The following is a 115,343-nucleotide window of genomic DNA, read 5'->3' as shown; positions in this document are numbered from 1 at the left end:
AACGGGTTCCTGTTGGATTTCCTTTACCGTCCATCACTCTCTCTACGATTTTACTGCCATCTTTTGCATATTTAAAGTCAGTTCCATAAATAGTTCCAAAATTATCACCAACCTTAACTTTCATTGTGACACCTTGGTTTCCAAACATTTCATCTAGGTAATATTCATTGATACCAGGAGCAAGAGAAACTAATTTGTTGGTGTTATGCGCTCCATTTAGTGTTAGGTCCCAAGAAAAATCAGGGGTTTTGATAACAGTTCCTCTTAGTGTAAATTCGTAACCTTTATTTACTAATTCTCCCGAATTTGTTCTTACTTCTCCAACACCAGAAGATGGCGCTACATTTAAGTCAATGATTTGATCGGTAGAGTTTACACGGTAATAGGTAAATGTCAACCCTAATCTATTTGCTAAGAAGCTTAAGTCAGTTCCAAATTCATAAGAACTAGTTCTTTGAGGTTTTAAATCGGCTGCCGGTAGTAAATTATTAGCAACTTTACGAACGGGTTGACCATTGAAAATACCGGTTGTATAGATATACTTTGTTTGATACGGCTTTGTTCCGATGGCACTTCCTGCAAATGCGGCTCTTAGTTTACCATAATCCAACCATGTTGGCTTGTTTGCCATTTTTTCAGTAAAGACGTAACTTAAGGATGCGGCTGGATAATTGTAACTTCTGGTATCCTTTGGAAGTGTAGAAGCCCAATCATTTCTAAAAGTCGCTTCTAAGAAAAGGAAATTATCATACGAAATATTCGCTATTCCTAATAACGAGTTAATTTGTTGCTCAGCTCGATCTTCAGTTGGTTGAAAGTCGATAGCATTACCTGCTTTATTAATATTTTTTAGATAGAATAAATAAGGTACGGCAAAAGGGCCGTCATTTTTAGCCTGAATTGCTCTATAATTAGATTTCCAGGAACTTGCTCCAACAGAAATACTACCACTGAATTTTGATCCACCTAGATTTTCTTTATGTGCTGTTGCTAAGAAATCGAGATTTCGATCAGTGGTCTTATACATTTCGTGTGCATAAGTTCCTTGTAAACCTTCTTTATCCGTAGGATAATTTTTCTTTTCTAATTCATCAGATGAAAAATTACCAGATGCTCTACCCATCAACGATAACCAATCTGTCATCTCTACATTTAATTTTATTGTTCCTAATAATTGATCCCTATTAAGAAAGGAATTGTTCATATAGGTATTCCAATATAGATCTTTACCATAGCCACCATAAGGATATCCCATTGAATAAACGGATCCATCTAAAAGATTTTTACTACCATCGGCATTTCTGTAAAGGTCTTTTTCTAGATTTTGATAATCGCGAGACATACCATATGTTGAAAATTTACCCCATGAATTGTTACTGTTTCCAACGTCGGGTGAATTTTTTCTATTATAATTGATGTAACTGGTCGAAACGTCTGCAGTGACTTTTTTAGAAATTTTAACACTGCTTCCTAAATTAAAGGTATTATTATCAAAGTCACTATTTGGAATGATAGAGGTATTGTTCTGTCTTGTATAGGATAATCGTATACTACCTAGGTCATTTGCACCACTGAAAGCAACATTATGTGTTTGTGTATTACCGTTTCTGTAAAAGGATTTGATGTTGTCCGGTTGCGGTGAATAGTTTCGTTTTGTCCCATCCCACCATAAAATTTCCTGACCTTTCATTTCAGCTCCCCAAGATGCACCAGTTCCATACCAACTAAAATAATCCCATGTATTTAATCCTCCGGGTACTGCGCCTTGGCTTAACCATCGCTGATCAGTAATATTTGTTCCTGACCATGGATCTGCGCCAGGGTATCGAACTTGGCCTTTCGCATCTGTTGGTAATGTTGGAATACTGGAATATAAAGCAATAGCACCTCCATAACCATATTTATTTTGCATATCTTGATAACGGTAGGGAGTATTGGAACGGAAAGAATAGTTATAATCAATTCCTAATCCTTCTTTTAATTTCCCTTTTTTAGTTGTGATTAAAACAACACCATTTCCACCTCTTGCACCATATAGTGCAGCAGCTGTAGGTCCTTTTAAAACACTGATATCTTCTACATCGTCAGGATTAATGAAATTTAATATAGATCCCCAATCTTGATATGACCCATTTGCTTTTGTGATATCATTACCACTACTAGCGATTTGATTGTTATCAATGGGCATACCGTCAATGACATATAAGGGCTGATTACTTCCTTTCAAAGAAGCTGCTCCCCTGATAACGACACGTTGTGAACCTCCTTCGACACCATTTGGAACACTAATATTCAAACCGGAGACTTTTCCCATCAAACCGGTTGCTACCGTAGGTGCATTAGTTTGTGTTAATTCCTGCCCACCGACTTTCTGAACAGAGTAACCAACTGTTTTTGCCTCACGCTTTATTCCCAGAGCAGTTACAACTACCTCGTCCAGGGCTCCTGCATCTTCTAACAAAGTAGCATTAATCGTTTTAGTTGAACCTACTGTAATTTCAATTGATTTATATCCTACGTTGCTGAAACGTAAAATTTCGCCTTGGGCAGCCTGAATCGTAAAACTACCATTTGCATCTGTCTGCGTTCCACGTGATGTTCCTTTTACGGAAACTGTTACACCGGCGACTGATCCTTTTGCATCTGTTACTCTCCCGGTAATAGATTGCTGTGCGAAAAGGGAGGATGCACTAAACAAGGTGCATAATGCCAATCCCGCACTTTTTTTGTAAAAATAACTCATAATGAATGGTTTATAAGTGTGGTTAGTTTTTGTGAAAAAGTGTTTGTATAAAGTTGTCTATAATAAAGGCTGAAGTTCCTAGACTCTGGGCCTGTTTATTGCTATCCGATATTTTAAGTTGTGTGGCCTGTGCTAATCGTGGAATACAAAATTCATTGATTGCTGTTTGGATCTGAGGCATTAAAATGGTTCCTGCTCGAGCTCCTCTGCCACTAATGATAATAGATTCAGGATTGAGAATATGAATTAATGTCGCTATTCCTTTTCCTAGCATATAACCTATTTTTCCGAGATTAGCGACAGCTAATTGATCGCCATTGAGTGCACTTTCTAATAGTGCATCACCCTGAGCTAACAGATTATTGTTCTGATCACCTTCTAAGCTTGATTTTTCTCCAGCATTAATTGCTGTCTGCACGTTTTTTACTGCTGCGGTAAGAGACGCTTCTACTTCAAGACAGCCTTTTTTTCCGCAGGAGCATAATTCGTTACTGTCACTGAGTGGAATATGACTGAACTCACCTGCGTAACCGCTTGATCCTTTGAATATTTGGTCGTTCACGATCATACCCAGACCCACACCCCAATTAAGATTAATGACTAAAGAACTTTTTATATTTTTAGCAGCACCAAATTTTTGTTCTGAAAAAGCAATACAGGTGGAGTCATTCTCAATGATGGTTGGTATGTTAAAGTGATCAGATATGTATTTTTTAATATGATATAACTTAGATTGTTTATCATATGAATCATTTATACCTTTTTCTGTATCCACGAAGCCGGGCATACTAATGCCTATACCTAAGAAATTGGAAACAGGGATTTTTGAGTGAGTAATTAGAGCTTCCGTTAAACTGATAATTGTTTCTAAAGCTTTATTGCTATTTTTTAAGGGATTATACTTATCAACATTTTCTGCAATTACGTTATTTTCCAGATCAAAAATGTAGATGGAGGTGTAGAATTGATCTAACGCTATTACTAAAGTATAGGTGTTTAAATTGTTGTTTATTTTGAATTGAATAGCTCTTCTTCCGCCTGTCGAAGCGGCGAGGTCATTACCTTCAATTAAATTCATTTCTAATAATGAATTTACTGATTTTGTAATGAGTGGAATGCTCTTATTAAATGTCTTACTTAACTGCGCAATCGATTGCAGTTTTTGAAAGTATATTGCTTTTATAATTTGGTTATTCATAATAGGATTGGTTTTCCGTAATAGTAAAGTTAATATAAAATTATTAAGATGCAAATACTTTTTACTTTTTTTTAATAAGTAAATTTTCTTAATAACGGGAATTAATATCATCTTAATCTAGTTAAGATATTTTGATTAAGATTTCGATATTTTGTAGGGAATAAAAGCGGTAAATTAAAATTTTTAGGAGATTTTATTATTTTAAAGCTATGTTTTGAAAAAAGATATGAGTTTCAAGAAATTGTAACAGGATTCGGAGAGATGGGCATGAAAAACCTACTGCAAGATCAGATGCAGTAGGTTTTGTGTAGTTATTTATTTTTAAACCTTATTTCAATGTTAATTGAATAACTGTTGCATAGTTTAATTTTGTGCTTGGATTCTTAACAACAATTTGATTTTCTTTCTGTGTCCATTTCAATTTTCCTTTGTGACCTAAGATACTCATGTCTTTAATTTTGAAATTATCTGGAACGTTGAACGTAAACTCAGTTGGTTGTTTATAGCTGTCGCCTTCTACAATATGGAAAACATTGACTGTCTTGCTGTCCTTACTTCTGGTATAGTAATAATCTCCATCATGATAGGGAGCAACTGGACGGGTAGCATATATTGCGCCTTGGTTGATCTGTATCCACGAAGCTAATTCTTTTAATCTGTCATACGCAGCTTGGTCGTAGTCCCCATTTGGTCCAGGCGCTATGTTCATTAAATAATTGCCTCCTCGTGCAATAATTTTGATCAAAGTTTCTACAATTTTTTTAGTGGGCTTGTACTGATCATTCGGGACATAACTAAAAGAGTTACCCATGGTGATGCAGCTTTCCCACGGGATGTCTAATGTGTGTTCTGGGATGGCCTGCTCAGGTGTGACATAATTTTCCCACTTACCCGGTACAGTACGGTCGACGACAATGATGCCGGGTTGGTTCTTACGCGCCATATTACCGATACGGTCCATATCAATATCTTGTTCTACCTTAATGGTTCGTTGCCAGTCAACAGATTGGTCAATGGTTTTGAACGGTCTGACCCAACCACCATCTAGCCATAAAATATCCACTTTTCCATATTCAGAGGTCAACTCATTCAATTGGTTGTAGGTATAATTTTTAAACTTCTCCCATCTTTCCGGATGTTTTTGCGGATCGTAATTCACGTTACGGTCTTTAGGCGGGAAATAGTTCCACCAATAAAAATCGGTATGCCAATCAGGTTTCGAAAAATAAGCACCTATTTTAAAGCCATCGTTTCGGAAGGAATTGAAAATTTCTTTTGTGATATTGGCTTTCGGATTTTTTGAAAATGGTGTATTGGGTGAGGTAACTTTGTAGTCAGACTCTTTCGTGTCAAACATGGCAAATCCATCGTGGTGCTTTGTGGTAAATACAACATATTTCATCCCGGCAGCTTTTGTGGCATCGGCCCATTTTTTAGGATCGAAATCTGTTGGATTGAATGTTTTTTGTAAATTTTCGTAATTCTTTACATAATCATAATAGTTATTTCCATGTTCTGGTTTACGTTGTGTCCAACCTTCATCTTCCGGACATAAGCTCCAGCTTTCGACAATACCCCATTGACTGTATGTTCCCCAGTGCATAAAAAGCCCAAATTTCATGTCCTGCCACTGTTCTAGGTTTTCAATAACTAATGGGTCGGTTGGTTTTTGGTAACCAGAAGATACATTATGAGCTTGCCCAAAACTATATTGTCCCGACCAGAGCAGTGCAAGGGTAGGGATTAAGGTTTTTAATTTCATGTGGTTATAATTTGTTATTATAAAACGAAAGCCACGTAAAGTGGCTTTCGTTTTAAAGGTATAAAAAAATTAATTGATGTCCCAAAAAATTTTGGTATCTCTCTTGTCCTTTGCTTTTACTGCTTCATAGTTTTCACTATTATTTGCTGTTTCTTCAGAAGGATAATTTAATCGCATCGGCGGGTTTGCAAAATTTACTAATCCTGCAACAGGAAAAGTCAATACAGGATAACCTGTTCTGCGCAATTCTGCCCAAGCTTGCTGTGCTTGAAGAAATCCATAATGAAGCCATTTTTGTGTTAATATTAATTCTAAATCTTTGTTAGAATTACCAGTAAATGAGATGGATGATTTATCAACGAAATTAGTAATGATATTTTCGTTAGGTTTTGTTTCTTTCTTCAGTTCGACATCATTTATACTGTTTAGATAATAATAAAAAGAAATAGATTGTTTTACCGCAGTATTATAAGCCTCTTTTGCTAAAGCCGCTGAACCCCATCTCAATTGTGCTTCCGCCTTTATGAAATTTGTCTCACTTGCAGAGAAAACAATGCCTGGTAATCTTTTATTATCAGCAAATGTGGTCGAATCCAAAACTGAATAAAGTGGGAAATTTTGTTCTACCTCAATTGAAGTGAAGGTAATTGGCATAGCCCTATATTCTTTATTTGCAATAAACTTTCCATCAACTGTTTTTCCAAATTTATCATAAAATACAGGAATACGAGGATCTTGTGATGGTAACATCACTTTGTTTAACATATGGTCTGTCGCATAGTGATTAGGACCTTCAATCAATGCCTGTCTTAGTGTTGATGTGTTATTTGTCAGAGGAGCAAGTAAGATGTCTGCTTGATCTGGTTTGTAATTAGCATCATTATCACCGTCAGCAAGTGGGTATTGTGCTGGATTATTTAACATTTCCAAAATTTCAGTTCTTGCTTTTGTCTCATCAACATTTGAAATTCTCATCAATAAACGTAATCTCAATGAATTTGTATATTTTCTCCATTTTGTGATATTACCTTTATTGAGAATATCATATTTACTGAATTCAGGTGTTGACTTTGCAGATTCAAAATAAGTGTTGATTTCTTTTAAATCGGCAATAAATTGATAATATAATTCTTTTTGCTCATCAAATTTTGGCAATTTGATCTCATTTGTGAATGGTAGACTTCCAGCCTCACTAAATGGGATATCTCCAAAATTGTCGATTAGTTTAGAAGCTTCATCATACATCACAACTTTAGCGGCCTGAAGAATTATTTTCGAATTGGGTTGTTCAGTTTCTGGAAGAGCTGTATAAGCTTTTTCCATAGAACGATATATTCCTAATACACCTGGAGCATAAAAATCGGTCCAATATTGATAAGAATAGCTATCACTAGGTTGGTACATAGAGTTAGACGGTGTGAAAGATGCCGTCTGTGTATAAATTGCTTGATTAGACAATATGAATGTACGATAATGCCAGTATGATGGTCTTACGCGATCATTATTTAGTAATTCAGCGAAGAAAGCCGAAATACTTGCTTTTTCTGTCGCATCAGGATTTTGGAATTTCTCTTCCAGTTGTTTTTTACATCCTATCAATGATGAGAAGATTGTAGCAACTGTAAATATAGTAATGAGTATTTTTTTCATGATTCTTAAGATTTAGAGTTAAAAGTTTGCATTTAATGAAAATCCGAAACTTCTTGTCGCCGCTGATGAACCAACATCAACTCCTTGTGACCACCATGCATTTCCTACAGGTGCTTCCGGGTCTAGATTTTCTAAAGTTCTGTAGATATAGAATAAATTTCTACCGATTAATGAAAATCTAAGATTGTTCATTTTTATTCTTTTTGTAAAGCTATCAGGAATACGGTAACCAATGGATAACTCTCTCAGCTTAATGAAATCATTGTCATATACTGCCCCTTTTTCAGACCAAGAGTCATCACCCCAGTTAAATGTATTGAAGTAGTATTCTGCTCCACTGAGATTGACGTCATTAGTTTTACCTGTATTGGCATTAACTCCTGGCAGAGTAACTCCAGTTTCTCTATATGGAAGCGTGTTCTCATACAGCCCTGAAGCCATTCCGTATTTTAAATTCTCAGAAACCATTTTACCACCGAAGCGATAATCAGCTGTAAAATCTAACATGAAGTTTTTATATGTAAATGTGTTTGTCCATCCGCCAATTGCTTTAGGCATAATGTTGCCAACCATTTTATATTTGGATTTATCCATTACATAATAACCTTCATCTGAAATCAAATTATTACCATGATCATCTTTTGCGATATCGTAGACATAGATATTACCCAATTTTTCTCCTGCTTTTGCTGTTATCTTTAATGAATTAGCATCAGCACTATAGAAAACAAGTTCATTGACACCAGCCATTAATTCCTTTACTCTAGAATTGTTAAATGAATAGTTCAATCTCGATGTCCACGTGAAGTTTTCATTTTGGATCGGTGTACCGTTTAAAGAGAGTTCTAAACCATTATTAGCTATCTTTCCGATATTTAAAATTTGAGAGGTGGCACCTGTAGAAGCTGGAGATGTCAATCCAAGAATTTGATTCTCGATGTAATTATTGTAGTAACTCACATCTAAACCTAATCTATTTTTTAAGAATTTTAATTCTAGACCAAACTCCATTTCATATTTTCGTTCAGGTCTAAGGTCTAAATTCCCGTATCTATTTTTATAGGTTAATGCTGGTATTGCTCCATTAACTGTTAATAATGGACCTTGCATATAAGCGATATTGGCTTCGTAGATCGCCGCATCATTACCTACTATACCATATGATGCACGAAGTTTACCATATGAGAATTTATCAGACTTCATATTGAAAGCATCACTGAAGATAAAACTTCCGCTAACAGAACCATATTGATAGTTATTGTTTTGAACGGGTAGCGTAGAAGAATATTCTGAACGATAAGTACCATCAAGATATAGATAACCTTTGTAACCCACATTCAATGATCCAAAATAGGCGTATTTTAGCATCTCCTTGCGGTTGTTAGTTGTTAATGGTTGGACTAAACTGTTGCTTAGACTGAACCAGTTTTCTGTAACCAAACCAGCGTCTGTACTTGAAGATTGATCATCATAGTTTTCCGAACGAGATTGGAAACCAACGCTTGCAGTATAGTCAAAATCTTGATTGATCTTGTTGCTGTATGTCAACATGGCATCACCATACAAGATGGAATAAGCTCCTTTTGTTGTTGCATATCCACCTGTACTTCTGTCAGGAAGATTGTAAACGGTTGCATTTTCATTATACTGTTTGTTTGTACTGGTAGCAGATGTAAAGTCATTACCAATTCTTCCACGGAATTTTAAATGATTGACAATATCCCAATTTAATGTAGCGCTTGTTAAGAGGCGATTTTCGGTTTCGTCGTAACTATTTTTGTATTGATTCCAAAAATAATCCAATAGATTGGAGGCTCTCATGGTATAAGTAAAATCTTCAGGACGTCCTGTTCCATATTTAGAATACTTATATCCATCTGAAGTTTGATAGGCATTTTTCATTGCTGCCATATCTTCAGTTCTGCTGAAGAATCCATCAAAACTTCCCAAAACATTTCCAAGTAAATAGGTACGGTTGTGTGTGTTGGTATTGATATAGTTTGCAACGATATCTGTTGATATTTTGTCACTTAATTTAAGTGAACTGTTTAAGTTGAAGGTATTTTTATTTTGCTTGCTACCTGGACTTGTACTTTTGTAGTCCATTCGGGTTGCACTTAAACGGTAGTTTAGTTTTTCGGTTTGATTGGAGATTCCAACGTTTGCTGTTGAATTGTAACCTTTATCAAAGACATCATAATAGTTGTTTTTTCGAGCCACATATGGTCTTACCTGTCCATCCCACCATAGTACATCCTCGCCTGTAAATTTTGGGCCAAAACTGGCGTAAGATCTAAAATAAGGTCTTCTTCCTGATGGAGAATTTGGATCTGTAATCCAACCTTCGGCAGTTGCTCCATTTGTTGTATTAATTGTAGCATCATACCCAGGTCCATATTCATTTTGGAATTTTGGAAGAAATGCCGCTCTCTCCAAAGAACCGTTGTAATTGAAATCAACACCAAGCCCGCGGCCTTTAGTACCTTTTTTAGTGGTGATGACAATAACCCCACTTGCTGCATCTGAACCGTATAGTGCACTTGCTGCAGCTCCTTTTAAAATAGAAATATTATCAATGTCAGAAGGATTAATATCTAACATTCCATTTCCACGGATACGCTGATCATTGTTGAAGTTATTGTTGTTAGCTCCTGAGGCACCGTTTTGTTGATCATTACGAATAATAATACCGTCGACCACATAAAGAGGTTGTCTTTGATAGTTTAACGAGTTAATGCCACGGATCTGTACATTTACAGCACTTGCAGAACCACCCGGTGCTGTTGTGATCTTAACACCTGGAGCTTTTCCGTACAATGCAGATCCAAAATTGGTATTTCCTGCTTTTGTAATTTCTTCTGATTTGATATTGCTGACCGCATACCCTAAAGCTTTTGAATCACGTTTGATACCCATTGCTGTTACGACGACTTCGTCTAATGCAGAAGCATCTTGCGTTAGGGATACATTAATCGATTTAGTTGAGCCAACAGTAATTTCAGTAGTTTTATATCCAATCGTTGTAAATCGCAAGATTTCCCCCTGTGAAGCCTGGATGGTAAAACTGCCGTTTGAAGTGGTTTGTGTAGCTCTTGAGGTTCCTTTTACGGTAACCGTTACGCCGGATACTGGTCCTGAAGCATCTTTTACTGTTCCGGTAATGGATTGCTGTGCGAATAAGGATGATGCACTAACTAAAGTACATAACGCTAATCCCGCACTCTTTTTTTGAAAATAATTCATGAGTAATGATTTATAAGCTAATTAGTTTGTAGTTATAAGGGTTTGTAATGTGTTTTCTATAATAAAGGCCGCAGTCCCGATACTTTGTGCCTGTTTGTTTATTTCTGATATTTTTAATTGTGTTGTGCTGGCTAATCTAGGTATGCAAAATTCATTTACTGCTGTCTGAATCTGAGGCATGAGTATGGCACCGGCTTTGGCTCCCCGACCACTAATGATGATTACTTCAGGGTTGAGGATATGGATTAAGGTGGCAATGCCTTTTCCTAACATATAGCCGATTTTTCCAAGACTGGCTATGGCAAGCTGATCACCTTGTAATGCATTCTCCAGTAAAGCATCACCTTGTGCGAGTAGGTTATTATATTGTTCGGCTTCTAAGCTTGATTTTTCTCCGGCCTTTAAAGCATTCTGTACATCTTTTACTGCAGCGCTGAGCGATGCCTCTACTTCTAAACATCCTTTTTTTCCACAGGAACAAAGGGTGTTGCTATGGCTTAGTGGTATATGGCTAAATTCTCCTGCATAACCACTCGATCCTTTAAATATTTGACCGTTTACGATCATGCCTAATCCGACGCCCCAATTTAAATTGATGACTAATGCATTTATTGTCTTTTGTGCGGCGCCAAATTTTTGTTCGGCAAAAGCAATGCAGGTGGAGTCGTTTTCAATAATTGTCGGAATTTTAAAATGATCAGTGATGTGTTTTTTAATGTGGTGTAGGTTACATTTTTTATCGTACGAATCATTAACGCCTTTTTGTGTGTTTACAAATCCGGGCATACTCACACCCGCCGCAATAAAATTGACTAGTGGAATCTGTGACTTCGTAATAAGCTGATCAGCATAACTGATGATGTTTTGGAGTGTTTCTGACTCGCAAGAAAGGGGATTATATTGATCAATAATCTGTTCAATTATTTTGTTTTCAAGATTATAAATGTAAATCGATGTATAATATTGATCAAGCGCAATAACTAACATATAATGAGAAAGGCTATTGTTTAGCTTGAATTGAATAGCGCGTCTTCCTCCCGTTGATGTCGCAAAACCATTACCCTCAATGAGTCTCATTTCCAGTAAGGAATTTATTGATTTGGTAATAACCGGAATACTTTTATTAAAAGTTTTACTTAGCTGTGCAATTGATTGTGATTCCTGAAAGTAAAGTGCTTTTAAGATTTGGCTGTTCATCATTAATTATCTTCGTATTGAAACAGTAAAGAAAGCAAATTTCTTTGTAAAATCAATGACTTTATAATTTTTTTTAATAAGTAATCATGTCTTTACCTATATTTATTAGTAACTGACTATTGAATTTGATTTAATTTTCAAAAGTTACTTAAATTGTTACAATACAATTATGGAAGTAAGAAACCAATCTATTTGTTGTCACGCTTACAATCTGAAAGATTAGTAACGATGTTTTTACTTTTGAAGAATTACGGTGTAAATAATTATGTTTTTTTTATTCTAAAATTATATGTACTCTTCGAAGCTACTTTCATAATTTTATTATGACTTATCAGTGGTTGCGATACATATTATAAATCATAAAAAACCCCCAATAAGCGATTAACTTATTGAGGGCAAAATACTAGATTTTTATACTGTTATTTATATGCTTCTGTTCTTCCAGTGAACCAAACGGGAGATGTATAATTATTATCTTTCGCTACTTCCATGAAGTTTTGGCTGTTATTGGTCGCCTCCGATGTTGGATAAATTGTTCTTTCCATAAAGCGAATATTAGAAGGTTTTTTTATTACTCGAGCATTAAGTTCTTTGATGAATCTTCTTGTTTCGCTCCAAAGATCAAACGGATTAACAACATTGAAATCGATAAACTTTTGATCATAGATCATTCCTTTCTTTTCTAGATCGGAAGCTTGTGCAAATTTATTTCCAATAAAGTCCACATAATCTGTGATAACTTGTGTCGTAGGGGCTGCTGGCTGAGATGCTGCAATTTTCCCTGTATATGAAATAACATTCACCTTATTAAATGCATAATACTTATCGATCGATTCTTTGATCGCCTCTTTGTATAGATTTGTTGCATTTAAATTGAGATCTGGCCATCTTAAAGCAGCTTCTGATAAGATCAGTTTAACTTCTGTAGAAGTTATGATCTGAGTAGGAAGCAATACATTTTGTTCAAAAGTGGTACGGTTGTACAACGATGGATATGTTTTTGTCAGGTCTGCAGTTGTAATGGAGTCAGTGTAAGCTTTGGGATATGGTCCTTCTTTTCTTATTGCTGAATAGTTGTTAAAAGCGTCAGGTTGGAATAATACATAAAGCCTAGGGTCTGTATGATCTTTGTCTACTTTTAATAGTTTTACCATTTCTACAGGAGCATAGAATGAACTTCTTTGTTCCTGCATAGCTCGGTTGATCAAATATTCAAAGGCTCTGTCAGGTGTTTTGTCTGTGTGTAAAATGCTGTTTTCAGCGGAGTTAGCGTAAATAGATGTGCTCAGTACTTTTTGAATAACCGTTTTTGCCAATTGTGGGTTTGCATTTGTGTGTCTCATTGCAATTCTAAGGCGTAAACTATTAATCAATATTTTCCAGCGTTCGATATTTCCTTTCAGTAGTACATCTGAGGAAGCAAAATTCTTTTCTGGAATTGATGTTCCGATGGTATAGGCTGAGAATGTATTGTAAGATTCTTCTAATTTAGTAAGAACACTAGCATATACGGATTCTTGATTGTCAAATTTTGGAAAAAAGGATTCATTTTTTCCTTGAAGAGCTTCTGAATAAGGAATACTATTATGTGATTCTGTCAATCTGTAAAATAAATAAGATTTAACCACGTCAGCCACGACTTTATAAGGTAAGTAGTCCTTCTTCTCTTGGTCTGATAATTGGTTGTACCTTATCTCAAGTTCATTAACAGAACGAAGCTTGTCAAAAGACGATTCAAAAGGATTGAAGCCCCATGAAAATGTATTGACTATCCCGTCGTTAGAAAATCCTCCTGTCCCTAACATTCTATTAAAAACAGGAAAAGTATGATATAAAGAACCATAATCTGTGCGGAAAGTGCCAAGACGTTGTAAAGCGTCTGTCATAAACCCCTCAATAACGGGTTGAGTAAATCCGTCAGGATTCACGTATTTATCTTCTAATTGTTTCTGGCATGATACATTACTTAATATAATGACAGAAAGGAAAAATTTGGATATTATAGAAATATGCTTTTTCATGTTATTCGAATTAAAATGTTGCTCTTAAACTAAATCCAATGCTACGGGTTGTTGGGAATGCATTATTTTCATAAAATACATTAGTTCCATTGTTGGACTCAGGATCGACGTTAGGCATTGTACGGTGTAGAAATGCGACATTATTCATAAAACCAGAAACAATAAGTTTCTCAAATTTCATTTTAGAGGTTATAGATTTTGGTAGAGCATAGGATAATGTAATATTACGTAATTTTATATAATCGTTCTTGTAAACTACATCTTCTTGGATTTCCATGAAGGATTGCCAATAATAAGCATATTTGTCTCCAGCATTAATTATTCGGTCATTCGGTGTTCCATCCTGTTTTACTCCAGGTAAGATAACACCATCATGGAAGATCATTGGATATTTAGAGTCATTAGGCAAAGCTGTGTTGTGAGAAGGTAAGCCAACATAAGAACCATTGTTGTCGACATAGTAAGGAAGTCCTCCACTGGCCTCATCCCGCCCGGCTAAAGTCTCAATGCTGCTTCCACTACCTCGCATATACATATTGGTCTGTGAAATAAGCGTACTACCGAAAGATGCATCAAAATTCAGTCCTAATGTAAGCCCTTTATACGAAAAGTTATTGATTAAACCACCAATGAAATCAGGTGTTACCTTTCCTACTAATTTATCTTGTGTTTGATCTGTGTAGTATAAACCATCATTACCAACTAATCTTTCCCCTTTATCGTTAACAGCGAACGGTTTTACCAAAATCTGTCCATAGGGCTGGTTTTCTTTTGCAACAATGCGGGCTCCGCTTGCACCCCATAGGTTTTGGGTGTTTATTCCATCATAAAGCTCTTTCACCACTGGTTTAGATGCAGATCCATTGATAATCATGTCCCAAGAGAAAGAGTTTGTTTTAACTGGCGTGGCTGTGAGTGAAAATTCGTAACCTTTAGTTGAAACCTTACCCGCATTTATGGCTATCGCATTATAACCAGATGATGAAGCAAGGCTTAAAGCCATGATTTGGTTGTATGTGATACCTGAAAAATAGCTAAATTCTAATCCTAATCTTGAATTTAAGAATTTAGTGTCGAAACCAATTTCAAATTCACGTTTGCGTTCTGGCTGTAAGTCTTTCGGTGGAATTGTGGATGGTGAACTATAACTTATAGCACCATCATAAGATCCTATACTGTAAACATTATTTGAAAAGTATCGAGAACCTGGTCTTCCTGCATCAGCCCAAGATGCACGAAGTTTACCCATCGTCAACCATTCCGGTGCATCTATACTTTCTGAGAATACCCAGGAACTACTGACTCCTGGATAAAAATAGGAGTTGTTTTTGGGAGGAAGGATTGACGACCAGTCATTTCGTCCCTGTATATCAAAAAATAACCGGTTCTTATAACTTAATTGGGCTGAACCAAATATTCCATAAAGTCCATCGTTTGCAATTCTTGAATCACTAAATCGAAGGTCATTTTTAGAGTTGCCTAAAGATTCCCAATTATCAGTAATAAAGCCACCGTTTGTTGATCTTGAAAGCATTCGATATGAATTGCCTAGGTAGACTGCTCCGATAAAACTAGAAAGGTTCCAGTCTGGATTTAGATCTTTTTCATAACGTAGCATGGCCTGGCCATTCCATGAAACATTTTGCTCAGTTTTCAGTCCAGCACTTCCGCCTACACCCTGGGATAATGGTCGTCTTAGTGCCTCATAAGTATTGTTGTCGTTAATAATCCAGTCAAAACCACCTATACCGGTAAAGCTAAGGTTCTTATTGAGTTTTATGTCTAAGTTCAATGAATTGGTAAAATGGTTACGGCTGTTGTCAAATTTGTCTTTTTGTTGACTGTACAGGTAGTTTTTAGCTAAATTTTCTCGAACAACACTTCCTGTAGCATATTGCGCTTGAATGTTGTTCATATAAAAGAAGAAGTAACCTGTTTCCGGATCAAAAATTTGATTACGCAACGCTTTTACATCTAAATTTCTAGGTAGACCATATGTTACAAAGGCATCCTGATTTTGGTTGGGTGGATTGTGGTTAAAGCTGTTACTGTAGGTTGAAACCAATCTTAAGTTGACATTATCTGTAAGACTCATATTTCCGTTGAATGTTACCTTGTTTTCCTTAATTTTGAATCCTTCAAAAATTCCTTCGTAGTTTTTATTGGTGTAAGCCAAACGAAATCCTCCTAAATCACCACCACCCTGTATAGAAACGTTTGCAGTGGAAGTATGTCCATTTCGGTATAAATCGCGAATGTTGTCAGGTTGTGCGACATAGGGCTTCATCGTATTATCGTAATATAAGAGGTCTTGTCCATTGAAACGCGGTCCAAAGTTATAGGTGACTGGGGCGTATGAGGCCTGATCATTTCGTTTATAGAATCCTTCTGGCGTATAATTGTTTCCATAAGCACCCCAGTTGACAGGATAGCCAGAACCAAATTCGTTTTGTAATTCTTGTAATACCCATGGTTTATCAAATTGATGTGCAAGATTGACATCAATACCATACCCTGGTCTTTTTCTTCCGCTTTTGGAGGTGATTAGTATGACACCATTCGCTCCATTGGATCCGTATAATAAAGCCGCTTTTGCACCACGGAGGATTTCAAATGATGCGATATCATCCATGTTGAGGTCATTCAAGCCATTTCCCGGACTTCGATTTATATCTGTTTGCCAATCTAACATTGGGATACCATCGATGACAAATAGAGGACGTACGTTTGAGCTCTCAGAAAAAGAAACTGCATTACGGATATTAACATTTATTCCTCCTGCAGGTCCCATACCTGTAAGATTAAGCTTAAGGCCCGGAACTGTTCCGTACATCGAAGTCATAGCATTCATAGCAGAACCTTTATCAGCTAAGTCTTCTGTTGAAATTGTTGTGCTGGCATAGCCTAATGCTCTTTTTTCCTTTTTAACACCCAATGCAGTCACTACTACCTCATCGAGAGAAGAAGCATCTTCGGTAAGTATTATATTGACCGTATTAGAACTTCCCAGTTTAATTTCTTGTGATTTATAGCCTACAATGGTGATTCGAAGAGTTTCTCCTGCTGTTGCCTGGATAGAGAAAGTTCCGTTTGCCTTTGTTTGTGTTCCGCGATTGGTTCCTTTGATGGTGACTGAGGCACCAGAAACTGGACCATTTGAATCGCTTACCGATCCGGTGAGAGTTTGTTGCGCATATAAAGATGTTGCGCAAAAGAGTGTGCATAAGGCTAAGCCTGCACTTTTTTTGTAAAAGACACTCATGTTTTAATTATTAGGTTATTTAGAATTGTTTAGTACCAAGTTTAATCCATGGGATTATGCTTGTTGATTTAGGTGTAGTTATCTCTGGTTCATTTAAGTAATTAAATTATTTTAATACAAAGCGTGATTCTTTGAATCGCTATTTGTCTTTAGGTAAATAAAGTCGTATTAACGGTTAAAAGTATGGCGTATAAATCTAAGAGCGTGCTCTTTTTCTAAAATGCTTCTGTTGTACTATTTTAAATTGTGATTTTGGTTAGCTTCTTTCGATAAGTAAGTTTGGTAGAAAATGTACTTATCTCATTAAGTTGTGGTAAAAGTATATATTAAATATTAAGTTTCAAATTCTTTTTAAAAAAAAAATAAAAGATCTGTGTTTGTGCTTTTTGAATGTAAATTAGGCATAAAAGTGAATTAAGAAATTGTTATTTTTATGCCTTAAACAAACTATTTTATGAAACAGCGTTATTATTCACTTGACGTATTCCGAGGAGCTACAGTTGCTCTGATGATTATGGTCAATAACCCTGGAACATGGGCTCATATGTTCGCACCATTAAAACATGCCGGTTGGCATGGCTGTTCCCCAACAGATCTTGTTTTTCCTTTTTTTCTATTTGCAGTTGGTAATGCCATGTCTTTTGTTATTCCTCGACTTCAGGAAGCTGGAGATGCTGTATTCTGGAAGAAAGTTATCAAAAGAACGGTTTTGATTTTTGCTATTGGTTTATTCCTTAACTGGGCTCCGTTTGTGCAGTGGGACGGTGATACACTTGGATTGAAGCATTGGGTAAATCCAAATAATCCTGAAAAGGGCATCCGGATATTAGGTGTACTTCAGCGCATTGCGTTGGCGTATTGTTTTGCTTCTATTCTGGCTTATTACTTTAAAGAGAAGGCGTTGATCTGGATTTCTGCTGTTATCTTATTGGCTTATTGGGCTATTTGTGCTTTTGCTGGACAGGCAGAAGATCCTTATAGCCTTGCAGGTTGGTTTGGAACTCCGATTGATATACAGCTATTGGGAGTAGCTCATATTTATAAGGGAGAAGGTGTGCCTTTTGATCCTGAAGGCCTGATGAGTACATTACCGACTATTGTACAAGTCGTTTTCGGTTATCTTACCGGTACTTATATCAAGAAGCAAGGGCAGGTAGATTGGTTATGGTCTAAGGTTCCTGAAAGTAAAGAGCCTCATTTCAAATTACTTTCAGGGTTATTTGTAACGGGGTTTATTCTGGTAGTTTTAGCATGGATCTGGTCATTAGGTTTTCCGATCAACAAAAAAATATGGACAAGTTCTTATGTACTGTACACAACGGGATTAGGAATTATGACCATCGGTGGAATGATCTGGTTTGTTGAAGTACAAGGTGTGAAAAATGGTTTGACTAAATTTTTTGATGTGTTTGGCAAAAACCCACTTTTTATCTTTGTGCTAAGTGGTGTTTTACCGCGATTGGTAGGGCTGATCCGTATTCCAGATGGGGTAGGAGATGATGGAACTGTTTTATACACCAACGCATTTACCTGGTTTTATACAACAATCTGCAAACCTTTACCAGGTCCACCAGAGGTCGGTTCTTTCTTTTACTCGTTATGCTTTTTGGCCTTGATGTGGGGTATATGCTATTACTTGGATAAAAAGAAAATCTATGTGAAAGTTTAAGGCATTCCTTATTAATGCAGAGCGAATTTTAAGTTTATTGTTATCAGGTGTTTTGTCCCTCAATTGATTTAAACTTTATGTAAATTACTAGGTGCCTATTAAGGTGGCACTTTAATATTACTGCGTTACTACTTAAATTTTAATCTTCATTTTCTTTGCAGATTAAAGTTTAAGTGCTACCTTTGCAGTCAATTAACAAAAATTTTTAACGCTTTAATATTATTTCAGAGATGTATTTAAGTAAAGAGTACAAAGCAGATATCTTCGCGGAATTTGCAGGTTCGGCAACGAACACGGGTTCTACAGAAGGACAAGTAGCTTTATTCACTAAGAGAATTGCTCACTTAACTGAGCATTTGAAAAAAAACAGAAAAGATTTTAACACACAACGTGCCCTACAAATGTTAGTAGGTAAACGTCGTTCATTATTAGCTTACCTGTACAAAACTGACATCAACCGTTACCGTGCGATCATTAAAGGTCTTGGTTTACGTGATATCATCAAATAAGCTTTTAGTTATAAAAACTTTAGAAAGCCGTCTCTTTGGAGATGGCTTTTTTTTGTCGCTAAATTTTGAAATGATGATTTTATGCTACTTATTATTATAAAACCACCTTCAATGGTTAAGGGTAGCATGATAATTACTGTCATAAATGCAACTTACGTCAGTTTGATTATAAATATTTTACCTTATCTTTGCGATGAAATTAAAATATTTTTAATATAGGTATGCTGCCAAAAGATGAAAAGCATATCGCAAATAACAACGAATGAGTTATAACGAAATCAAAACAGTAATTGATATGGGCAATGGCTCCCAGATCGAACTTTCTACTGGTAAATTGGCTAAACAGGCTGATGGTGCAGTAGTTTTAAAACAAGGTGATACGATGCTTCTAGCAACAGTCGTTTCTGCTAAAGAAGCGAAATCTGGAGTTGACTTTTTACCTTTGTCAGTAGATTACCAAGAGAAATACGCGGCTACAGGCCGTATTCCTGGCGGTTTCTTACGTCGTGAGGCACGTTTGTCAGATTATGAGATCTTAATCTCTCGTTTGGTAGATAGAGCTTTACGTCCTTTATTCCCTGAAAACTATCATGCAGATACGCAAGTAATGATCTCTTTGATCTCTGCAGATAAAGATATTATGCCTGATGCATTAGCTGGTTTAGCAGCTTCTGCTGCTATTGCGGTTTCTGATATTCCTTTCAATGGACCTATTTCTGAGGTTCGCGTTGCTAAGATCGATGGCCAATTGGTGATTAATCCAAAAATGTCTGAATTAGAAAGAGCAACTTTAGAATTTATCGTAGCTGGTTCTGCTCAAGATATCGGTATGGTTGAAGGTGAGTGTAGTGAAATTTCTGAGGCTGAAATGGTAGAAGCAATTGCTTTTGCGCATGAGGCGATCAAAAAACAAGTTGCTGCTCAAGTTGAATTAGCAAATTTAGTCGGTAAAAATGTAAAACGTGAGTATAACCACGAGCCAACTAATGAGACTTTGAGAGCTGAAATTTTCAGTGCGACATACGATAAAGTATATGCTGTAGCAGCTTCTGCTTCTGCAAAACATGACCGTTCTGAAGCCTTCGCAAAAATTGCTGAAGAATTCAGAGCGACACTTCCAGAAGAATTGGATGAGGACACAAAATTCTTATTCAAAAAATATTTTCATGATGTACAATACGATGCAGTTCGTAATTTAGTATTGGACGAAGGAAAACGTCTTGATGGACGTGATGTACGTACTGTACGTCCAATCTGGTCAGAAGTAAATTATTTACCTGCGGCTCACGGTTCGGCTGTATTTACACGTGGTGAAACACAATCATTGACTTCTGTTACTTTAGGTGCTAAAGATGCAGAACAAATGATCGATGGTGCTTTCATCAACGGTTATAACAAATTTATCTTACACTACAATTTCCCGGCTTTCTCTACAGGTGAGGCTAGACCAAATAGAGGTCCAGGTCGTCGTGAAGTAGGTCACGGAAATTTAGCATTACGTTCATTGAAACGAGTATTGCCTGCTGATAGTGAAAACCCTTACACGATCCGCGTTGTTTCTGATATTTTAGAATCTAACGGTTCTTCTTCAATGGCAACTGTTTGTGCTGGTACATTAGCATTATTAGATGCGGGTATTAAATTGAAGGCTCCAGTTTCTGGTATCGCTATGGGTTTAATCTCGGATGAGAAAACAGGTAAGTATGCAATTCTTTCAGATATTTTAGGTGATGAAGATCATTTAGGTGATATGGATTTTAAAGTAACGGGTACTGAAAAAGGTATTGTTGCTTGTCAAATGGACTTAAAGATCAATGGATTGAAATGGGAAGTTTTGACACAAGCTTTGGATCAAGCTAAAGAGGCTCGTCTTCATATCTTAGGTGAAATGAAGAAAACAATTTCTGAGCCACGTGAAGATTACAAACCTCATGCTCCTCGTATTGTTCAGATCATTATCGATAAAGAATTTATTGGTGCTATCATCGGTCCAGGTGGTAAAATTATCCAAGAAATGCAACGTGAAACAGGTGCTACTATTTCTATTGAAGAAGTAGACGGTAAAGGTATCGTTCAGATCTTTGCAGACAATAAAGCTGCTATTGATGATGCAAGTACACGTATTAAAAATATCGCGGCTAAACCTGAGGTAGGTGCTACTTACGAAGGTAAAGTGAAGTCTATTATGCCTTTTGGTGCTTTCGTTGAAATCATGCCAGGAAAAGATGGTTTATTACACATCTCTGAGATTGATTGGAAACGTTTTGAAACGATGGATGGAATCTTTACTGAAGGTGATAAAGTAACGGTTAAATTATTGGATATCGACAAACAAGGTAAATTGAAACTTTCTCGTAAAGCTTTATTGCCTCGTCCTCCTCGTGAAGATAAACCTGCTGCTGACGCAGCTCCACAAGCGTAAGTTTTAAAAACTTAATCATATAAAAAGCTCACTGAAAAGTGAGCTTTTTTTTGCTAAAAAAAACAGGCTGTCTATTTGACAGCCTGTTTTCATTTGTTATAACATGATAACGGATTCTATTTTAGATACTTCTTTGTAATAATCAATTACTTCATCGGCATTATTGACAAAAGTCTCTACGGTGATGGACTTGTATTTACCACCTGATGATTCTTTTTCCGCGTATTTGGTGCTTGCATGCGTAAATACTTGTTTTACTTGCTCTATTTTCTCCAAATCGGCTTTTACAATGAATTTGAATTTGTACAAGGATGGAAATTGTTCTACAGCAATCAATTTTTCTTTGAAATTTGTATAGAAATCTTGCTGATTATTTCCGTCTTCAATATCTTGGATATTGATGTTGTTGTTTAATTCTGACATTTTTAATCTCCTTTTGTTGATTATTATCAAAAGCTATTCCATAAATAGTGGCCTGACAGACTTGCAGATTAATTGTCGACTGCAATAGGTCTATCCTGTGGCGCTTTACCCCAATTTTTGTTTGGTGTACTGCTCATTTCAATTTCGATTGTACCACCTTTTAGAACTTCTTCATAAGTGATAAATGATTTGGAATAAGATGCACCGTTGCGTTTGATACTTTTGATGTAGCTGTTTTTCTTCGCTTGGTTTTTAACCTGTATCGTTAACTGTCTATCATTTGGAAGGGTAATCGTAGCTTTTTCCATCATCGGTGATCCGAAAACATAGACACCGCTGATTGGATTTAATGGATACATACCCATTGCTGAAAACACATACCAAGCACTCATCTGTCCAGCATCGTCATTACCACACAAACCATTAGGTTTGCTTGTATAAAATTCCATCATGGCTTTACGGGCAAGTGCAGAACCTTTCCAAGCTTCTCCTGCATATGCATACAGATAAGGGACATGGTGATTGGGTTCATTGCCTTGAGCATATTGACCGATAAGACCAGTAATATCATTTGAAGCTTCTCCGCCCAGATCGGAAGACATTGTTGTGAACTCGTCAAGTTTCTTCAAGAAGTTTTTATCGCCTCCAAAAAGATTGATTAGGCCTTTTACATCTTGAGGAACTAACCAGGTGTATTGCCATGCGTTACCTTCACAGTAATCGTTTTCACGGTGTTTAGCCATCAATGCGTTGAATGGTCTTCTAAACTCACCGTTAGCTTTTCTTCCCACAAAATGTCCTACTTCTTTATCAAAATATTGCTCATAAAGCTTATATCTCTTCTCAAAATATACAGCATCTTCTGTTTTGCCTAATTTCACAGCCATTTTGTAAGCACTATAATCTGCAATAGCATATTCTAATGCCCAAGCTACAGATTCATGATCCATGCTGTCAATTGGAATATAAGTTAAGTCACGTACGAATTTTAAGCCGTTTTCATAACCCATTGCGGTGGTTTTTACTGCTTCCCAAGCCAATTCGTAATCTTTCTCATCTAAAATCCCTTTGATAACTGCATCAGCTACTACTGGTATTGCCGGTAATCCAACCATAGTATTGGTCTCATTACCTTGTAAATGCCATACCGGTAATTTTCCCTGTTGCTGATAAATCGCCAGCATGGTTTTAATAAAATCCTGATTGATCTTACGATCCTCCAGTAAATTCATTAAAGGGTGAAGTCCACGGTAAGTATCCCATAAAGAGAATACGGTATGGTTGGTAAAATCCTGTTTTTCGTACACTTGTTTGTCTGTACCTAGATAATCACCATTTGCATCATTAAAGATGGTCGGTGCAAAATAGGTATGATACAATGCGGTATAAAAAATGGTTTTGGTATCTGCATCTCCTTCAAATTGAATTTTATTTAAAGTGCTGTTCCATTTGTCATTTGCCTGTTTCTTCGCATCTGCAAAATTCCAGTTCGGCATTTCCACCTGTATGTTTTCTAAAGCATTTGTCGTACTTACAGATGAAAGACCAACCTTCACTTCAATGGTTTTATTTTTTACAGCATCAAAAAATAAAGCAGCTTTTATAGCTTGACCTTTTACGGTAGAAGAACCTAATTTTTGACTGTTCTCCTCATAGAACTGCACTTTTTGGATAGGAACAGATGTTTTTAAAGCAAAATATACTTTTTGGTCACTTGCCCATCCTGAAGAAAAGCGGTATCCGACAAATGTGCTGTCATTGATTTGCTTAATGTACGAGTCTGTTGTTTTATCCCAGTTCATCTTAAAAGAAAGGTCGATGAATAAGTGGGCATTGTCCGATTTATTATAGACATACTGATGATAGCCAACACGCTCAGTTGCTGTTAGATTTGCCTGAACTTGGTAATCGTCTAATAGAACACTGTAAAATCCAGGTTGGGCTATTTCATTTTCTTTTTTAAAGCTAGATCCATAGCCGGTACCCATCTTGTTAAACTCTGCAGGTTTTAACTGTACTTTACCGTTTGCAGGTACAATCATAATATCATTAAGATCGCCAATACCGGTACCACTAAGATGTGTATGGGTAAAACCCAGAATTTCTTTGCTTTTATAATTGTAACCACTGCACCAGTCCCAGCCATTAAACTGATCCCAGGTCTGTGCAATCTGAGATGGACCTAATTGTACAGCTCCTAATGGCACATTGGCACCGACAAATACGTGTCCATGATCTTCGGAACCGATAAAAGGGTTCACATATTGAGTCAAATTTTGTTGAGCCATTGAACTTAATGGCGATAATGCAAGAATACTTAATAAAATTTTATTGTAATTCAATTGAATCATAATTAATTAGTTTGATCTTATTTAGGGGTGAAATATAGCATTTTTTTTGCTTAATAAATCCTTTTAGCTTAAATATTTTTACAATATATGGCGTTATTACTTTAATTTTTTTTAGATTAGTAACTCATATTATAAACACACTATACTTAATGAAGAAGAGAATTTTGATCAGTGATATAGCAAAGGCTTTAGGGGTTTCGGTTACTACGGTATCTTTTATATTGAATGACAAAGCCAAGGAGAAGCGTATAAGTGAGTCATTGACAAAGCGAGTTCTTGATTATGTTAAAAAAGTCGGCTATAAACCTAATGAACTTGCTAAAAGTTTACGTACAGGTAAAACGAAAATTATCGGTCTCATCATTGAAGATATTTCAAATCCATTCTTTGGTAATATCGCGCGTTTGATTGAAACTAAAGTTTATGAGCAAGGGTATCGGATTATCTATTGTAGCACCAATAATGATAGCGAGAAGACCAAAGAGCTGATCGGTATGTTCAATGATCGACAGGTTGATGGTTTCATCATTACACCTTCCGAAGGAATTGAGGAAACAATTTCTAATTTGATTCAATCTAATGTACCTGTTGTTTTATTTGACCGCTATTTGCCGGATGTGGAAACAGATTATGTTATTGCTGATAATTTTCAAGGCGCCTTTGATGCCACCGTTCATTTTAATGAGCAGGGCTATAAACGTATCGGTCTAGTCTCGTTATACTCTGATCAGACCCAAATGCGGGATCGCCTAGATGGCTACATGAAAGGTATGGATCAATTTAAGAAGCAGGTATACATCAAAAAAATACAACTGGACGCATCAGAAGCAGAGGCAATTGATGACTTACATGAGTTTGTTGTAGATAATCGCCTAGATGCTGTTCTATTTGCAACTAATTATTTGGCAATTACAGGACTTAAGTCTGGGAAGAAACATAATTATAAATTACCGGCACTAATTGCATTTGATGATCATACGGTATTTAAATTGCACGAACCTGCCATCACTGTTGTTTCGCAACCTATTGAAGAAATTGCGGATCACATTATCAATATTTTATTGTTAAAATTGCAGGGTAAAGCCAAATCAATTAAACATCTGACACTACCCTGCGAATTGAAAATACGTGAATCTTCTATTTTGAAGCAATAGTATCTGCTACAAATACCATAGAAATGGAGTTGACACAATGACGTGTGTTTTTATCGGTCAATCTTTCGCCGATGAAAACATGCCCGAGGTGTGCTCCGCATGCGTTACACAGAATTTCTGTTCTTCTTCCATCTGCATCTGTTTCTTTTCGTGTGGCCCCTTTGATTTCATCATCAAAACTAGGCCAGCCGCAATGCGAATCAAATTTATCTTCCGAACGATAAAGTGCAGCATTGCATCTTTTGCAAACGTAAGTTCCTTTTGTTTTATTATCCAGTAGGGTGCCCGTGTAGGGACGCTCCGTTCCTTTGTGAACAATAACATGTTCCTCTTCTGGCGTTAATTTGTTATATTTTGTTGAATCTTCCATTGTCTTAAAGATTGATGTTTGTTTTGAAGCTTGATGCGTCTGTGCATTACAGGAGGTTATTAAAAAAATCAAGCCATATAAAAATACTAATTTTTTCATGATAACTGCATATCCGTAAAGTTACAATTCTCTAATCAATTCTTTGTCAGCATACTGTTATCAAGAATCACTTTCGGGTAGTTTTGAATTTTTTTATGTCCTATTGATGTCTTAAATTTGAGGCTTATCAATTTCCGCCTTGAAGTACAAGAGGTGGTTTAAATCTGCATTAAATAGTCATTTTAAAATAATTTAGAACGATTATAAATTGATAAATAACGTCACAAAATTGTCAGGGATTTATTAATAAGTTATACTTTTGTGGCATTACTAGGCAGAGTGTGCTCTGTTTAGAATGGTGTTTAAATTTTTATATTCACAAATAAATAGTATAAAGTGTTAAATATGAGAAATATCTCATCCGTTTTGGGAAAACTTGCGAGGATAGCGTCAATGAGTTTGGTGCTGTTATTTGCCGTTACGACGCTGCATGCGCAAGATGTCAAGGAAGGTGAAAAAATCTTCAAAGCAAAGTGTACGAGCTGTCACAAAGTTGATAGAAAAGTTGTTGGTCCTGCCTTAAAAGGTATTACCGAAACTAAGTCTGAAGAGTGGTTGATTAAATGGATTAAAAACTCTCAAGCTTTAATTGCTTCAGGTGATGCCGATGCAATTGCAATTTTTGAGGAGTACAATAAATCTGTGATGACTTCTTTTACAGATTTATCAGATGATAATATTAAGTCAGTATTGGCTTATATTAAAGCTGAGTCTGTTGAAAAACCTAAAGGTGAATTGCCTCCAGGTGAAACTGCGAAAGATGACAATGCTAACTTGTTTATGATCTTCGGGTTAATAGGTGTAGTTGTTTTGGCAATTGTTGTTATCGTTGTTTTAAACCGTGTGATCCGTACTTTAGAGAAGGTTATCGCAACAAATCAAGCTGCTGTTGAAGCAGAAGAGGAGCCTCAAACGAGTTCTAAATTCCTTGCTTTTGCTAAAGCTTTTGTTAAGAACAAGAAATTAGTCGGATTTGCTGTATTAATGCTTGTTGCTTTATTGGCTGTTGGTGGTTGGAAAACAATGTGGAACGTGGGTGTTCACACAGGTTATCAGCCGGTTCAACCGATTAAATTCTCGCACCAATTACACGCGGGTGTAAACAAAATTGAGTGTCAATATTGTCACGGTGGTGCTTTTAAATCTAAAAATGCATCTATTCCTTCTGCAAATGTTTGTATGAACTGTCACAATACGATTACTGGTTCTGAGCATTATGATGGTGAAATTTCACCTGAGATTGCAAAAATCTACCGCGCATTGGATTTTAATCCAGAGACTCGTACTTACGGAAACAATCCTAAGCCGATTCAATGGGTTCGTATTCACAACTTGCCAGATTTTGCTTATTTTAACCACTCACAACACGTTACAGTAGCAGGAGTAGAATGTCAGACTTGTCACGGACCTATTGAAACAATGGAAGAAGTATACCAATACTCGCCATTAACAATGAAATGGTGTGTGGATTGTCATAAGGCAACAGATGTGAAATCAGATAACAAATACTACGAAGACTTAATCAAAGCGCATGAAAGCATCAAAAAAGGTGAAAAAATGACAGCGGCGATGATCGGTGGTCTTGAGTGTGGTAAATGTCACTATTAATAATTATTCAGAAATACGCAATCTTATATACAGCTTAAATGGATAGCAATAAAAAATATTGGAAAGGTTTGGAAGAATTGAAACAAACACCTGCTTTTGTAGAAAAAAGCAAGGGTGAGTTTGCCGAATCTATTCCTGTAGAAGATGTCTTAAATGAAGCAGGGTTGAGTACAAAAACTCCTCGCCGTGACTTCTTAAAAGCATTAGGTTTTGGTGTTGGGGCTGTTACTTTAGCAGCTTGTAACAGCACTCCTGTGCATAAAGCAGTTCCTTATTTAATTAAACCAGAGGAAATTACTCCAGGTATTCCTAACTTTTATACTTCGACTTTTAACGGTCAGAGTATCTTAGTAAGAACGCGTGAAGGTCGTCCTATTAACGTAGAGGCAAACCCGAACGCAATTGGTTTAAATCAAGGTACAGATTCGGGAACTGCAGCATCAGTTTTAGACTTATATGATGAGTCTAAATTAAAAACAGCCCAAATAAAAGGGCAGGATGTTGAATGGTCTAAATTAGATAGTACTGTTATCGCTGCTTTAAATGCAGCAGCTACTGCTGGAAAACAAATTACTATTGTTGCAAGCACAGTAAATAGTCCTACTACATTGGCTGCAATCGCTAAATTAACGGCGAAGTACCCAACGACTAATTTGGTTCAAGTAGACGCTGTTTCTTATAGCGCTATTATTGAAGCGAATAAAAACTCCTTTGGTAAAGCAGTTGTTCCTTCATACAATTTTGAAAAAGCAAATGTTGTTGTTTCAGTAGCAGCTGATTTCTTAGGAACTTGGTTAGCTGGGGAGGAGCATACACAGCAATATATTAAAAACCGTGATTACAAATCATTGAAAAATGGTAAGATGTCACGTCACATTCAGTTTGAGTCAGGTCTAAGTATGACTGGTTCAAATGCCGATGTGCGTATCGCAATTAAACCTTCGGAAGAAGCAGCTGTTTTAATTTCATTATATAATGCAATTACAGGTTCTTCTTTAGCGGGTGGTATTGCTGCAAAAAGAGCACAAACTGCGGTTACTTTAGCGGCAAAAGAATTGTTAGCGAACAAAGGTGCTGCTGTTGTGGTTGCTGGTTCGAATGATATTAACATTCAAACATTAGCAAATGCGATCAACAGTGCATTAGCTTCATACGGATCGACAATTGATTTAGATAATTTCTCTAAACAACATCAAGGTTCTGACGTTGCATTTTCACAATTTTTGACAAACGCAAATGCAGGTCAGGTAGGTGTTGCTTTATTCTTAAACAGTAACCCTGTTTATGATTATTTCAAAGCTGACGAAGTTAAAGCGGCATTGAAGAAAGTTGATTTTACATTATCTTTCTCTCAACGTGCTGATGAAACAGCTTCAGAATTGACTGCTATTGCTCCAACAAATACATTCTTGGAGTCTTGGGGTGATGCTTCTCCAAAAGAAGGTTTATTCTCAATCGTTCAACCGACAATTAATCCTGTATTTAACACACGTCAAGCGGATCAATCTTTATTGGTTTGGGCGGGTGATACAACAGATATCTATTCATTTGTTAAAAACCTTTGGACTTCAACTATTTTAGCTGGAAGTACAAAGAACTGGAATAGCGTTTTGCAAACAGGATTTGAATATAAAGGTGCAAAAACTGCAGCTTCTTATTCATTCGCTGGTAATGTAGAGGCTGCTGCTAGTGCTGCTATCGCAGCTGCTAAAACAGTAGTTGGTGAGTTCGAATTGAAATTGTATGAATCAAGTGCTTTACGTGACGGTAGATATGCAAATAATGCCTACTTACAAGAAGTTCCTGATCCGGTTTCAAAAGTAACTTGGGACAACTATGCTGCTATTAACCCTAAAGATGCTGAGAAATTAGGATTGGGTGAAGATGCAACAGTTACTGTTGAAGCTAATGGTTACAAAGTCGAGTTACCAGTTGTTCAACAACCGGGACAAGCTTTGGGTACTGTTTCAGTAGCCATCGGTTACGGACGTACTAAAGTTGGTAAGGCTGGTAATAATGTAGGTAAAAATGCTTACCCTTTTGCAAGCTTAGTTAATGGTACAATTCAGTTTGTAGCTAAAGCAACTATCGCTAAAGCGAATACGATCTATCAATTAGCGCAAACACAAACACACCACACAATCGAAGGTCGTAACATCATTCGTGAAACTACTTTCGCTAAATATTTAAAAGATCCTAACTCAGAGTCAGGCCGCTTTACAGATAAACACAAAACGTATGATTTGTGGAACAAGTATGAGCAACCAGGTCACAAATGGGTGATGGCAATCGATTTGAATGCATGTACAGGTTGTGGTTCTTGTATCGTTGCTTGTAACGTAGAAAACAATATTCCTGTTGTAGGTCGTGATGAGGTTCGCCGTCGTCGTGAGATGCACTGGTTACGTATTGACCGTTACTACACTATCGAAGAAGATGGTAAAGAATATACAAAAGAAGCGGATATTGAAAAACTGAATAGTTTCGAAAATGTAACCGTTGTTCACCAACCGATGTTATGTCAGCATTGTGCACATGCACCATGTGAGACAGTATGTCCAGTATTAGCTACTGTTCACTCATCAGAAGGTTTGAACCATATGGCTTACAACAGATGTTTCGGAACACGTTACTGTGCGAATAACTGTCCATATAAAGTACGTCGTTTTAACTGGTTTAACTACTGGAATGATTCACGTTTTGACAACTACTTGAATAATGAGTTTACACAATTGGTATTGAATCCAGATGTAACGACACGTTCACGTGGGGTTATGGAGAAATGTTCGATGTGTATCCAACGTATCCAAGCTGGTAAATTACATGCGAAAATGGAGAACCGTAAAGTAAAAGACGGCGATATCCAAATGGCGTGTCAACAAGCATGTTCTGCAAATGCGATTATCTTTGGTGATGCTAATGATCCAGAATCAGAAGTATCTAAAGCATTACGCAATGAGCGTGTTTATTACGTACTTGAGGAAATCAATGTACAGCCGGGTATCGGTTATATGACAAAAGTTAGAAACACTTTTGAGGCGTAATCTTGTTCATTATTTGAAATAAAAATACTATGTCATCGCATAACGAATCAATATTAAGAGAACCATTAATGACCGGTAAGGACATTACGTATGCTAAAATTACGGATGATATCTTACTACCGGTTGAAAATAAACCGAATAAAGCATGGTGGATCGGATTCACTGTAGCCGTATTAGGTGCTTTATTATGGGTAGTCAGCGTTAGTTATACCTTTTGGACAGGTATCGGCGCTTGGGGTCTGAACAAAACTGTAGGCTGGGCTTGGGATATCACCGACTTTGTATGGTGGGTAGGTATCGGTCACGCAGGTACGTTAATTTCGGCCGTATTATTAATTTTCCGCCAGAACTGGCGTAATTCCATCAACCGTTCGGCTGAGGCGATGACGATCTTCGCCGTTATCTGTGCCGCAACGTATGTTGTAGCTCACATGGGGCGTCCTTGGTTAGCATACTGGATTTTCCCTTTGCCAAACCAGTTCGGATCTTTATGGGTTAACTTTAACTCACCATTAGTATGGGATGCATTTGCGATCTCTACATACTTCACAGTATCCTTAGTATTCTGGTACTGTGGTTTATTACCGGATATCGCGACTATTCGTGACCGTGCTACTGGTTTAAGACAAAAGATTTATTCTGTATTGTCTTTCGGTTGGAACGGATCTGTGAAAACTTGGCAACGTTTTGAGATTGTGTCAATTATCTTGGCAGGTATCTCAACTCCATTAGTACTTTCGGTACACACGATTGTATCTTTTGACTTTGCAACTTCTGTTATCCCAGGATGGCATACAACAATTTTCCCTCCATACTTCGTTGCTGGTGCGATCTTCTCAGGTTTTGCAATGGTGCAGACTTTATTGTTGATCTTACGTAAAGTAATGAATTTTGAGAATTATATCACGATGTTCCACATTGAAGCCATGAATAAAATTATCATGACGACAGGTTCTATCGTTGGTATTGCATATTTAACAGAGTTATTCATCGCGATGTATTCACAATCGGAGTACGAAATGTACGCTTTCCAAAACCGTATGTTTGGTCCTTATGCTTGGGCTTACTGGTCAATGATGACTTGTAACGTAATTTCTCCACAATTATTCTGGTTTAAGAAAATCCGTACAAGTATTCCTATTTCATGGATCTTATCAATCGTGGTAAACATCGGTATGTGGTTTGAACGTTTCGTAATTATCGTGACTTCATTACACCGTGATTATTTACCTTCATCTTGGGCTATGTTTTACCCAACTTGGACAGATGTTGGTATTTTCGTTGGATCGATCGGCTTATTCTTTACATTGTTCTTATTGTTCTTACGTTTCTTACCAGGTATCGCGATTGCAGAGGTTAAATTATTGCTGAAAAGCTCTAGTTTACAACAAAAAACGAAATTGGTTAAAGAAGGCGCATTCCCAGCTGAACAAGTGGAATACTTTAGAGATTCTTTAGGTAAATATGATTCGGTAACAGAACAAGAAATTAAAGAGTTAAAATAATAGCAATGGGCAATACAAAATATATATTAGGTAGTTTTGCTGATCCGGATGAAATGATGCATGGGATCGACAAATTGCAGAAAAATAATGTAAGCATCTATGATTGCTTTACTCCAATGCCAATTCACGGTATTGAAGATAAATTGGGCGTTAAACCTTCGCGTTTGCCTATTGCAGCATTTTGCTTTGGAGCACTAGGAACAACATTAGGATTCAGTTTATTGTACTATACAATGGTACACGACTGGCCAATGAATATCGGCGGTAAACCATCATTCGCTATCCCGAACTTTGTTCCAGTAACATTTGAGGTTACTATTTTAATCTGTGCCTTGGGTATGGTTGCAACTTTCTTTTATCGCAATCATTTATTCCCGGGACGTACACCTCGCGTAATGGATTTAAGAGCTACAGATGATCGTTTCGTTATCGCTATAGATGCTCGTGAGAACACAGACCATGCTTTGATCGATTCTTTATTGAAAGAAGCCGGCGCTGTAGAAGTTAAGTACAATGATAGAAAATATGTTAGTTATGAATAAGAAGAATTTACTAGTTACAGTATGTGCAGCTCTGTCGTTGACAGCAGTCGTTTCTTCTTGTGGTGACAAGACTACTCGTAGTACAGGTTGGGAGTTTTCTCGCAACATGTACGATCCGATTGCTTTCAATCCAGATCAACCAAACGAGAATTTTAAAAACAAGCAAACTGCACAAACACCTCCAAAAGGTACAGATCCGATCGGTTTTACCAGATTTGAATATGCCAATACTTTGGAAGATTACGAACGCGCAGGACGTGAAGTTACTAACCCTTTTGAGTTAACACAAGCTAGACTTGAAAAAGGCCAGGCTTTGTTTACGACTTACTGTGCTGTTTGTCACGGACCAGAAGGTAAAGGTGATGGTTCTATTACAAAAGACCGTGAAATTACAGATTCTAGAGGCACACGTAAGCTTGAGAATTTCCCTAATCCACCGTCTTATCATAAAACGGATGCTGCAAATTCTTCTCGTGGCGGTATGATGGCTGATTTGACAGATGGTAAGATTTACCATACGATTTATTACGGTCACAACTCAATGGGATCGCATGCATCGCAGTTGTCTCCTGAAGAACGTTGGGAAGTTGTTATGTACGTTCATGAATTACAAAAGAAATAATCTAACATCAGATAAATAAATGGGAACTCACAATCATCATCACGATTATAATTTCAACGAGCGATTCGAGTTTGCTGGTAAAGCAAAAACATTCAGTATCATCGCAATCGTTGTTGGTATAGCTGCAGTAGCCTACGGAATGCTTATGGGCGATCATATTCTAGTAGAGCGTACTTATGCTAACTTATTATTGATGGGTTATTATTTTACATGTGTATGTGCTGCTGGAGCTTTTTTCCTGGCATTACAATATGTAACACAATCTGCTTGGTCAGCTGGTATCATCCGTATACCTCAGGCTATGGCAGGTATTTTGCCTATTGCGTCAATCATTTTATTAGTGATTGTTGCATTGGGATTAAGCACTCACAATCTATACCATCACTGGTATGCAGAAGGTCTTACAGATCCGAATAGCCCTGCTTATGATAGTATCATCGCTGGAAAGTCATGGTATTTGAATTTTTCAGGTTTTTTAAGTCGCCAGGTAATTTTTATGGGACTTTATAGTATTTTTGCCATTATCTTAGCGAAATTGTCTTATAAAGAAGATTTAGAAGGTGGTTTAAATTCTTATAAAAAGAGCTTTAAATTATCAGCTATATTTTTAGTTATTTTTGGTTTTACAACTCCAATTTGGTCATTTGATACCATCATGTCATTAGAAGCGCATTGGTTTTCTACGATGTTTGGCTGGTATAACTTTGCAGCAATGTGGGTTAGTGGTCTTTGTGTGATTACAATTATTTTAATTGTATTACAAAAAGCAGGTTACATGAATTGGGTAAATGAAAATCATTTACATGATCTAGGTAAATTGATTTTTGGTTTTTCTATCTTCTGGACTTACGTTTGGTTTGCACAGTTTATCTTAATCTGGTATGCTAACATGCCTGAGGAAACTGTATATTTTTACAAACGTTGGGAGCCAGAATATAAACCATGGTTCTGGTTAAACATTGTTATTAACTTTTTAGCTCCTTTATTGCTTTTAGTTGATCGTGATGCAAAACGTAAGAAAAATGCCATGTTATTCGTTGCGATTTTATTACTTGCAGGTCACTGGTTAGATTACTATATCATGATTATGCCTGGTACAGTTGAATCTCACCGTGGGTTTGGTATTGTAGAAATCGGTACAGCACTTGGATTTGTAGGTTTATTTACATTCTTAGTAATGAGTAAATTGAGTAAACAAAGCTTAGTAGCTAAAAATCATCCTTTCTTGGATGAGAGTTTACATCACCAAATATAGTTTCGCTTTTAAAGGGATATTACGTAAAATCGTTATAAAGAAATGAGCTTTAAATTAAATAATAGATTCAAATCCATCTCAGGTTTGGTCCTTGCAATCGGGTTGTTATTCGCAATCCCATCTTTTGCAAGCCAAGATTCTGTAGTGGTAGATACGACTAAAGCTACGGAAGCTGTTGCAACTAATGCAACAGCTGCTGGAGCAAATGTTGTCGATTCGGCTACAACTGCAAAAGCAGAAGTTGCTGCGTCAGCAGGTACGTCTACAACAAAAGTTGACGCCAAAGCTGCAGAGGTAGAGAAGAAGATAGACCCTCAAGTCTATAAAAACTTCATTTATTATGTTTTATTATTCTTAGTTATCTGTACAGTTGTTGCTGTTATTGGTAAAGTTATCTCAATCTATGAGTTAACAAATAAGATGAATAGAAAGCATAATCCTTTAGCATCAAATAGTTTTCAGGCATGGTTATTATTCATTTTCCTATTTGTTTTCTTAGGAGGTGTGTATTATTCATTCTCTCACCATGGCGGTATGGCTTGGAGAGATGCTGTAACAGAACATGGTGCTAAGATTGATACGATGTTTATCATCACAACTGTTATTACAACATTTGTATTGGTTATCACACACATTTTATTACTGACGTTTACGTTCATTTATAGAATGAAGAAAAATGGTAAAGCTTACTATTTACCACATAACAATACAATTGAAAAAATCTGGACAATCGTTCCAGCTGTTGTTTTGACTGTATTGGTATTATTTGGTTTCTTTACATGGAGATCAATTACAAATGTTCCAGAAGATTTACAGAAATCTGCTCTTCAGATTGAAGTATTGGGTGAGCAATTTGCTTGGCATGTGCGTTACCCAGGTTTAGATGGTCAGATAGGAAAACGTAATTATAAATTAACGACTCCGACTAATCCTTACGGTATCGATTTCAATGATAAAACTTCATGGGATGATATTCAAGGTGCTGATATTGTGCTTCCGGTTAATAAGTCTGTACGTTTCCACATCATTTCCAAAGATATTATTCACTCATTCTACATTCCTGATTTCCGCGTTCAGATCAATGCTGTACCGGGTATGACGAATTACTTCCAATTTACACCTACTGTAACTACCGAAGAAATGCGTGAGCGTATGAATGATCCTAAATATGATTTCGTTATGTTATGTAACAAAATCTGTGGACAAGGTCACTATAGTATGTCTAAGAAAGTAGTTGTAGTTACTGAAGCGGAATATAAAACGTGGTTAGCGACGCAAAATAAATATTTTACTGAGGATGTACAAAAGGAGTTTGCTACAAAAGAAGTAAAGACTCCACAAGTAAAAGATAGCGTAAACGTTACTGCTTCATTAAATTAATTAGAATAATTGAATTTTAAAAACGAATATGTCAAGTACAGTTATTTCGCATAGCGCTGAGCATCACGATTCGCATGGACATCATCAAGAGTCATTCATCTCGAAGTATATCTTCAGTGGTGACCACAAGATGATTGCTAAGCAATTTTTGATCACGGGTATTTTCATGGCGGTATTTGCTATGATCTTATCCATCTTATTCCGTATCCAACTTGCGTGGCCGGATAAAGAATTTCCGATTCTGGAAGTATTCTTAGGTAAATGGGCTGAGGGTGGTCGTATTAACCCTTCATTTTTCCTTTCTTTGGTAACCATTCACGGTACCATCATGGTATTCTTCGTTTTAACAGCGGGTCTATCGGGTACTTTTAGTAATTTACTGATCCCTTATCAAATTGGTGCACGCGATATGGCGTCTCCTTTAATGAATATGTTGTCCTACTGGATGTTCTTTGTAGCTTCAGTTATCATGATTGCTTCTTTCTTTGTTGAAAGCGGACCTGCATCAGCTGGTTGGACAATTTATCCACCACTGTCTGCGGTACCTACAGCAATTGCAGGTTCTGCTACAGGTATGACATTATGGTTGGTAAGTATGGTTCTTTTCGTAGCTTCACAGTTGATCGGTGGTATTAACTACGTAAGTACAATCTTGAACATGCGTACTAAAGGTATGGATCTTTGGAAAATGCCTTTAACAATCTGGGCTTTCTTCTTAACTGCCATCGTAGGTATGTTATCTTTCCCAGTATTAGTATCAGCAGTTGTTTTATTGATTTTTGACCGTTCATTCGGTACTTCTTTCTATTTATCAGATTTAGTTGTTCAAGGCCAGATTTTACCTAATGAAGGTGGATCTCCAATTTTGTTCCAACACTTATTCTGGTTCTTAGGTCACCCGGAAGTTTATATCGTTGTAATGCCTGCATTGGGTCTTACTTCGGAGGTTATCTCAACAAACTCTCGTAAACCGATCTTTGGTTACCATGCCATGGTTTACTCGTTAATTGGTATTACAGTTTTATCATTTATCGTTTGGGGTCACCATATGTTTGTGACAGGTATGAATCCTTTCTTAGGAGGTGTATTTATGATCACAACATTAATCATTGCAGTTCCTTCTGCGGTAAAAGCATTTAACTACATGGCGACATTATGGAGAGGTAACATCCGTTTCACTCCAGCGATGATGTTTGCTATTGGTTTAGTATCTTTCTTTATCTCAGGTGGTCTTACAGGATTATTCTTAGGTAATGCAGCATTAGATATCAACTTGCACGATACTTACTTCGTTGTAGCCCACTTCCACTTGGTAATGGGATCTGCTTCGATCTTCGGTATGCTATGTGGTGTTTACCACTGGTTCCCTAAAATGTTTGGTCGTATGATGAACACTAAATTGGGTTACTTACACTTCTGGATGACATTTATCGGTGCTTACTTGGTATTCTTCCCGATGCACTTTATGGGTATAGATGGGGTTCCACGTCGTTACTATGCATTTACAGAGTTTGCCTTCATGGAGAAATGGGTTTCAGTTAACATGTTAATTACTTGGGCTGCTATTGTTGCAGGTTTAGGTCAAGTAGCTTTCTTGTTCAACTTCTTCTACTCCATTTTCTTTGGAGAAAGAGCTCCTCAGAATCCTTGGAAGTCCAATACATTAGAGTGGACTACTCCAGTAGAACATATCCATGGTAACTGGCCAGGAGAGATCCCAACAGTACACCGTTGGCCGTATGATTACAGTAAGCCAGGACATGATGAAGATTTTATTCCTCAGACTGTACCTTTCTCAGAAACAATGAGCTCTAATTTCCTTCATGATTTCGAAGGTAATGAAGAAGCTGAGCGTATCCAGACAGAATGGGATGCTCAAAATAAAAAATAACTAAAAACGATATTTAGAGTAAGTTGTGCGAAATGACTTACTCTAAATATTATTGATAACCAAAAAGGTAAAAGATATGTTTCCAGCTGCTGAAAAGCGTTTTATTCGATCCAATTTCATTACAATAGTTGTTTTGTTTTTAGTGATTGTAGCTGGAGGTGTTGTACGTAGTACGGGGTCCGGAATGGGATGTCCCGATTGGCCTAAATGCTTTAATCGGATTATTCCTCCTACGGATGTATCACAGTTGCCGGTTGGTTATGAAGAACATTATATAACAGGTAGAGCTAAGAAAAATGAGCGATTTGCCAAGATGATTGAATTCTTTGGCTATCGTGATTTGGCAACTAAAATTCGTCATGACAAAAGTATTCTTGAACATGAGGAGTTTAATGTAGCAAAAACATGGACAGAATATGCTAATCGTTTAGTTGGTGTTGTTGCTGGCTTTTGTTTATTGTTTACAGCCATCTATTCTTTTACCTATATTAAATCAAAACGATCAATTTTTATTTGGTCGGTGGTTAATGTTTTTGTTGTTGTCGTTCAAGCTTGGTTGGGTTCGATAGTTGTTTCAACTAATTTAACTCCTTGGGTGATTACAGTACACATGCTTCTTGCATTGGTTATTGTAGCAATCTCCATCTATACCTACTTTAAAGCAACAACATTACGGGATAAATCAATCCTGATTAATCGAGATTCCAGTGGATTAAAAATGCTTGCCATCATCTCTTTAGTGTTGATGTTAGTGCAGGTTGTCTTCGGAACAGAAGTACGGGAAATTGTTGATATGTTGACAGCTTCGGGTATGCCTAGGGAAGATTTTATACAAAATATTGGCCAACATTTTGAAATACATCGTTGGCTAGCATATAGTTCTTTGATTTTAGTAATTGTATTGTTCTTTTTAGTGCGTACAAAATTTAGTAGTAGTACAGTTCAAGCAAGGTTTGGTACGCTACTCTTTATTTTAGTAGGTATTCAGATGTTATCGGGTATTATCCTGGCAAGATTTGCTGTTCCTGCATTCGCACAGACAACTCATTTGGTCATTGGCAGTCTTTTATTTGGATGTCAATATTATTTGATGTTGTTGTTAGGAAAATCGCAACGTTAATTGAATGAATGAAATGGATGTATAAGGTAATTTAGTTTTTACTTTGTACAAACAATTAAAAAGAGGACATTTGTCGCTATGAAAGAATTTATTTCTGATTTCAAGAAATTAGTTAAGTTAAGACTGACATTAACGGTTGTTTTTTCGGCATCCATCTCTTTTTTGATCGGAGCAAAGCAACTTGGAGGGGATATTTTGTGGATCAATTGGTTGCTATTGACATTAGGAGGTTTCCTAGTGACAGGTGCAGCGAATGGTTTCAATGAAATTATCGAAAAAGATCTAGACAAGTTAATGACCCGTACTGCTGACCGTCCCCTTCCTTCTGGAAGAATGACAACTGGTCAGGCCTTGATTCTAAGTTTATTTATGGGAATCTTGGGAACTTTGGTTTTGGTACGTTTGAATTTTGTTGCGGGATTACTATCGGTATTTTCCATATTGTTATATGCATTTGTGTATACGCCAATAAAAAGGAAATCACCGATTGCTGTATTTGTAGGGGCCTTTCCTGGTGCATTGCCACCATTGATTGGTTATTTTGCTGCATTTAGTCAAGATGATTTAGCAATCTACAGTCAAACAAATGAAAGTGCAATCATTATGATTCCATTTATTTTGTTTGGAATTCAGTTTTTGTGGCAATTCCCACATTTCTGGTCTCTAGCATGGGTGATTGATGATGATTATAAACAGGCGGGTTTTAGGTTATTGCCAACGACCAAGCGTGATAAGATTTCTGCTTTTATGGTCTTTCTTTCGGCATTGATCATGATACCAGCAGCATTTCTTCCCATGTATTATGGTTTCGGAGGCTGGATCTTTACAGCTGTTTCTGCGATAGGGGGTGTGTTCTTTGCTTATTATGGCTTTCAGCTTTTTAAGAATCAGGATATTGCTTCGGCGAGAAAAGTGATGTTTACCTCATTTTTTTATCTTCCTATTACGCAATTAGTGTTATTATTTGACTTTATACCTTTGAAATAATGTTAAATCAAGGAGTACAACAAACTGACGAGAAGTTAGTATCGCGTAAGGCTCAAAAATTTACCCTATGGTTGGGGATGCTGGGTATGTTTATGATGTTCGCAGCATTGTCCAGCGGTTTTATTGTCTATACGGCAAGTGGTGTTGATAAAGGACTTAAAACATTATTACCAGATACTTTTATCTATAGTACGATGGCAATTGTTTTAAGTAGTGTTACCATGCATTTTGCTTATAAGGCAGCGCAGGTAGGTAATTTGGCTAGACAGAAAGCGTTGCTTTTTGCTACCTTAATTTTGGGAATTATATTTTTTGCGCTACAGGTTTATTCGTGGGAAATATTAACAGAAAGAGGCGTTTATTTTGTGAATAACAATGCGTCACAGTCTTTTGTTTATGTTTTTACAGGAATGCACTTAGCACATATTATTGCGGGAGTGATCGTGTTGATTACCGCTTTAGTGGGAGTATTTAAACCACTTCCTCCAGACGGCAATCAATTCCGCATGAATCTAGCCACTATTTTTTGGCATTTTCTCGATCTTTTGTGGATTTATATATATGTTTTCTTACTTTTGAATCAATAATAGTAAACAATGAGTACAACTGTATCACAATTGGATAAGGTAAAAACCGGTCCATGGAATGGTGGAAAATCACCTTGGAATTTGGAATACGGAAAAATCATGATGTGGTTTTTCTTAGTTGGGGATGCCTTTACATTTTCTGCGTTTTTGGTTTATTACGGAACGCAACGATTTGCACATAGTACATGGCCAGATGCGGATAAGATTTTCCAATCTATACCAGGTATTGCAGAACACGGACAACCTTTAGTGTTCGTTGGTATTATGACTTTTATTTTGATTATGTCTTCTGTGACTATGGTATTAGCTGTAGAAGCAGGGCATCGTAACTCAAAAAATGAAGTAGTAAAGTGGATGTTATGGACAATACTTGGTGGTATTGCTTTCGTAGGCTGTCAAGCGATCGAGTGGACTCACTTACACCATGCTGGTTTCTGGTTTGGTCAAAACCCGGCAACAGGTTTAGAGGGTGATGCTATTAAAGATGCTTTGCAACCGTATTTTACACATGATATCTCCTATACTTCAGCGTTGCAGTTTGCCAATCTGTTCTTTACGATCACAGGTTTTCACGGTTTTCACGTTACTGTAGGTATTATCTTAAATATTATCGTCCTGTGCATGACTTTGAATAACACATTCGAGAATCGCGGTTCGTATTTAATGATTGAAAAAGTAGGTTTATACTGGCACTTTGTGGATTTAGTTTGGGTGTTTGTATTTACATTCTTCTATTTAGTATAATTATAAGTTTTTAATTTTAGAAAAGCTATGTCACAACATCACGATAATATTGCTCATGAGGAGCACGGACACGGAGAAGGAATGGATAAAAAAGGTATCTGGAGAATTTTCTTCGTCCTTTTAGCATTAACTGCTGTCGAATTCTTAATCGCATTGGGATTTGTTCATCACTGGCAAATCTTAGCAAAAGGTGCTTTGGTTAACTCCATCTATATTGTATTAACATTAATAAAAGCGTATTATATCGTAGCTTACTTTATGCACTTGAAATTTGAGAAATCTAGTTTCATCGTTACTGTAAGTATCGTATTTATCTTCATTATTTATTTTATCATTTTAATGCTTACTGAAGGTAACTTCCTATTGCATGAATTACAACCTCACCAATTGTGGGAAAATAAATAATATAAATGGGTAAAAATACTGGTAAAAATAAAGGTATTCAAACTATCATGATCCTGGCAATAATATTATTATTGCCAGGATTTTTGTATGTAGTGCTGAATAGAACTGGAATGGCGAATTCGTATTCTACTTTGCCAATATTCGGTCAAAAAGAAGTTCCAGGTACTACTCATCGTAAATGGGGCCGAGATATCATGGATACAATCTATCATGAGGTTCCAAATATGTCTTTTATCAACTACGATGGCAAACCCGTTGATCTGTTTGGTAAGGATAGCGCTATTACTGTTGTACATCTTTTTTATTCGAGAGATAAGTCGTTTTCGACAACAATGATTAATAGCCTGAATAAGATATCTGGTGAGTTTAGACATAATAAGATGATTAAATTCTATTCTGTTTCTGTCGACACTACTTATGATACACCCGATGTATTAAAAAATTACATAAAGAATATCGATCCCTCAGATAAAAGATGGTACTTTGTAAGTAAACCGAGTTCGGATATCTTTAAATTTGCAAAAGATGGTTTACTACAGGACGCTTTAGCTACAGCAGATAAAGATAATCCTTTTGTTGTGGGGTCATCTTATGTTTTGATAGATACGAAACGTAGAATCAGAGGATTTTATGATATCACGATGAATAAAGAAGCGGAACGCTTAAGTGATGAGGTTAAATTATTGGTTGTGGAGGAAATAAGAAATCATCCTCCAAAGATTGAAACTAAATAAAATGGGACAAACAGCAGAAGAGAAGAAATATAACAAGTGGATCATCGTTTTATCAGTTGTTATTCCACTTGTAGTGGCGGCTTTGTTTGGCGTTAATTTACGCAAATTAGGGTATGATGTAGAACCTTTGGGGTTTTTGCCCCCTATATATGCAACGATCAATGGTATCACTGCGATATTATTGTTCTGGGCAGTCTTAGCGATTAAAAAAGGTAATCGTAAATTACATGAAAGGTTAATTAAACTTTGTGTATGTTGTTCTGTTGCGTTCCTAGGGATGTATGTTGCTTATCATATGACCGCTAACTCTACACCATACGGTGGAGAGGGCATATTACGTCCGATATACTATTTTATATTAATAACACATATAGTATTGTCTGTTATTATTATCCCTTTTGTACTGATTACTTATGTAAGAGGTATTGCTGGGTCGTATGAAAGACATAAAAAAATAGCACGTATTACTTACCCGATGTGGTTATATGTAGCGGTAACGGGTGTTATTGTATATTTGATGATTTCACCATATTATGTTCACTAATTAATTCAAAAGTTATGACAAGTGCGTGGGTATATCAATCAAATCGTTTCTTTACTGATGATGAAGCGTTATTGATTCAAAACAGGTTGGCAGATTTTGCCGCAGGCTGGAAAGTGCATGGAGAACCTTTATCTGCTCAGGCGGAGGTTAGGTATAACTTGTTTATTGTGCTATCCGTGGATGAGCAGATTGCCGCAGCATCTGGTTGTTCAATTGACAGTTCCGTCCGCTTTTTGAAGACACTAGAAGCAGATTTTGATATTCAGCTTTTTGATCGTATGAACGTTGCTTTTAAAAAGGAAGGTCAGTTGCATGCTGCATCCAGATCTGAATTTGAAAATTTAGTAAAAGATGGTCAGATTGACGACACAACTGTTGTCTTTGATAATACGATCACCTCTTTAGCGTCTTTAACTGATAAATGGCAGATTCCTTTTGGAGAAAGTTGGCATAAACGAGTGTTTGGCTAGATAATAAAAGAAGCGATGATTGATCAATCATCGCTTCTTTTATTATAACCTCATCATATTTTTGCTATTCTGGTATTTGGTAATGATCCATGTAACGAACAATACTATTTGCTCTACGATTCACATAGGCTGATGGATTTTGGGCATCCCACTGTCTTGGATTGGGCAGGATTGCAATGATCAGTGCGGCTTGTTTCTTTGATAAGGTAGATCCTGATTTTTTGAAGTAATACTGGGATGCAGCTTCTGCTCCATAAACACCTTGCCCCATTTCAATAACATTGAGATAGACTTCCAGAATTCTTCTTTTACTCCAGAATGTTTCGATTAAAACAGTAAAGTAAGTTTCTAAACCTTTTCTAAGCCAAGAACGCTTTGGCCACAGGAATACATTTTTTGCTACCTGCTGACTGATTGTACTTCCCCCACGTAATTTTTTTCCATCTTTATTTTTCTCTATAGCTTTTTGAATAGCATCAGTGTCAAAACCCCAGTGCGTCATGAAATGAGCATCTTCACCTGCTATCGCAGCACGTTTTAGGTTGTCCGAGAGCTCATCGTAATTTAACCAATCTTTTTCCAGTTTAAATCCTTTATCAGCTGCCTGTAACTCAAACCCACGTTGGATCATGAGCCAGGTAATAGGTGGATTGATGAGTTTAAGTGCGAGTACCCAAAATAGAGTTATTGCAAAGAAACCTCCAACAATACGTATTGACCAAGTTTTAACTTTTTTTTGCCAACCTGTTTGAACCTTTTTTTTCTTTACTTGATTCGTTCTTTTAATTGCCATATCTTTTGAAAAACAATGCAAAGGAACGAAATATTTTGCCCAATTGTTATGTTCAGTATTGTTTATGATATGCTTTTTTTTAGATGTTCTTTTTTACAAGCCTGAGATCGAGGTAATGGATATTCTTCGGTATGTATGTATATTGAAAAATGATTTAAGGCGAAAAGAGAATTAAGTTTTTCATATTCTACGAGATCGTTTGTCTAATCAGGTAGATTATGTTATTTTTACGGCTTATTATCAATAAACGAAATCCAATTGGCAAAGGCAGAAAAAAAGGTAACTCCATTAATGCAGCAGTACAATGCGATCAAGGTGAAATATCCAGGTGCATTATTGTTGTTCCGTGTAGGTGATTTTTATGAAACATTTGGTGAAGATGCCATTAAGGCCGCCAGTATTTTAGGGATCGTACAAACTAAGAGAGGAAATGGAACCGAATCGGAAACTGCTCTGGCAGGTTTTCCGCATCATTCTCTGGAGACTTATTTGCCAAAACTTGTCCGTGCAGGTCAGCGTGTAGCTATCTGTGACCAATTGGAAGATCCTAAGCAAACCAAAACCATCGTTAAACGTGGAGTAACAGAATTGGTGACTCCTGGCGTTTCTTATAATGATAATATTGTCCAACAGAAGTCCAATAATTATTTAGCCTCAATTTATATTGAGAAAACGCAGATCGGAATTTCTTTCTTAGATATTTCTACTGGTGAGTTTTTAGTCGCACAAGGTACGCAGTCTTATATTGACAAACTTTTGCAGGGATTTAAACCAACAGAAGTCATCATGTCGCGTAAGCAATCCAAAGAATTTTTGGAGCTATTCGGTAGTCAGTATTATACCTATATGCTAGACGAATGGCCTTATACTGGAGATTACGCAACAGAGCACTTATTGAAACATTTTGAAGTTAATTCAATGAAGGGTTTTGGTATCGACCGGATGCCTATTGGGATGGTTGCTGCCGGTGTTGCCTTACATTATCTGAATGAAACAGAACACCGCAATCTGCAGCATATTTCTAATATTTCGCGTATTGAAGAAGATCGTTACATGTGGTTAGATCGTTTTACAGTTCGTAATCTCGAACTGATCGGATCTGCAAATGAAAATGCGACGACTTTATCGGATGTTTTGGACCAAACTGCTTCTCCCATGGGGGCGCGTTTATTAAAACGTTGGATTGTAATGCCATTGAAAGATCGTAAATCAATTCAAGAGCGTCTCGATGTGGTTGCTTACTTTTCTGAGCATAAAGATTTACGCGATGCCTTGATTCAAGAGATTAAGTATGTAGGCGATCTTGAGCGGCTTATTTCTAAAATTGGTCTTCAGAAAGCTTCACCCCGCGAAATTGTACAGTTGAAACGTGCCTTATATGCTGTTGAAAAATTAAAGGAGCTAACGAATCAGGAAAATTCTGAAGCCCTTCGAGCCATTGCTGATCAGCTGGATGTCTGTCGTATCATTCGTGATAAAATTGAAAAAGAAGTTTTCGCAGAACCTCCTGTTGCCTTGAATAAAGGAAATGTAATTGCTGATGGTGTGGACGATGAATTGGACCGTTTACGTAAGATCGCTTTCGGAGGAAAAGATTATTTAATCGAAATCCAAAAGAGAGAAGCAGAGGCAACTGGTATCCCTTCCCTTAAAATTGCTTTTAATAATGTTTTTGGCTATTACTTAGAAGTTACCAATACACACCGTGATAAGGTACCTACAGAATGGATTAGAAAGCAGACTTTGGTGAATGCCGAACGCTACATCACCGAGGAGCTAAAAGAATATGAAGATCAGATTTTAGGTGCTGAGGAAAAAATTCAGGTCATTGAGAATCGGCTTTATGCCGAATTGTTAATTGCTATTGCGGCTTTCATTAAACCGATTCAATTGAATGCCCAGTTACTGGCGAAATTAGATGTGCTTTTGAACTTTGCTGTTATCGCAGAAAAGAATTATTATGTTCAGCCCGAGATATCAGAAAGTAAAGTATTAGATATTAAAGGTGGTCGTCACCCCGTTATCGAAAAGAAAATGGCCATTGGTGAAGATTATATCACGAATGATGTTTACTTGGATAATACCACGCAGCAGATTATCATCATCACTGGTCCCAACATGGCCGGTAAGTCGGCGCTCTTGCGCCAAACGGCATTAATCGTACTCATGGCTCAGATCGGTTCTTTTGTTCCTGTAAAGGAAGCAAAGATAGGTCTTGTGGATAAAATCTTTACCCGGGTAGGAGCATCTGATAATTTATCGTCCGGTGAATCAACATTTATGGTTGAAATGAATGAAACGGCCAGTATCATGAATAACCTCTCTGACCGGAGTTTAATTTTATTGGATGAAATTGGTCGAGGAACAAGCACTTATGATGGTATCTCTATCGCTTGGGCTATCGCTGAATTTCTTCACAACCATCCTGCAGCTAAGGCCAAAACATTGTTTGCTACTCATTATCATGAATTGAATGAATTGACCAATTCCATGCCCCGCATCAAGAATTATAATGTGACGGTTAAGGAGATGAACAATAAGGTTATATTCTTACGTAAGTTAGTTCCAGGAGGCTCAGAACATAGCTTTGGTATCCACGTAGCTAAATTAGCAGGTATGCCACCAAAATTACTATCCCGTGCAAATGAAATCTTAAAAAGATTAGAGCAGGAGCGGACTGGTGGCGAACAGATTAAAGATAGTATGCGCAAAATCCAAAAGCAAGCCTATCAATTACAGATGTTTTCGATTGATGATCCCGTCCTTGAGAAAATCCGTGATATGCTGAATAATTTGGATGTGAATACGCTGACCCCTGTGGAAGCGCTTATGAAATTGGATGAGATCCAGCGGTTATTGAAAAATTAGAATCTGAAAAATAATTCTATACTTCCGTAGTGGTTGTAGATGTTGCTGAGAAGATTATGATCCCACTGGTATGGGGTATAATGATATCCAGCTTCTATTCCTATATAATTTTTTCCCTTAATCTGACGCATTCCTGCCATACTAAGTCCCAAGTGCATAGTATTCACAGTATGTAATTTTGTGGAATTTCCGCCGGATATATAATCGCCATAGCCATCGTAATAACCATCTGTATAGATGTCTTCAGATATTCCTGTGTCGACCATATCTATTCCGATATTAAGTTTAGGAATGACAATATATTTGGTATTATCATAAATTTTGTAACCGACAGCTCCGCCAAAAAATAAACCGAAATTGGAATTCACAGATTCGCTCTGATCGTAGTAATTGTAGTCAAAATTTTTATCGTTGCTATTGATACGGACCTTAAATCCCCCTTCAAATATAAATGACTTTTGGAGCGAGCTCATAATAGTAAAACCAAGAGAAAGATTAGGTCCAAATGTGGTGTTTTTTCCACCTAAAGGACCATATACACCTATATACGGAAGAAAACCTATCTTAGACTTATTGTAATAATCTGCTAAAGCTAATGTCTCCTCCTGTTCCTCTTTTACTGCATGCTCTTGTTTTTCAGGTACCGTTTGTTTTACAGATGATGCCTGGTTACGCAATAACTCTTCGTTCGAAAAAATATTTAAGATGTCAATTTCTGCATCGGAAAGCGTATAGGATTGAGACTGCAATAAAGCTTTTGCACGTGTTTTAATGAGCTGGTCGATCGGATGTCTCAGTGGAACATAATTATATTGCAGTTTATTAGATTCATACTGATAGGCAAAATCCTCTCTTGCAGCATCAGCAAAGCGGTTCAATAATTGTTCATCAAAACCATTGTCTAAATAACGCTCGATGGCATTGCCACTACTTTGTTTAGCGATGATCAAATGTACTATTTTGATTCGCTGAACAAGTTCTATCGTCCCACAGCTTTGTTCTATCTGAGCTAAGATTGGTGCTAGTTTATCGTACTGGTTTGCATTTAATATCTTAGTCAAGGGGTCAAGCGAGCTGTTGATCGTTAGTTCGCATTTATCTTGTGCAAAGGATGAAGGAATGATCGTGAATAGGGTGATAATACTGAAGAGAATAACAGAAATATATCGGTTCATACGTATTTGTTTTTATTGACCTAAAGTAATAAAAATTTATTCAAATATTGTAAAGATCAAATAGTGCAACGGTTTTAAAAGAATTATCTTTGTGACAATGGCTTCTATATTTCAGTTTAAAGAGTTTGCCGTTGATCAATCTGATTGTGCGATGAAAATTAATACCGATGCTGTGTTATTAGCTTCACTCGTTCATGTTGAATCCTCGGAACGTATATTAGATATTGGTACAGGTACAGGTGTGATTGCGCTTATGTTAGCACAGCGCTGTGCGGATAGCGAGGTGATCGCTGTGGAAATTGACCCTGCAGCCGCGAAGCGGGCAGCAATAAATTTTAGAAACTCCAATTTTGGAGACCGAATGGTGATGCACGCTTGTTCATTTCAAGATTTTACTGATACAGGCTCTTTTGATTTTATTATTTCTAACCCGCCATTTTATACCGATTCGTTGCATAATCCCGATGCAAGGAAGAAGTTGGCCAGACATACCGATCTTCAGTTTTTTAACGAGCTGTTGACCTTCGCCGCAGTCAAACTACAGGTAGATGGGCAATTGGCTTTGATCGTTCCAAAACTATTGGCCGATGAACTGAAGGAGATTGCGGAAACCTTGGATTTATGTTTAAAAGAGGAGATTCAGATCCGATCTTTCGAAGGTGATGCCATCATCCGTAAGATTATTGTTTTTCAGAAAGCTTATCGTGGAGTTTCAACAGTTTCTGATTTTATAATTTATGAAGCGAAAGGTGTTTATTCAGAAATGTATAAGACCGCTTTGCGACCTTATTTTTTAGCTTTTTAGTATGACAAGAATTGGATTGATATCAGATACACATGCTTATCTGGACGAGTCGGTGTTTAAGCACTTTGAAAACTGTGACGAAATCTGGCATATTGGTGATTTTGGAAATGCCGCTGTTGCAGACCAACTGGAAGGTTTTAAACCTTTACGAGGTGTTTATGGCAATATCGATGATCAAGGACTACGTCATCGTTTTCCCGAAGATCTGAGGTTTACCTGTGAAGGCGTAGTTGTTTGGTTGACACATATCGGCGGGTATCCCGGTAAGTATGCACCACGGATAAAAAAGGAGATAACTACTCATCCTCCCCAGCTTTTTATTACGGGGCACTCGCATATCTTGAAGGTGATGTATGATCAGAAGTTAAAATGCCTACATCTAAATCCAGGAGCTGCGGGAAAACAGGGCTGGCACAAAGTGAGAACACTAATGCGGTTTGAAATTAATGGCAGTAAAATTGAAAATTTAGAGATTATTGAACTTGCGGGAAGGTAGGCAACTCATTATAAGCTGTCACGTACTTCCAATAAAAAGCTCTTTAATTTTTCTAAAGAATCGACGACACGCTGATTTTCTTTAGCTTCAGATTTATTAGTGCGCAGATATTCACGTGCACCTTGAAGGGTATAACCTTTATCTTTAACCAGATTGAAGATGATTTTTAAATTAGCAATATCATCTTGGGTAAATAGACGATTTCCTTTTTTATTCTTTTTTGGTTGAATAATATCAAATTCACGCTCGTAGAAACGAATTTGGGATGCGTTGACATCAAACATGGTTGTCACTTCACCCATCGTGTAATACAATTTATTAATTTCGCGCTCTTTGTAAGGCATACTAATCTGTTAATTTTTATATAACAAACTTAGATAAATTTGTTGAATATCGTTGCACCTAATATAAAACAAATTTATCGTTCTTTCCTCTACCATCAAGAATTATTTTATAGAGGAAATATACAATGTAAGATAGATAATAAAAATTATCTATCTTGATTCGTAGTAATTTATAGAATTGGATTTAATTTGAAAAGATATGATTTTGGTTAGTCGGTTTTGGACAAAAGTATTTTCATGGGGAAAGGCTGATGCCATTACTATTTATCCTTTTATTTTTCTAAAGAAGCGTATATTTAAAGATAACCGTCAATTGATCAATCACGAGCAGATACATATGAGGCAGGCGGTGGAATTGCTCATTATATTCTTTTATATCAGTTATCTTATTGAATTTTTATTTCGCTATCTGCAGTACAGAAATTTCCATCAGGCTTACCTGAATATATCTTACGAGCGAGAGGCTTATGCCAATGAGGCTGATTTTGATTATTTGTCCAAGCGGAGATTTTGGGCTTTTTTTAAGTATCTAAAAAAATAAGAGCTCCAATAGTAGGAGCTCTTATTTTTTCGGTGGAACACCGAAGATATTTTAAAGACCGATTATTATTTAATCAATCTCAAGTATGTTGATACTTTTTCTTTTAATTGTCTTCTGTCTACGATAAAATCCAGGAAGCCGTGCTCTAAAATAAATTCTGAAGTCTGGAATCCTTTAGGAAGATCCTTTTTGATTGTTTCTTTGATAACGCGTGGACCTGCAAAACCGATTAAAGCTCCTGGTTCAGCAATATTGATATCTCCTAACATGGCGTAAGAAGCGGTAACACCTCCTGTCGTCGGATCTGTAAGCAAACAAACATAAGGCAATTTTGCTTTAGCCAATAGGGCTAATTTTGCCGCTGTTTTTGCCATTTGCATCAATGAGAATGCGGCCTCCATCATACGAGCTCCACCTGATTTGGAGATCAACATAAAAGGAATGTTATGTTCGATACAGTAATCGATGGAACGTGCAATTTTCTCACCTACTACAGAACCCATAGAACCTCCGATGAAGTTAAAGTCCATACAAGCGATAACCAGTTCCTGCCCATCGATTTTACCATGACCAGAACGAATAGCATCAACCAGACCTGTTTTAGCCTGACTTTCTTTTAAGCGTTCTGTATAAGGTTTTGAATCGAAGAAATTGATCGGGTCACCTGAGCTTAATGTCGGGAATAATTCAGTAAACTCGTTATTATCAAAAATGATTGAAAAATAAGCTGCAGAACCAATTCTAAGGTGGTATCCACAGTATTGACAAACGTAATTGTTTTCGATTTGTTCAAGGTTCAACAACGGTTTTTTACATGATGGACATTTGTTCCACAATCCGTCTGGCGCCTCTTTTTTATTTTCTGTTGCCGTGTTAATTCCGGCTTTATCTCTTTTAAACCAACTCATACGATAGTTCTAATTCAGTTACAAATAAACAAAATTATTTTGTTTAGTAGAAGTATTCCTTAAAATTGCTGTGTATTTACGATTTGTGAAAGGAAGCTGACCCGAAATTTTGGGCATAAAAAATGGGTAAGCTCCTTTTATCGCACCGCTCAACCAAATACCCTTGCTTTGTTCCCAACCTGGGGGAGTCAATGGGAGCTGGTCGTAAAAGACTTACCCGTCACAAAAGTAGAAAAAAAATCCTTCTAAAGAAAGATATTTTGCTATTAGTGCTTACTTCGCTGATAGTCAATAAGAATGATTTTAAGTCTTGTCTTTTCCATACTCGCCACAGAGCGAATAATACCCAAAAAGACCTAGACCAAGTGAGATAATTGGTGTTAAAATGAACATAATAATGATTCCGAATACTAAATCTTCTTGATGTCCGATCATTATTTTAGGAATTGCGAGCTCAAAAAGACAAAAGTATGCAGTAAATAGCGCCAGCGCAATCCAAAGAATCCCTAATATTTTTTTTAGTTTATCCATTGTTGAGGTGATTAGGTTTATTTTTAATATACAACGATCCGATTATGAAACATACAGCCGCAATAATGATCGGATACCAGAGTCCTGCCAAATAAAATTCAGGATCCTGAGCAATTTGCGCATTTGTCGTCAGGTAGGTCGAAATTGCAGGCAATAAGCCTCCGAAAATGCCATTACCGACATGGTAAGGTAAGGACATGGACGTGTAACGAATTTTAACCGGAAACATTTCCACCAGAAATGCCGCGATTGGTCCGTACACCATGGTGATGTATATGATCTGAATAAATATCAATGCCGTTAAACCTATGCGGTTACTACCATGCACAGTTACCGTTTTTTTAATGAGGGTATCTTGTTCGGTCGATTGATCATGGCTTATTTCTTGAGAACGTGTTCCATCAGTATACTGGATGATCGTTTGAAGCTTGTTATCGGCCAATTTTAATGTATTGGTCGAGCTCACTTCTTTTGTGCTGGTATCCGCTAGTTGATACATCGCTTTGTATATAGGTCTATAGGTACAAAGTGCCAGTAGCATGCCCAAAAGCATAATCCATTTACGGCCGACTTTGTCACTTAACCAGCCAAAAAGAATAAAAAATGGTGTTCCGATCAGCAATGCTGTTCCTAAGATCATATCAGCTTCGTCCGAATTGAGGTGCATCACAGTTTTCATGTAACTCATGGAATAGAATTGTCCCGTATACCATACGACTCCTTGTCCCATAGCTGCGCCAAATAAAGCAAGCAACACAAATTTTAAGTTATACCGGTTTCCAAAGCTTTCTTTTAAAGGATTTTTGCTTGTTGTACCCTCTTCTTTCGCTTTGGCAAACTCGGGCGATTCACTCATATTTTTACGGATGAGGTAAGACACATACACCATCAATATGGATAGAATAAATGGAACACGCCATCCCCAGGCGTCAAATTGTTCTTCGGTCAAGATGTATTTTGTTACGAGTATAACAACCAAAGAGATAAATAAACCGAAAGTTGCTGTCGTCTGTATCCAGGATGTCCAATAGCCACGTTGACCTTCAGGGGCATGTTCTGCCACATAAGTTGCCGCTCCACCATATTCACCACCAAGTGCCAGCCCTTGCAATAAACGTAAGATCAGTACCAGTAAGGGGGCAAGAAAGCCAATGCTCTCATAGCTGGGTATACAACCGATCAAGAAAGTGGCACCTCCCATGAGCAACAGTGTAACCATAAATGTGTATTTTCTTCCGATAAGGTCTCCTAATCTACCGAAAAAAAGTGCACCGAAGGGTCTGACAACAAAACCAGCAGCAAACGTGGCTAAGGTAGAAAGGAAAGCCGCAGTCGGATTGTCCGCAGGGAAAAATTTGGTTGAAATGACGATGGATAAACTTCCGAAGATAAAAAAGTCGTACCATTCAATCAGTGTTCCCATGGAGGACGCACCGATTACTTTCCAAATAGTTTTGGTATTTGTATTTTCTTTCATTTAGATTTATAAGGTTGTTTAGGTTTAAATTTTATACATTTTTCCAGGTAAAGAGGTGATATGACCATTCATCTCCATTTCGAGTAAAATCATCGCAAGTTTACTTTGTGGCCAGTTACAGTAACGCGTGATGTCGTCAATACCCACTTGCTGTTTACCCTGGAGAAAGAGATAGAGGTGCAACTGATCTTTATTTAACTCAGGAGGTAGGAGTGGGAGCTGTATACCTGTTTGTTTTTCTGAAGTTTCCCAATTCATCAGGTAGCAAAGATCTTTCGCATCCCGGATCAGATGTGCGCGGTTGGTTTTAATTAAATAATTACAACCTGCCGAATAAAGCTGATTTATTGCTCCCGGGAATGCGCATACATCGCGGTTATAGCTATTTGCTATTTCAGCAGTAATGAGCGCGCCTCCCTTTGTGGCCGCCTCTATGACAATCGTTACATCAGACATGCCTGCTATAATGCGATTTCGCATAGGGAAATTTTGTCGGTCAAGATTGCTGTCTGACGGAAATTCGGTTAGTAATCCACCCTGTTGAAGCATTGCTGACGCTGTTTCTCTATGAGTCGCCGGATAAATCCGGTCTAGTCCATGTCCTAATACACCCACTGTTGGTATCCGATGCAGTAAAGCATTTTTGTGAGCCATGATATCGATACCATAGGCCAGTCCACTTACAATTGTGGTATGAAGAGACTGCATCTGTTCAATGAGCGTATCGCAAATTTTGCGACCATAGCTGGTGGCATTTCTCGTTCCGACAATGCTGACCATACGTTCTTTATTGAGGTCGGCATTCCCTTTGTAATATAAGACCAGTGGTGCATCCTCACAATTTCTCAATTTCTGAGGATAATCCGGATTATCAATCCATAAAACTTTTATCTGGTGTTTTTCAACAAATGCCATTTCTTTTTCGGTTGCTTCCTGATAGTTTTTCGCAGCGATTTCATTAGCTGTTCGACTGTTTACTCCTGGAATTTTTGCTAAAGTACTGGCATTTGTCTCTAAGATTTCTTGCACAGAGCCGCAGTGCGTAAGCAAAGCTCGCGCAGTTTTAGGTCCTACCCCCTTAATTTTGGTAAGTGCTATTTGATGATAAAAGTTCATATTCGGTTATTTAAAGATAATAATATTTTACTGAAATTCAGGCTAAAACAGTTTTACTTTTGGTATCAAAAAAGATTAGAAAAGAATTTTACTTTCATATTTTAGAGAATTATGAGATAGCTTGTATCTTTGTTTGAAATAAAAATATATGACTATGGAAATGAAAGAACCGTTTGATATAGAAATTGAAAATATTGTTTACTCGGTATTCCCAGAAGAGGAAGATACTTATGTGATTTTTAAAGAAGGGGTAGAATATGTACAGATTATTAAAGATACAGAGAATCTGTGGTTGAAAACCAATCCTGAGACTGGTTTACCAATGTTTGGTATGGATGAAGAGATTAATGCGATTGGCAAAAAAATTATAGAAGAATTGGGTTAATAATTCAAGATAGATAGACAGTTAAACAAAGTTAAAATCGTCGCTCGTATTTCTTTTGTTGTTATTTTTAAATAACTAATTATAAAGAAATGAATCCAGGTCGCTTATTTTTTTTGATGTCTATCTGTCTGCTTTTATTTTTTAGCCGGGTCAAATCTTCATCTGCTCATTTTGTTTTTTCCTATCAAGATACCACTCTTCGGAATAAAAAAATAATTAATCAGGATACCAATATACTGGATACTGCGCTAATAGTTGGGGAAAAATTAACGGCGGAAGAGAAAATGACCGAAAAGCAGATTACATATAAGTCCATATACTTTTGGGGAGATACTAAAAATATGGTGACCTTGCCATATCAGGGCGGTCTTGCCGTTAATCTCAATAAGTTGTATAATCTTTTGAGTAAGAAGGGTCGTGCTTCTCGGAGACTTCAAAGACTATTCGAGCGGGAGTTCGAACAAGACAAAGTCTTAGCACAATGGACTGCGCTAACTGAAGCCTACACGCCTTTAACGGGAGACTCTTTGGTTAAATTTCGTTCTTATTATGAACCTTCCTCCAAATGGTTGCGCAAGGCAGACCATTACGATCAGATTGCTTATGTGCAGCACAGTTTAAAAAACTACCTAGATTCTGTCGAAATCATTCATCAACGTCTGAGTCTCCCTAAATTAGAAATCTTAAATCCCTAAATTACATCGGAACATAAACGACATATTTCGTTTCGAAGAAATCTTCTTTAAAATAATCGGAAAGTGGGTGTAGCTCAGCTTTCAGTCGTGACTCTTTAATTTCTTCTTTAAGATCACCACCTTTTAGATATAAGATACCGTTAGGAATTCCATTTTTATCCTGTTTAAGGAATTTATTGCGGATCCAAGGAGCAAAATCTGCTAATCGTGTTACAGCACGTGATACAACAAAATCATATTTGTCGTCTAATTGTTCTGCACGGATGTGATCTGCTTCAACATTCTCAAGTCCTAAAGCAGACGCAACTTCGCGAACAACTTTAATTTTTTTTCCGATCGAATCTACTAAATGAAATTTTACTTCAGGAAATAAAATAGCCAATGGTATTCCTGGGAATCCTCCGCCTGTGCCAACGTCTAAAATACGAGTGCCCGGAGCAAATGTCATGACGTATTTTGCAATACCTAAAGAATGTAATACATGATGCAGATAAAGGCTTTCAACGTCTTTGCGTGAAATAACATTGATCTGATTGTTCCAAAACGGATAAAGTTCTGCAAGTTGTGCAAATTGTGTTTTCTGAACTTCTGTTAAGTTTGGAAAATACTGATATATGATGTCTACTGTAGGATTCAAAGTGAAAGTTTTAAAATATGAATATTATTTCCAGCTAAGTGATTTCTTTTTACGGTTGAATAGTCCGTTGATGCAAATATAGAAATAGTAGATGATGTCTAATAATGGTAACCACCAAATGAGGTCAGAAACTGCTAATTTCTTATATATTGCCCTAAAAACAATGAGCTGTGCAAGTAGGCGAATTAGATATGCAGCTACGGGTACGTACCAGTAATTAGGGAAAATAATCGCAGTCAGGATAATCGTAAAGTAGAATAAAAATGAAGTGATCAATTGCATACCCAACATACGCTGATGTCTTTTTTTGTAGATAACCGAAGCGCCCGAATGCCGTGCTTTTTGTTTGTAATAGCTTTTCCAGGTTGTTTTAGGTTCTGAGTAAACGATAGCATCCTCATGAATGGATATGGCTACATTTTTCTTCGTAGCGTTTTCATTTACAAAAAGATCGTCATCACCAGATTTAATGTGCATGTGTGATGCAAATCCCTTTTTACTGAAAAATAACGTTTTTGTGTAGGCCATGTTTCTGCCTACAGCCATGTAAGCATCTTTTTTTATCGCATACGATAAGTAACTCATTGCTGTATGCGTTGTCTCGAACCGGATAAGTTTATTGAGAAAACCTTTATATTTAAAATAAGGGGAGTACCCGATGACAATCTCTGTATCCGGTTGGTTAAGTGCTCCAGCTATTTCTTTTAACCAATTGCTTGAATTTGGATTGCAATCAGCATCTGTGAAAACCAGTTTTTCGTAAATAGCAGATTTAATTCCTAGGGTAACGGCGAATTTTTTTCCATGCTTAAGCCGTATATGTTCCTTAATATCGACAATTCTTAAGTTATCATATTGAGATTGATATTCCTTTAAAATCCATTTTGTCTCGTCAGTAGAGTAATCATTAACAACAATCACTTCAAATTGGGGATAATCCTGCTCTAAAATTGATGCTAAAAACTGCTTTAGATTTTTTTGTTCGTTATGTGCACAGATGATGACAGAAATAGGATCAAATTGATCTTGTTCCTGATAAGAATGCACTTTATGACGACTCAGTTTTCCGTATACAATTATAATATAGTACAACTGGATGAGCAGTAATAAACCGATGATGCCAAAGGCGATATAAGGGTAATAGAAGGCGTATTGCTGTACGATGTTCATAGGTTGCAAAGATAGTATGTTCCAAGGATATTTGCTTTAATAATGTTTTTTGTGCTGTAAATGTTAAAATCTTGTAAAAGGTCAATCTTTGCATTGCTTTTTATAGTATTTTTGCAAAGATTTTAAAAAAAGCATGTTGGGGAATTTGCTTCTGAAACAGTAAAAATCATCAAATTAGAATCCCCAAAAAATAAAAGATTAATGAAATTCACTCTTCAAGTACAAGATAAATTTTCTAAAGCGCGTGCAGGTGTTGTTGAGACAGCTCACGGAAAAATTCAAACTCCTATTTTTATGCCGGTTGGAACAGCTGGTACGGTCAAAGGTGTGCATCAGCACGAATTGAGAAATGATATTAAAGCTCAAATTATTTTGGGAAATACCTATCATTTATATCTAAGACCGGGACTGGATGTTTTGAATAAGGCAGGTGGTCTTCACAAATTTAACGGTTGGGATCGTCCAATTTTAACAGATTCTGGAGGTTACCAAGTTTATTCATTGTCAGACAATCGTAAGATACGAGAAGAAGGTGTGACGTTCCGGTCACATATTGATGGTTCAAAGCATTTATTTACTCCTGAAAATGTGATGGATACACAACGGGTAATCGGTGCGGATATTATCATGGCTTTTGATGAGTGTACTCCTTATCCATGTGACTATGGGTATGCCCGTCGTTCGATTGAAATGACTCACCGTTGGCTGAAAAGATGTTGTGATCGTTTTGACAGTACAGAACCATTATATGGATATGACCAGACATTGTTCCCCATTGTTCAAGGATCAGTATATAAAGACTTACGTGAAAGATCTGCTGAGAAAATTGCGTCTTTCAATCGTGAAGGAAATGCAATCGGTGGTTTATCCGTAGGAGAGCCTGCTGAGGAAATGTATGCGATGACGGAAGTTGTCTGTAATATTCTTCCAGAAGATAAACCTCGTTACCTAATGGGGGTAGGTACACCAATCAATCTACTTGAAAACATCGCTTTGGGTATAGATATGTTTGATTGTGTAATGCCAACGCGTAATGCACGTAACGGTATGATTTTTACACGTCACGGAACGATCAATATCAAGAATGAAAAATGGAAAGACGATTTTTCTCCAATTGATCCAGATAGTGATCTTTACTCAGATCAAGTATATACAAAAGCATATTTACGCCATTTAATCCGTTCGCAAGAACTTTTAGGTGCACAGATTGCTTCTTTACATAACTTACACTTCTATTTATGGCTGGTAAATGAGGCACGTGAGAAAATTGTAGATGGTACATTCTACGATTGGAAAAATAAAATGGTCAAAGTATTAGGTCAACGTTTGTAATTTTTTTGCATCTTAGTAGTATTATGTTTTCTATTATCGATCGTTACATTATTAAAAAGTACTTGAGCACATTTGTGTTCACGATGGCTATTTTTACAGTCGTCATGGTCATTTTTGATATTTCTGAGCGATTGGATGATTTCTTGAAATATAATGCTCCTATGGACAAAATTATATTTGAATATTACGCAGGATTTATCCCGTTTTATTTAAATTTCCTTTGTCCTCTGATCAATTTTATCGCTGTTATCTTCTTTACTTCGAAGATGGCCGATCAAACGGAGATCGTACCCATATTAAGTGCCGGCTATAGTTTTAACCGGCTTTTAAGACCCTATATTTTTTCTGCAACGCTTATATTTGCAGTTTCTTTTGTCTTTAACCTTTATATTATTCCGAAAACGAATAAAATGAAGATCGGTTTTGAAAATGTGTATGTAAAACCTTTGAAAGATAATACGAAAGTGTCCACGCATATGCAGATTGATAAAAACAGTTATGTATACATAGACAACTTTGATAACAACTCCAAGATTGGATATAAGTTTGTACTGGAAAAATTTAAGGGTGATACCTTATTGGAAAAAATGATCGCTGAGCGTATCACATGGGATTCTGTAACGACTAAGTGGAAAATACATGATTATACAAACCGGATTATTAATGGTCTTCATGAACGAATGGACAAGGGTACCGTAAAAGATACCACTTTGGATATGAAGCCGAGTGATTTTGAACTGTATGATAATATTTTTACAGCCATGGATACGAAAGAGCTGGATGAGCGTATCCATAAAGAGGAAATTAGGGGTACAGGGATGATGACAGATCTTAAATTGGAGAAATATAAACGTTATGTCTATCCTTTTTCGGCATTTGTGCTTACTTTGATGGGCGTTGCCTTATCCTCTAAGAAGGTCAGAGGAGGTATTGGTCTTAGTTTGGGTATCGGTATCGGATTGAGCTTTACCTACATCGTGTTCATTCAATTTGCCACCATGTTCTCATTAAAAGGAGGGCTCCCTCCTTTGATTGCAGTGTTAATTCCCAATATTACATTTTTAATTATTGCAATCTATTTGGCTATAAAGGCGCCAAAATAAACAAACCGACAATGTCAAAAATTAAAATTAATCAGAATGTTCTTATTCTGCATTTAACAATCCTGATATGGGGTTTTACAGGAATTTTGGGTAATTTGATTTCGATATCTGCTATACATCTTGTTTGGTATCGGGTTTTGATTGCGGCGATTTCTCTATGGATTTATCTTGCCGTTAGCAAGCAGCAGATTCTGGTAAAAAGAAAGGATTTTATCTCTTTCATAATGGTCGGGGGTGTCGTAGGGCTTCACTGGGTACTCTTTTTTTATGCAATTAAGGTATCTACAGTATCAGTAGCTTTGGTAACATTATCTTCTTTGACATTGTATACTTCTATTTTGGAACCCCTGATCAATAAGAAAAAGATCGCCCTAATGGATATGTTAGTTGGTGTAGTGATAATAATGGGGATTTATATGATATTTCAATTCGAATCCAATTATATTGAAGGTATTCTTGCAGGCTTAGCATGTGCATTCTGTGCAAGTATTTTCTCGATTGCAAATGCCAGAATGGTTAAAAAATCAAGCGCTACCTTGATCACATTTTATGAAATGCTGGGTGCTTTTTTCTGGGTGTCAGTTTTCATGTTATTCAGTGGAGATTTTAATGAAAATATGGTTCTCAATCAATCGGATTTAATTTATCTATTGATCTTAGGGGTATTGTGTACTGCCGTTGCGTATGTGTTAGGTGTTGCTGTGATGAAAGAATTGAGTGCTTTTACAGTTGCTTTAACGACAAATCTAGAACCTGTTTATGGCATTTTATTGGCCATGCTGATCTTCGGTCAAAAAGAGACGATGAGTTTAGGTTTTTATGGTGGTGCTGCCATTGTTTTAGGTGCAGTCTTCTTTTATCCTTACTTAAAAACAAAAATCGAGAAACGGAAGCAGGATTTGGTTATTAGAAAAATCTATTAATTATCTATTTTAGCTTTATATATCTGCTCTTGTTGTAGAACGGAATTTAATGGATATATTGCGTATCCTGATAAAAAAAGCGTGCTTAAAACTGATTTTAAGCACGCTTTTTTTTGATTTAACACTGGATTAAAAATCAAATGTTCCGATGGTCACGTGCTGCTCTTTGGTTTTATCTAAGTACAGGGTGATGATTTTACGTTCCTGTTTTCCGGAGCTATAATAGGTGAATATTTCTGCCATAACTGCTGTTGGACCTGCTAGCGTTAGCGAATTATCATTATAAAAATCTACTTCGACTTTATATTTTCCTTTGACTGCTCTTTTTAATAGAAATTGTTCAGGGCCATATCCTCCGGTAAAATCATTACTTAAACGTCCTCCCATTGCAGTGCTATTATTGCTGTAAAAGCATTTTTCTCCATGTGGATCTGTGACCCAAAGATCTATATCTGTATTGTTTGAATTCCAATTGATCACTACACGACTATCGACAGGAAGATCTGCAATGAGTTTTTTGCTGATGTTATTGCTATTGACATGAGTCTGGTTTAATTTTAATAAATTATTTAACTCCATCACAATAATTTCTTCTATACCATCGTCGCGATCGGCTGCTTCAGGGGAATAACTTTGCGTTAGGATACTATATAATTGATCAAAAGCTTTTTGATATTGTTTATTATCTAATAATGCTAAAGCATAATCGCGGTGGCTTTGCAGATCCATAGGACGCCAGTCTAAGATTTTCTTATTGATGTAAAGTTCATATTGATATTGTTCCCATTGTTTAAGTGTGTAAGCTATTGTCTTAAATAAATCTGCATTTTCAATTTGAAGATCTGCAAGTGAGCTCAACACTAATAATGCTTTATCTTTTGTGCCTTTTCGATAGAAAAAATTAGCAACGTCAAAATAGAAGCTCGGAGTACCCAAATATGCTTGGCGAAGTTCGAGATATGTTTGATAGGGATTCGCTGATTTTTCTAAGACCTGCAGATACATATTGTCATTTTTAATGTCAGGAATGGTGATTTTTGCACCAGCAGTTGTTCTGTCACTCACATCAGTGCCGGAATAATGCTGTTGATCAGAAATTGGGTCTTCTAAATCGCTTAATGCTATTTCCTCCAGATTTGAATATTGATCATCTGCTATAAACATCTGTCTGCTTTCTGATGATACCATTTTTGATGTTGCAGCTTGTGCATTATTGATTGGATGAACTTCGGGCTCTACAAATGACTCTTCTACGATCCTGTTAGGCTGTGGATAAGTTTTCTTTGCTTTGAAGTCGGTCTGCCACCATTTTTTTAATTCTTGGACAGCGGTTTCAGCCTGAGCCAATAAATCATGCATACGTTCCTCCCGAAGAATGCTTTGTTCTTTGGTCAATTTATGATAAGCTGGAAGCAATTCTGTTGGGGGCAGGATGGCATATCGTACATAATCTTCCACGGTTTCCAATACAATTAAACTTGTGTTACGGGTAACAATACCAAATTGCTTACCAAGTTCTTCAATACGTTCTTTATTTTCCGTGTAATCAACATCTAATGTTGCAATCTTTTTCTGAGCCCAGATTTTATGAATATCCAACTCATTTTCTTGATAATTGATGTCAATTTTGACTTCTTGAGTCGCATGATTCCCGTAGCCAAAGAGTAAGGTAATCTGTTTTAAATTGTTGTTTTTTCCGAGACCTGTAATCGCGATATGATCCTGTACTTCTGTATGGATCGCTGGATATATTTCTGAGAAATCAGCATGTTCTTTGATCCCTAAAAATTTTAAATTTTCTGAACTTAATTTCTTGATACCGTCAATAGGTGATGTGTTCAATAGATTGAGCGTTTTTGCACCAGTTTTTTTGCTAATGGCCTGGAGGGTGCTGTAATCTGCAATAGCAGAGGAAGTGATACAATATATTGGTTTGTTGATGGTTACTTGATTTGACCCAAATGTGGATAACCCTTCAGTAAAGAAAAGATATTCCTCTGCTTGCAGCACTTGATCATTTAATTTTGAATAGTCTGTTCCGCCATCATAAGTTAAATGCAAGAGATAATTTTTTAGAGCAGTCCAATTTCCCTTTTCTATGTGAAATGTTCCCGCTTTTACATAGCTGATATTCAGTAAGCCCAGTTCTACAGTTAAATTCTTTTTTTGTTGTATGATGAGATCCAGAAGTGCTAATTCTTTTTGAATGTCTTTATCTTTAGCGCTTAAAGAATTGTCCCAAATGATCCCAATTTTGTTAGTCCAGGTTTTTGCTTTCGAAGGAGCATCGATAAATATATTGCTAAGGAAATAGAAAGATTGATCTTGATTAACCTGTGTCAAAATGTTGTTCTCATTTGGTCGCTTAGGTAGTCCAATTACTAATGATTTCTCAGGTATAAAATTGTTTTTAGCTATAGCCGCTTGATAAATGTGATTTTTTTCTGAAAATATGAGTGATCCATCTGGTTTGCTGATCAATGTCGGTACCTGGTCTGTTTGGTAGATATTTACCTGAAGTTTAAACCGCTCGATCGCTTGTTTATAGGCTAAAGGTAAATGGTATTGAAAACCAGTCGAAGCATGGAATTGTAAATTCTCTTCATAAGTTATGCTAATGGTTCGTTGACCTTGTGCAGGTATAGGATATATTCTGGTCTTAAAATTATTCCCTTCTACACGCTCTAATAATCCAGGATCTACACGACGAGATTCAATACTTTCGAAGACTTCAATCCCTTTGCTCTTATCAACTGCAACAGCTTGACGTAGTTTTCCATTAATATCAAGGGCGTATCCTGTTACCGAAACACCTTCAGGCATGGGGAATGTCAGTATGCCCTCCAAGTCTCTGTTTTCATTATTACGGAAGATCATTGTCATCGTTGTTTTCGCGATGTTACCAAAAATATTAACTTGAATATCGAGCTCCTGTAGATTAACTTTTGCCTGATCTTTTGGATCATTCGATATTTTTAAGCTGGGAATAGGTCTATTTGGATTATTCTGTGATTTAATATTCTCTCCCTGAAGTAGGAGGCATAAAATCAATACTATTATGAGGATCTTATTCATATTTTTTGAATTAGCTTGCTGTGTTCATTTAAGATGATGCATCTTAGTAACGAATTCCATAATTAACCGCAGGATTAAAAAACTTCATGTAGGTTGAAAATCTTAGTCCCGGTTAAAATGAATAAAAGCTTTTTGAGATCAGCGAGGGTCCATATGCTACTCATTTTTGAGATGAAATAACCGGATGAGTCAGTGACAGGAAGTGCTATAAAAGAATAAACCCCGTAAATATATTTACGGGGCTCATTCTTTTCTATTTAGGATTGGTATTAAGCATATTGATGAATAGCTTCTTTGCTTTCAAGCTCCGAATGCCCCATTAGGAATTCGTCTACTTTTCTAGCACACTCACGGCCTTCTGATATCGCCCATACAACTAATGATTGTCCTTTCCTACAATCTCCAGCTGTAAAGATCTTATCTACCGAAGTCTGGTAAGCTTTATCTGTCGCTACTATATTTCCTCGGCTATCGACTTGAACACCCAGTTTTTCTGGCAATTGTTGCTCTGTATGTTGATAACCGACAGCTAAAAGAACAAGATCTGCCGGAATTTCTTTAGGCTCTGATTGACCTAATTTTGTTCTTCTACCGAAATCATCTACTTCGTATTCGACCTCTATGATCTGAACAGCTTTGACATTTCCATGGTCATCACTGATGAAGGCTTTTGTTTCGGTCGCCCAAAGTCGGTCACAACCTTCTTCTTGTGATGATGAAGTGTTGAAAGTGATTTTATCTGATGGCCATGGATTATTCTTTAATCGTTCCTTTGCAGGGATGGGTTTACGTGCGATCTGGGTAATGCTCTGTGCCAGTTGTCGATTGGAAGTACCGATACAATCCGATCCAGTATCACCGTCACCGACTACGACTACATGTTTTCCTTGGGCGATGATGTGCTCTTCCGTGTATTCAATACCACTCACTTTTTTATTCTGCTGTTTCAGAAAATCCATCGCGAAATGAACACCCTTTAATTCTTTTCCAGGAATATCCAAATGCCAAGGAACAGTTGAGCCTGTTGCTAAAATAACAGCATCAAAAGAAAGTAACTCATGGGTGGAGATGTTTTTGCCAACCTCAGCGTTTACGTTAAATTTAATACCTGATTCCTGCATCACCGAAATCCGGCGGTCAATAATTTTCTTGTCTAATTTAAAATCTGGAATACCATAACGGAGTAAGCCTCCCAGTTGATCATCACGTTCAAAAACGACAACGTCATGACCAGCTTTATTTAATTGTGCGGCTGCAGCTAAACCCGCAGGTCCTGATCCAACAATAGCAACTCTTTTATCTGTTTTAATATAACTTTTGTTAGGTTTTACATAACCTTTATTGAAAGCAATTTCAATAATATGTTTTTCAATTTCTTCAATGGTAATAGGAGAACTGTGTATACCCAATACACATGCCGATTCACATGGAGCCGGACAAATTCTTCCTGTAAATTCGGGAAAGTTATTTGTTGAGGTCAATATGTTGTATGCATCTTCCCATTTTCCATCGTAAACGGCATCATTAAACTCAGGTATTACATTGCCCAAAGGACATCCTGAGTGACAAAATGGAATACCGCAGTCCATACAACGTGCGGCCTGTGTATGCAGTTGACTATCTGTGTAACCCTTGTTGAATTCCTGAAAATTCTGTATTCTGTAAGCTACCGGTTCTTTTTGCGGAAGCTCACGATCGTATTCTTTAAATCCTGTTATTTTTCCCATGATTTTTCCTCCTGATTATGCTTCAACTAATTTTGTACGTAATACCTGTTTGTATTCTTTTGGAAATACTTTGATAAAGCTGTTTTTCTCAGCAGTCCAGTTTTCGAGGATATGTTGTGCAATTTTGCTGTTTGTGAGTAAAATATGTCTTTTTAGCAATGCAATAATTGCTGTTTCATCTTCTTGTTCCAATGGATCAAGATCTACCATTTCAGTATTGCAATTGTCTCTAAATGTTCCTTGTTTATCATAGATCCAGGCGATACCTCCGCTCATACCAGCGCCGAAATTTCTTCCAGTAGCTCCTAAGATAAGTGCACGTCCCCCGGTCATGTATTCACAACCATGGTCGCCAAGACCTTCTACTACTGCCGTAGCACCTGAATTACGAACAGCAAAACGTTCGCCGGCTTGTCCATTAATAAAGAGATGTCCCGATGTAGCACCAAATAGAGCAACATTACCGATGATGATATTTTCATGCGGTATCAATTTACTTTCTGCTTTCGGATAGATCGCTAATTGTGCACCAGATAATCCTTTACCAACATAATCATTTGCTTCACCTTCTAACTCAAATGATAGTCCTTTTGTTGAGAATGCACCAAAACTCTGTCCCGCAGAACCTTCAAATTTGTAATTGATGGTATTATCAGGTAAGCCTTCGGATCCGTATAGTTTAGAAATCTCATTCGACAATAGCGTACCGATGGTACGATCCGTATTTTTAACCGTGAAAGTTCCAAAAACTGGAGTTTTGCTTTCTAAGGCATGTTTCGCTTGTTTCAATAATCCCCAGTCTAAGATCATACCCATGCCGTGATCTTGTTCTTCAGTATTGTAAAGAGACTGATTAGGATCGTTGGGCTCAACATATAATATGCCTGAGAAATCAATTTTGGAAGCTTTCCAATGATCTATGTTCTCACGTTTTTTAAGGAACTGTGCTTTTCCTACCATTTCATTGATGGTACGGAAACCCAATTCTGCCATGGTCTCTCTGATTTCTTCGGCCATGAAGCGGAATAGGTTAACAATGTCCTCAGGTTTACCGGTGAATAATTTTCTTAATTCTGGATCTTGTGTGGCTACACCTACTGGACAAGTATTCAAGTGACACTTACGCATCATGATACAGCCACCAGCAATAAGGGCAGCAGTTGATACGCCCCATTCTTCTGCACCTAATAAGGTTGCTACAACGATGTCACGTCCAGTTTTTACCTGTCCATCTGCTTGTAGTATGATACGGCTTCTAAGTTTGTTTTTCACCAAAGTTTGGTGTGCTTCTGCTAATCCCAATTCCCAAGGTAAACCTGCGTGCTTTGTCGAACTGATCGGAGAAGCTCCTGTTCCTCCGTCAAATCCTGCTATCAGAATAACGTCGGCATGTGCTTTTGCGACACCCGCAGCAATAGTTCCAACACCCGCTTTTGAAACGAGTTTGACATTGATACGTGCAGCACGGTTTGCATTTTTTAGATCAAAGATTAATTGTGCTAAATCTTCAATCGAATAGATGTCATGATGTGGTGGCGGTGAAATTAACCCTACACCTGGGGTTGAATGTCTTGTTTTAGCAATCCATTCATTAACCTTAGGTCCAGGAAGCTGACCGCCCTCTCCAGGTTTAGCACCTTGAGCCATTTTGATCTGTATTTCGTCTGCCTGTGTCAGATAGTTGGATGTAACGCCAAACCTTGCGGATGCTACTTGTTTGATTGCAGAGCGCATCGAGTCACCATTAGGAAGAGGCTGATAACGGAGCTCATCTTCACCACCTTCTCCAGTATTTGATTTTGCACCGATGCGGTTCATCGCAATTGCCAGTGTACTGTGTGCTTCATGTGAAATAGAACCAAATGACATCGCACCTGTGGCAAAACGTTTTAAAATATCACTAGCTGGTTCTACTTCCTCTAAAGGAATTGCTGTTCTATGTTTAGCAAAATCTAATAAACCACGCAGGGTGAACATCTGTTCTTTTTGGTTGTTTATTTTTTCCGCATATCTTTTATAAGTAGCATAATCATCATTGCGACAAGCCTGTTGTAGAAGATGTACAGTATCTGGGTTCCAAAGATGTCCTTCACCTCTTCGTTTCCATTGGTAAAGACCGCCTTCAGGAAGCAATGTTTGTGGAGTACGGCTTTCTTTGAAATTCACCCAGTGTTTTGTCAATACTTCCTGTGCAATATCGTCCAAGTTTAAGCCCCCGATACGGGATACGGCACCGCAAAAATATTTGTCTACAACAGTTTTATCTAAACCTAATACTTCAAAGATTTGTGCACCATGATACGACTGCAGGGTCGATATCCCCATTTTTGAAAATATCTTTAATAATCCCGCATTTACTGCCTTTACATAGTTTTTGGAAAGTTCAGGCCATGTTAATTCGGTTTCGATTTTACTTTGTTCTTTCATCGTACGAATACTCGCAAGAGCCATGTAAGGATTGATTGCGGTGGCACCAAATGCAAGTAAACATGCGAAATGATGAACTTCCCAAGCATCTCCAGCTTCTACAACAAGACCGACAGCACCACGGTTTCCTGTTTTGATTAAATGGTGATGTACTGCAGATACAGCTAATATGGACGGGATAGGAGCATGTTGTGAATCAATGGCACGGTCTGAAAGTATCAATACTTCGAAGCCATCACGTACAGCATCATCTGCATAACGACAAAGGCGTTCTAATCCAGCTTCCAGAGAACCATTTTGACCATCTGCTCGAAAGTAAGATTGTAAAGTTTTTGCCTGAAATACACCCGTGTCTATTGACCGTAGCTTTTCTAATTCTTTCGAGGTCAATATCGGATGTTCGAGCGTAACGCAGTGACAGAATTTTTTATCTTCAATGAGTATGTTGCCTGCATTTCCAATGAATGTTGCTAGACTCATAACCAAACGCTCTCTTATTGGATCAATAGGAGGGTTTGTCACTTGAGCAAAAAACTGCTTGAAGTAACTGGATAAGTGTTGCGGTTGATCGGAAAGGATAGCTAATGGCACATCAGATCCCATGGAACCTGTTGGCTCATACCCGGTCAGTGCCATTGGTGTTAGAATTGTCTCTAAGTCTTCTCTCGAATATCCGAAAGTCTGCTGATACTTAAATACCGATTCTTTAGACAGATAGGTATAGGTAACACGAGGCTCAGCCAATTCGGTTAATTTTATTTTATAACTGTCTAACCAATCGCCATAAGGCTGTTGACGTATTAAGTCGCCTTTTACCTCTTCGTCAGATAAAATTTTACCCTGTTCCATATCGACCAAGAAAATTTTACCAGCTTGTTGTCTTCCTTTTTTGATGATCGTTGATTCATCAATAGGAAGTGCGCCTGCCTCTGAAGCAACGATGACTCGATGATCTGAAGTAATGGCATAGCGTAAAGGACGCAATCCGTTTCGATCTAGGGTTGCACCAATGGACTTGCCATCAGTAAAACAAAGAGCAGCTGGACCATCCCAAGGTTCCATTAATGTGGCGTGGTACTCATAAAATGCTCGTTTTAATGGATCCATTTGTGTATTGCCATCCCAAGCTTCAGGTACGAGCATCAACATCACATGGGAAAGGCTGCGGCCACTGTGTAATAAAAGTTCTGCAACATTGTCTAAACATGCGGAATCAGATTGACCACGGTCTACAACAGGTAATAAGATCTCCATCTCTTCTTCTGTAAAATAAGGAGACGAAAGCGCACGCATGCCTGCGTAAAACCAGTTCAGATTTCCTGTTAATGTGTTGATCTCACCATTATGCGCTAACATACGGAAAGGCTGTGCTAAAGACCAGGAAGGGAAAGTATTGGTTGAAAAGCGAGAGTGTACTAATCCAAATGCAGAAACAACTCTTGGATCGCGAAGGTCTTTAAAATAAGTGCCAACTTGGTAAGTTGTCAACTGACCTTTATAAATAATTGTTTTGCAAGATAGGGAAGCGAAGTAAAGCGGTAGTGGGTATTCTTGATATTGTTTGATTTTTTGGATAATCAAACGTCTGAGGACAAATAATTTGCGTTCAAATTCTTCAGTGTTATGTACGGTCTCGGGTCTGTCGATAAAGAATTGAACTATTTCGGGTTCAGCGCTTAATGCTGTCGGGCCTATACCTGCTCTACTTACTGGTACATCCCGAAATCCAAGGAATTTCATATCCCTTTCAGTAGCCGCTTCTTGTATAACTGTTCTGCAAATTTTGTTCATTTCAGGTTCTTTGGGTAGGAAAACCATTCCTGCTCCATAATATCCTGGTTCTTTAAGTTGTATACCCAGGTTAATACATTCTTCCCAAAGAAACTCATGTGGTAATTGGATCATAATACCTGCGCCATCTCCACTCTCTGGATCACAGCCACAAGCACCACGATGCTCCATATTTTCTAACATGGTCAAGGCATCTTTTACCTGTGCATGTGATTTTATTCCTTTAATATGCGCTACAAAACCAACCCCACAGGCGTCATGCTCAAAACTCGGGTCGTATAGCCCTTGCTGATTTGTGTTACTTTCAATCATCTTCCTATTCAATTATTACTTTGCTAATATATGAATAAAAACATAAAAATATTATAGATTTTATAAATTATTTTAAATAAGCTTATGTTATTTGTAAATAAAAAGTCTTTTATTGCTGATATTGTATTTTGTAAGAGCTTTGGGATTTGTTTTTTGAATGAGCATGTTAGGTGTTGTAATAAATGATTTGTATCATCTTAATGATTGCTGATGCAGTTTTTAAAGCGGGTTCATCAAGATTATCTGCCTTTTACTTGATTAGAGTATGCTTCACTCTTTATTCGCACTTTGTTCGGGAAGTCTTCGGTAAAGCTCTACCTTTTGTCTTCTGTTTGTCTACTGTTTCAGTATAGGCGAGGTATAGGATCGGTATAAGCAAGCCGAATCCTTTTCGAACCTTTTGCGAACGAAGGGCGAAATCAACTCTTACTTTATTCAATTGTCAATGACTGCCGTTTGACTTAAGTTCGCGTTTGCTAGGGGAGAGATAGGAGACAGGTCCCACAGTTGTTCGTGTTTTATTCGGCAGGTGTTCGCCACCCTGCCGAATACCTGTCGAATAATAGTCGAAGGGGACTCGAACCAGACTCGAAGAGTTTTCCTGCCAATGCCCTAGCAATGTCGGAGTAAGGCGAAATAACGTATGCACTTGTATGGACTTTTACGGACTTCCATGGACTTTCACGGACTTTCATTTGCGAATTGTATTCCGATCTCAATAAGAAGTCGATCGGAGACAGGTCTTTAAAAAATAATAGATTTTAGCATATAACTAATTCTGGAACGGATATGCTTTGCGCTATATTTTAGATATTCTTTATCTATCTTAGCTTTTGTTATTTTCGCTGTGAGGTAGGAAATACATAATAGTTTAAACCATGAAAATCACTGAAATAGAAATTTATAGATTAAGCATTCCTATGGAGCCTTTTGTCATTGCAACAGGCACTATGGATTTTGCACAGAACACCTTTATTCGGATTCGTACGGATACCGAAATCGTTGGGGTTGGTGAATGTTCTGCCTTTCCTATGATTGTAGGGGAAACCCAGGACACCTGTTTAGTGATAGCGCGTGACTTTGCGAAGTTATGGAAAGGTAAAGATCCTTTAAATATAGAGGAGCGTCTCGCAGAGCTAAATATGTATATAGCCGGCAATACAACAATAAAATCTGCATTTGACATGGCTTTATATGATATTGCATCAAAAAATGCAGGAGTTCCGTTATATCAATTTTTAAAAGGTATTCCACGAGAGATCGTAACCGATATCACGTTAGGTATCGCCAGTCCGGAAGAAATGGCAGCTAAGGCAAAAGAGTTGTACCGTGCAGGGGCTGTGATGTTGAAAGTGAAATTGGGCAAGGATCCTAAAACGGATATCGCAAGGATTCGGGAAATCCGTAAAGCGGTCGGCTTTGATATGCCGATTCGTATTGATGCAAATCAAGGATGGACATACGAAGGTGCTGTAGAGGCTTTGCAGGGACTGGAACCTTTTAAGATTCAGTTTTGTGAACAGCCTATGCGTACTTATTTAGATCATTTGCTTCCTGAGCTTCGTACCGAAACAACGGTTCTGATCATGGCAGATGAATCTGTTTATAGCCATCATGATGCGGAACGCTTGTGTCGTGCAGATGCCTGTGACTATATTAATATTAAATTTTCAAAATCAGGAGGCATTCATGAGGCATTAAAAATCGCCGCAATAGCAGCTGAATTTAATATTCCCTGTATGATAGGGGGGATGCTTGAAAGTCGATTGGCTTTAGCCGCGAAAGTTCATTTTGCTTATTCTGCGCCGAATGTGAAGTTTTATGATTTGGATACTTGTATGGTCGGCCATCTAGAGGATCCTGTTGTCGGTGGTATTCAATATAAAGGATATCATATTCATCTTTCGGATCTTCCGGGTATTGGTGCTGATATTAACCAGGAATTTTTGGATTCCTGTGAGCGATGGGTAATTTAAGATTGCAAATATTTTTTAACATTTGTTAAAAAATGCTTGAATAGCATGCTGTTTGGCAGACCTCCAAGCTTAAAATAAATAATATTCAGTACCTTTGCTACACTTATTATTTTATTAAAAGTAACAAAATATTATGAGTACACAAAAAGGTCCTATTTCTCAGTTTATTGAGGAAAATTACCTTCACTTCAATGCTGCGGCATTGGTGGATGCAGCTAAAGGTTATGAGGCTCATCTATTAGAAGGTGGTAAAATGTTAATTTCTTTAGGTGGTGCAATGAGTACTGCTGAATTGGGAATTTCTTTGGCTGAAATGATTCGTCAAGATAAAGTACATATCATCTCATGTACAGGTGCTAACCTGGAGGAGGATGTTATGAATTTAGTAGCACACTCACATTACAAGCGTGTTCCTAACTATCGTGACTTGACTCCAGAGCAAGAAAGAGAATTATTAGATCAACATTATAATCGTGTTACAGATACTTGTATTCCTGAAGAGGAAGCATTCCGTCGTTTACAGAAACATTTGGAAGATGTATGGCATGCAGCTGAAGCAAAAGGTGAGCGTTATTTACCACACGAATTTTTATACCAGGTGGTTAATTCTGGAGTGTTGGAACAATATTACGAAATTGATCCTAAAAACTCTTGGATTGTTGCTGCTGCAGAGAAAAACTTGCCTATCGTTTGTCCAGGATGGGAAGATTCAACGACAGGTAACATCTTTACTTCTAATGTAATCAAAGGTAAATTAAATGTTCATACAGTGAAATCTGGTATCGAATATATGATTTACTTAACAGAGTGGTACCGTGCTAACTCTTCTGGTAAGGGTGTTGGTTTCTTCCAAATCGGTGGTGGTATCTCTGGTGATTTCCCTATTTGTGTTGTTCCGATGATGTACCAAGATTTAGAGTGGGAAGATGTTCCTTTCTGGTCTTACTTCTGTCAGATCTCTGATTCAACAACATCTTACGGTTCTTACTCTGGTGCTGTTCCAAATGAAAAAATCACTTGGGGTAAATTAGATATCGATACACCTAAATTCGTAGTTGAGTCTGATGCAACTATTGTTGCTCCTTTGATTTTCTCTTATATTTTGGGTAAATAATAAGAATATGTCGAATTTACTGACTACAGACCCCATTGCTTTACAGGCATTCATGTCCGAGACTATATTCGCGACGGCCGATGCTGTAGAAGCTTTTTCGGGTCAGTCTGAATCGGTATCTTCACCTTTAAATCCTCAACAGGTTACTGCTCATCTGGAATCTGTTGAGGAATTTATATATCAAGGCTCTAAAGCAAAAGGAATTCTGTTTATCTTAAGATATCCTGCTTATCCTTACTTTTCTCCGGAAGCAGAGGAAGCATTTGTAAAGACAATTGGGGCGCTTAAGCTAACAGTTGCTGATGTTGCGGTTGTTAATTTAGCCAATGCGCACAATCCAAATGACTTTAAGCGAATCATGTCATTTTTCACTCCTAAAAAGATTATTCTTCTAGGCGTTGAGCCTTTATCATTAAAGTTGCCTGAGATTGCGCATAACTCTTATATGCACGGTCGTATTGCGACAGTCTTTAATACCTACAGTTTTGAAGAGATGTTTGCAGATATGGTTAAGAAAAAAGCTTTTTGGACTGAGTTTAAGTCATTAATTCAACATCAGAGCTAGTCTTTAGCTCGGATAATTAGCTATTTTTTCTATTATATTTAATACATTTGAATAAAATCTTATTCGGATGATTGAACTTATTTTTGCGACTAATAATGCACATAAATTGGAAGAGGTGCAGGCTATCGTAGGAAAGAAATTCCTACTTAAATCTTTGGCTGATATTGATTGCCATGAAGATATTCCTGAAACAGGTGTTACTTTTCATGAGAATGCAAAACAGAAGACAGATTATTTAGTCAATAAATATGGATTAAATTGTTTCGGAGATGACTCTGGGTTGGAAATTGATGCATTAAATGGTGAACCAGGTGTATATTCGGCCCGTTATTCTGGTAGCCGTGATATGGAAAAAAATATCAATTTGGTTCTGGAAAAGTTAGCAGGTATCGCTAATCGTACCGCTCGGTTTAAAACAGTGATTTCACTTAACCTAAACGGTCAGCAACATTTTTTTGAAGGTAGTATTGAAGGCCACATTATTGATGAACGTAAAGGTGCGGATGGATTTGGTTATGACCCTATATTTATACCAAATGGCTATAGTAAAACATTTGCGGAAATGACTGCAGACGAGAAAAATAGTATCAGTCACCGGGCAGTCGCTGTTCAGAAATTAGCAGCGTTTTTGAGTAATTAGAAATGAATATAAAACGAATATTTTTTAAGAATAAGAATTTTAAGTTTGGATATTATGTGAAAGCGAGTTTCCGGGAATATTCATTTTTGCCTTTGTTTCGATCCAAAAGAGTAGCAATGATTAACAATCTTTCTTCTTATGACCAGGCTATTGTTGATCGTCTGGCTTATTACAATAAGCTAGATGAGATTCAAACAGTGGGAGAGGGTGCTTGCTACTTAAAAAATATGAAGAGACCTAAAAAAGGTTCGGTTTATTATTTTGATCTGAAAGAATATTTACGATATTTTGACGGTGATCTTCGAATAGATATGATTCCAGGTGATGTTGTTGATATTCCCAAAACACCTGCAATTGTGAAAAGCAGACCTATTGGAGGAAATAACTGCAATTCAGTATTGCTAAATATGGATAAAGTCAGGCATTTTAATTTTATCAAAGATGAGATTGCTTTTCGAGATAAAAAAAATATGTTGCTGGGACGCGCTACAGTTCAACAGGAGCACAGAAGCCGTTTTTTTCAGATCTATTTTGATCATCCTCTGTGCGATTTAGGAGATGTCTCTAAAAAGAATCAACATAAAGGCTGGTATAAACCTGCGATTTCAATAACAGAACATCTACATTATAAATTTATACTGGCCTTAGAAGGAAATGATGTGGCGACCAATTTAAAATGGGTGATGTCATCAAATTCTATTGCCGTAATGCCAATTCCAAAGTTTGAAACTTGGTTTATGGAAGGGTTATTGATCCCTGATTATCATTATATACATATCCAAGATGATTATTCGGATTTAGAAGTGAAATTAAATTATTATATCGAAAATCCGGAAAAGGCAGAAGAAATCATTAAGAATGCACATCAGTTTGTGAAACGGTTTGAAAATCAGATGGTAGAAGATCTGGTTTCTGTCCTGGTATTAGAAAAGTTTTTTATAAAAACTGGTCAAAGAGCAGTATTATAGCAGTGAGTGTTACTTTTCAATTTAGCCAGCTGCAAATCGATGTTACTTTAATCAAGCGAACGCTAGAATAGTCTATTTTTATTTTTTTTCAAAGTAGATTGTAATAGAGCTAAAAATTTAGGAGAAAAACTATGTTAATCGATATTCAGCATCTTCATACATCTTCGCTCGAAGATGATTTTCAATCTGCTTTATATCAGATTTTTATGTTCGAAAATCCGGCAAAATTTTCGGTTGATTTTTCAAATTATTCCAGCGCGGCTTATAGTTTGGTTTTTTTATCTCCTTATCAACATTTCCAGTGGCAGGGGACAACACCGGCTTCCATTATTAAACTGGAGTTCCATGGTGATTTTTACTGCATTGAATATCATAAAAAGGAAGTTGCTTGCAATGGTTTATTATTTAACAATATCTACTTAACACCATTTGTGACTATTTCTCCGATTTTATTTACTGAAATAAAAACAATTTTTAATAAAATTGAAGTGGAGAAAGATGAAGGAAGTCCATTTTCTGAATCTGTATTAAAATCTTATCTACAACTTGTTTTGGCTCTTTGCAGTAAGGAAAAATCTCTTCAGCTTGTTCATACCGATGTTTATCAGAACGAATTGACAGTTAGTCTAAAATTTCAAGAACTGTTGGAGTCTGCTTTTCTTTTTGAGAGATCGGTGCAATTTTATGCAGATGAACTTGCTCTTGGAGTAGATTCATTCAGCAAAAAGGTTAAAAAAGAATTGGGAAAATCTCCTTCCCAATTGATCCAGGATCGTGTTGTTCTTGAAGCAAAAAAAATGTTGCATCTGACATATTTATCTGTCAAAGAAATAGCTGCAAAACTTCAATTTGAAGATGAGTTTTACTTTAGCAGGTATTTTAAGAAGAATGTTGGTATTTCTCCTTCAGGTTTTCGAGAGCGTGTAGGGATCTCCATTGTGGCTAAATAATCTATTGAATTTACCGATTTGTCCATGTCATAGCTGATTTAAAAAATGGAAGTTTGTAGCTATATCAAATATAGACAACTATGTACAGATTTATTTCTTTTCTAGCGGGACTACAAAATCAATTTATTAATTTTTTACGTTTTGCAGTCTTTCTTGTGATGGCATGGATAGGTGGTTTAAAGGCATTTCAGTACGAAGCTGATGGTATTGTTCCATTTGTAGCAAATAGTCCTGTTATGTCTTTTTTTTACAGCAAGAAGGCACCAGAGTATCAGCAGTATAAAAATCCTGAAGGTAAAACTGTTCAAAAAAATGTGGATTGGCATAATGAAAATAGGACATATCTATTTTCTTATGGCTTGGGAGCGGTTATTGTCGGAATTGGATTTTTTGTTTTATTGGGTATATGGTTTCCGAAAATAGGATTGCTTAGTGGTGTTTTGACATTTGGGATGTCCCTCGTGACTTTATCATTCTTGATTACCACGCCAGAAACATTTGTGCCAAATTTAGGTGGTGATTTTCCGACACCTCACTATGGATTTCCCTACCTTTCCGCAGCAGGGCGTTTGGTTATAAAAGATATTATTATGTTGGCAGCAGGTCTTGTGATCGCTGCAGATAGTGCTAAGCGCTTGTTGGTTTCCGAAAGACATTAACTTATTTGAAGATCATCAACAATGCGGTATTACTGATAGGCCGCATTGTTGATGATCTTTTAATTAAATCTTACTTTTTGATCGGTTCTTTATTTGGAGAAACTGCTTTAATAAGAGTGCTATCTTGTACGGCCTGCAATTTTTCTCCTTGAGCTTTACTTTCCATTTTCTGAATTTCCCGCTTAGGAGTAGTTTGTTTTTTAACTTCTTCTTGAGGCTTTTCCTCCGGTTCGCTTTCTATATTCTTAATTGTTTTCTCCTTAGGTTTTCCCTCTTTGTTTTCAGCCTCGGGAACTTTAATCTCGTCTTTTGCAACAGATCGTTTTCTATTGAGTAAATCTTCTTTTGACTTCGGTCTATCTTCCGGCCTCCAAATAAACCCCGGTAGAAATTCTTTTTCTTGCGTTAACTGGGCAATTGGGTAGACTTTACCATCAACTTTTCTAATGGAAACATACTCTTTCAATTTATTGTTTTCCATGTAAATTTTAATGCGGCTGCTGCGATCATGGAATAATTCTGTTGCTACATTGGTTTCTTCATTGACGACATAAATGATGTTTTCGGCATTTCCATCAACGAACATCCGCTCTAAACTGTTTTTATCAAAGAATCCTGTTATTTTACGGCCTTTTAACTGATTGTATTTAGCGGAGTCCAAAGTTGCATTTACCATAAATGCATTACCTACAATTAACGTATTGTCCAGTTTCTGATTCACAAATTGCAGAAAAATCGTATCACCGGATATTTGAGATTTCTCTGCCCAGATCATCGGTTTTCCCATTAGCCTAAACATAGAATCTGCCATACCATAGTAAACGGAATCTGCTACAGCTTGAAAATCGGATTTAAACATGCGCACATTATGGTATGCTTTGACAATACGGGATTTTGCTGTGTCGGGCGGAGCTGCAGGTTTTTCATGATTGTTTTTCGCAGCTTTAAGAGCTTTATTAAAGATCTGATCACTATAATCTGCTTTTGGGACGACTGCATTTTTTCGCAAAATACTGTCAGCCTTACTATTTTTCTCTAATTCAAAACGATTTAAATCTTTTACAACAGGTTTTGCTGTTGTTTTTTCAGTATTTGGACTTGCTTTTTTAGGCTCCTGTTTGGTTTTTTCTTTTAAGACAGCTTGCTTGTCTTTAATTTTCTTTTGAGGTGCATCGTTATTGATTTCCTTTTTTTCTAAGGTATCACCTTTCAGCTGCAAAGAATCTAAACCTGCTGTAAAATCGGTATCCGTACTATCATTATCGTCTCCATAATCTTCATCTACCTCTACATCTAGCTCACCACCGTCACGGCTTAGTTTGAAATTTTTGGGTATGTAGGTGCTTCGGAGAATCATTTTTGAGAACAGGGTATCTGCAGTCATAAATATAGAATCCATCTGTACAGAGTCCTTAGGTACTACTACAGGATCTAATTTGACTAGTTTATTCTCTCCCTTGTTATCATCTTTTGAGACAACTTCTTCTTTAACCTTTTTATCTTCTTTTTCTTTCTTCTTTACCTCTTTTTTGTTGGACGGATTGGTTTTTGTATTTCCAGTATTTGTTGAATCACTTTGCGTACTATCTTTTTTGACGACAGAGATGATCAAGGGCTTGTCGGTCATCGTGATGGATTCATCCGACTGTCGATATAATCCTTTGTCCCCATAGGCATAAAACTTATCAGTCGTGTCGACAAATACAACATTCCGGATCGCTTCTCCTTCTCCAGTTCGTCGGTCATAATGCAACGTATCTCCTTTTAGCATTTTACTGCCTTCGGTATATAGATTTTTCTTTGTGAAGTTTGCTACGCCGGTATTGGTATTATAATCTCCTTTTTCTGTATATAGATTTTCCCCTTTATTCCCTTTGATATTGGTAGGGGTATAGAAGTAAGTCATACTGCTAGGCGAATTATACTTCATTGAATCCGTGTATATTTTGACATTTGGTGTGCGTACGACGACTTTTTTATTGAAAAAGGCATCTTGCGTATTTTCGAAATAAGTCGCATTGGTACTCGTAATGGTATCTGTGCCACTAGTGATACGGCCGCCACCATAATAATTTCCAACACTACTTCTCATGTTATACTGCAGATGATTGGTCGTAAGTATGGAAGAACGACTGACCATACGGACGTTTTGCGTTAGCGTTGCATTTTGTGAAGCCGCATCGTAGTGAAGTTTATCCGCGAATATTTGAGTCCCGGTAGGCTGTGTAATGATCACATTGCTATAAGCTTCAAAGAACTGGCGCCCTATGTCGTCTTTATGTAAATAACCGCTATCTGCAGAGAGGGTAGATCCTTTATGTTCATAAACCGGTCTGTAAAACATTGCATTGCCTGTTTTTGAATTGAGAACACTGTAAGAAGACGACAATAAACGGAGTTCATCTTGCTGTTGTGCAGATGCTAGCATGAGGCCCAGGGCCATAAATATAAAGGACAAAAAGTATTGTTTCACAGAGACAAAAATATGTATTTTAATTGAACTTGTTGATTAATGGTAATTTTTCATTTAAACAAATATATGCTCAAAAAATATACATTATCTTTGATATATGAATTTGCTGGAAAGATTAACATTTTTTATCAAAGATAACAGCCTTTTTGAGGCTGATGATAAGATCTTGTTGACAGTGAGCGGTGGACGCGATTCGATGCTTTTGACTTTTTTATTGGCAAAGGCCGGTTATCAGATAGCTATTGCTCATTGTAATTTTAAATTACGTGGTGCAGAATCTGATCTGGATGAGTGCTTGGTTCGGGATTTCGCTGAAGGGCATGGTATCCCTTTTTATGTGAGGCATTTCGACACAGAGCAGATAGCTTCCGAAAGAGGAATTTCTATACAGATGGCTGCGCGCGAACTGCGGTATTCCTGGTTTGAAGAATTAAGAGAAGCGTTAAGTTTTGACAAAATAGCTGTTGCACAGCATTTGAATGATCATATTGAAACGGTGCTGTTAAATCTATCCCGTGGAACAGGCCTTCAAGGCCTACAGGGCATTCAGGCAAAACGCGACCGCCTGATTCGTCCATTACTGTTTCTTAAAGCAGAGGAAGTATTGCATTATGTCCAGGAATATCAGATTCCATACCGTGATGATCAATCCAACTTTTCGACAAAATATGCGCGTAATAAAGTACGTATCGACATCATTCCGCAATTTAAAAAAATGCAACCTGATTTTGAACGTATTTTTGAACAGAACATTGCTCACTTCAAGGAAAGCTATGCTTTGTTGCAACAATTCATAATACCCCTTCGTAATGACCTTTTTATAAAGGAACAAGAAGCTTGGATTATTGAAAAGGAAAAGCTTCGGAAGCATATAACGGATCTTCCCCTGTTGTATGAATTATTTTCACCATTCTGTTTTAGTAAAAGTGTGCTGACCGATCTCCAATCATGTTTTGATAAGGAATCCGGTCGATTGTTTCAATCTGAGGGATACGATCTGTTACTTGATCGCGATTTTTTGATTATTCGTGAAAAAGAGTATAAGCAGGAAGATGAAACCATTATTACTTCAGAAACTAAATCTGTATCTTGGAGAAATTATAGTTTTTGTTGTGATTATAGTCATGATGTTTCTATTGTTCGGGATAAGCAGATCGCAAAAATAGATGCTAATCTTCTGATTTTTCCTTTGACGCTAAGAGCTTGGAAAACGGGTGATTATTTCTATCCTTTGGGAATGACAGGACGTAAAAAATTGAGTGATCTTTTTAATAATTATAAGGTGAATGTTTTTGAAAAGGGAAATGTTCCAATTTTAATAAACGGTAACGGCGATATCATCTGGGTAGCAAACTATCAACTTGATAATCGATATAAAATAAGTGGAAATACAAATAAAGTGTTTATTTTAAGCTGTAAATAACATGATAAAAGAAGGACTTCTATATACTGAAAATCAATATTTGGGACGGGACCGTGTTTGGATAAGTGTACGTCTGGTACTGGCCTTGTTTTGTTTTACAGCTGTTTATCTCAACATAGATCAATTACTTTCCAGTCAATTGTTTTTTTTAGTCGGAATAGCGATCATTATTACCTCTGTAGTCATGATGTATCTATTGCTGTACCGTATCGAAGTTTTTGAAGGAAAGGTGATGTTGAGTGGCTTATGGACTACGCGCTTAGTTAAAATTGAATTGAGTTCAATTGTTAAGGTGGAAAAAAAACCATTTAGTAAGTTTTTCTTCAATAATCCTGTTTATAATCTACATATTAATGGTAAGATTAAGTTTTATGCAGGTGGGAAAGATGCGGTATGGTTAACAGATAAAGATGGTCTGGTGTACGTAATTGGTACGCAACGTCAAGAGGAATTATTTCGTGCAATTGAGACAGCAAAGTCCAAAACGAACCCTTAAAAATTGTTAAATCGAATATACTGACATTTTTAAGACAACTGTTTTGAACGAGATTCTTTATTTTTGATTAAAATGACAACGAATATAAAGTTATGGCAGGATTATTAAAATTTTTATTGATTGCATTCGCTGTATGGTATTTAGTTAAATTCTTAATTCGATTAATATTACCATTTGCAATGCGTAAGGCTGCAGAAAAGCTTATGAAAAAAGCGCAGCAACAAGGTGGCTCTACCTATACCAATGGTGGTGGCTCGTTCCATTATGAAACATTTGGTCAAAATAATAACAGTTCGCAATCAGCTCCAAAAACAGATGGTCGTATATCGGTAGATTATGTTCCACCTAAACAAGAGTCAAAAAGAAAAGTGGCTGACAATGCTGGTGAATTTGTGGATTTTGAAGAAATAAAATAGATGAGTTGCTACGCTAAATAGCGTATCTTTGTGCTATGTGGTTGCGTCAGCTTTCAGTTTTAAATTTTAAAAATTATTCAGAGTCTTCTTTAGAATTCCTACCGGAGGTAAATGCTTTTGCGGGGGATAATGGTGTTGGTAAAACCAATCTTTTGGATGCTATACATTATCTTTCCCTATGTAAAAGTTATTTTAATCCCATCGACTCGCAACATATTAAACAGGGCCAAGACTGGTTTATGTTGCAGGGTTCATTCGAAAAAAACGAATTTCAAGATGTTATTTCCTGTAGCATCAAACGTAATCAAAAGAAACAATTTAAGAAAAATAAAAAGGATTATCCTAGATTGGCTGATCATATCGGTCAGTTTCCTTTGGTAATGATCTCTCCTAATGATACCCTAATTATTACTGATGGCAGTGAAGAACGCCGTAAATTTATCGATAATGTCATCTCGCAGACAGATAATAAATATCTGGATACGCTTATTATTTACAATAAAATCATTGCCCAGCGTAATATGCTACTAAAGCTGGCCAAACAAAGTGGGGTATTGGATCTTGGTCTTGTTGAAGTGCTAAACATGCAACTCGATGAAGTTGGTACTGTCATTTATAATAAACGTATTGCTTTTATGGCTGAATTTCAGCCAGAATTTGATCGGCATTACTTATACCTGACTGAAAATGCAGAGACTGTCCAGCTTGTCTATGAATCTCCTTTGATGGAAGATTCATTTTTGAACATTTTGGAAAAGAACCTGGAACGCGACCGGGCACTGGAGAGAACCACAGTGGGTATACATAAAGATGATCTAATTTTCACCATCCACGGAGGTATGCCCTTGAAAAAATTTGGTTCTCAGGGTCAGCAAAAATCATTTTTAATTGCACTAAAATTAGCACAGTATTCCTTTTTTCAACAAAAGAAAGGCTTTAAACCGCTATTGCTTTTGGATGATATTTTTGACAAATTGGATGATAAACGTACGCACAAACTGATGCAGATGGTATCTGATGATGAATTTGGTCAAATTTTTCTAACAGATACAGATGCAAAAAGAATTAAGCGAATTTTTGATGCGATTGCCAGTCCAGTGCGTATCTTTGACATAGCAGGAGGTGAAGTTTATGTATAATAAGAAGTATAAGGGCGGATTGGAATATATTCGTTCGAGTGATGATATCACAATAAAAGAGGCGATTGACCGTCTTTTGGATGCTTACAAATTGAAACGTAAATTTGAAGAAACTTCTATTCTGGCAGTATGGCCAACGTTGATAGGTAAGGCTATTGCCAATCGGACAAAACAGATCTATATTAAAGACAAAAAACTCTTTGTAAAGGTCGAGTCTGCTGTAATTAAAAATGAACTTGTTTTAATGCGCAGGCAGATATTGGGACGAGTCAATGAGCATGTTGGTCACGTCATCGTTGAAGAACTTGTCGTTTTATAATTTAATTTTCAAATCTTCAGTATTAGGAGATGAATACATTTTTTCAAGATCAAATTGCGAAGCTTTTTGATGTTTCCCCCAATAATCTGACCGCCATATTATCTTCTTTTGTCGAAGAGGATCTTTTAAAAGGAACATATTTTTTAGAACACGGTAAACGCTGTGATCGATTGAGTTTTATTCAGTCGGGTATTGTCCGCGTGTTTAAAGAAAATGCTTCAGGCGAGGTTACGCAATGGATAGGGCAGGAGGGGTACTTCGTTACTGACTTATCTTCGTTTCTTTTTGATGAGCCTGCCAGATGGAGTATTCAGGTCTTAGAGGATACGAAGTTACTTTCCATTTCTAAACAGGATTATCTTTTATTTGAACAGCAGATCCCTGATTGGAATCGGTTGGAAAAAAGATTTATAGCGAAATGTTTTTTACAATTGGAAGATCGCATATATAACTTTATAGCGCATACGGCAGAAGAACGCTATCATTTATATTTTGAACAGCATAAAGCGCTGTTTAACCGAGTGCCGCTTCAATACATTGCGTCTGTACTGGGTATGTCTCCAGAAACATTGAGCCGAATAAGAGCAAAAATTAATTCTTGATAAAAGTCAAGTGTATGGTTATTTGAATATACTAGTTTTGGTATATGAAAGCACATATCGAACAGACAATTACTATTAATACATCAATCGAATTAGTTTGGAATGTATTAGCTGATTTTAATAGTTACTCTATCTGGAGCCCTACAATTAAGAATTTTTTTTCTATTCCAAGCGTTGGAGAAAGATCTAAGGTTAGATTGGAACAGCCTGATGGACCAAGTATGACCATGAATCCGATATTTTTAGTTATCAATCCTCAGAAGGAGCTTCGTTGGAAGGGCAGTCTTTTTATTCCAGGTTTGTTCGATGGCGAACATTATTTTATACTCGAAAAAAAATCCGATCATGAAACAGTTGTGACTCAAGGTGAATACTTTTCAGGAGTGTTGGTTTATTTTTTTCGAAAAATGATTTATGGTGTAACCTCCAATGGTTTTAAGTCTTTTAATGAAGCTTTAAAGAAACAGGTGGAGAACAGGAATATTTTATAGATATTCCTCTAAGTTTCCTTTGCCAGCTCTGATAACTTCAAATTCGCCCTCTGTAAGGTCAACTACTGTAGAAGCAACATTATCACCATAACCACCATCAATTACTAAATCGACTAGATTTTCATATTTTTCATGGATCAATTCTGGATCTGTTGAATACTCTAGAATGTCATCTTCATCTCGAATGGAGGCTGTAACAATGGGATTACCAAGCACACGTACGATTTCGCGTACGATATTATTATCAGGAACACGGATACCCACTGTTTTCTTTTTGGAACTTAATAATTTTGGAACTTGACTGCTGGCATTAAAGATAAATGTAAATGGACCTGGAAGGGCTTTTTTTAATACTCTAAAAACGGTTGTATCAAATGGTTTGGTATACAAAGATATATCTGTCAAGTCATAGCAAATAAAGGATAGATTGGCTTTATCTGCCTTTAATCCTCTAATTTCACAAACTTTTTCTATTGCTTTCTGATTTGTAATGTCGCATCCTATACCATAAACCGTATCGGTGGGGTAGATGATGACTCCACCTTTTTTTAGAACGTCAACAACTTGCTGTATTGACTTTTCATTGGGGTTATTATCGTAAATTCGGACTAACATAACGTTGAGATATAGTACTAAATTACAAATTATTTATAGATAAAAGAAAAACGGTCAAAACTGGATATGTTTTGACCGCTTTCTATCGTATTGTTATCGATTAAAATTCTGCGTTGTTCGGTGTACGAGGGAACGGAATAACATCTCTAATATTGGTCATTCCTGTTACAAATAATACCAAACGCTCGAATCCTAGTCCAAAACCGGAATGCGGAGCTGAGCCATAACGACGTGTATCTAAGAACCATTCCATTTCTTCCGCAGGGATGTTGACTTCAGCCATACGTGATAATAACTTATCTAAATTTTCTTCACGTTGTGATCCGCCCACCATTTCACCGATTCCCGGGAAAAGAATATCCATCGCGCGTACTGTTTTGTGTCCATTAGCATCTACATCATTTTGCTTCATATAAAATGATTTGATCTCCGCTGGATAATCAATCAGGATCACCGGTTTTTTATAATGTTTCTCTACTAAATAACGTTCGTGCTCGGATTGTAAATCAGCTCCCCATTCATCAATTAAGTATTTAAATTGTTTCTTTTGATTTGGTTTACTGCGTTTCAATATGTCGATCGCTTCTGTATAGGTTACGCGTTCGAAATCATTATTCAGTACAAACGTTAATTTATCTATTAGATTTAATTCTGCTCTTTCTGCCGCAGGTTTATTTTTCTCCTCTTCTAATAAACGTGTTTTTAAAAATTCAATTTCTTCAGGACAGGTATCCAGCGCATACTTGATGACATACTTCAACAAATCTTCTGCTAAATCCATGTTATCTTCCAACTCATAAAATGCCATTTCTGGTTCAATCATCCAGAATTCTGCTAAGTGACGGGTTGTATTAGAATTTTCAGCTCGGAAAGTTGGACCAAAGGTATAGATATTCCCAAGGGCCATAGCCGCTAATTCACCTTCTAATTGTCCTGATACGGTTAGATTAGTAGATTTACCAAAAAAGTCTTCTTTAAAATCAATATCACCATTTTCTGTACGTGGAATATTATTAAGATCTAATGAAGTTACACGGAACATTTCACCAGCACCCTCTGCATCAGAACCAGTAATAATTGGCGTATGCATGTAAACAAAATCTTTGTCATTGAAGAATTTGTGAACAGCAAATGCTAAGGCATTACGAACTTTAAAGACAGCATTGAATGTCGTTGTACGGAAACGTAAGTGAGCGATTTCACGTAAAAATTCTAAGCTGTGTTTTTTCGGTTGCAAAGGATATTTTTCAGCATCTGAATCACCTAAGATCGTCAACTCATTTACTTTGATCTCAACTTTTTGACCTTTACCTTGTGATTCAATTAAATTTCCTTTTACGCGTAATGCAGCACCTGTTGTGATCCTTTTTAATAAAGCATCGGGTGTGTTTTCAAAATCAACTACTGCTTGGATGTTGTGAATGGAAGATCCATCATTGATTGCTATAAATTGATTGTTTCGGAAAGTTTTAACCCATCCTTTAACAATAACTTCATGCCCAAATTCAGTGGCATTTAATAATTCTTTTATACGTGTATGTTCCATTTTTATTGTGGCATTTCAAATCAGGTCTAAATAATAGATCAGGATCTTATTTTTTTGTATGAAACTCAAAAATAGGGTATAATTTATAAAAATCCTTTATTTATTTAGAAATATTCGGTATTTGTTTTAATTAAAAAAGCCTCTGAGATTTTCAGAGGCTTTTGATATTGTTTTAAAGGGAAGATTATCCTTTTAATACTTTAGTTACTAATTCAGCAGCTTCTTGTAATTGAATTGCAGAATAAACTTGTAAGCCTGAATCATCAATTAATTTTTTCGCTTCAGCAGCATTTGTACCTTGAAGACGTACGATAATTGGCACAGGAATATTTCCGATTTCATTATAAGCATCGATTACACCTTGCGCAACACGGTCACAACGAACGATACCACCGAAGATGTTAATTAAGATTGCTTTTACATTTGGATCTGATAAAATGATATTGAAACCGGCTTTTACCGTTTCAGCATTTGCAGTACCACCTACATCTAGGAAGTTAGCAGGCTCACCACCAGCAATTTTGATGATATCCATAGTTGCCATTGCAAGACCAGCACCATTTACCATACAACCTACGTTACCGTCAAGTTTTACATAGTTTAAGTTAGATTTACCAGCTTCAACTTCTGTAGGATCTTCTTCCGTTACATCACGTAATGCTGCATAATCCGGGTGACGGTATAATGCGTTCTCATCTAAGTCTACTTTCGCATCTACAGCTAAGATTTTATCATCAGATGTTTTTAATACAGGATTGATTTCGAACATAGAAGAATCTGTTGAATCGTATGCTTTATATAAAGCAGCAACAAATTTCACCATTTCTTTATGTGCACCACCAGTTAAGCCTAAGTTGAAAGCAATTTTACGTGCTTGGAAACCTTGTAAACCAACTTTAGGGTCGATTTCTTCTTTGAAGATTAAGTTTGGAGTTTTCTCTGCTACTTCTTCAATATCCATTCCACCTTCTGTAGAATACATAATGATATTACGACCTTTAGCACGGTCTAATAACACAGATACATAAAATTCTTTAGTTTCACTTTCACCAGGATAGTAAACATCTTGAGCAACTAATACTTTATTTACTTTTTTACCTTCAGCGCCAGTTTGAGGAGTTACTAATTGCATACCGATGATATCTGTAGCACGTTGTGATACTTCTTCTAGGTTTTTAGCTAATTTAACGCCACCACCTTTACCGCGACCACCAGCATGAATTTGAGCCTTGATTACAACCCAGTCAGAATTGTATTCTTCTTTCAATTTTTTAGCAGCTTCTACAGCTTGCTCTGGAGTTTCAGCAACAATACCTTCTTGTACTCTTACGCCAAAACTTTTAAGTATTTCTTTTCCTTGATATTCGTGAATGTTCATTGCAAAAATGTTTGTGTTGTAAAAGTATTATTTTTTAAGTGAATGGTCAAGTTCTGAAGCATAAATTTAGCTTAAATTGACTTTTATTATATACTACTTGGCGGATATGGAGTTAAAAGGTCTTGATTTATTCAAAGGTTTTGTTCATAAAAAATATTTAACTTTGTCATATGATGTTACAAGCCAAAAGTATTTTCAAATCATACGGTCCTTTACCTATATTAAAAGGGGTGGATATAGAAGTTGCAAAGGGTGAAATTGTGAGTATTGTTGGAGCTTCGGGAGCTGGAAAAAGTACACTTCTTCACATTTTAGGAACCTTGGATTTAGCAGATAAGGGAGAACTGTATATCAATGGAACCAACATCAGTGCACTGAATGCAAAAAAACTGAGTGCCTTTCGCAATGAACATATCGGGTTTGTTTTTCAGTTCCATCACCTACTCCCAGAATTTACGGCTTTGGAAAATGTGTGTATCCCAGCATTTATTAAAGGTGTGGGGCGCAAAGATGCAGAAGTTCGTGCGCTGGAGATATTGGATTTATTAGGTGTAGCACATCGGGCTAGCCATAAGCCGACCCAAATGTCTGGTGGAGAACAACAACGTGTATCTGTTGCTCGTGCCTTAATTAATAACCCTTTTATTATTTTGGCAGATGAACCTTCAGGAAATCTAGATTCTGAAAATGCTACAGCATTACATCAGTTGTTTTTTGACCTAAGGGATAAATTTGAACAAACTTTTGTCATCGTTACTCATAATGAAGAGCTGGCACGTATTTCGGACCGTACTATTCATATGCGTGATGGAATTGTGATCGTATAGTATGTATACAGTCATTATAAGTCACTTAGAATACATAAACCGCGATAAATGTATTGCTCATAATAACTTTATCGCTTAAAAAAACACTTTATTCTGATGAAAAAAAGAATACTAATAACCTTTGGAACTAGAGGGCTTGGGCAACGTATTGCAAAGCTATTAGGGGATGAATTTGAAATCTTTTTTGCGAGTTCTGAGGAGATTCCATCACTGTTATTAAATTCAGGCAAGTATTTTAAATTGCCTGCGGGGTTAATGCCAACCTATGCTCACGAAGTATTAAAAATAAGTTTAGATCATCAGATTGACTATGTCCTGCCTTTGGGAGGTTATGAATTTGAACCTCTAGCCGTGGCCAAAATTTTATTTGAAGAATATGATATTAAGGTAATTGTTCCAGCTCAGGACGTTTTGCAAGATTACTATGTGATTGAAAATCCACCAAAAGAATTATCACTTGCTTTATTAGTTGATGGTAAGTCATTGATTGATGATTTTACAACTGAACATCCTGGATTGGATGGTTTGTTTGTGGTATCGGATTCAGGTGATGATTTTGCCTTATGTGCTGTTTCAAAAGATTAATTGTTTTATGTTAAGATATCAAGATTTCCCAACGGATAAAAAGGTATTTATTTTTGAACTGGATGACGTTATTTATCCAAAACGGGACTATTTATTACAGGTCTATTATCTTTTTGCTAATTTTCTTGAATTTACAGAGACCTTTCCTCCTCAGGCTGATTTGGTTACATTTTTTAAGAATCATCTAGATAGTCAAGGAGAAGATATGATCTTTGAACATGCTGCCGAAGTTTTTCATTTTGATTTAAAGTATAAAGAGCATTTCGAAAGATTATTTGTTAATGCTGTTTTACCCGTTAAATTATTGATGAAAGATGGTATTCCAGAATTATTAACAGCTATTGTTAATGCAGATAAACAGATCTGTATTTTGACGAAAGGGAATCCGCTTATGCAGTTGAATAAAATAAAACATATGGAGTGGGGGCCTTTGGCATCTAAATTAAAGGTTTATTTTGTTGATGAGTTAAAATTCCGCAATTTGGAGCCTCTCGATTATATAGCTGATGAGCTACAAATAGCTAAAAATGATTTTATATATCAAGATTGTTAGTTTTTCGATTTAGCTATTGATTATCAGTTATTTAAATTTATGTAATTAATTGCTTTTTTCTAAAATTAAACTCTAATTCTAAAAAATATGCTAAAAAATGTTATATTTATCAGAATGTAAATTTAGTGAGATTCGACTATGAGTATACAAGGAGATAAACCAACAACAATTAAGGAAATAGCGAAGAAGCTGAAAATTTCACCCTCTACTGTATCTCGAGCGTTGAATGACCATCCAAGTATTGGATTAGTGACGACCATGCGTGTGAAAAAAGTTGCTGAGGAATTGAATTATGAGCCTAACCAAACGGCGATATTTTTTAAGCAACGCAAAACTTTTACAATCGGTGTTTTATTACCAAGTCTATCTGAACCATTTTTCTCTTCTGCAATTAGTGAAATTGAAAATGTTTCCAACGACCGTAAGTATACCGTGATCATGGGACAATCTTTGGACGATGCCGAAAGAGAAGAGAGAATTTTGAAAACCTTTAAAAGCCATCGTGTTGATGGTGTTTTAATGTCAGTAGGTAAAAATACCACAAATCTTGAGTTTCTTGAAAAGCTAGAAAATTCTGGAACACCAATTGTATTCTTTGACTGTGTACCCGATATTCCTAAAATTAATAAAGTTGAAAGTGATCTAGCAACGGGTATGAACGAAGCTATTGATGCTTTCGTTGCTCGGGGTCATGCTAAAATAGCACTTATTAATGGTCCACAATTGCTTCCTGCAAGTGAAGAACGCAAAAATTCCTTTTTATCTGCTTTGAAACGTAATGGCTTGGACTATGATGAAAAGTATATTGTGAATACGGATTTAACGACTGAGGGAAATGAGGCTGCTATGGAGAAACTATATGCCTTACCTGAAAGGCCTACAGCAGTTGTGTCTTTTAATGACTTTGTGACTTTAGATGTTATGAAGGCTGCCCGAAACAGAGGTCTGGTTCTTAATCATGATATTCACTTTATTAGTTATGCGAATTATCCTCTCTGGAAATATATGGAAAATCCTCCAATGGGATGTATCGAACAATTTCCAGGTAACCAAGCTAAGAAAGCAGCTGAGATTTTATTTGAAAAAATAAATAATCCTGATCTTGCTCCACAACAGATTGTATTTAAGTCGAGATTGATTATGTGATCAATCTTTTAACATAAAATAGAAAGGGCTTATCATTATGATAAGCCCTTTCTATTTTATGTTGTCCGTTACCGTTATAAGTGTATCACTTCATCGTAAGCATCGGCACAAGCTTCCATAATAGCTTCACTCATAGTTGGGTGAGGATGGATCGCTTTAATCATTTCATGACCAGTTGTTTCTAATTTTCTTGCTACAACAATTTCAGCAATCAATTCCGTAACATTTGCACCAATCATATGAGCTCCTAAGAATTCACCGTATTTTGCATCAAAGATAACTTTTACAAAACCATCTTTTGCTCCGGAAGCAGATGCTTTACCTGAAGCAGAAAAAGGAAATTTACCTACTTTAACTTCATAACCAGCTTCTTTTGCCGCTTTCTCAGTATAACCTACTGAAGCAATTTCAGGAGAACAATAGGTACATCCAGGGATGTTGTTATAGTCAATTGGTTCTACATGAAGACCTTTAATCGCTTCTATACATAAAATTCCTTCTGCTGAAGCAACGTGTGCAAGAGCTTGTCCTTTTACGATATCACCGATAGCATAAACGCCGTCGATATTTGTTTTATAATAATCGTCAACCACAACACGGCCACGGTCTGTTTTTACACCAACTTCTTCAAGACCTAGGTTTTCGATATTTGGCATGATACCTACTGCTGATAATACAACTTCAGCCTCGATAACTTCCATGCCTTTAGCAGACTTGATATTTACTTTACTTAAAGTACCTGAAGTATCAACAGATTGTACTTCAGATGAAGTTAAAATGTTAATGCCTTGTTTCTTTAAGCTTTTTTCTAATTGTTTTGATATTTCTTCATCTTCAACAGGAACGATTCTGTCCATGAATTCTACTACTGTTACTTTCGTACCAATTGCATTGTAGAAATATGCAAATTCGATTCCAATAGCTCCAGATCCAACAATCACAAGTGATTTTGGTTGTTTTGGTAATACTAATGCTTGTCTGTAACCGATGATCTTTTTACCGTCTTGTGGTAAATTTGGTAATTCACGTGATCTTGCACCAGTAGCTAAAATAGTATGTTTCGCGGTGTATTCTTTTGATGAACCATCTGCAGCTTTAACATCGATCTTACCACCGGTTTTAATTTTTGCAGTACCATTAATGACGTCAATCTTATTCTTTTTCATTAAGAATTGAATACCCTTGCTCATTCCATCTGCTACGCCACGACTTCTTTTTACAATAGCATCAAAGTCAGGCTCACCACCTTGTACATTAATACCATATTCAGCAGCATGATTTAAATATTCAAAAACTTGTGCACTTTTTAATAGAGCTTTCGTCGGGATACAGCCCCAATTTAGACAAATACCTCCTAAAGATTCGCGCTCGATGATAGCAGTTTTGAAACCTAATTGTGAGGCTCTAATGGCAGCAACATATCCACCAGGACCACTACCAATTACAATGATGTCGTAATTCATAAAATAATTATTGTGTAGTTGAATGCTCAATCTATTTCTGAATTTCTTGAGATTCAGAATAGCAAAGCTTATTCAAAAGTACGCATTTTTTCTGAATGTTATAAAATTGAGCGACATTATATTGGCAGATTTTAATAAGCGCACGTCATTTTAAAGATTAATATGTCAAAGGAAGGTCAAAGCATTCAGAAAAAATATCCATCTCACTAAATAATTCTATTTTTGGGATTACTTATTTTTAAATCAAGTTTTTATGCTCCGTATTTTTAGACAAATAGCACTTTGGGAAGCTGTTTCAACCATTTGTTTGTTTTTCTTTGCTATGCCGATGAAATATTTTTTTGAAACGCCCGAAGCCGTGAGAATTGCCGGCTCGATTCATGGCTTTTTTGTCGTCATATTTGTCATCATGTTGATCATGTGCACAGTAGAATATAAATGGAACTGGAAAAGACCATTGACTTATTTTGTCTTATCTCTAATTCCTATTGTAGGTTTCTGGGTAGAATTGGATGTGAAGAAGATTATTAATGGACAAAAGAAATAGAAAATAAAAAAGGATGATTTATTCATCCTTTTTTATTTTATCAATACCGACATAAGCATAAGTAATTTCAGTGCGTCCATGCGGTGTTGGTGTGCCTTCTTTATTAAGGTTGACAAAAACTAATTTGTCGATGGATAGAATTGTTTTTCTCGTAATTTTGTTGCGAACCTCACATCGCATCGTGATGGATGTTGTACCAAAATTAGTTGCTTCTATTCCTAATTCTATAATATCACCTTGTTGAGCCGAACTGACGAAATTGATTTCAGAAATATACTTCGTTACTACATGTGAATTGGCCAATTGCACAATTGCATAGATAACAGCCTCTTCATCAATCCATCTCAATAGGGTCCCCCCAAATAGTGAACCGTTAGGGTTTAAGTCTTCTGGTTTTACCCATTTTCTTGTATAGAAATTCATGTTTTATTTTGGGCTTGGTTTGTTGAAAAAGAAAGGGGAAAATTTTATTTTCCCCTTTTTAGTATTTTAAGCGTGAATTGCTCTATTCGAAGTTGCGGCTAACGCAGCTTCTTTTATTGCTTCCGTATATGTCGGGTGTGCATGGCAAATGCGACCGATATCTTCTGCTGATGCGCGATATTCCATCGCTACGACTGCTTCTGCAATCATATCAGCAGCTCTTGGTCCAATCATATGTACGCCAATAACTTCATCAGTTTCAGCATCAGCTAATATTTTTACAAAACCATCCGTATCCATAGAAGCTTTGGCACGACCAGAAGCTTTGAATGAGAATGAACCCGTCTTGTATTTAACACCAGCCTCTTTTAATTGCTCTTCTGTTTTACCTACAGAGGCAACTTCAGGCCATGTGTAAACAACACCAGGAATTAAATTATAATCGATATGTGGTTTTTGACCAACAATGCTTTCTGCTACGAAGATACCTTCATCTTCTGCTTTGTGCGCTAGCATAGCACCTTTGACAACGTCTCCAATTGCGTATACACCTGGGACGATTGTTTCTAAATGATCGTTCACTGTGATTTTTTTACCTCTTTCTTCAACAGTGATGCCGATATTTTCTAAACCTAAATTATCCGTATAAGCAGTACGTCCTACAGCTACGATACAGTAATCACCCTCTAATGAGATGATTTCACCTTTAGGGTTTTCAGCTGTCACAGTTACAGTTTTACCTTTTGAAGTTGCTCCTGTTACTTTGTGGCCAGTATAGAACTCCATACCAACTGATTTTTTCAAAACGCGTTGTAATTCTTTACCTAAACCACCATCCATAGTTCCGATAATTGATTTTGCAAATTCTACAACAGATACTTTAGAACCAAGACGAGCGTAAACAGAACCCAACTCAAGGCCAATAACACCACCACCGATTACGATTAAGTGTTTAGGAATTTCTGTTAGATTTAAAGCTTCTGTCGAAGTAATAATTCTTTTTTTATCAACTGGTAAGAATGGTAAATAAGTAGGTTTCGAACCTGTAGCAATAATTACATTTTTACCTGTAATTTGCTCAGAAGTACCATCATCTTTTGTGATTTTAATGGTGTTCTTATCTACGAATGAACCAATTCCTTGGAAACTTTCAACTTTGTTCTTTTTGAATAGGTATGTGATACCTGCAGTATTTTGATTGATAACATCGTCTTTACGAGCAATCATCTTCTTAATATCAACTTTTAAATTGCTTAAGCTAATACCATGTGCTTCGAAAGAATGTGCAGCATTGTGGTAATGCTCAGATGAATCTAATAAAGCCTTTGAAGGAATACAACCTACATTTAAACAAGTTCCTCCAAAAGTGTTATACTTCTCAATTACAGCAGTTTTTAACCCTAATTGTGCACAACGGATTGCTGCTACATATCCGCCTGGTCCACTTCCAATTACTATTACGTCGTATTGCATCTATTACGTTTTAAATGTTTGAGCAAATTTAGTCATAATTAACATTATAGGAAATCTATTTTGTTAAAAACGTGTATAAATTTGAAATAGTAGTCTCGTTATAATGTCATAAAAAAAGGCATCCCTATTTAAGGAATGCCTCATTGAAATATTTCTGAATGATTATTCTGCAACAATCTTTCCTTGCATTACACCGTAATGTCCTGGAAAGCTGCAGATGAAATCATAAGTTCCTTTTTCTAACGTGAAGGTGATTTTATCTGTTTCACCTGGACCTAATAATTTTGTATGTGCAATTACAGAAGAAAGTGCTGATTTAGGTACATATTCATCTGCTTGAGCACCAGCTGCTTCAGCGCCAAATGTCGCTAGGTCAGTTCCTGGTTTTAAAATGACAACATTATGCCCCATAGATTCTTTAGGCATAGTACCAGCATTCTTAAAATTTAACTCAACGCTCTCTCCAGCTTTTACGCGGAATAGGTTTTTATCATATTTCATTGCATCATTACCTTCTAAAGCTAATGTATTAGAAAGCTCTACATTCTCAATTCCAGGGATTTTTTCTGTTTCTGTTTCAGCAACCTCTGGAGTTGTTTGTTCAGTTGTTGAACTGGTTTCTTTTTTCGTTGAATCGCCACCGCAAGAAGCAAAGGCTACTGCTAAGGCAATAACTGGTAAAACAAATAATTTTTTCATTATGTTAATTATATTTTTACTAAAAATAAGGAAAATATTGCTTTTAATTGTATTTTTTGCGTAACATTTTTTCTATCATTTCATGTAGGTGGTTTGGATCGAAAGGTTTTCCAATCACATTGTTCGCTCCAGCATCAAGAGCTTCCTGTTGTTCTGCCTCAAGCACAGATGCGGATATCGATATGATGAGAATATTCGAAATTGCTGGATTATCATGCTGTCTGATTCTACGGATAGTCTCAAAACCGCTCATAATAGGCATATGTGAATCCATGAAAATAATGTCAAAATCTTCACTTTCTACCTTTTCAAGCGCGGCTTTACCATTATTCGCAGTTTTAATTTCACAGTTCCAAGTTCTGAGGATATTAGCAAGCATGAAACTATTCAATTCATTGTCTTCTGCCACTAGAATTTTTAAATTATCGAAACTTTTGAGTTCTGAGTATAGTATTTTTTCAGGTTTAGACTTTGTGACTGCATTTGTTCTGTCAAACCAGCAGTCAAATGTAAATTTACTCCCTTTTCCATAAGTACTAACAGCAGTAACTTTTCCTCCTAACAATATGGAGAGTTTTTTCACAATTGCTAAACCAAGACCTGTTCCACCAAATTTTTTCGTGATTCCATCCTCACCCTGTTCGAATGCAAAAAAGATTTTCTCCAAAGAATGTTCCGGTATACCTATTCCAGTGTCGGTAACTTGAAATTGTAGGTGAAGTTTTGAAACATTGCTATCAATTAAATTGATATTTAAAGTGATACTGCCTTCTGCAGTAAATTTGAAACTATTTGATATGAAATTGGTGAGAATTTGTTTTAATCGCAATGGATCTGCTAAGAAAAAACTATCTATTTTTTCATCGATATAAATTGAAAAATTTAGACCTTGATGAATCGCTTTATGTACAAATAGATTTTTGAGGTCGTCTGTTATATCATGTACGGAGGTGGGTTCAATTTCTAGTTTCATCATTCCGGAATCAAATTTGGAAAGATCTAAAATATCATTTACGATATTAAGTAAATTGAGCGATGCACTATTTAACTTATTGACCCAATCTTGTTGTTCAAGTGAAAGCGGTGAGTTTTTTAACATTTGAGCGATTCCCATCACACCATTGATTGGTGTTCTAATTTCATGACTCATATTTGCTAGAAAAGTTTCTTTGGATTTTCGGGCTAATTCTGCTTCTTCCTTTGCTCGTATAAGTTCTTCTTTGGAGTTCTCTAAAGCCTGATTTTTTTCTTTAATCTCGTTTTGAGTTTGCACCTGCTGAATAAAGGATTTTACTTTAGCAATGGTGATTTCAGGACTTAGGGGTTTATAAAGGTAGTCGACAGCCCCACTGTTCAATCCTTGAATGAGATATTTTTCCTCTTTAGATATAGCCGTAACCATGATGGCAATAATGTGGCTGGTTTTCGGATTATGCTTGATAAGCTCCACAAATTCGAACCCATTAATGTCTGGCATTTGTACATCAACCAATGCAATATCAATGTTTTGTTTATAGCAGATGCGAAGTGCTTCATTAGGATCTTGGCTACTGATAATATTGATACCTACAATATCATTTAATAATGCTGTAAGGCTAATGAGATTTTCAATTTTATCATCAACTATTAATAAGTTTATATTCTTCATTATACTAGTCCATTTAAATGATCAATGTACTTTACAATTTCTTCTGTTGTATAAATATGATGTTGAGCATGTAAATCGATAGCTGCTTGAGGCATTGTAGGAACTTCTGCAGAATCTGGATGTTGTACTATACATATTCCGCCCCTATTTTTAATTGCTAATAAGCCTTTTGCACCATCTTGATTCGCTCCCGAAAACAAAATTGCGATACAGTTCTCTTTATAAACTTCGGATGCTGATTCAAATGTGACATCAATCGAAGGCCTTGAAAATTGGACGGGTTCTGAATTATCTAATGCAAGTTTGAAATCAGGTTCTATCAATAAATGGTAACCAGGGGGCGCAAAATAAACCTTTCCTCCTTGAATCTGTTCTTTATCTTCAGCCGATTTAATTTGTAGGGCATAGTTTTTTTTTAAAACTTGCTCAAAATTAGATTCAAATTTTGGGTTACGATGAACGATTACAAGTATTGGAATCTGAAAGTTCTTCGGTATTGATTTTAATAGATTTAAAATCACACCAAAACCTCCGGCAGATCCTCCCAACAGTAATATTTTATTGCCCTTATTCATATACGGCTAATTTTTTTAATGCGTGTTCGTTTTAGTGTTATTATTAAGCTCGTTTATAGCGTTAATGAAATCTTTGTTATGTACTGGATCTCGCCCGCTTACGAAATAGCTTATTCCATATGATATTTCTTACGCTATTTTTTGATAGATATTGTTTTTTTTATCAATTAACTTGAATCGGTTTGCGTGCTTATAGTTGATTAGGGATTCTTTTGATCCTAAGCATAGAAATCCTAATTTGCACAAAGAATCATAAAAAAGATCAAGTACTTTTTCTTGTAAGTTAAGATCAAAGTAGATTAATACATTTCTACATGTAATTAATTGAAATTCATTAAAAACACCATCAGAAATTAAATTGTGAATAGAAAATAGTATATTTTTTTTTAGATCATTCTGAATGGTGGCTGCATCATACATCGCGGTATAATACTCGGATAAAGAATGTTCAGTTTTTGTTTTGATATAATTTTCGGAATACTCCTTAAGCTTTGTTAAGGTGTAAATACCTTTTTTTGCTTTTTCTATAACCTGCGAATTAATATCAGTACCATATATAAACGATCTGTTGAGTAAATTAGCTTCTTTTAGTAAGATAGCTAGGGAATAAACTTCTTCGCCTGTAGAACAGCCAGCACTCCATATTTTTATATGTGGATAAGTTTCCAGATAGGGGAACAGTTTTGTGGTTACAGATGAATAAAAGTCGGGGTCCCGAAACATCTCTGTAACATTTACCGTCATTTCTGGGATGAAATAATGTATAAAACCTTCTTGATTGATCAGATTTGATTTAAGACCAACGACATCCAGTTTATTAATATCCATGATGCGGGTAACTCGTCTTTTTAAAGATGCTTTTGAATATCCAGAGATATCTAATCCATGGAAATTTTTTATGATTTCTATAACGTCGTCTAATTCGGAATAGTCTAACATATCTAATTCTATTTAACTAACCCAAACACGGATCAATGAAATTAATTTGTCAATATCAATAGGCTTACTGACATAGTCATTGGCACCCGCTTCGATAGCTTTTTCTTTATCACCTTTCATCGCTTTTGCTGTTATGGCAATGATGGGTAACTCCTGATACTTTTTATTTTTACGGATATTGGCAATGGCTTCATATCCATCCATAACGGGCATCATAATATCCATTAATACCAGATCAATGTTATTTTCTAAATTGAGAATATCAAGCGCTTCCTGACCATTATTGGCAATTTCAACATGAATATTTAAACTTTCAAATGCACTTGTCAATGCAAAGATATTTCGCATATCATCATCTGCTAATAAAATTGTTTTGTTTTCTAATGTTTTTTCAAGTTGAAAATCATTTGCTTTATCAATTATCCTCGATTTATTTTCTGTTTTCTGGTCAATTTTATTCAGGAAAAGGCGTACTTCGTCTACTAATCTGTCGTTTGACTTGGCAGATTTTAAAACCATAGCTTGTGAATGTTTTAAAATTCTGGTAGTCTGTTCAGAGGTCAATTCCATCGCCGTGTTGATGATGATAGGAGTTTCATTGTACGTCTCTAAGGATTTTATTTCGTCTAGTAATTCTAACCCTGATTTATCTGGAAGATTTAAATCTAAAATAATACAATCGTAATTATTCGCTTTATTCTTCAATAATTCAAGTGCTTTATTGGCGTCATAGGCTTGATCTACTGTTAGTTTTTCATCTTTTAGACCATGTTTGATAAAATCGCTTTGTACTTTTTGGTCTTCAATAAGTAAAACTCTTTTCATAACATTCGAAAGCATGGATTGAATTTTTTCAAATGTCTTTTGAAGGGTTTTTTCAGAAACTGGCTTGGCCATAAATCCGATAGCTCCGGCATTGATTGGTTCATTATCCAAATACGTCCCTGCAGACATCATATGTACAGGTATTGAGGAGGTCTCCCGATTTGATTTTAAAACTTTTAGTACATTCCAACCATCAATTTTAGGAAGCATAATATCCAAAATAATCGCCTTTGGTCTTAGTGCCATTGCCTTTTCTAATCCTTCTTCTCCGTCATGGGCAAGTATGACACGGTAATGATATGCTTCGGCATAATCCTTTAATATTTCTGCAAAAATCAAATCATCTTCAATGATCAACAAGGTATTCAGGTCATCCGGGTTTCGAATTATATCTTTATTTTCTGGTAACAGTATTGAATCATCGGTTTCAGTGGACGAGATTATTTTTTCAGTATGTTCCTCATTAGATTTAAGCGTTTGAATGGTACCGGGCGCGGTGCGTAGTGGCAATATAAACATAAAGGTGCTTCCTACTCCGATTTCACTCGATAATGTGATTCGACCACCTAGTAATTTTGCAGTTTCTCTACATATTGATAATCCTAAACCAGTTCCACCATACTTGCGGCTTGTAGAACCATCTTCTTGTCTAAAAGCTTCGAATATGAGTTTTTGTTTATCAGCAGCAATGCCAATTCCAGAATCGATAACTTTAAAAGTAAGTTCATCACCCTTAGTTATACCAATATCAAGTGTTACATTTCCATTAGGATTGGTGAATTTGAAGGCATTTGATAGTAAGTTTTTCAAGATCTGCTGGATCCGATATTCATCCGAATAAAAATGAGTAGGCACATCTGGAGAAAGAGCTATCTTGAAATTGATTCCTTTGTCTTCCGCAGTATTCTTGAAGAAATTTAAGATATAATCGATGAGATCTTTGTTGTCAATGTTCTCCTGTGCCAGTTCCACTTTGCCCGATTCTATCTTAGCAAGATCAAGTAAGTCATTGATTAAATGAAGTAAATCAGTGCCTGCATTATGGATCACACTGGCATATTTGATTTGTTCACCAGTTAGATTGTCTAGTTTATTATCTTGTAATAATTTTGCTAATATTAAAATACTATTTAAAGGCGTACGCAGTTCATGGCTCATGTTTGCCATGAATTCTGATTTGTAATTAGAGGCTGACTCAACCTCTTTGATTTTTAAAGCAATGTTATCTTTTGCTTTTTCTAATTCATTATTCTGCTCCTGTAGTAATTTAGCTTTTTCATCCAGTTCATTATTTGTTTGTACGAGCTCCTCTTGCTGTACTCTCAATTCCTCTTCGGATGCTTCTAGCAAATTCGTTTTATAACTTAATTCCTCATTCGTTGTTCTCAGTTCCTCCTGTTGCGCTTCTAATTCTTCCGTTTGTTGCTGTAATTCTTCATAGAGTTCCGCCATCTTTGAATGCGCTTGCGCAACTTTCAAACTAACAGCTAATATTTTGCTAACGCGGTGTAAATATTCAATATTTTCATTTTCATTCTTTTTGTCTTTTGAACATACTAATTCAATTATACCAATAGATTGTTCTTCATATACGATCGGAATAAGATAGAGATTCGTTTCAAATTGATCAATTAACGAAGACGCAATCTGATATTTGTTTGCATTTACATCGCGAATGATCGTTAATTTTTGATTATTAATCACATCACTGAGTATCCCATCTCCTTCTGAAATAAAAGTTTTAATAGGGACATCTAATGGGATTCCTTTATTTGCTAATAGGGAAAAAAGGGTACTATTTTCTTTTTTGACATATACTGTACCAGCAAGAGAGGAAGTCGTTTTACAGATATTATCGAGTCCTATCGTTGCAATTTGTTTTTCATTAAAATCGCCTCGAAGGTTGTGGTCTAAAGTGTTGATGTTATTTAAAATAGAGTTGTCTTGTTCAACTTTAGAGGTTAATTTTAAAAGGGCTGTATTGGACTTCTTTTCATCAATTATACTCTTTTTTAATGTTTTAAAAACATTAAGAACAATGATGAATATATAGATCATGATCGCTAGACCCACAAAAACTAGAAAGTAAGTTAAATACCTGATATTTTCTAATCTATCTGTTGATTTTTTAATTAAATCTTTTCTTTTATCGATTAAGTCTTTGGAGATTATAGAAATCTGATTTTGAATATCAGCTCGTTTATTGTTTACATTTAGCGCTTTAAATTTGTTTTCCTTACTTAACGAGATGGCTCGCTCGAAGTCATAGAAATCTAAAATGGTATTTTTTAAATTATTTAGCTTGTTAGCATCAAATGTATAGTAGCTGTCCTTCTTGCTTAAGTTTTTTATAGTTTCAAGGAACACAGTTATTTCACCAGCATAGGGTGCAAATACACTTTCATTTTTTTCTGTATAAAACTTAAGTTTTGCATCATTTACTCGGGCAACACTATTCTTGATATTATCGATGAGATCAAACTTTGCTTCTGCTTTTTGTATAAGGTCTTGTTCATGAGCCGTACTTTTATCCAATTGGATGAAAAATAATAACGATGCCGAAAGTATGATTAGAAATGAAAATATAATTCCAATGATGAGTTGTTGTTGAAAACGTAGCTTTTTCATCTTGATATAAGAGTAATATTTTTTGATAACACGTTAAAATAATACGCTAATTGACATTAGAGTAATAGCATAATAATTTTCTGATTTCTTTTGATTCCTTTTTTATCATTCAAATGCGTCAAAGAAAGCTGTTCTTTAGCGTGTTTCAATAATTTTTAAGGGAAAAGTGGCAAATTAGAAATCAATGCTAGTTCTAAGTAAAAGTAGTAAAAAAATGAGGAAGTACTCGTAGTTTTTGAGGTTAATATTTGGAAGTTGAGTTTGGTTGTATTTTACTTTATTTACACTTTTTAAATTGTTTTGGCTCATGTTTGATCATTATTTGATATCTTTAAGACAATTACTATTTAATTAATCTAATCAAATGGATCCAAATTTTTCTTTCGCTTTAATGATTATAGGCTGTATTGTAGCCTTGTTTCTATTGCTTTATTTATTACCTGTAAATCTTTGGTTTACCGCACAGCTTTCTAATGTTAAAATTAGTTTATTGAACTTGGTTTTGATGCGATTACGTAAAGTACCACCTTCTTTGGTCACTAACGCAATGATAATCTCAACAAAAGCAGGACTAAACATCACATCTAATGAAATTGAAACCCATTATTTGGCGGGGGGAAATGTTAATAGAGTAATTAAAGCTTTAATATCCGCCGATAAGGCAAATATTCCTTTGAGTTTCAAGCTTGCTACAGCTATTGATTTGGCTGGTCGTGATGTATTTGATGCTGTGCAGTTATCAGTAAATCCTCAAGTTATTAATACACCTCCAGTGGCAGCTGTTGCTAAAGATGGAATTCAATTAATAGCGAAAGCAAGAGTAACTGTTCGCGCCAATATCAATCAATTAGTTGGTGGTGCCGGCGAAGAAACTATCTTAGCGCGCGTCGGTGAAGGTATCGTAACAACGATAGGCTCGTCGGAAAGTCATAAGCAGGTCTTAGAAAATCCAGATCGAATCTCTAAAACTGTTCTTTCAAAAGGACTTGATAGCGGTACGGCATTTGAAATATTATCTATTGATATTGCAGATATAGATATCGGTGAAAACGTAGGAGCAAAATTGCAGACAGATCAAGCTGAAGCTGATTTGAAAGTTGCTAATGCAAGAGCAGAAGAGCGTAGAGCAATGGCTGTTGCAAGTGAACAAGAGATGCGTGCCAAGGCACAGGAAGCAAGAGCGAAAGTTATTGAGGCCGAAGCACAGTTGCCATTAGCTATGGCGGAAGCTTTTAGAAATGGAAATTTGGGTGTAATGGATTATTATAAGATGCAAAATATACAGGCAGATACAGACATGCGAACTTCTATTTCCAAACCTGGACATGATACCAGAGGACAGCAGAAAGATTAAAAGCTGATGTAACAGATTTTTTATACGAATCAACAACCGATTGCAGTTAAAATGCAATCGGTTGTTTTTTTTTAAATATTTTGGACTGTTCTATATTCCTATTCCTATCATTATATTTAGTGCTATAATTAATTATTATAAACATGAAATCAATAAAAAAGTTATTATTTCTCTACCTTTCTTTGAATCTGACGCTAGCTTACGCACAGTCTTTGACATCGGGAAAAGAGAATTTTGTCCCTATTGGAGGTAATAGTTGGGAGTATCCGAATAGCAATCATAGAGAATCTATTGTAAAGAATGGAAAGATTGAAAATTGGAAAGACAATAAACGGACAGTAAAAACATTTGTTCGCTTTGGTAAAACTGGTCAGGTAAATCTTTCCGTTCAGGTACTTGAAGCCAATGCTGGTGGGAAATTCACTTTTACATTCGCTGGTAAAAGCGTTGATGTAACAATAGAACCGAATCAAAAAGGACTGATCAATGTTGCTGATTTTAGTATTGCGGATACCGGATATCACGCAATTGAATTAAAAGCAAAAACTACAGCTTCATTGTATCCGACAATAGGTGGTTACGTTTTGAAAGGAACAGCTTCCGATGGTCAAATGAACTATGTTAAAGATAATGAAGATAATTTCTTCTACTGGGGTAGAAGAGGGCCGTCAACCCACATGGGATATCAGCAACCGAAAGATAAGAATATAGAATATTATTATAACGAAGTTACTGTTCCAAAGGGTAGTGATGTGGAAGGATCTTATTTTATGTCCAATGGTTTTAATGTAGGATATTTTGGTATGCAGGTAAATAGCAGTACAGAACGTCGTGTCTTATTCTCCGTGTGGAGTCCTTTTACAACAGATGATCCTAAAGAAATTCCTGATGACCATAAGATAATTTTGAAAACAAAAGGTCAAACTGTTCATACCGGCGAATTCGGAAACGAAGGCTCTGGTGGACAAAGCTATTTGAAGTTTAATTGGAAAGCCGGAAGTACTTATAAATTCTTATTGCGAGGTAGACCTATTGCAAATAATTATACTGCTTATACTGCTTGGTTTTATGCGCCTGAAGTAGGTAAATGGCAAATTATAGCCGAATTTGAACGTCCTCAGACGAATCAATATTTAACAGGCTTTCATTCTTTCTTAGAAAATTTTAACCCTGATCAAGGTATTTATCAACGGGAGGTACAGTTTTCAAATCAATGGGTAGCCGATGACAAAGGGGACTGGTATGAATGTACTGAAGGTAGATTTACCATTGATAATACTGGCCGTAAAGGTTACCGTATGGACTATGCCGGTGGCGTAAATGAGAAAGGGTTTTATTTAAAGAATTTTGGGTTCTTTAATAAGTATGTTCCGTTTGGTAGTAAATTTAGTAGAAAAGCAACAGGAGTGAAGCCTAATATTGATTTCAAATCACTTCCAAGATAATAACGTTTTTTTAAGGAATTATAGCTGTAAATAGTTTATTTGCAGCTATTTTTTTGTCTTGCTAGTTGTTTAAAAAACAAAACCCTGGTGATGGGCACCAGGGTTTGTTACTAACCAATTATAAACCTAAATTATGAAAAGACATTTTTAATAATCACTGTTTTTAAGTAGTGATTTGATACAGCAAAATTAATGATAAACATTTGATATTATGTTATGTGAATGTCATTTCAAATATTTCTTGATGTCATTCATCATTATTCCCCTGCAATAGACAACCTTAATTATCTCCTACAAAGATACATCAAAAAACCTATTTATTCCAAATGTTTTTGAATTAAAGTTGTCTCCACAATATGTGTTGTGACATTAATATGATTTTTTGTCTATTTGTAATAATAAGTTGTCTTAATAGCTGTAAATTTTGTATTATTTTGTATTGTATTTCGAATTATATATTACTTATTTTTATTACTTATTTTTGAAAGAAAACAGCTATGATTTTTGATAATCTTAAAAAAGTGAAAGCTTTTGTATTGGACGTGGATGGTGTGTTGACTGATGGACGTGTGCTGGTCAATGAGGCTGGTGAACAGTTGCGCACTTTTAATATTAAGGATGGTTATATCATGCAGTTAGCTGTTAAGCGGGGTTATCCAATCATCATTATTACAGGTGGAAATTCTACTGGTGTTGTTAAAAGACTAAAGGGGTTAGGTGTTCAAGAAATTCATTCAGGAATCTCCGATAAGATTGGAAAGCTGAATGAAGTCCTGGCTTCACTGAGCCTGAATTTTGAAGATATCCTTTATATGGGAGATGATATGCCAGACTTTGACTGTATGAAACTGGCTGGTCTAGCCACATGTCCTGCTGATGCTATTGAGGAAATTAAAGGAATTTGCCATTATATTTCTCCAAAAATTGGTGGTGATGGGGCTGTACGAGATGTCATGGAAAAAGTATTAAAAATTCAGGGTAAATGGCAAATGGATACAACAGTCAAAAGTATATAAGTAATGATAAATTTAGAGAATAGACAAATAATACTGGGCTCTCAATCGCCGCGAAGAAGCCAATTGTTAAGTGAATTGGGTTTGAAGTTTGAAGTGGTGGTCCGCGAGACGGATGAAGTTGTCGATGAACTTCTAAAACCTATAGCGGTAGTGAAGGCCATTGCGACAAAAAAAGCTGAGGCTTTTCTTAATGATTTTGAAGGGGCTGTAATCATTACTGCAGATACTATTGTTGTTACCTCTGATCAAAAAATATTAGGAAAACCCAAAAGTAAAGCGGAAGCTTTTCACGTGTTAAAGATGTTATCTGGTGATATCCACGAAGTAATTACTGCAGTTTGTATTCTGGAAGATGAAAAATTAATTACTTTTTCGGAATCCACTGAAGTAGAATTTTATCCGCTTAGTGATGATGAAATTAATTTTTATATTGAAAAATATGAGCCATTTGATAAAGCGGGCTCTTATGGAATACAAGAGTGGATAGGTCGTATCGGGATCAAAAGTATCAAGGGAGAATATACAAATGTGGTAGGATTGCCAACAGCTCGACTCTATCAGGAACTAAAGAAACTAAAATAAAAAAGGGAACCGCTAACTTGGTTCCCTTTTTATTTTAGTTGATATGAAATCTTACACCGGTGTAGAACATTCTTCCCGTTAATGGTCCCCATAATAGAGACGTGTCAAAGTAAGATCCAAATGGATCATCTGCTCCTAAAATTGGATTATGTTGGAAATAATTTGTTAAGTTTTCACCACCGACATAAATTGTGAAGTTTTTATTTTTCCCAAAATCTTTACTTACCTGCGCATTCATCGTTACATAAGCATTTGATTTTGTTGCTACCTGATATGCAACTGGGTTTTCTATTGTTGAAGGTATTCTTTTATCTCCTACAATATTTAAGGTATAGTCAAAGCTCCATCCTGATGAAGGTAATGTATAAGCTAGATTAGTAAAACCTCTGTGCTTAGCCAATAGCGGTTTACTTTTTCTACCACTTTCAAAGTCAGTTTGAACATCGAGTAAACGATATGCAAGTCTTGTTTCTAAACGAGGAAGAGGATTGAAACGTAATTCTGCCTGAAGACTATTTGAATATGATTTACCTGTTAAGTTATAAAAAGATATTTCTCTAGGGTTTTCATAGTCAACTACGACCTGATTTTCAAAACTGTTTCTAAATAACTCAACCGATGCAGTTGCCTCTCTGTTGAACAATCTGAAACTTTGATCAATTGTAAAGCCAGTATTCCAAGAAACTTCAGGATCTAATCCGTAAGCATTTTTAAAATTGTCTGGAGATTTGATAATTAATGTACGGCTACTTGCTAGTGCAGACATATTTTCGGCAATAATGTTAGCCGTTCTTTGCCCTCTACCAGCACTTAAACGCATTGTATTACCTGTAAAAGGTGCATAACGTAAATTTAAACGAGGTGTAGTAAACCAACCGTACAATGAGTTATAATCTTGTCTTAAACCTACGACGGCATCAAATTTTTCATTTGGACTGAAAGTATATTCTACAAAAGCACCGGAAACAGTTTCTTTTCTCTTAAAATTCTGAACATCCAGATATAACTCATCATAGTTATCATAATTTACCGAAGCTCCCACACGGTATTTGTGAGCTACAGTTCCGAGAACATCTTGAAATATCAAATTGGCATATCCATTCTGTTGTTCACCATTATAATTTTTTAGACCAAAATAACTTTTTTGATTATAGTTTGAACCTGCAAGTTGTAGACCTATACTGCGGTGTCTGTTTTCTGGAAATACATAGCCGATTTTAGCAAAACCTTCGATTCTTTCAATATCAAAACCTAGACCATATCTATTGGTAGTTCCTTTATCTGTTTTTTTGTTAAAATCTGTTTGACCACCTGTACGGTCATCATTTAAATATTTAATTCCAAACTGTGCCATGAAGCCTTTTCCGTTTTCGTAGTTCCAACGGTTTACTCCGGAAAAGAGGTTTCCAACAGGGATATCACGAAAACCGTTATCGCTGAAATTCATTGTTTTATTATACATGAAATTATCATGTAACAGGACAGCGGTAGACCAATTGTTGTTTATTTTTTGAGCTAAATTTAAGTTTACATCTGTTCTTCCCATGTTGTTTGCATAGGCATTGAAATAAAGTCTGTCCGAATTTTGCGGTTTTTTAAGTTCAACATTAATTTGTCCAGCCATGTTTTCATATCCATTTGCAACAGAACCAATGCCTTTTGCAATTTGAATAGATTCGATCCAGCTTCCAGATATCGAATTTAAACCTAGTGGGGCTGCTAAGCCTCTAGGGCCAGGTAAGTTCTCTACAGTAAGCTGTGTATATATACCGCTTAATCCTAGCATTTGAATCTGTTTAGAACCTGTTACAGCATCATTACTTACGACATCAACAGAAGCATTTGTTTCGAAACTTTCACTTAAATCACAACATGCAGCTTTAAATAGTTCTTTAGTTGTTAATACCTCTACACGTGCAGGATTCATTCGATTGATGAAGTTTGATCTTCTGCTTCCTGTTACTACCACCTCAGATAAGACATTGCTTTTTGCGTTTATCATCAATACTTCATGCAAGTCTTTTATAGTAATCGTATCCGATTGCATACCTGCAAAACTCACAACTATCTTCTTAAAATTTCCATGATGCTGTAATTTGAAAACACCATTTTCATTTGTTCTTGCATTTTTGCTTTTATCTTCTAACCAATGGATATTAACACCTGTGATTGGATTGAGGTCTCCTTTTTCATTTTCTTCAACAACTACGCCCGTTAAAATGTGGTTGTGATCATGATGATCATCTTTCTTTGCTTTTACATCCGTAATTTTACCGTTTTCCATTCTCGGATATAAACAACATTCATGTAATTGTTCATATACTTGATCATCGGCACGTACATTGTCTACATCGTGTCCAACGGCAGCAATGCTCTTTTTTATTTCTTCTAAAGGTGCTTTTTGATGATTATGTTTTACTACCAGCTCTTTTGTGTTTACATCCCAGATTGCTGATGTAACACCATTAATAGTTGCCGCAGTTTCGATTCTTTTTTTACATAAAGCACAGTTTCCTGCTACATGCATAGTGGTTGTGCTATCAACAGAAACGGTTGTTGTAGCACTACTATTGTTTGTGGTAGCACTAACTGTTAATGGCGAAGCTTGAACTTTTTCTAATCTAGGATATAAGCAGCATTCATGTAATTCGGCATATGCTTTATCGTTTCCTCGTACATTCTCAACATCATGTCCGACAGCCGCAATGCTTTTTTTAATCGTTTCTAATGTTGATTTTTTAGCACTATATGTTAAGGACAGTTTCTGAGTATCTTCACTCCATACGACGTTCGACACACCCGGAAGATTGGCTGCTTTTTCAATACGTTTTTTACACATACCGCAGTTTCCAGCGACATGTAATGTGACCGTACTGTCTTGTTTAGCAATATAAGAAGTGGCTTTCAGCGAAGTATTTGCAAGAAAAATAAATAGGGGTATAAGTGCGTATTTTAATATTTGTTTCATGATTTTTTTAAAATTTTGAAATAGTAGTATACTTCAGCTTTTATCGCTAAAGTGTGACCTTGGTTGTCTTTAAAAGACCTATTAAAAAATTTAAAAATCAGATTCTGAAGTTACAGTTTATCAAATAAGGAGAAATATCAGTTGCCGATATCGGTTTATTTGACGCGAAAACACATTTGGAATTGGCAATGTTTTCAAAGTAGTTTTGATTTATAATAATCCAGTTTAATACCAGAATGGCTGGACTGATAACCGGATAAACCTTTGCACTATCCGATGAAAAATGATTGTCGTCGACGTTTTTTAAATCGACAGAAACATTTTTACATTTATTATCTTCAGTTGATTTATGCTCTTCCGAAACAGGAGTTTTATGGCAGGCATCATTTTTTTTGCATAATGCACATTCTGCATGTGAGGCCTCGTCTTTATTGAGGGAGATGGATTGCGTTTCTCCATGACAAAAATGAAAGTACACAGTTGCACTAGTCGCCGTAAGGGAATAGTGAAAAATCAAGATAAGTATGATCAACTGTTTCATTTCGACAAAGCTAATAAACAACTTGCTCTCTTAAGCATTCTTGTTGTCATATTATTGCTACAATTTTTGTTCAGTTAGTAGAAGTTTATAAAAATAGTCCTTGATGGAGCAAGGACTATTTTTTGTTTTAACCTTTTATTGATTTAATAAAATTAGGAATTTCATCTAAGTAATTGTCCTTCGTTAGTAGTTTCACAAATGCAGTACCTATAATAGCTCCTGTGGCAAACGAAGTAGCTTGTTCAAAAGATTGTTTATTTGAAATGCCAAATCCGATTGCAATTGGATTTTCAAGCTGCATATCTTTTATTCGCTGGAAGTAAGCAGTTGTTGTGTCTCCTACATTCAGTTCTGTCCCTGTAGTTGCATTAGAGGAGAGCAAGTAGATAAAGCTATTGGAAAGTTTATCAATCTTTCTAATACGTTCTTCTGAAGTCTGTGGGGTCACTATAAAAATATTGGCAACGTCATTCTTTTCAAATGTATCTTTATAAAGTTCTTCATATTCATACATCGGTAAGTCCGGTACAATTATTCCGTCAATACCCACCTTTTTGCAGTCAGCACAAAAGCGTTCCACACCATATTGTAATAAAGGGTTTACATAACCCATTAAAAACACGGGAATGGTCACATGCTGACGTAACTCTTTCAATTGTTCAAAAAGAATTTCTACTGTCATGCCATTCTTTAAAGCAACCTCGGAGCTATGTTGAATAGTGGGGCCATCGGCAACAGGATCTGAATAAGGGAAACCGATTTCTAAAAAATCAGCACCTGATTCCTCCAGCTTTTTGGCAATAGTTACTGTGCTATCAAGTGTTGGGTAACCAGCAGTATAATATATCGATAAGAGACCTTGATCCCCTGTTTTTTTTATTTTTCTCATCGTTTAAAAGCCAAAATATTTCATGTAATTGTCCAGATCCTTATCTCCGCGTCCTGACAGACAGATGACCACAGTATCATCTGGTTTTAAATCCATTTTTTCTAAGTATGCTAAAGCATGAGCACTTTCAATAGCAGGAATAATTCCTTCCAGTCTTGTGAGCAACAATCCTGCTTCCATTGCCTCTTTATCCGTCACGCTCACATAATTGCCGCGTCCGGATTTAAATAACCAGGCGTGCTGTGGACCAATTCCAGGATAGTCTAATCCCGCAGATATGGAGTATGGTTCTATAACCTGTCCATCTGGAGTCTGCATCAGCAATGATCGGCTCCCATGTAATACACCTTCTTTTCCAAGTGCCGTTGTTGCGGCAGACTCGCCAGAATCAACACCCAATCCAGCAGCTTCTACAGCAATCAGCTTTACTGATTCTTCATCTACAAAGTGATAAAACATACCTGCAGCATTCGATCCTCCACCTACACATGCTATTGCATAGTCAGGATTGGATTTGCCTGTTTTTTCTAAGAGCTGTTTTTTTGTTTCTTCAGATATGATAGACTGAAAACGAGCAACCATATCTGGATAGGGGTGAGGCCCTACTACAGAACCAATGATATAATGTGTGTCAACGGGATTGTTTATCCAATCTCGTAAAGCTTCGTTAGTAGCATCTTTTAAAGTTTTGCTTCCCGATTGTGCTGGTACTACTTGTGCTCCCATCATCTTCATTCTGGCAACATTTGGTGCTTGGCGCTCAATATCGATGGCGCCCATGTAGACCACACATTCTAATCCTTTTAGTGCACATACAGTAGCAGTAGCAACACCGTGTTGCCCAGCTCCCGTTTCAGCTATGATCCTTTTCTTTCCTAGTCGCTGTGCAAGTAAGATTTGACCAATTGTATTGTTTATTTTATGAGCACCTGTATGATTTAGATCTTCTCTTTTTAAATATATATTACTCCCATATTTCTCGGATAGACGGCCTGCATAGTATAAAGGTGATGGTCTACCCACATAATCTCTTAGAAGTTGATTAAACTCTTCCTGAAAACTGGGTTCTTGAATAATATCTAAATATTTTTGACGCAGTTCTTCTACATTAGGGTATAGCATTTCTGGAATGTAAGCACCTCCAAATTGACCATAATATCCTTTTTCATTAACCTGGTACTTGCTCATAATTCATGTTTTTCAATGTCTGTTCTAATAATTCTACATTTTTTATTCCTGACTTAAATTCAAATTTTGAATTTAAATCGAGACCGTATAAACGAGGATCGGAAATCTGGCTTGCCTCTCTTATATTTTCAGCACTTAAACCACCACTTAAAAAATAGGGTTTCTCTAATGGGTAGTTCCTCAATAAATCCCAGTCAAAGTGTATTCCCGAACCACCATGGTTACTAGTCTTAGTGTCAAATAAAAAATAATCAGCAACCGATTCGTATGCGTTGAGAGATTGCCAATCAAAGTTTTCGTCAATGCCAAAAGATTTGATGACAAGAATATCTTTAGATTTTAACCTAAGACAAAAATCAGGATCCTCATGACCATGTAACTGAATTCCGGCTAATCCGTAATCACTGATTTTTTGTAGAATTTCCTGCTCACTGGCATTTACAAAAACACCTATTTTTTTTATTCCTGGGATTGCCTTTATAAAATGGGCATCCAAAGCACTGACATATCGTTTTGATTTTTCATAGAAAATCAAACCCATATAATCGATCGGTAATTTAATGAGATCTAGCATATTATCCAGATCTTTCATGCCACAAACTTTAATTTTTAAGCTCATGTTATTTATTTATAAGTTTTTTGAAACTATTGAATGCTCTTCCGCTTTTAAGTGATTCTGCTGCTTCGGCCAAACAAGCTGCAAATGTTTTTTGCGGATCAAATGTATTGATAGCAAAGGCGGCATTTGTAAGTACTACGTTATTTTGAATGTCATTGCCATCATTGCTAATAATTTTCAAAAATGTGTCTGCCGCTTCATTGATTGTTTCCCCACTAGCTAAAGAAGCTGGTGCAACAATATCAAAGCCAAGTTCAGGAATACTGTAGTATTTTTCTCCAGCATTGGTTATAACTTTGAAATCACCTGTAAGTGATATCTCATCGTATCCATCCAGTGCATGTATAATCGAATATTGTTTTACTGAATCTTGATAGAGGTATCCATACAATCTTGCAAGCTCTAGACTAAAAACACCTACGGATTGAAATTTTGGATTCGCAGGATTCGTCAAAGGGCCTAGCATGTTAAAGAATGTTTTAACAGCCAACGCTTTTCGAATAGGTGCTACCGTCTTCATCGCAGGATGAAATAAAGGGGCATGTAAGAAGCAAATGTTGGCCTCATCCAGTTGTCTGTTTAGCTCGCCTTTATCGTTTGTAAATTGATAGCCCAAATATTCCATAACATTGGAAGAACCACAGCCCGATGAGACGCCGATGTTACCATGTTTAGCGACATGATAACCTGCTCCAGCTACAACAAAAGATGCTAATGTAGAAATGTTGAAAGTGTTTTTTCCATCTCCACCTGTACCACATAAATCGATTAAATCATAACCGCTGAAGTCAAGCTGAAGACATAGATCGTACATCGCATCTCTAAATCCACCAAGTTCTTCCACACGGATACTTCGCATGCCGTAAGCTGTCATGAATGCAGCGATCTGATGGCTATCATATTTGCCCTCTGTGATATTGATGAGGATATCATAAGCCTCTTTTCTGCTGAATGATTTATATTCAAATAAATGCGCTAATATTTTTTTCATGGTATTATTAAAATAAAAAAAGGCTTACCTAAAAAGGCAAGCCTACTATTTTGATGTATAGATAAATCTAAGCAATAGTTCTTTGCCACAACAGTTTAACTGTTATGCCACCACCAAGACTTATTTAATACGTTTATATTCATTTCTTTATTGTAATAGCAAATATGGTTGATTATTTTAAAAAAAGCAAGTGATTTAGTGAATAATTTTAATATGTGACAAAATGTGCTAAATTATTTCCTTTTGAGACTAAAGTAAAGGATGCAATTTTGTCTGCTTCAAGATAAAGGGATACAATCAGCCTGTCTTTTATTTTAAGAAAGTAAATGTTCGACGCATTTTTTCCTTCTAAGTCGATATCCCTAGTTTCCTTTTTAGGAAGCTGATGATAGTTGAGATACTGAATTTGACTAATATCTTTCATCTGTATATTGAGACGGACTTCGTTTAGACTTGCTTCGAGATATTCAAAATATTCATCCGTAAGCTTTTTGTTGATGATGATGTGCTGACTTAAGATCACATCTGTAGCAATATTGGGGTCATTAAGAGCAGTGACAAATTTTTTCACAATAACCAAATTGGAATCAGGAACTCTGTTTTCCTGTGCAAAATTAATATTGGGAACCAGAAATGCCAAAAGTATACATGCACTTTTAAGATATGTTATCATATAGTGATAAGACTGCTATTTAGTGAAAAGGATTAAACCGTATAAAAAATGCCTTACAATTCAATGTAAGGCATTTTTTATTAATACTCGTCTTCGTTAAAGAAGAAATCATCCTTTGTAGGATAATCTGGCCAAATTTCTTCTATATTCTCGTAAGGCTCACCGTCGTCTTCTAAATCTTGTAAATTTTCGATTACTTCAACAGGAGCACCAGAACGAATACCATAGTCGATTAATTCATCTTTTGTTGCCGGCCAAGGGGCATCTTCTAAATGTGAAGCTAACTCTAATGTCCAATACATAATAAAAACAGATTAAGTTTTCAATTTTCGCAAAAATATAATTTAATTTGTCTTTAGCAAGTTATTTGTCATTTATTTTTTTATTATCAATTTAAGTGGTTGATATTCAGTTTGAAAAAATACACTAGCGTTGTGCTCATCTTTCTAAATATTTTCAAAATCATCACCTTTTTCTTCTAATGCTGATAGTCTTGGAGAAACGGATTTGATATCTGTATTTGGATAATCAGCTTCTATAAGTCCATCTCTCATACGGACGATTCGATGTGCATGCTGTGCAATATCTTCCTCGTGAGTTACCAATATGATGGTATTTCCCTTAGAATGGATTTCTTCTAAAAGCCCCATGATTTCGATAGAAGTCTTTGTGTCAAGATTTCCTGTAGGTTCATCCGCAAGAATAATGGATGGGTTGTTTATCAATGCACGGGCAACTGCTACACGTTGGCGTTGACCACCTGATAACTCATTCGGACGATGATCAACACGATTTCCTAATCCGACACTATTTAAAGCCTGTGTTGCTTTTTCC

The 115,343-nt window shown here is 36.4% G+C and carries 96 protein-coding genes and 1 other RNA gene (2 of these 97 running past the window's edge); 52 read left to right on the top strand and 45 right to left on the bottom strand.

Translation table 11 applies throughout. The features are described 5' to 3' along the window. The 8 genes from EDF66_RS16515 to EDF66_RS16480 form a co-directional block, all read right to left on the bottom strand. Positions 1 to 2,743, bottom strand: partial view of a SusC/RagA family TonB-linked outer membrane protein gene (locus tag EDF66_RS16515; protein WP_132843824.1) — the 5' portion only. Its footprint begins 641 nt before the window's first position; 2,743 of the gene's 3,384 nt are visible here — the first part of the coding sequence; its start codon is at positions 2,741 to 2,743; its stop codon lies off the left edge, out of view. Between the two features lie 22 nt (positions 2,744 to 2,765). Further along, a complete protein-coding gene (locus EDF66_RS16510) occupies positions 2,766 to 3,941 on the bottom strand; it encodes an ROK family protein (RefSeq protein ID WP_132843823.1) in 1,176 nt (391 codons plus the stop codon). A 328-nt stretch (positions 3,942 to 4,269) separates the two neighbouring features. Next, positions 4,270 to 5,703, bottom strand: a complete 1,434-nt coding sequence (locus EDF66_RS16505; RefSeq protein WP_132843821.1) for an alpha-L-fucosidase — start codon at positions 5,701 to 5,703, stop codon at positions 4,270 to 4,272. A gap of 69 nt (positions 5,704 to 5,772) precedes the next feature. Then, entirely contained in the window at positions 5,773 to 7,353 is a 1,581-nt protein-coding gene (locus EDF66_RS16500; RefSeq protein ID WP_132843819.1) for a SusD/RagB family nutrient-binding outer membrane lipoprotein, read from the bottom strand. 18 nt (positions 7,354 to 7,371) lie between these two features. Next, positions 7,372 to 10,596, bottom strand: a complete 3,225-nt coding sequence (locus tag EDF66_RS16495) for a SusC/RagA family TonB-linked outer membrane protein (RefSeq protein WP_132843817.1) — start codon at positions 10,594 to 10,596, stop codon at positions 7,372 to 7,374. A 21-nt stretch (positions 10,597 to 10,617) separates the two neighbouring features. Further along, on the bottom strand, positions 10,618 to 11,796 hold the full coding sequence (locus EDF66_RS16490) for an ROK family protein (RefSeq protein ID WP_132843815.1): 1,179 nt from the start codon (positions 11,794 to 11,796) through the stop codon (positions 10,618 to 10,620). Between the two features lie 416 nt (positions 11,797 to 12,212). Further along, entirely contained in the window at positions 12,213 to 13,814 is a 1,602-nt protein-coding gene (locus tag EDF66_RS16485; RefSeq protein ID WP_132843813.1) for a SusD/RagB family nutrient-binding outer membrane lipoprotein, read from the bottom strand. A gap of 10 nt (positions 13,815 to 13,824) precedes the next feature. Continuing rightward, positions 13,825 to 17,076 carry a SusC/RagA family TonB-linked outer membrane protein gene (locus EDF66_RS16480; protein ID WP_132843811.1) on the bottom strand — a complete coding sequence of 1,084 codons (3,252 nt, stop codon included), beginning with the start codon at positions 17,074 to 17,076 and terminating at the stop codon, positions 13,825 to 13,827. A 454-nt stretch (positions 17,077 to 17,530) separates the two neighbouring features. Between EDF66_RS16480 and EDF66_RS16475 the strand changes: the two genes are divergently transcribed. The 3 genes from EDF66_RS16475 (at position 17,531) to pnp (ending at position 21,676) form a co-directional block, all read left to right on the top strand. Next, positions 17,531 to 18,745, top strand: coding sequence for an acyltransferase family protein (locus EDF66_RS16475; RefSeq protein ID WP_132843809.1), 1,215 nt, complete (start codon positions 17,531 to 17,533; stop codon positions 18,743 to 18,745). A gap of 230 nt (positions 18,746 to 18,975) precedes the next feature. After that, positions 18,976 to 19,254: a 30S ribosomal protein S15 gene (gene rpsO, locus EDF66_RS16470; RefSeq protein WP_021191167.1), complete on the top strand. Its 279-nt coding sequence runs from the start codon at positions 18,976 to 18,978 to the stop codon at positions 19,252 to 19,254. A 262-nt stretch (positions 19,255 to 19,516) separates the two neighbouring features. Then, a complete protein-coding gene (gene pnp, locus EDF66_RS16465) occupies positions 19,517 to 21,676 on the top strand; it encodes a polyribonucleotide nucleotidyltransferase (RefSeq protein WP_132843808.1) in 2,160 nt (719 codons plus the stop codon). A gap of 96 nt (positions 21,677 to 21,772) precedes the next feature. On the opposite strand, the gene EDF66_RS16460 is transcribed toward pnp, so the two are convergent. Both EDF66_RS16460 and EDF66_RS16455 read right to left on the bottom strand, forming a co-directional pair. After that, positions 21,773 to 22,099 (bottom strand): DUF493 domain-containing protein, encoded by a 327-nt coding sequence (locus EDF66_RS16460; protein WP_021190954.1) that lies wholly within the window; start codon positions 22,097 to 22,099, stop codon positions 21,773 to 21,775. 68 nt (positions 22,100 to 22,167) lie between these two features. Beyond that, the gene (locus tag EDF66_RS16455) at positions 22,168 to 24,450 is read right to left on the bottom strand and encodes a GH92 family glycosyl hydrolase (protein ID WP_132843806.1); all 2,283 of its coding nucleotides are present in this window, start codon (positions 24,448 to 24,450) and stop codon (positions 22,168 to 22,170) included. Positions 24,451 to 24,599: 149 nt separating this feature from the next. Here EDF66_RS16455 and EDF66_RS16450 point away from each other — a divergent pair, with 149 nt between their 5' ends. Next, a complete protein-coding gene (locus EDF66_RS16450; protein WP_132843804.1) occupies positions 24,600 to 25,604 on the top strand; it encodes a LacI family DNA-binding transcriptional regulator in 1,005 nt (334 codons plus the stop codon). Here EDF66_RS16450 and EDF66_RS16445 read toward each other — a convergent pair. After that, entirely contained in the window at positions 25,588 to 26,073 is a 486-nt protein-coding gene (locus EDF66_RS16445; protein ID WP_132843803.1) for a methionine-R-sulfoxide reductase, read from the bottom strand. The genes EDF66_RS16450 and EDF66_RS16445 overlap by 17 nt on opposite strands. Before the next feature lie 345 nt (positions 26,074 to 26,418). Between EDF66_RS16445 and EDF66_RS16440 the strand changes: the two genes are divergently transcribed. From EDF66_RS16440 to EDF66_RS16365, 16 genes are all read left to right on the top strand, one after another. Next, positions 26,419 to 27,681, top strand: coding sequence for a c-type cytochrome (locus tag EDF66_RS16440; RefSeq protein WP_132843801.1), 1,263 nt, complete (start codon positions 26,419 to 26,421; stop codon positions 27,679 to 27,681). Between the two features lie 38 nt (positions 27,682 to 27,719). Next, a complete protein-coding gene (locus tag EDF66_RS16435) occupies positions 27,720 to 30,725 on the top strand; it encodes a TAT-variant-translocated molybdopterin oxidoreductase (protein WP_132843800.1) in 3,006 nt (1,001 codons plus the stop codon). Positions 30,726 to 30,754: 29 nt separating this feature from the next. Beyond that, positions 30,755 to 32,230, top strand: coding sequence for an NrfD/PsrC family molybdoenzyme membrane anchor subunit (gene nrfD, locus EDF66_RS16430; protein WP_021189355.1), 1,476 nt, complete (start codon positions 30,755 to 30,757; stop codon positions 32,228 to 32,230). Between the two features lie 5 nt (positions 32,231 to 32,235). Then, positions 32,236 to 32,772 (top strand): DUF3341 domain-containing protein, encoded by a 537-nt coding sequence (locus EDF66_RS16425; RefSeq protein ID WP_021189356.1) that lies wholly within the window; start codon positions 32,236 to 32,238, stop codon positions 32,770 to 32,772. Continuing rightward, the gene (locus EDF66_RS16420) at positions 32,756 to 33,394 is read left to right on the top strand and encodes a c-type cytochrome (RefSeq protein ID WP_380918722.1); all 639 of its coding nucleotides are present in this window, start codon (positions 32,756 to 32,758) and stop codon (positions 33,392 to 33,394) included. The genes EDF66_RS16425 and EDF66_RS16420 overlap by 17 nt, the downstream gene beginning before the upstream one ends. Before the next feature lie 19 nt (positions 33,395 to 33,413). After that, positions 33,414 to 34,649, top strand: coding sequence for a hypothetical protein (locus tag EDF66_RS16415; protein WP_021189358.1), 1,236 nt, complete (start codon positions 33,414 to 33,416; stop codon positions 34,647 to 34,649). A gap of 42 nt (positions 34,650 to 34,691) precedes the next feature. Further along, positions 34,692 to 36,029: a cytochrome c oxidase subunit II gene (locus EDF66_RS16410; RefSeq protein WP_132843798.1), complete on the top strand. Its 1,338-nt coding sequence runs from the start codon at positions 34,692 to 34,694 to the stop codon at positions 36,027 to 36,029. Positions 36,030 to 36,057: 28 nt separating this feature from the next. Next, positions 36,058 to 37,920, top strand: a complete 1,863-nt coding sequence (locus EDF66_RS16405; RefSeq protein ID WP_207898655.1) for a cbb3-type cytochrome c oxidase subunit I — start codon at positions 36,058 to 36,060, stop codon at positions 37,918 to 37,920. 76 nt (positions 37,921 to 37,996) lie between these two features. Beyond that, positions 37,997 to 39,040: a COX15/CtaA family protein gene (locus tag EDF66_RS16400; protein WP_132843797.1), complete on the top strand. Its 1,044-nt coding sequence runs from the start codon at positions 37,997 to 37,999 to the stop codon at positions 39,038 to 39,040. A gap of 78 nt (positions 39,041 to 39,118) precedes the next feature. Then, positions 39,119 to 40,027: a heme o synthase gene (cyoE, locus tag EDF66_RS16395; protein ID WP_132843795.1), complete on the top strand. Its 909-nt coding sequence runs from the start codon at positions 39,119 to 39,121 to the stop codon at positions 40,025 to 40,027. Next, positions 40,027 to 40,614, top strand: coding sequence for a heme-copper oxidase subunit III (locus tag EDF66_RS16390; protein WP_021189362.1), 588 nt, complete (start codon positions 40,027 to 40,029; stop codon positions 40,612 to 40,614). Before cyoE ends, EDF66_RS16390 begins: the two co-directional genes overlap by 1 nt. A gap of 9 nt (positions 40,615 to 40,623) precedes the next feature. Beyond that, positions 40,624 to 41,358: a cytochrome c oxidase subunit 3 gene (locus EDF66_RS16385; RefSeq protein WP_021189363.1), complete on the top strand. Its 735-nt coding sequence runs from the start codon at positions 40,624 to 40,626 to the stop codon at positions 41,356 to 41,358. A 27-nt stretch (positions 41,359 to 41,385) separates the two neighbouring features. Beyond that, a complete protein-coding gene (locus tag EDF66_RS16380; protein ID WP_132843793.1) occupies positions 41,386 to 41,763 on the top strand; it encodes a cytochrome C oxidase subunit IV family protein in 378 nt (125 codons plus the stop codon). A gap of 5 nt (positions 41,764 to 41,768) precedes the next feature. Further along, positions 41,769 to 42,497, top strand: a complete 729-nt coding sequence (locus tag EDF66_RS16375) for an SCO family protein (protein ID WP_132843792.1) — start codon at positions 41,769 to 41,771, stop codon at positions 42,495 to 42,497. A gap of 1 nt (position 42,498) precedes the next feature. Further along, the gene (locus EDF66_RS16370) at positions 42,499 to 43,041 is read left to right on the top strand and encodes a DUF420 domain-containing protein (RefSeq protein WP_132843790.1); all 543 of its coding nucleotides are present in this window, start codon (positions 42,499 to 42,501) and stop codon (positions 43,039 to 43,041) included. 14 nt (positions 43,042 to 43,055) lie between these two features. Continuing rightward, positions 43,056 to 43,511: a hypothetical protein gene (locus tag EDF66_RS16365; RefSeq protein WP_021189367.1), complete on the top strand. Its 456-nt coding sequence runs from the start codon at positions 43,056 to 43,058 to the stop codon at positions 43,509 to 43,511. A 64-nt stretch (positions 43,512 to 43,575) separates the two neighbouring features. Here the strand turns inward: EDF66_RS16365 and mtgA are convergent, their stop codons facing one another. Further along, a complete protein-coding gene (mtgA, locus tag EDF66_RS16360) occupies positions 43,576 to 44,304 on the bottom strand; it encodes a monofunctional biosynthetic peptidoglycan transglycosylase (protein ID WP_132843789.1) in 729 nt (242 codons plus the stop codon). 258 nt (positions 44,305 to 44,562) lie between these two features. On the opposite strand from mtgA, the gene mutS reads away from it, so the two are divergent. Beyond that, positions 44,563 to 47,172 (top strand): DNA mismatch repair protein MutS, encoded by a 2,610-nt coding sequence (gene mutS / locus EDF66_RS16355; protein WP_132843787.1) that lies wholly within the window; start codon positions 44,563 to 44,565, stop codon positions 47,170 to 47,172. On the opposite strand, the gene EDF66_RS16350 is transcribed toward mutS, so the two are convergent. Beyond that, the gene (locus EDF66_RS16350; protein WP_132843786.1) at positions 47,169 to 48,347 is read right to left on the bottom strand and encodes a hypothetical protein; all 1,179 of its coding nucleotides are present in this window, start codon (positions 48,345 to 48,347) and stop codon (positions 47,169 to 47,171) included. The genes mutS and EDF66_RS16350 overlap by 4 nt on opposite strands. A gap of 97 nt (positions 48,348 to 48,444) precedes the next feature. On the opposite strand from EDF66_RS16350, the gene EDF66_RS16345 reads away from it, so the two are divergent. After that, positions 48,445 to 49,152 carry a tRNA1(Val) (adenine(37)-N6)-methyltransferase gene (locus tag EDF66_RS16345; RefSeq protein WP_132843784.1) on the top strand — a complete coding sequence of 236 codons (708 nt, stop codon included), beginning with the start codon at positions 48,445 to 48,447 and terminating at the stop codon, positions 49,150 to 49,152. Position 49,153: 1 nt separating this feature from the next. Continuing rightward, entirely contained in the window at positions 49,154 to 49,648 is a 495-nt protein-coding gene (locus EDF66_RS16340) for a metallophosphoesterase family protein (RefSeq protein ID WP_132843782.1), read from the top strand. Positions 49,649 to 49,656: 8 nt separating this feature from the next. On the opposite strand, the gene EDF66_RS16335 is transcribed toward EDF66_RS16340, so the two are convergent. Beyond that, positions 49,657 to 49,992, bottom strand: a complete 336-nt coding sequence (locus EDF66_RS16335) for a MerR family transcriptional regulator (RefSeq protein WP_021188513.1) — start codon at positions 49,990 to 49,992, stop codon at positions 49,657 to 49,659. A gap of 199 nt (positions 49,993 to 50,191) precedes the next feature. Here EDF66_RS16335 and EDF66_RS16330 point away from each other — a divergent pair, with 199 nt between their 5' ends. Continuing rightward, entirely contained in the window at positions 50,192 to 50,533 is a 342-nt protein-coding gene (locus EDF66_RS16330) for a hypothetical protein (RefSeq protein ID WP_132843781.1), read from the top strand. Positions 50,534 to 50,598: 65 nt separating this feature from the next. Here EDF66_RS16330 and accD read toward each other — a convergent pair whose 3' ends face one another. The 5 genes from accD to dprA form a co-directional block, all read right to left on the bottom strand. Next, entirely contained in the window at positions 50,599 to 51,441 is an 843-nt protein-coding gene (accD, locus tag EDF66_RS16325) for an acetyl-CoA carboxylase, carboxyltransferase subunit beta (RefSeq protein WP_021188511.1), read from the bottom strand. A gap of 121 nt (positions 51,442 to 51,562) precedes the next feature. Continuing rightward, an RNA gene (gene ffs, locus EDF66_RS16320) (signal recognition particle sRNA small type) lies at positions 51,563 to 51,660 on the bottom strand. A gap of 84 nt (positions 51,661 to 51,744) precedes the next feature. Then, positions 51,745 to 51,972 (bottom strand): DUF6814 family protein, encoded by a 228-nt coding sequence (locus EDF66_RS16315; RefSeq protein WP_021188509.1) that lies wholly within the window; start codon positions 51,970 to 51,972, stop codon positions 51,745 to 51,747. Further along, positions 51,965 to 53,449: an MFS transporter gene (locus EDF66_RS16310; protein ID WP_132843779.1), complete on the bottom strand. Its 1,485-nt coding sequence runs from the start codon at positions 53,447 to 53,449 to the stop codon at positions 51,965 to 51,967. The genes EDF66_RS16315 and EDF66_RS16310 overlap by 8 nt, the downstream gene beginning before the upstream one ends. 24 nt (positions 53,450 to 53,473) lie before the next feature. Next, positions 53,474 to 54,565: a DNA-processing protein DprA gene (gene dprA / locus EDF66_RS16305; protein WP_132843777.1), complete on the bottom strand. Its 1,092-nt coding sequence runs from the start codon at positions 54,563 to 54,565 to the stop codon at positions 53,474 to 53,476. 154 nt (positions 54,566 to 54,719) lie between these two features. Between dprA and EDF66_RS16300 the strand changes: the two genes are divergently transcribed. Together EDF66_RS16300 and EDF66_RS16295 are read left to right on the top strand one after the other, a co-directional pair. Beyond that, complete coding sequence (locus tag EDF66_RS16300; RefSeq protein ID WP_132772391.1) at positions 54,720 to 54,950, top strand: hypothetical protein; 231 nt, start codon at positions 54,720 to 54,722, stop codon at positions 54,948 to 54,950. Between the two features lie 89 nt (positions 54,951 to 55,039). Beyond that, positions 55,040 to 55,645, top strand: coding sequence for a hypothetical protein (locus EDF66_RS16295; RefSeq protein ID WP_132843775.1), 606 nt, complete (start codon positions 55,040 to 55,042; stop codon positions 55,643 to 55,645). A 1-nt stretch (position 55,646) separates the two neighbouring features. On the opposite strand, the gene rsmG is transcribed toward EDF66_RS16295, so the two are convergent. Together rsmG and EDF66_RS16285 are read right to left on the bottom strand one after the other, a co-directional pair. Beyond that, on the bottom strand, positions 55,647 to 56,282 hold the full coding sequence (gene rsmG, locus EDF66_RS16290; protein ID WP_132772388.1) for a 16S rRNA (guanine(527)-N(7))-methyltransferase RsmG: 636 nt from the start codon (positions 56,280 to 56,282) through the stop codon (positions 55,647 to 55,649). A 24-nt stretch (positions 56,283 to 56,306) separates the two neighbouring features. Further along, positions 56,307 to 57,452, bottom strand: coding sequence for a glycosyltransferase (locus tag EDF66_RS16285; RefSeq protein ID WP_132843773.1), 1,146 nt, complete (start codon positions 57,450 to 57,452; stop codon positions 56,307 to 56,309). Between the two features lie 201 nt (positions 57,453 to 57,653). On the opposite strand from EDF66_RS16285, the gene tgt reads away from it, so the two are divergent. The 3 genes from tgt to EDF66_RS16270 are packed head-to-tail and all read left to right on the top strand — an operon-like array spanning position 57,654 to position 60,810. Further along, positions 57,654 to 58,784 carry a tRNA guanosine(34) transglycosylase Tgt gene (tgt, locus tag EDF66_RS16280; RefSeq protein WP_108160421.1) on the top strand — a complete coding sequence of 377 codons (1,131 nt, stop codon included), beginning with the start codon at positions 57,654 to 57,656 and terminating at the stop codon, positions 58,782 to 58,784. Between the two features lie 23 nt (positions 58,785 to 58,807). Beyond that, positions 58,808 to 59,887, top strand: a complete 1,080-nt coding sequence (locus tag EDF66_RS16275) for an LptF/LptG family permease (RefSeq protein WP_132772385.1) — start codon at positions 58,808 to 58,810, stop codon at positions 59,885 to 59,887. A gap of 11 nt (positions 59,888 to 59,898) precedes the next feature. Then, positions 59,899 to 60,810: a DMT family transporter gene (locus EDF66_RS16270; RefSeq protein WP_132772383.1), complete on the top strand. Its 912-nt coding sequence runs from the start codon at positions 59,899 to 59,901 to the stop codon at positions 60,808 to 60,810. A gap of 129 nt (positions 60,811 to 60,939) precedes the next feature. Here the strand turns inward: EDF66_RS16270 and EDF66_RS16265 are convergent, their stop codons facing one another. From EDF66_RS16265 to gltB, 3 genes are all read right to left on the bottom strand, one after another. Next, positions 60,940 to 63,885 (bottom strand): VIT domain-containing protein, encoded by a 2,946-nt coding sequence (locus tag EDF66_RS16265; RefSeq protein ID WP_132843771.1) that lies wholly within the window; start codon positions 63,883 to 63,885, stop codon positions 60,940 to 60,942. A 269-nt stretch (positions 63,886 to 64,154) separates the two neighbouring features. After that, entirely contained in the window at positions 64,155 to 65,612 is a 1,458-nt protein-coding gene (locus tag EDF66_RS16260; protein WP_132843770.1) for a glutamate synthase subunit beta, read from the bottom strand. A 15-nt stretch (positions 65,613 to 65,627) separates the two neighbouring features. Further along, a complete protein-coding gene (gene gltB / locus EDF66_RS16255; RefSeq protein ID WP_132843768.1) occupies positions 65,628 to 70,142 on the bottom strand; it encodes a glutamate synthase large subunit in 4,515 nt (1,504 codons plus the stop codon). Between the two features lie 878 nt (positions 70,143 to 71,020). On the opposite strand from gltB, the gene EDF66_RS16250 reads away from it, so the two are divergent. The 7 genes from EDF66_RS16250 (at position 71,021) to EDF66_RS16220 (ending at position 77,014) form a co-directional block, all read left to right on the top strand. Beyond that, positions 71,021 to 72,118, top strand: a complete 1,098-nt coding sequence (locus EDF66_RS16250) for a mandelate racemase/muconate lactonizing enzyme family protein (RefSeq protein ID WP_132843767.1) — start codon at positions 71,021 to 71,023, stop codon at positions 72,116 to 72,118. A 133-nt stretch (positions 72,119 to 72,251) separates the two neighbouring features. Further along, the gene (locus tag EDF66_RS16245) at positions 72,252 to 73,232 is read left to right on the top strand and encodes a deoxyhypusine synthase family protein (RefSeq protein WP_021188785.1); all 981 of its coding nucleotides are present in this window, start codon (positions 72,252 to 72,254) and stop codon (positions 73,230 to 73,232) included. Between the two features lie 7 nt (positions 73,233 to 73,239). Continuing rightward, entirely contained in the window at positions 73,240 to 73,797 is a 558-nt protein-coding gene (locus tag EDF66_RS16240; protein WP_132843765.1) for a hypothetical protein, read from the top strand. 67 nt (positions 73,798 to 73,864) lie between these two features. Beyond that, positions 73,865 to 74,437, top strand: a complete 573-nt coding sequence (locus EDF66_RS16235) for a non-canonical purine NTP diphosphatase (protein ID WP_132772372.1) — start codon at positions 73,865 to 73,867, stop codon at positions 74,435 to 74,437. 2 nt (positions 74,438 to 74,439) lie between these two features. Beyond that, complete coding sequence (locus EDF66_RS16230) at positions 74,440 to 75,405, top strand: glycosyl transferase family 90 (RefSeq protein ID WP_132843764.1); 966 nt, start codon at positions 74,440 to 74,442, stop codon at positions 75,403 to 75,405. 131 nt (positions 75,406 to 75,536) lie between these two features. Beyond that, positions 75,537 to 76,355, top strand: coding sequence for a helix-turn-helix domain-containing protein (locus tag EDF66_RS16225; protein WP_132843762.1), 819 nt, complete (start codon positions 75,537 to 75,539; stop codon positions 76,353 to 76,355). Positions 76,356 to 76,435: 80 nt separating this feature from the next. Then, on the top strand, positions 76,436 to 77,014 hold the full coding sequence (locus EDF66_RS16220; RefSeq protein WP_132772366.1) for a DUF417 family protein: 579 nt from the start codon (positions 76,436 to 76,438) through the stop codon (positions 77,012 to 77,014). Between the two features lie 70 nt (positions 77,015 to 77,084). On the opposite strand, the gene EDF66_RS16215 is transcribed toward EDF66_RS16220, so the two are convergent. Next, on the bottom strand, positions 77,085 to 79,442 hold the full coding sequence (locus tag EDF66_RS16215) for an OstA-like protein (protein WP_243656068.1): 2,358 nt from the start codon (positions 79,440 to 79,442) through the stop codon (positions 77,085 to 77,087). A 142-nt stretch (positions 79,443 to 79,584) separates the two neighbouring features. Between EDF66_RS16215 and tilS the strand changes: the two genes are divergently transcribed. The 7 genes from tilS to EDF66_RS16180 all read left to right on the top strand — a co-directional run bounded on the left by tilS (position 79,585) and on the right by EDF66_RS16180 (position 84,373). After that, positions 79,585 to 80,910 carry a tRNA lysidine(34) synthetase TilS gene (tilS, locus tag EDF66_RS16210; RefSeq protein WP_132843759.1) on the top strand — a complete coding sequence of 442 codons (1,326 nt, stop codon included), beginning with the start codon at positions 79,585 to 79,587 and terminating at the stop codon, positions 80,908 to 80,910. 1 nt (position 80,911) lies between these two features. After that, positions 80,912 to 81,406 carry a hypothetical protein gene (locus EDF66_RS16205; protein ID WP_132772360.1) on the top strand — a complete coding sequence of 165 codons (495 nt, stop codon included), beginning with the start codon at positions 80,912 to 80,914 and terminating at the stop codon, positions 81,404 to 81,406. 92 nt (positions 81,407 to 81,498) lie between these two features. Continuing rightward, positions 81,499 to 81,822, top strand: a complete 324-nt coding sequence (locus tag EDF66_RS16200) for a DUF4834 family protein (protein WP_021188792.1) — start codon at positions 81,499 to 81,501, stop codon at positions 81,820 to 81,822. Between the two features lie 35 nt (positions 81,823 to 81,857). Next, on the top strand, positions 81,858 to 82,961 hold the full coding sequence (recF, locus tag EDF66_RS16195; protein WP_021188793.1) for a DNA replication/repair protein RecF: 1,104 nt from the start codon (positions 81,858 to 81,860) through the stop codon (positions 82,959 to 82,961). Beyond that, positions 82,954 to 83,280, top strand: coding sequence for a DUF721 domain-containing protein (locus EDF66_RS16190; RefSeq protein WP_021188794.1), 327 nt, complete (start codon positions 82,954 to 82,956; stop codon positions 83,278 to 83,280). The genes recF and EDF66_RS16190 overlap by 8 nt, the downstream gene beginning before the upstream one ends. A 29-nt stretch (positions 83,281 to 83,309) precedes the next feature. Then, positions 83,310 to 83,882: a Crp/Fnr family transcriptional regulator gene (locus tag EDF66_RS16185; RefSeq protein WP_132843757.1), complete on the top strand. Its 573-nt coding sequence runs from the start codon at positions 83,310 to 83,312 to the stop codon at positions 83,880 to 83,882. A gap of 44 nt (positions 83,883 to 83,926) precedes the next feature. Beyond that, positions 83,927 to 84,373: an SRPBCC domain-containing protein gene (locus tag EDF66_RS16180; RefSeq protein ID WP_132843756.1), complete on the top strand. Its 447-nt coding sequence runs from the start codon at positions 83,927 to 83,929 to the stop codon at positions 84,371 to 84,373. Here EDF66_RS16180 and EDF66_RS16175 read toward each other — a convergent pair. The 3 genes from EDF66_RS16175 to sucC all read right to left on the bottom strand — a co-directional run bounded on the left by EDF66_RS16175 (position 84,368) and on the right by sucC (position 87,912). Next, entirely contained in the window at positions 84,368 to 84,988 is a 621-nt protein-coding gene (locus EDF66_RS16175; RefSeq protein WP_021188797.1) for an L-threonylcarbamoyladenylate synthase, read from the bottom strand. The genes EDF66_RS16180 and EDF66_RS16175 overlap by 6 nt on opposite strands. A 100-nt stretch (positions 84,989 to 85,088) precedes the next feature. Further along, positions 85,089 to 86,534 carry an asparagine--tRNA ligase gene (gene asnS, locus EDF66_RS16170; protein ID WP_132843754.1) on the bottom strand — a complete coding sequence of 482 codons (1,446 nt, stop codon included), beginning with the start codon at positions 86,532 to 86,534 and terminating at the stop codon, positions 85,089 to 85,091. A 184-nt stretch (positions 86,535 to 86,718) separates the two neighbouring features. Further along, the gene (sucC, locus tag EDF66_RS16165) at positions 86,719 to 87,912 is read right to left on the bottom strand and encodes an ADP-forming succinate--CoA ligase subunit beta (RefSeq protein ID WP_132772350.1); all 1,194 of its coding nucleotides are present in this window, start codon (positions 87,910 to 87,912) and stop codon (positions 86,719 to 86,721) included. 173 nt (positions 87,913 to 88,085) lie between these two features. On the opposite strand from sucC, the gene EDF66_RS16160 reads away from it, so the two are divergent. From EDF66_RS16160 to EDF66_RS16145, 4 genes are all read left to right on the top strand, one after another. Further along, a complete protein-coding gene (locus EDF66_RS16160; RefSeq protein ID WP_207898665.1) occupies positions 88,086 to 88,739 on the top strand; it encodes an ABC transporter ATP-binding protein in 654 nt (217 codons plus the stop codon). A 96-nt stretch (positions 88,740 to 88,835) separates the two neighbouring features. Then, positions 88,836 to 89,324 carry a hypothetical protein gene (locus EDF66_RS16155; RefSeq protein WP_132772346.1) on the top strand — a complete coding sequence of 163 codons (489 nt, stop codon included), beginning with the start codon at positions 88,836 to 88,838 and terminating at the stop codon, positions 89,322 to 89,324. 7 nt (positions 89,325 to 89,331) lie between these two features. After that, positions 89,332 to 89,877: an HAD family hydrolase gene (locus EDF66_RS16150; RefSeq protein WP_132772344.1), complete on the top strand. Its 546-nt coding sequence runs from the start codon at positions 89,332 to 89,334 to the stop codon at positions 89,875 to 89,877. 138 nt (positions 89,878 to 90,015) lie between these two features. Further along, positions 90,016 to 91,023: a LacI family DNA-binding transcriptional regulator gene (locus EDF66_RS16145; RefSeq protein WP_021188801.1), complete on the top strand. Its 1,008-nt coding sequence runs from the start codon at positions 90,016 to 90,018 to the stop codon at positions 91,021 to 91,023. Positions 91,024 to 91,097: 74 nt separating this feature from the next. Here EDF66_RS16145 and lpdA (EDF66_RS16140) read toward each other — a convergent pair whose 3' ends face one another. Next, positions 91,098 to 92,486 (bottom strand): dihydrolipoyl dehydrogenase, encoded by a 1,389-nt coding sequence (lpdA, locus tag EDF66_RS16140; protein ID WP_132772342.1) that lies wholly within the window; start codon positions 92,484 to 92,486, stop codon positions 91,098 to 91,100. A gap of 253 nt (positions 92,487 to 92,739) precedes the next feature. Between lpdA (EDF66_RS16140) and EDF66_RS26355 the strand changes: the two genes are divergently transcribed. Beyond that, positions 92,740 to 93,033, top strand: a complete 294-nt coding sequence (locus EDF66_RS26355) for a DUF3817 domain-containing protein (RefSeq protein WP_232789346.1) — start codon at positions 92,740 to 92,742, stop codon at positions 93,031 to 93,033. A gap of 18 nt (positions 93,034 to 93,051) precedes the next feature. Here the strand turns inward: EDF66_RS26355 and EDF66_RS16130 are convergent, their stop codons facing one another. From EDF66_RS16130 to EDF66_RS16100, 7 genes are all read right to left on the bottom strand, one after another. Beyond that, on the bottom strand, positions 93,052 to 93,456 hold the full coding sequence (locus tag EDF66_RS16130) for an acyl-CoA thioesterase (protein ID WP_021188803.1): 405 nt from the start codon (positions 93,454 to 93,456) through the stop codon (positions 93,052 to 93,054). A 66-nt stretch (positions 93,457 to 93,522) separates the two neighbouring features. Then, a complete protein-coding gene (gene lpdA / locus EDF66_RS16125; protein ID WP_021188804.1) occupies positions 93,523 to 94,929 on the bottom strand; it encodes a dihydrolipoyl dehydrogenase in 1,407 nt (468 codons plus the stop codon). 162 nt (positions 94,930 to 95,091) lie between these two features. Further along, positions 95,092 to 95,628 carry a plastocyanin/azurin family copper-binding protein gene (locus tag EDF66_RS16120; protein WP_021188805.1) on the bottom strand — a complete coding sequence of 179 codons (537 nt, stop codon included), beginning with the start codon at positions 95,626 to 95,628 and terminating at the stop codon, positions 95,092 to 95,094. Between the two features lie 43 nt (positions 95,629 to 95,671). Next, positions 95,672 to 97,276: a response regulator gene (locus EDF66_RS16115; RefSeq protein ID WP_132772340.1), complete on the bottom strand. Its 1,605-nt coding sequence runs from the start codon at positions 97,274 to 97,276 to the stop codon at positions 95,672 to 95,674. Then, positions 97,276 to 97,851 (bottom strand): chemotaxis protein CheB, encoded by a 576-nt coding sequence (locus EDF66_RS16110; protein ID WP_021188807.1) that lies wholly within the window; start codon positions 97,849 to 97,851, stop codon positions 97,276 to 97,278. The genes EDF66_RS16115 and EDF66_RS16110 overlap by 1 nt, the downstream gene beginning before the upstream one ends. Positions 97,852 to 97,980: 129 nt before the next feature. Beyond that, positions 97,981 to 98,790, bottom strand: coding sequence for a CheR family methyltransferase (locus EDF66_RS16105; RefSeq protein WP_132843750.1), 810 nt, complete (start codon positions 98,788 to 98,790; stop codon positions 97,981 to 97,983). Between the two features lie 12 nt (positions 98,791 to 98,802). Next, positions 98,803 to 102,243, bottom strand: a complete 3,441-nt coding sequence (locus tag EDF66_RS16100; RefSeq protein ID WP_132843749.1) for a response regulator — start codon at positions 102,241 to 102,243, stop codon at positions 98,803 to 98,805. A 364-nt stretch (positions 102,244 to 102,607) separates the two neighbouring features. On the opposite strand from EDF66_RS16100, the gene floA reads away from it, so the two are divergent. The 4 genes from floA to EDF66_RS26265 all read left to right on the top strand — a co-directional run bounded on the left by floA (position 102,608) and on the right by EDF66_RS26265 (position 106,640). Then, complete coding sequence (floA, locus tag EDF66_RS16095) at positions 102,608 to 103,597, top strand: flotillin-like protein FloA (protein ID WP_021188810.1); 990 nt, start codon at positions 102,608 to 102,610, stop codon at positions 103,595 to 103,597. 143 nt (positions 103,598 to 103,740) lie between these two features. Beyond that, entirely contained in the window at positions 103,741 to 105,042 is a 1,302-nt protein-coding gene (locus EDF66_RS16090) for a DUF3472 domain-containing protein (protein WP_132843747.1), read from the top strand. Positions 105,043 to 105,539: 497 nt separating this feature from the next. After that, a complete protein-coding gene (locus EDF66_RS26270) occupies positions 105,540 to 106,058 on the top strand; it encodes a KdsC family phosphatase (protein ID WP_206368672.1) in 519 nt (172 codons plus the stop codon). Positions 106,059 to 106,061: 3 nt separating this feature from the next. Next, positions 106,062 to 106,640 carry a Maf family nucleotide pyrophosphatase gene (locus EDF66_RS26265; RefSeq protein WP_183915987.1) on the top strand — a complete coding sequence of 193 codons (579 nt, stop codon included), beginning with the start codon at positions 106,062 to 106,064 and terminating at the stop codon, positions 106,638 to 106,640. Positions 106,641 to 106,674: 34 nt separating this feature from the next. Here the strand turns inward: EDF66_RS26265 and EDF66_RS16080 are convergent, their stop codons facing one another. The 9 genes from EDF66_RS16080 to EDF66_RS16040 all read right to left on the bottom strand — a co-directional run. Further along, on the bottom strand, positions 106,675 to 109,608 hold the full coding sequence (locus EDF66_RS16080) for a TonB-dependent receptor domain-containing protein (protein ID WP_132843746.1): 2,934 nt from the start codon (positions 109,606 to 109,608) through the stop codon (positions 106,675 to 106,677). Positions 109,609 to 109,705: 97 nt separating this feature from the next. Beyond that, on the bottom strand, positions 109,706 to 110,149 hold the full coding sequence (locus EDF66_RS16075; protein WP_021188816.1) for a hypothetical protein: 444 nt from the start codon (positions 110,147 to 110,149) through the stop codon (positions 109,706 to 109,708). Between the two features lie 127 nt (positions 110,150 to 110,276). Beyond that, positions 110,277 to 111,038 carry a tryptophan synthase subunit alpha gene (trpA, locus tag EDF66_RS16070; RefSeq protein WP_132843744.1) on the bottom strand — a complete coding sequence of 254 codons (762 nt, stop codon included), beginning with the start codon at positions 111,036 to 111,038 and terminating at the stop codon, positions 110,277 to 110,279. Positions 111,039 to 111,041: 3 nt separating this feature from the next. Further along, positions 111,042 to 112,226 carry a tryptophan synthase subunit beta gene (gene trpB, locus EDF66_RS16065; protein ID WP_021188818.1) on the bottom strand — a complete coding sequence of 395 codons (1,185 nt, stop codon included), beginning with the start codon at positions 112,224 to 112,226 and terminating at the stop codon, positions 111,042 to 111,044. Continuing rightward, positions 112,207 to 112,845, bottom strand: a complete 639-nt coding sequence (locus EDF66_RS16060) for a phosphoribosylanthranilate isomerase (RefSeq protein ID WP_132843743.1) — start codon at positions 112,843 to 112,845, stop codon at positions 112,207 to 112,209. The genes trpB and EDF66_RS16060 overlap by 20 nt, the downstream gene beginning before the upstream one ends. Before the next feature lies 1 nt (position 112,846). Next, positions 112,847 to 113,836 carry an anthranilate phosphoribosyltransferase gene (trpD, locus tag EDF66_RS16055; protein ID WP_132843741.1) on the bottom strand — a complete coding sequence of 330 codons (990 nt, stop codon included), beginning with the start codon at positions 113,834 to 113,836 and terminating at the stop codon, positions 112,847 to 112,849. Between the two features lie 208 nt (positions 113,837 to 114,044). Further along, positions 114,045 to 114,509, bottom strand: a complete 465-nt coding sequence (locus tag EDF66_RS16050; RefSeq protein ID WP_021188821.1) for a hypothetical protein — start codon at positions 114,507 to 114,509, stop codon at positions 114,045 to 114,047. A gap of 80 nt (positions 114,510 to 114,589) precedes the next feature. Continuing rightward, on the bottom strand, positions 114,590 to 114,811 hold the full coding sequence (locus EDF66_RS16045) for a DUF2795 domain-containing protein (RefSeq protein ID WP_021188822.1): 222 nt from the start codon (positions 114,809 to 114,811) through the stop codon (positions 114,590 to 114,592). A 144-nt stretch (positions 114,812 to 114,955) separates the two neighbouring features. Continuing rightward, positions 114,956 to 115,343 carry the 3' portion of an ABC transporter ATP-binding protein gene (locus EDF66_RS16040; protein WP_021188823.1) on the bottom strand. Its footprint extends 371 nt past the window's final position, so only the last 388 of its 759 coding nucleotides appear in the window; its start codon lies beyond the right edge, outside the window — the gene reads right to left on this strand; the stop codon is at positions 114,956 to 114,958.

It is taken from the genome of Sphingobacterium sp. JUb20 (genome assembly GCF_004342035.1).
GTDB lineage: Bacteria > Bacteroidota > Bacteroidia > Sphingobacteriales > Sphingobacteriaceae > Sphingobacterium > Sphingobacterium anhuiense.
The sequence above is the reverse complement of the archived record's forward strand: the minus strand, read 5'-3'. Positions and strand labels throughout refer to the sequence as shown.

What these genes read in the sequence shown, in the direction of transcription:
- EDF66_RS16510 (WP_132843823.1), bottom strand. Translation starts at nt 3,941, where the DNA reads ATGAATAACCAAATTATAAAAGCAATATACTTTCAAAAACTGCAATCG.
- EDF66_RS16505 (WP_132843821.1), bottom strand. Translation starts at nt 5,703, where the DNA reads ATGAAATTAAAAACCTTAATCCCTACCCTTGCACTGCTCTGGTCGGGA.
- EDF66_RS16500 (WP_132843819.1), bottom strand. Translation starts at nt 7,353, where the DNA reads ATGAAAAAAATACTCATTACTATATTTACAGTTGCTACAATCTTCTCA.
- EDF66_RS16495 (WP_132843817.1), bottom strand. Translation starts at nt 10,596, where the DNA reads ATGAATTATTTTCAAAAAAAGAGTGCGGGATTAGCGTTATGTACTTTA.
- EDF66_RS16490 (WP_132843815.1), bottom strand. Translation starts at nt 11,796, where the DNA reads ATGATGAACAGCCAAATCTTAAAAGCACTTTACTTTCAGGAATCACAA.
- EDF66_RS16485 (WP_132843813.1), bottom strand. Translation starts at nt 13,814, where the DNA reads ATGAAAAAGCATATTTCTATAATATCCAAATTTTTCCTTTCTGTCATT.
- EDF66_RS16480 (WP_132843811.1), bottom strand. Translation starts at nt 17,076, where the DNA reads ATGAGTGTCTTTTACAAAAAAAGTGCAGGCTTAGCCTTATGCACACTC.
- EDF66_RS16475 (WP_132843809.1), top strand. Translation starts at nt 17,531, where the DNA reads ATGAAACAGCGTTATTATTCACTTGACGTATTCCGAGGAGCTACAGTT.
- rpsO (WP_021191167.1), top strand. Translation starts at nt 18,976, where the DNA reads ATGTATTTAAGTAAAGAGTACAAAGCAGATATCTTCGCGGAATTTGCA.
- pnp (WP_132843808.1), top strand. Translation starts at nt 19,517, where the DNA reads ATGAGTTATAACGAAATCAAAACAGTAATTGATATGGGCAATGGCTCC.
- EDF66_RS16460 (WP_021190954.1), bottom strand. Translation starts at nt 22,099, where the DNA reads ATGTCAGAATTAAACAACAACATCAATATCCAAGATATTGAAGACGGA.
- EDF66_RS16455 (WP_132843806.1), bottom strand. Translation starts at nt 24,450, where the DNA reads ATGATTCAATTGAATTACAATAAAATTTTATTAAGTATTCTTGCATTA.
- EDF66_RS16450 (WP_132843804.1), top strand. Translation starts at nt 24,600, where the DNA reads ATGAAGAAGAGAATTTTGATCAGTGATATAGCAAAGGCTTTAGGGGTT.
- EDF66_RS16445 (WP_132843803.1), bottom strand. Translation starts at nt 26,073, where the DNA reads ATGAAAAAATTAGTATTTTTATATGGCTTGATTTTTTTAATAACCTCC.
- EDF66_RS16440 (WP_132843801.1), top strand. Translation starts at nt 26,419, where the DNA reads ATGAGAAATATCTCATCCGTTTTGGGAAAACTTGCGAGGATAGCGTCA.
- EDF66_RS16435 (WP_132843800.1), top strand. Translation starts at nt 27,720, where the DNA reads ATGGATAGCAATAAAAAATATTGGAAAGGTTTGGAAGAATTGAAACAA.
- nrfD (WP_021189355.1), top strand. Translation starts at nt 30,755, where the DNA reads ATGTCATCGCATAACGAATCAATATTAAGAGAACCATTAATGACCGGT.
- EDF66_RS16425 (WP_021189356.1), top strand. Translation starts at nt 32,236, where the DNA reads ATGGGCAATACAAAATATATATTAGGTAGTTTTGCTGATCCGGATGAA.
- EDF66_RS16420 (WP_380918722.1), top strand. Translation starts at nt 32,756, where the DNA reads ATGTTAGTTATGAATAAGAAGAATTTACTAGTTACAGTATGTGCAGCT.
- EDF66_RS16415 (WP_021189358.1), top strand. Translation starts at nt 33,414, where the DNA reads ATGGGAACTCACAATCATCATCACGATTATAATTTCAACGAGCGATTC.
- EDF66_RS16410 (WP_132843798.1), top strand. Translation starts at nt 34,692, where the DNA reads ATGAGCTTTAAATTAAATAATAGATTCAAATCCATCTCAGGTTTGGTC.
- EDF66_RS16405 (WP_207898655.1), top strand. Translation starts at nt 36,058, where the DNA reads ATGTCAAGTACAGTTATTTCGCATAGCGCTGAGCATCACGATTCGCAT.
- EDF66_RS16400 (WP_132843797.1), top strand. Translation starts at nt 37,997, where the DNA reads ATGTTTCCAGCTGCTGAAAAGCGTTTTATTCGATCCAATTTCATTACA.
- cyoE (WP_132843795.1), top strand. Translation starts at nt 39,119, where the DNA reads ATGAAAGAATTTATTTCTGATTTCAAGAAATTAGTTAAGTTAAGACTG.
- EDF66_RS16390 (WP_021189362.1), top strand. Translation starts at nt 40,027, where the DNA reads ATGTTAAATCAAGGAGTACAACAAACTGACGAGAAGTTAGTATCGCGT.
- EDF66_RS16385 (WP_021189363.1), top strand. Translation starts at nt 40,624, where the DNA reads ATGAGTACAACTGTATCACAATTGGATAAGGTAAAAACCGGTCCATGG.
- EDF66_RS16380 (WP_132843793.1), top strand. Translation starts at nt 41,386, where the DNA reads ATGTCACAACATCACGATAATATTGCTCATGAGGAGCACGGACACGGA.
- EDF66_RS16375 (WP_132843792.1), top strand. Translation starts at nt 41,769, where the DNA reads ATGGGTAAAAATACTGGTAAAAATAAAGGTATTCAAACTATCATGATC.
- EDF66_RS16370 (WP_132843790.1), top strand. Translation starts at nt 42,499, where the DNA reads ATGGGACAAACAGCAGAAGAGAAGAAATATAACAAGTGGATCATCGTT.
- EDF66_RS16365 (WP_021189367.1), top strand. Translation starts at nt 43,056, where the DNA reads ATGACAAGTGCGTGGGTATATCAATCAAATCGTTTCTTTACTGATGAT.
- mtgA (WP_132843789.1), bottom strand. Translation starts at nt 44,304, where the DNA reads ATGGCAATTAAAAGAACGAATCAAGTAAAGAAAAAAAAGGTTCAAACA.
- EDF66_RS16350 (WP_132843786.1), bottom strand. Translation starts at nt 48,347, where the DNA reads ATGAACCGATATATTTCTGTTATTCTCTTCAGTATTATCACCCTATTC.
- EDF66_RS16345 (WP_132843784.1), top strand. Translation starts at nt 48,445, where the DNA reads ATGGCTTCTATATTTCAGTTTAAAGAGTTTGCCGTTGATCAATCTGAT.
- EDF66_RS16340 (WP_132843782.1), top strand. Translation starts at nt 49,154, where the DNA reads ATGACAAGAATTGGATTGATATCAGATACACATGCTTATCTGGACGAG.
- EDF66_RS16335 (WP_021188513.1), bottom strand. Translation starts at nt 49,992, where the DNA reads ATGCCTTACAAAGAGCGCGAAATTAATAAATTGTATTACACGATGGGT.
- EDF66_RS16330 (WP_132843781.1), top strand. Translation starts at nt 50,192, where the DNA reads ATGATTTTGGTTAGTCGGTTTTGGACAAAAGTATTTTCATGGGGAAAG.
- accD (WP_021188511.1), bottom strand. Translation starts at nt 51,441, where the DNA reads ATGAGTTGGTTTAAAAGAGATAAAGCCGGAATTAACACGGCAACAGAA.
- EDF66_RS16315 (WP_021188509.1), bottom strand. Translation starts at nt 51,972, where the DNA reads ATGGATAAACTAAAAAAAATATTAGGGATTCTTTGGATTGCGCTGGCG.
- EDF66_RS16310 (WP_132843779.1), bottom strand. Translation starts at nt 53,449, where the DNA reads ATGAAAGAAAATACAAATACCAAAACTATTTGGAAAGTAATCGGTGCG.
- dprA (WP_132843777.1), bottom strand. Translation starts at nt 54,565, where the DNA reads ATGAACTTTTATCATCAAATAGCACTTACCAAAATTAAGGGGGTAGGA.
- EDF66_RS16300 (WP_132772391.1), top strand. Translation starts at nt 54,720, where the DNA reads ATGGAAATGAAAGAACCGTTTGATATAGAAATTGAAAATATTGTTTAC.
- EDF66_RS16295 (WP_132843775.1), top strand. Translation starts at nt 55,040, where the DNA reads ATGAATCCAGGTCGCTTATTTTTTTTGATGTCTATCTGTCTGCTTTTA.
- EDF66_RS16285 (WP_132843773.1), bottom strand. Translation starts at nt 57,452, where the DNA reads ATGAACATCGTACAGCAATACGCCTTCTATTACCCTTATATCGCCTTT.
- tgt (WP_108160421.1), top strand. Translation starts at nt 57,654, where the DNA reads ATGAAATTCACTCTTCAAGTACAAGATAAATTTTCTAAAGCGCGTGCA.
- EDF66_RS16275 (WP_132772385.1), top strand. Translation starts at nt 58,808, where the DNA reads ATGTTTTCTATTATCGATCGTTACATTATTAAAAAGTACTTGAGCACA.
- EDF66_RS16270 (WP_132772383.1), top strand. Translation starts at nt 59,899, where the DNA reads ATGTCAAAAATTAAAATTAATCAGAATGTTCTTATTCTGCATTTAACA.
- EDF66_RS16265 (WP_132843771.1), bottom strand. Translation starts at nt 63,885, where the DNA reads ATGAATAAGATCCTCATAATAGTATTGATTTTATGCCTCCTACTTCAG.
- EDF66_RS16260 (WP_132843770.1), bottom strand. Translation starts at nt 65,612, where the DNA reads ATGGGAAAAATAACAGGATTTAAAGAATACGATCGTGAGCTTCCGCAA.
- gltB (WP_132843768.1), bottom strand. Translation starts at nt 70,142, where the DNA reads ATGATTGAAAGTAACACAAATCAGCAAGGGCTATACGACCCGAGTTTT.
- EDF66_RS16250 (WP_132843767.1), top strand. Translation starts at nt 71,021, where the DNA reads ATGAAAATCACTGAAATAGAAATTTATAGATTAAGCATTCCTATGGAG.
- EDF66_RS16245 (WP_021188785.1), top strand. Translation starts at nt 72,252, where the DNA reads ATGAGTACACAAAAAGGTCCTATTTCTCAGTTTATTGAGGAAAATTAC.
- EDF66_RS16240 (WP_132843765.1), top strand. Translation starts at nt 73,240, where the DNA reads ATGTCGAATTTACTGACTACAGACCCCATTGCTTTACAGGCATTCATG.
- EDF66_RS16235 (WP_132772372.1), top strand. Translation starts at nt 73,865, where the DNA reads ATGATTGAACTTATTTTTGCGACTAATAATGCACATAAATTGGAAGAG.
- EDF66_RS16230 (WP_132843764.1), top strand. Translation starts at nt 74,440, where the DNA reads ATGAATATAAAACGAATATTTTTTAAGAATAAGAATTTTAAGTTTGGA.
- EDF66_RS16225 (WP_132843762.1), top strand. Translation starts at nt 75,537, where the DNA reads ATGTTAATCGATATTCAGCATCTTCATACATCTTCGCTCGAAGATGAT.
- EDF66_RS16220 (WP_132772366.1), top strand. Translation starts at nt 76,436, where the DNA reads ATGTACAGATTTATTTCTTTTCTAGCGGGACTACAAAATCAATTTATT.
- EDF66_RS16215 (WP_243656068.1), bottom strand. Translation starts at nt 79,442, where the DNA reads ATGCTAGCATCTGCACAACAGCAAGATGAACTCCGTTTATTGTCGTCT.
- tilS (WP_132843759.1), top strand. Translation starts at nt 79,585, where the DNA reads ATGAATTTGCTGGAAAGATTAACATTTTTTATCAAAGATAACAGCCTT.
- EDF66_RS16205 (WP_132772360.1), top strand. Translation starts at nt 80,912, where the DNA reads ATGATAAAAGAAGGACTTCTATATACTGAAAATCAATATTTGGGACGG.
- EDF66_RS16200 (WP_021188792.1), top strand. Translation starts at nt 81,499, where the DNA reads ATGGCAGGATTATTAAAATTTTTATTGATTGCATTCGCTGTATGGTAT.
- recF (WP_021188793.1), top strand. Translation starts at nt 81,858, where the DNA reads ATGTGGTTGCGTCAGCTTTCAGTTTTAAATTTTAAAAATTATTCAGAG.
- EDF66_RS16190 (WP_021188794.1), top strand. Translation starts at nt 82,954, where the DNA reads ATGTATAATAAGAAGTATAAGGGCGGATTGGAATATATTCGTTCGAGT.
- EDF66_RS16185 (WP_132843757.1), top strand. Translation starts at nt 83,310, where the DNA reads ATGAATACATTTTTTCAAGATCAAATTGCGAAGCTTTTTGATGTTTCC.
- EDF66_RS16180 (WP_132843756.1), top strand. Translation starts at nt 83,927, where the DNA reads ATGAAAGCACATATCGAACAGACAATTACTATTAATACATCAATCGAA.
- EDF66_RS16175 (WP_021188797.1), bottom strand. Translation starts at nt 84,988, where the DNA reads ATGTTAGTCCGAATTTACGATAATAACCCCAATGAAAAGTCAATACAG.
- asnS (WP_132843754.1), bottom strand. Translation starts at nt 86,534, where the DNA reads ATGGAACATACACGTATAAAAGAATTATTAAATGCCACTGAATTTGGG.
- sucC (WP_132772350.1), bottom strand. Translation starts at nt 87,912, where the DNA reads ATGAACATTCACGAATATCAAGGAAAAGAAATACTTAAAAGTTTTGGC.
- EDF66_RS16160 (WP_207898665.1), top strand. Translation starts at nt 88,086, where the DNA reads ATGTTACAAGCCAAAAGTATTTTCAAATCATACGGTCCTTTACCTATA.
- EDF66_RS16155 (WP_132772346.1), top strand. Translation starts at nt 88,836, where the DNA reads ATGAAAAAAAGAATACTAATAACCTTTGGAACTAGAGGGCTTGGGCAA.
- EDF66_RS16150 (WP_132772344.1), top strand. Translation starts at nt 89,332, where the DNA reads ATGTTAAGATATCAAGATTTCCCAACGGATAAAAAGGTATTTATTTTT.
- EDF66_RS16145 (WP_021188801.1), top strand. Translation starts at nt 90,016, where the DNA reads ATGAGTATACAAGGAGATAAACCAACAACAATTAAGGAAATAGCGAAG.
- lpdA (WP_132772342.1), bottom strand. Translation starts at nt 92,486, where the DNA reads ATGAATTACGACATCATTGTAATTGGTAGTGGTCCTGGTGGATATGTT.
- EDF66_RS26355 (WP_232789346.1), top strand. Translation starts at nt 92,740, where the DNA reads ATGCTCCGTATTTTTAGACAAATAGCACTTTGGGAAGCTGTTTCAACC.
- EDF66_RS16130 (WP_021188803.1), bottom strand. Translation starts at nt 93,456, where the DNA reads ATGAATTTCTATACAAGAAAATGGGTAAAACCAGAAGACTTAAACCCT.
- lpdA (WP_021188804.1), bottom strand. Translation starts at nt 94,929, where the DNA reads ATGCAATACGACGTAATAGTAATTGGAAGTGGACCAGGCGGATATGTA.
- EDF66_RS16120 (WP_021188805.1), bottom strand. Translation starts at nt 95,628, where the DNA reads ATGAAAAAATTATTTGTTTTACCAGTTATTGCCTTAGCAGTAGCCTTT.
- EDF66_RS16115 (WP_132772340.1), bottom strand. Translation starts at nt 97,276, where the DNA reads ATGAAGAATATAAACTTATTAATAGTTGATGATAAAATTGAAAATCTC.
- EDF66_RS16110 (WP_021188807.1), bottom strand. Translation starts at nt 97,851, where the DNA reads ATGAATAAGGGCAATAAAATATTACTGTTGGGAGGATCTGCCGGAGGT.
- EDF66_RS16105 (WP_132843750.1), bottom strand. Translation starts at nt 98,790, where the DNA reads ATGTTAGACTATTCCGAATTAGACGACGTTATAGAAATCATAAAAAAT.
- EDF66_RS16100 (WP_132843749.1), bottom strand. Translation starts at nt 102,243, where the DNA reads ATGAAAAAGCTACGTTTTCAACAACAACTCATCATTGGAATTATATTT.
- floA (WP_021188810.1), top strand. Translation starts at nt 102,608, where the DNA reads ATGGATCCAAATTTTTCTTTCGCTTTAATGATTATAGGCTGTATTGTA.
- EDF66_RS16090 (WP_132843747.1), top strand. Translation starts at nt 103,741, where the DNA reads ATGAAATCAATAAAAAAGTTATTATTTCTCTACCTTTCTTTGAATCTG.
- EDF66_RS26270 (WP_206368672.1), top strand. Translation starts at nt 105,540, where the DNA reads ATGATTTTTGATAATCTTAAAAAAGTGAAAGCTTTTGTATTGGACGTG.
- EDF66_RS26265 (WP_183915987.1), top strand. Translation starts at nt 106,062, where the DNA reads ATGATAAATTTAGAGAATAGACAAATAATACTGGGCTCTCAATCGCCG.
- EDF66_RS16080 (WP_132843746.1), bottom strand. Translation starts at nt 109,608, where the DNA reads ATGAAACAAATATTAAAATACGCACTTATACCCCTATTTATTTTTCTT.
- EDF66_RS16075 (WP_021188816.1), bottom strand. Translation starts at nt 110,149, where the DNA reads ATGAAACAGTTGATCATACTTATCTTGATTTTTCACTATTCCCTTACG.
- trpA (WP_132843744.1), bottom strand. Translation starts at nt 111,038, where the DNA reads ATGAGAAAAATAAAAAAAACAGGGGATCAAGGTCTCTTATCGATATAT.
- trpB (WP_021188818.1), bottom strand. Translation starts at nt 112,226, where the DNA reads ATGAGCAAGTACCAGGTTAATGAAAAAGGATATTATGGTCAATTTGGA.
- EDF66_RS16060 (WP_132843743.1), bottom strand. Translation starts at nt 112,845, where the DNA reads ATGAGCTTAAAAATTAAAGTTTGTGGCATGAAAGATCTGGATAATATG.
- trpD (WP_132843741.1), bottom strand. Translation starts at nt 113,836, where the DNA reads ATGAAAAAAATATTAGCGCATTTATTTGAATATAAATCATTCAGCAGA.
- EDF66_RS16050 (WP_021188821.1), bottom strand. Translation starts at nt 114,509, where the DNA reads ATGATAACATATCTTAAAAGTGCATGTATACTTTTGGCATTTCTGGTT.
- EDF66_RS16045 (WP_021188822.1), bottom strand. Translation starts at nt 114,811, where the DNA reads ATGTATTGGACATTAGAGTTAGCTTCACATTTAGAAGATGCCCCTTGG.